At 73.6% G+C, this 105,315-nt stretch carries 96 protein-coding genes, 1 other RNA gene and 2 pseudogenes (1 of these 99 only partly in view); 53 read left to right on the forward strand and 46 right to left on the reverse strand.

Annotation, left to right across the window (positions count from 1 at the left end; translation table 11 throughout):
- On the forward strand, positions 1-537 hold the 3' portion of the coding sequence (locus ACZ518_RS14620) for a dihydrofolate reductase family protein (RefSeq protein ID WP_469113371.1). It extends 57 nt beyond the left edge of the window; the window shows 537 of its 594 coding nt (coding positions 58-594); the start codon falls outside the window, past its left edge; its stop codon occupies positions 535-537.
- Between the two features lie 51 nt (positions 538-588).
- Here ACZ518_RS14620 and ACZ518_RS14625 read toward each other — a convergent pair whose 3' ends face one another.
- A complete protein-coding gene (locus tag ACZ518_RS14625) occupies positions 589-3,576 on the reverse strand; it encodes a bifunctional [glutamine synthetase] adenylyltransferase/[glutamine synthetase]-adenylyl-L-tyrosine phosphorylase (protein ID WP_469113372.1) in 2,988 nt (995 codons plus the stop codon).
- A 190-nt stretch (positions 3,577-3,766) separates the two neighbouring features.
- Here ACZ518_RS14625 and ACZ518_RS14630 point away from each other — a divergent pair, with 190 nt between their 5' ends.
- The 3 genes from ACZ518_RS14630 to ACZ518_RS14640 all read left to right on the forward strand — a co-directional run bounded on the left by ACZ518_RS14630 (position 3,767) and on the right by ACZ518_RS14640 (position 9,339).
- Positions 3,767-6,316, forward strand: coding sequence for a PIG-L family deacetylase (locus ACZ518_RS14630; RefSeq protein WP_469113373.1), 2,550 nt, complete (start codon positions 3,767-3,769; stop codon positions 6,314-6,316).
- A 201-nt stretch (positions 6,317-6,517) separates the two neighbouring features.
- Entirely contained in the window at positions 6,518-8,596 is a 2,079-nt protein-coding gene (locus ACZ518_RS14635; RefSeq protein WP_469113374.1) for a PIG-L family deacetylase, read from the forward strand.
- A gap of 56 nt (positions 8,597-8,652) precedes the next feature.
- Positions 8,653-9,339, forward strand: coding sequence for a hypothetical protein (locus ACZ518_RS14640; protein ID WP_469113375.1), 687 nt, complete (start codon positions 8,653-8,655; stop codon positions 9,337-9,339).
- Between the two features lie 59 nt (positions 9,340-9,398).
- Here ACZ518_RS14640 and ACZ518_RS14645 read toward each other — a convergent pair whose 3' ends face one another.
- Positions 9,399-10,760: a glutamine synthetase family protein gene (locus ACZ518_RS14645; RefSeq protein WP_344153501.1), complete on the reverse strand. Its 1,362-nt coding sequence runs from the start codon at positions 10,758-10,760 to the stop codon at positions 9,399-9,401.
- Between the two features lie 175 nt (positions 10,761-10,935).
- Between ACZ518_RS14645 and ACZ518_RS14650 the strand changes: the two genes are divergently transcribed.
- The 3 genes from ACZ518_RS14650 to ACZ518_RS14660 all read left to right on the forward strand — a co-directional run bounded on the left by ACZ518_RS14650 (position 10,936) and on the right by ACZ518_RS14660 (position 12,689).
- Positions 10,936-11,310: a hypothetical protein gene (locus ACZ518_RS14650; protein WP_469113376.1), complete on the forward strand. Its 375-nt coding sequence runs from the start codon at positions 10,936-10,938 to the stop codon at positions 11,308-11,310.
- 72 nt (positions 11,311-11,382) lie between these two features.
- Complete coding sequence (locus ACZ518_RS14655; RefSeq protein ID WP_469113377.1) at positions 11,383-12,033, forward strand: DUF3105 domain-containing protein; 651 nt, start codon at positions 11,383-11,385, stop codon at positions 12,031-12,033.
- The gene (locus ACZ518_RS14660) at positions 12,030-12,689 is read left to right on the forward strand and encodes a DUF305 domain-containing protein (protein ID WP_469113378.1); all 660 of its coding nucleotides are present in this window, start codon (positions 12,030-12,032) and stop codon (positions 12,687-12,689) included. The genes ACZ518_RS14655 and ACZ518_RS14660 overlap by 4 nt, the downstream gene beginning before the upstream one ends.
- Before the next feature lie 6 nt (positions 12,690-12,695).
- On the opposite strand, the gene ACZ518_RS14665 is transcribed toward ACZ518_RS14660, so the two are convergent.
- Complete coding sequence (locus ACZ518_RS14665; protein ID WP_469113379.1) at positions 12,696-13,586, reverse strand: alpha/beta fold hydrolase; 891 nt, start codon at positions 13,584-13,586, stop codon at positions 12,696-12,698.
- Positions 13,583-14,311: a DUF998 domain-containing protein gene (locus ACZ518_RS14670; protein ID WP_469113380.1), complete on the reverse strand. Its 729-nt coding sequence runs from the start codon at positions 14,309-14,311 to the stop codon at positions 13,583-13,585. Before ACZ518_RS14670 ends, ACZ518_RS14665 begins: the two co-directional genes overlap by 4 nt.
- 323 nt (positions 14,312-14,634) lie before the next feature.
- Between ACZ518_RS14670 and ACZ518_RS14675 the strand changes: the two genes are divergently transcribed.
- Positions 14,635-15,984, forward strand: a complete 1,350-nt coding sequence (locus ACZ518_RS14675) for a DUF4190 domain-containing protein (protein WP_469113381.1) — start codon at positions 14,635-14,637, stop codon at positions 15,982-15,984.
- Between the two features lie 106 nt (positions 15,985-16,090).
- Positions 16,091-17,845 (forward strand): NAD+ synthase, encoded by a 1,755-nt coding sequence (locus ACZ518_RS14680; RefSeq protein ID WP_469113382.1) that lies wholly within the window; start codon positions 16,091-16,093, stop codon positions 17,843-17,845.
- A 36-nt stretch (positions 17,846-17,881) separates the two neighbouring features.
- Here ACZ518_RS14680 and ACZ518_RS14685 read toward each other — a convergent pair.
- A pseudogene (locus ACZ518_RS14685) lies at positions 17,882-18,851 on the reverse strand (endonuclease/exonuclease/phosphatase family protein).
- 366 nt (positions 18,852-19,217) lie between these two features.
- On the opposite strand from ACZ518_RS14685, the gene panB reads away from it, so the two are divergent.
- From panB to ACZ518_RS14700, 3 genes are all read left to right on the forward strand, one after another.
- Positions 19,218-20,078 (forward strand): 3-methyl-2-oxobutanoate hydroxymethyltransferase, encoded by an 861-nt coding sequence (gene panB, locus ACZ518_RS14690; protein WP_469113383.1) that lies wholly within the window; start codon positions 19,218-19,220, stop codon positions 20,076-20,078.
- Positions 20,079-20,207: 129 nt separating this feature from the next.
- Positions 20,208-21,239 carry an ATP-binding cassette domain-containing protein gene (locus ACZ518_RS14695; protein WP_469113384.1) on the forward strand — a complete coding sequence of 344 codons (1,032 nt, stop codon included), beginning with the start codon at positions 20,208-20,210 and terminating at the stop codon, positions 21,237-21,239.
- Positions 21,236-22,084 carry an ABC transporter permease gene (locus tag ACZ518_RS14700; RefSeq protein WP_469113385.1) on the forward strand — a complete coding sequence of 283 codons (849 nt, stop codon included), beginning with the start codon at positions 21,236-21,238 and terminating at the stop codon, positions 22,082-22,084. The genes ACZ518_RS14695 and ACZ518_RS14700 overlap by 4 nt, the downstream gene beginning before the upstream one ends.
- A gap of 63 nt (positions 22,085-22,147) precedes the next feature.
- On the opposite strand, the gene ACZ518_RS14705 is transcribed toward ACZ518_RS14700, so the two are convergent.
- A complete protein-coding gene (locus ACZ518_RS14705) occupies positions 22,148-25,582 on the reverse strand; it encodes an AfsR/SARP family transcriptional regulator (protein WP_469113386.1) in 3,435 nt (1,144 codons plus the stop codon).
- On the opposite strand from ACZ518_RS14705, the gene ACZ518_RS14710 reads away from it, so the two are divergent.
- Entirely contained in the window at positions 25,581-26,384 is an 804-nt protein-coding gene (locus ACZ518_RS14710) for a site-2 protease family protein (protein ID WP_469113387.1), read from the forward strand. The genes ACZ518_RS14705 and ACZ518_RS14710 overlap by 2 nt on opposite strands.
- Before the next feature lie 9 nt (positions 26,385-26,393).
- Here ACZ518_RS14710 and ACZ518_RS14715 read toward each other — a convergent pair whose 3' ends face one another.
- Positions 26,394-26,576: a hypothetical protein gene (locus ACZ518_RS14715; RefSeq protein WP_469113388.1), complete on the reverse strand. Its 183-nt coding sequence runs from the start codon at positions 26,574-26,576 to the stop codon at positions 26,394-26,396.
- 104 nt (positions 26,577-26,680) lie between these two features.
- Entirely contained in the window at positions 26,681-27,385 is a 705-nt protein-coding gene (npdG, locus tag ACZ518_RS14720; protein WP_469113389.1) for an NADPH-dependent F420 reductase, read from the reverse strand.
- Positions 27,386-27,457: 72 nt separating this feature from the next.
- Here npdG and ACZ518_RS14725 point away from each other — a divergent pair, with 72 nt between their 5' ends.
- Positions 27,458-28,063 (forward strand): hypothetical protein, encoded by a 606-nt coding sequence (locus ACZ518_RS14725; RefSeq protein ID WP_469113390.1) that lies wholly within the window; start codon positions 27,458-27,460, stop codon positions 28,061-28,063.
- A gap of 31 nt (positions 28,064-28,094) precedes the next feature.
- Here the strand turns inward: ACZ518_RS14725 and ACZ518_RS14730 are convergent, their stop codons facing one another.
- Positions 28,095-28,334 carry a hypothetical protein gene (locus ACZ518_RS14730; RefSeq protein WP_469113391.1) on the reverse strand — a complete coding sequence of 80 codons (240 nt, stop codon included), beginning with the start codon at positions 28,332-28,334 and terminating at the stop codon, positions 28,095-28,097.
- A 108-nt stretch (positions 28,335-28,442) separates the two neighbouring features.
- On the opposite strand from ACZ518_RS14730, the gene map reads away from it, so the two are divergent.
- Positions 28,443-29,300 carry a type I methionyl aminopeptidase gene (map, locus tag ACZ518_RS14735; RefSeq protein ID WP_469113392.1) on the forward strand — a complete coding sequence of 286 codons (858 nt, stop codon included), beginning with the start codon at positions 28,443-28,445 and terminating at the stop codon, positions 29,298-29,300.
- Between the two features lie 184 nt (positions 29,301-29,484).
- A complete protein-coding gene (locus ACZ518_RS14740; protein ID WP_469113393.1) occupies positions 29,485-30,132 on the forward strand; it encodes a biliverdin-producing heme oxygenase in 648 nt (215 codons plus the stop codon).
- A 72-nt stretch (positions 30,133-30,204) separates the two neighbouring features.
- On the opposite strand, the gene ACZ518_RS14745 is transcribed toward ACZ518_RS14740, so the two are convergent.
- The 3 genes from ACZ518_RS14745 to ACZ518_RS14755 form a co-directional block, all read right to left on the reverse strand.
- Positions 30,205-30,855 carry a PhzF family phenazine biosynthesis protein gene (locus tag ACZ518_RS14745; RefSeq protein ID WP_469113394.1) on the reverse strand — a complete coding sequence of 217 codons (651 nt, stop codon included), beginning with the start codon at positions 30,853-30,855 and terminating at the stop codon, positions 30,205-30,207.
- A 36-nt stretch (positions 30,856-30,891) separates the two neighbouring features.
- Positions 30,892-32,373 carry an HtaA domain-containing protein gene (locus ACZ518_RS14750; RefSeq protein WP_469113395.1) on the reverse strand — a complete coding sequence of 494 codons (1,482 nt, stop codon included), beginning with the start codon at positions 32,371-32,373 and terminating at the stop codon, positions 30,892-30,894.
- Between the two features lie 70 nt (positions 32,374-32,443).
- A complete protein-coding gene (locus ACZ518_RS14755; protein ID WP_469113396.1) occupies positions 32,444-33,868 on the reverse strand; it encodes an HtaA domain-containing protein in 1,425 nt (474 codons plus the stop codon).
- A 144-nt stretch (positions 33,869-34,012) separates the two neighbouring features.
- Between ACZ518_RS14755 and ACZ518_RS14760 the strand changes: the two genes are divergently transcribed.
- The 6 genes from ACZ518_RS14760 to efeU all read left to right on the forward strand — a co-directional run bounded on the left by ACZ518_RS14760 (position 34,013) and on the right by efeU (position 40,598).
- Positions 34,013-35,050 carry a heme/hemin ABC transporter substrate-binding protein gene (locus ACZ518_RS14760; protein ID WP_469113397.1) on the forward strand — a complete coding sequence of 346 codons (1,038 nt, stop codon included), beginning with the start codon at positions 34,013-34,015 and terminating at the stop codon, positions 35,048-35,050.
- Between the two features lie 34 nt (positions 35,051-35,084).
- Positions 35,085-36,143 carry a FecCD family ABC transporter permease gene (locus tag ACZ518_RS14765; RefSeq protein ID WP_469113487.1) on the forward strand — a complete coding sequence of 353 codons (1,059 nt, stop codon included), beginning with the start codon at positions 35,085-35,087 and terminating at the stop codon, positions 36,141-36,143.
- A 56-nt stretch (positions 36,144-36,199) separates the two neighbouring features.
- On the forward strand, positions 36,200-37,096 hold the full coding sequence (locus tag ACZ518_RS14770; protein WP_469113488.1) for a heme ABC transporter ATP-binding protein: 897 nt from the start codon (positions 36,200-36,202) through the stop codon (positions 37,094-37,096).
- A 164-nt stretch (positions 37,097-37,260) separates the two neighbouring features.
- Entirely contained in the window at positions 37,261-38,412 is a 1,152-nt protein-coding gene (gene efeO / locus ACZ518_RS14775) for an iron uptake system protein EfeO (protein WP_469113398.1), read from the forward strand.
- Positions 38,413-38,443: 31 nt separating this feature from the next.
- Positions 38,444-39,715 carry an iron uptake transporter deferrochelatase/peroxidase subunit gene (gene efeB, locus ACZ518_RS14780; protein WP_469113399.1) on the forward strand — a complete coding sequence of 424 codons (1,272 nt, stop codon included), beginning with the start codon at positions 38,444-38,446 and terminating at the stop codon, positions 39,713-39,715.
- A 22-nt stretch (positions 39,716-39,737) separates the two neighbouring features.
- A complete protein-coding gene (gene efeU, locus ACZ518_RS14785; RefSeq protein WP_469113400.1) occupies positions 39,738-40,598 on the forward strand; it encodes an iron uptake transporter permease EfeU in 861 nt (286 codons plus the stop codon).
- Between the two features lie 171 nt (positions 40,599-40,769).
- Here the strand turns inward: efeU and ACZ518_RS14790 are convergent, their stop codons facing one another.
- On the reverse strand, positions 40,770-41,531 hold the full coding sequence (locus tag ACZ518_RS14790) for an SDR family oxidoreductase (RefSeq protein WP_469113401.1): 762 nt from the start codon (positions 41,529-41,531) through the stop codon (positions 40,770-40,772).
- 108 nt (positions 41,532-41,639) lie between these two features.
- On the opposite strand from ACZ518_RS14790, the gene ACZ518_RS14795 reads away from it, so the two are divergent.
- Both ACZ518_RS14795 and ACZ518_RS14800 read left to right on the forward strand, forming a co-directional pair.
- Complete coding sequence (locus ACZ518_RS14795) at positions 41,640-43,082, forward strand: multidrug effflux MFS transporter (protein WP_469113402.1); 1,443 nt, start codon at positions 41,640-41,642, stop codon at positions 43,080-43,082.
- 9 nt (positions 43,083-43,091) lie between these two features.
- The gene (locus ACZ518_RS14800) at positions 43,092-44,105 is read left to right on the forward strand and encodes a small ribosomal subunit Rsm22 family protein (RefSeq protein WP_469113403.1); all 1,014 of its coding nucleotides are present in this window, start codon (positions 43,092-43,094) and stop codon (positions 44,103-44,105) included.
- A gap of 3 nt (positions 44,106-44,108) precedes the next feature.
- Here the strand turns inward: ACZ518_RS14800 and ddaH are convergent, their stop codons facing one another.
- Complete coding sequence (gene ddaH / locus ACZ518_RS14805) at positions 44,109-44,918, reverse strand: dimethylargininase (protein WP_469113404.1); 810 nt, start codon at positions 44,916-44,918, stop codon at positions 44,109-44,111.
- A 158-nt stretch (positions 44,919-45,076) separates the two neighbouring features.
- Between ddaH and ACZ518_RS14810 the strand changes: the two genes are divergently transcribed.
- Both ACZ518_RS14810 and ACZ518_RS14815 read left to right on the forward strand, forming a co-directional pair.
- Positions 45,077-45,703, forward strand: a complete 627-nt coding sequence (locus ACZ518_RS14810) for a TetR/AcrR family transcriptional regulator (protein WP_469113405.1) — start codon at positions 45,077-45,079, stop codon at positions 45,701-45,703.
- Positions 45,704-45,853: 150 nt separating this feature from the next.
- Positions 45,854-46,603 carry a bifunctional DNA primase/polymerase gene (locus ACZ518_RS14815; protein WP_469113406.1) on the forward strand — a complete coding sequence of 250 codons (750 nt, stop codon included), beginning with the start codon at positions 45,854-45,856 and terminating at the stop codon, positions 46,601-46,603.
- 161 nt (positions 46,604-46,764) lie between these two features.
- On the opposite strand, the gene yaaA is transcribed toward ACZ518_RS14815, so the two are convergent.
- The 3 genes from yaaA to ACZ518_RS14830 all read right to left on the reverse strand — a co-directional run bounded on the left by yaaA (position 46,765) and on the right by ACZ518_RS14830 (position 49,151).
- A complete protein-coding gene (gene yaaA, locus ACZ518_RS14820; RefSeq protein WP_469113407.1) occupies positions 46,765-47,565 on the reverse strand; it encodes a peroxide stress protein YaaA in 801 nt (266 codons plus the stop codon).
- 175 nt (positions 47,566-47,740) lie between these two features.
- Positions 47,741-48,184 (reverse strand): hypothetical protein, encoded by a 444-nt coding sequence (locus ACZ518_RS14825; RefSeq protein ID WP_469113408.1) that lies wholly within the window; start codon positions 48,182-48,184, stop codon positions 47,741-47,743.
- 109 nt (positions 48,185-48,293) lie between these two features.
- Positions 48,294-49,151: an ArsR/SmtB family transcription factor gene (locus tag ACZ518_RS14830; RefSeq protein WP_469113409.1), complete on the reverse strand. Its 858-nt coding sequence runs from the start codon at positions 49,149-49,151 to the stop codon at positions 48,294-48,296.
- 340 nt (positions 49,152-49,491) lie between these two features.
- Between ACZ518_RS14830 and ACZ518_RS14835 the strand changes: the two genes are divergently transcribed.
- Together ACZ518_RS14835 and ACZ518_RS14840 are read left to right on the forward strand one after the other, a co-directional pair.
- Positions 49,492-50,934, forward strand: coding sequence for an RNB domain-containing ribonuclease (locus ACZ518_RS14835; RefSeq protein WP_469113410.1), 1,443 nt, complete (start codon positions 49,492-49,494; stop codon positions 50,932-50,934).
- Between the two features lie 288 nt (positions 50,935-51,222).
- Positions 51,223-52,077: an AraC family transcriptional regulator gene (locus tag ACZ518_RS14840; RefSeq protein WP_469113411.1), complete on the forward strand. Its 855-nt coding sequence runs from the start codon at positions 51,223-51,225 to the stop codon at positions 52,075-52,077.
- Between the two features lie 105 nt (positions 52,078-52,182).
- On the opposite strand, the gene ACZ518_RS14845 is transcribed toward ACZ518_RS14840, so the two are convergent.
- Both ACZ518_RS14845 and ACZ518_RS14850 read right to left on the reverse strand, forming a co-directional pair.
- The gene (locus tag ACZ518_RS14845) at positions 52,183-52,992 is read right to left on the reverse strand and encodes a hypothetical protein (RefSeq protein ID WP_469113412.1); all 810 of its coding nucleotides are present in this window, start codon (positions 52,990-52,992) and stop codon (positions 52,183-52,185) included.
- The gene (locus ACZ518_RS14850; protein WP_469113413.1) at positions 52,989-53,723 is read right to left on the reverse strand and encodes a MerR family transcriptional regulator; all 735 of its coding nucleotides are present in this window, start codon (positions 53,721-53,723) and stop codon (positions 52,989-52,991) included. Before ACZ518_RS14850 ends, ACZ518_RS14845 begins: the two co-directional genes overlap by 4 nt.
- 77 nt (positions 53,724-53,800) lie before the next feature.
- On the opposite strand from ACZ518_RS14850, the gene rnpB reads away from it, so the two are divergent.
- An RNA gene (gene rnpB, locus ACZ518_RS14855) (RNase P RNA component class A) lies at positions 53,801-54,203 on the forward strand.
- Between the two features lie 955 nt (positions 54,204-55,158).
- Here the strand turns inward: rnpB and ACZ518_RS14860 are convergent.
- The 6 genes from ACZ518_RS14860 to ACZ518_RS14885 form a co-directional block, all read right to left on the reverse strand.
- Positions 55,159-55,452: a DUF6087 family protein gene (locus ACZ518_RS14860; RefSeq protein ID WP_469113414.1), complete on the reverse strand. Its 294-nt coding sequence runs from the start codon at positions 55,450-55,452 to the stop codon at positions 55,159-55,161.
- A 106-nt stretch (positions 55,453-55,558) separates the two neighbouring features.
- Positions 55,559-56,800 carry a tetratricopeptide repeat protein gene (locus ACZ518_RS14865; RefSeq protein ID WP_469113415.1) on the reverse strand — a complete coding sequence of 414 codons (1,242 nt, stop codon included), beginning with the start codon at positions 56,798-56,800 and terminating at the stop codon, positions 55,559-55,561.
- 34 nt (positions 56,801-56,834) lie between these two features.
- A complete protein-coding gene (locus ACZ518_RS14870) occupies positions 56,835-57,755 on the reverse strand; it encodes a hypothetical protein (protein ID WP_469113416.1) in 921 nt (306 codons plus the stop codon).
- 110 nt (positions 57,756-57,865) lie between these two features.
- Complete coding sequence (locus ACZ518_RS14875) at positions 57,866-58,024, reverse strand: hypothetical protein (RefSeq protein WP_469113417.1); 159 nt, start codon at positions 58,022-58,024, stop codon at positions 57,866-57,868.
- A gap of 150 nt (positions 58,025-58,174) precedes the next feature.
- Entirely contained in the window at positions 58,175-58,402 is a 228-nt protein-coding gene (locus tag ACZ518_RS14880; protein ID WP_469113418.1) for a hypothetical protein, read from the reverse strand.
- Positions 58,383-58,562 carry a hypothetical protein gene (locus ACZ518_RS14885; RefSeq protein WP_469113419.1) on the reverse strand — a complete coding sequence of 60 codons (180 nt, stop codon included), beginning with the start codon at positions 58,560-58,562 and terminating at the stop codon, positions 58,383-58,385. The genes ACZ518_RS14880 and ACZ518_RS14885 overlap by 20 nt, the downstream gene beginning before the upstream one ends.
- 324 nt (positions 58,563-58,886) lie before the next feature.
- Here ACZ518_RS14885 and ACZ518_RS14890 point away from each other — a divergent pair, with 324 nt between their 5' ends.
- Entirely contained in the window at positions 58,887-59,867 is a 981-nt protein-coding gene (locus ACZ518_RS14890; RefSeq protein ID WP_469113420.1) for an XRE family transcriptional regulator, read from the forward strand.
- Positions 59,868-59,885: 18 nt separating this feature from the next.
- A complete protein-coding gene (locus ACZ518_RS14895; RefSeq protein WP_469113421.1) occupies positions 59,886-60,464 on the forward strand; it encodes an HD domain-containing protein in 579 nt (192 codons plus the stop codon).
- 68 nt (positions 60,465-60,532) lie between these two features.
- On the opposite strand, the gene ACZ518_RS14900 is transcribed toward ACZ518_RS14895, so the two are convergent.
- Positions 60,533-61,129: a hypothetical protein gene (locus tag ACZ518_RS14900; RefSeq protein ID WP_469113422.1), complete on the reverse strand. Its 597-nt coding sequence runs from the start codon at positions 61,127-61,129 to the stop codon at positions 60,533-60,535.
- 28 nt (positions 61,130-61,157) lie between these two features.
- Here ACZ518_RS14900 and ACZ518_RS14905 point away from each other — a divergent pair, with 28 nt between their 5' ends.
- A complete protein-coding gene (locus tag ACZ518_RS14905) occupies positions 61,158-61,472 on the forward strand; it encodes a hypothetical protein (protein ID WP_469113423.1) in 315 nt (104 codons plus the stop codon).
- Positions 61,473-61,619: 147 nt separating this feature from the next.
- On the opposite strand, the pseudogene ACZ518_RS14910 reads toward ACZ518_RS14905, so the two are convergent.
- Both ACZ518_RS14910 and ACZ518_RS14915 read right to left on the reverse strand, forming a co-directional pair.
- Positions 61,620-61,985, reverse strand: a pseudogene (locus ACZ518_RS14910) (DUF2637 domain-containing protein); the annotation flags it as partial.
- Position 61,986: 1 nt separating this feature from the next.
- Positions 61,987-62,724 (reverse strand): DUF4352 domain-containing protein, encoded by a 738-nt coding sequence (locus tag ACZ518_RS14915; protein WP_469113424.1) that lies wholly within the window; start codon positions 62,722-62,724, stop codon positions 61,987-61,989.
- 188 nt (positions 62,725-62,912) lie between these two features.
- Here ACZ518_RS14915 and ACZ518_RS14920 point away from each other — a divergent pair, with 188 nt between their 5' ends.
- Positions 62,913-64,952 (forward strand): serine/threonine-protein kinase, encoded by a 2,040-nt coding sequence (locus ACZ518_RS14920; RefSeq protein ID WP_469113425.1) that lies wholly within the window; start codon positions 62,913-62,915, stop codon positions 64,950-64,952.
- 79 nt (positions 64,953-65,031) lie between these two features.
- On the opposite strand, the gene ACZ518_RS14925 is transcribed toward ACZ518_RS14920, so the two are convergent.
- The 3 genes from ACZ518_RS14925 to ACZ518_RS14935 are packed head-to-tail and all read right to left on the reverse strand — an operon-like array spanning position 65,032 to position 67,966.
- On the reverse strand, positions 65,032-66,366 hold the full coding sequence (locus ACZ518_RS14925) for a bifunctional RNase H/acid phosphatase (RefSeq protein ID WP_469113426.1): 1,335 nt from the start codon (positions 66,364-66,366) through the stop codon (positions 65,032-65,034).
- Complete coding sequence (locus ACZ518_RS14930) at positions 66,366-67,109, reverse strand: zinc ribbon domain-containing protein (RefSeq protein ID WP_469113489.1); 744 nt, start codon at positions 67,107-67,109, stop codon at positions 66,366-66,368. The genes ACZ518_RS14925 and ACZ518_RS14930 overlap by 1 nt, the downstream gene beginning before the upstream one ends.
- A complete protein-coding gene (locus ACZ518_RS14935) occupies positions 67,106-67,966 on the reverse strand; it encodes a Nif3-like dinuclear metal center hexameric protein (protein WP_469113427.1) in 861 nt (286 codons plus the stop codon). Before ACZ518_RS14935 ends, ACZ518_RS14930 begins: the two co-directional genes overlap by 4 nt.
- A gap of 176 nt (positions 67,967-68,142) precedes the next feature.
- On the opposite strand from ACZ518_RS14935, the gene ACZ518_RS14940 reads away from it, so the two are divergent.
- On the forward strand, positions 68,143-69,303 hold the full coding sequence (locus ACZ518_RS14940; protein ID WP_469113428.1) for a hypothetical protein: 1,161 nt from the start codon (positions 68,143-68,145) through the stop codon (positions 69,301-69,303).
- 45 nt (positions 69,304-69,348) lie between these two features.
- Entirely contained in the window at positions 69,349-69,984 is a 636-nt protein-coding gene (locus ACZ518_RS14945) for an HAD-IA family hydrolase (protein ID WP_469113429.1), read from the forward strand.
- A gap of 56 nt (positions 69,985-70,040) precedes the next feature.
- Here ACZ518_RS14945 and ACZ518_RS14950 read toward each other — a convergent pair whose 3' ends face one another.
- The 3 genes from ACZ518_RS14950 to ACZ518_RS14960 are packed head-to-tail and all read right to left on the reverse strand — an operon-like array spanning position 70,041 to position 72,990.
- Positions 70,041-70,982, reverse strand: coding sequence for a 3-oxoacyl-ACP reductase (locus ACZ518_RS14950; protein WP_469113430.1), 942 nt, complete (start codon positions 70,980-70,982; stop codon positions 70,041-70,043).
- 37 nt (positions 70,983-71,019) lie between these two features.
- Positions 71,020-72,096, reverse strand: coding sequence for a Zn-dependent alcohol dehydrogenase (locus ACZ518_RS14955; RefSeq protein ID WP_469113431.1), 1,077 nt, complete (start codon positions 72,094-72,096; stop codon positions 71,020-71,022).
- A 21-nt stretch (positions 72,097-72,117) separates the two neighbouring features.
- Positions 72,118-72,990, reverse strand: a complete 873-nt coding sequence (locus ACZ518_RS14960) for a MaoC/PaaZ C-terminal domain-containing protein (protein ID WP_469113432.1) — start codon at positions 72,988-72,990, stop codon at positions 72,118-72,120.
- Between the two features lie 250 nt (positions 72,991-73,240).
- On the opposite strand from ACZ518_RS14960, the gene ACZ518_RS14965 reads away from it, so the two are divergent.
- Positions 73,241-73,600: a response regulator gene (locus ACZ518_RS14965; RefSeq protein ID WP_469113490.1), complete on the forward strand. Its 360-nt coding sequence runs from the start codon at positions 73,241-73,243 to the stop codon at positions 73,598-73,600.
- Positions 73,601-73,666: 66 nt separating this feature from the next.
- Here ACZ518_RS14965 and ACZ518_RS14970 read toward each other — a convergent pair whose 3' ends face one another.
- Positions 73,667-74,971 (reverse strand): cytochrome P450 family protein, encoded by a 1,305-nt coding sequence (locus ACZ518_RS14970; protein ID WP_469113433.1) that lies wholly within the window; start codon positions 74,969-74,971, stop codon positions 73,667-73,669.
- Positions 74,972-75,158: 187 nt separating this feature from the next.
- Here ACZ518_RS14970 and ACZ518_RS14975 point away from each other — a divergent pair, with 187 nt between their 5' ends.
- On the forward strand, positions 75,159-76,517 hold the full coding sequence (locus ACZ518_RS14975; RefSeq protein WP_469113434.1) for an amidohydrolase family protein: 1,359 nt from the start codon (positions 75,159-75,161) through the stop codon (positions 76,515-76,517).
- Between the two features lie 5 nt (positions 76,518-76,522).
- Here the strand turns inward: ACZ518_RS14975 and ACZ518_RS14980 are convergent, their stop codons facing one another.
- Both ACZ518_RS14980 and ACZ518_RS14985 read right to left on the reverse strand, forming a co-directional pair.
- Complete coding sequence (locus tag ACZ518_RS14980) at positions 76,523-77,731, reverse strand: lipid-transfer protein (RefSeq protein ID WP_469113435.1); 1,209 nt, start codon at positions 77,729-77,731, stop codon at positions 76,523-76,525.
- A 12-nt stretch (positions 77,732-77,743) separates the two neighbouring features.
- The gene (locus ACZ518_RS14985; RefSeq protein WP_469113436.1) at positions 77,744-79,909 is read right to left on the reverse strand and encodes an acyl-CoA dehydrogenase; all 2,166 of its coding nucleotides are present in this window, start codon (positions 79,907-79,909) and stop codon (positions 77,744-77,746) included.
- Between the two features lie 114 nt (positions 79,910-80,023).
- On the opposite strand from ACZ518_RS14985, the gene ACZ518_RS14990 reads away from it, so the two are divergent.
- Positions 80,024-80,365: a hypothetical protein gene (locus tag ACZ518_RS14990; RefSeq protein ID WP_469113437.1), complete on the forward strand. Its 342-nt coding sequence runs from the start codon at positions 80,024-80,026 to the stop codon at positions 80,363-80,365.
- Positions 80,366-80,396: 31 nt separating this feature from the next.
- On the opposite strand, the gene ACZ518_RS14995 is transcribed toward ACZ518_RS14990, so the two are convergent.
- Positions 80,397-82,187: a serine/threonine-protein kinase gene (locus ACZ518_RS14995; RefSeq protein WP_469113438.1), complete on the reverse strand. Its 1,791-nt coding sequence runs from the start codon at positions 82,185-82,187 to the stop codon at positions 80,397-80,399.
- Between the two features lie 32 nt (positions 82,188-82,219).
- Positions 82,220-83,224 carry a helix-turn-helix transcriptional regulator gene (locus ACZ518_RS15000; protein WP_469113439.1) on the reverse strand — a complete coding sequence of 335 codons (1,005 nt, stop codon included), beginning with the start codon at positions 83,222-83,224 and terminating at the stop codon, positions 82,220-82,222.
- Positions 83,225-83,326: 102 nt separating this feature from the next.
- On the opposite strand from ACZ518_RS15000, the gene ACZ518_RS15005 reads away from it, so the two are divergent.
- The 7 genes from ACZ518_RS15005 (at position 83,327) to ACZ518_RS15035 (ending at position 88,647) form a co-directional block, all read left to right on the forward strand.
- Positions 83,327-83,737, forward strand: coding sequence for a DUF3224 domain-containing protein (locus tag ACZ518_RS15005; protein ID WP_469113440.1), 411 nt, complete (start codon positions 83,327-83,329; stop codon positions 83,735-83,737).
- Positions 83,738-83,838: 101 nt separating this feature from the next.
- Positions 83,839-84,108: a hypothetical protein gene (locus ACZ518_RS15010; protein ID WP_469113441.1), complete on the forward strand. Its 270-nt coding sequence runs from the start codon at positions 83,839-83,841 to the stop codon at positions 84,106-84,108.
- Positions 84,109-84,308: 200 nt separating this feature from the next.
- The gene (locus ACZ518_RS15015) at positions 84,309-84,956 is read left to right on the forward strand and encodes a class I SAM-dependent methyltransferase (RefSeq protein WP_469113442.1); all 648 of its coding nucleotides are present in this window, start codon (positions 84,309-84,311) and stop codon (positions 84,954-84,956) included.
- A gap of 106 nt (positions 84,957-85,062) precedes the next feature.
- Positions 85,063-86,049, forward strand: coding sequence for an N-acetylmuramoyl-L-alanine amidase (locus ACZ518_RS15020; RefSeq protein ID WP_469113443.1), 987 nt, complete (start codon positions 85,063-85,065; stop codon positions 86,047-86,049).
- 117 nt (positions 86,050-86,166) lie between these two features.
- Positions 86,167-86,958, forward strand: coding sequence for a DUF5336 domain-containing protein (locus tag ACZ518_RS15025; RefSeq protein ID WP_469113444.1), 792 nt, complete (start codon positions 86,167-86,169; stop codon positions 86,956-86,958).
- Positions 86,959-87,133: 175 nt separating this feature from the next.
- Positions 87,134-88,144 carry an LLM class F420-dependent oxidoreductase gene (locus tag ACZ518_RS15030; RefSeq protein ID WP_469113445.1) on the forward strand — a complete coding sequence of 337 codons (1,011 nt, stop codon included), beginning with the start codon at positions 87,134-87,136 and terminating at the stop codon, positions 88,142-88,144.
- Between the two features lie 221 nt (positions 88,145-88,365).
- Positions 88,366-88,647, forward strand: a complete 282-nt coding sequence (locus tag ACZ518_RS15035; protein ID WP_469113446.1) for a DUF8189 domain-containing protein — start codon at positions 88,366-88,368, stop codon at positions 88,645-88,647.
- 78 nt (positions 88,648-88,725) lie between these two features.
- Here the strand turns inward: ACZ518_RS15035 and ACZ518_RS15040 are convergent, their stop codons facing one another.
- The 4 genes from ACZ518_RS15040 to ACZ518_RS15055 form a co-directional block, all read right to left on the reverse strand.
- Positions 88,726-89,298 carry a hypothetical protein gene (locus ACZ518_RS15040; RefSeq protein ID WP_469113491.1) on the reverse strand — a complete coding sequence of 191 codons (573 nt, stop codon included), beginning with the start codon at positions 89,296-89,298 and terminating at the stop codon, positions 88,726-88,728.
- Between the two features lie 237 nt (positions 89,299-89,535).
- The gene (locus ACZ518_RS15045; RefSeq protein ID WP_469113447.1) at positions 89,536-90,624 is read right to left on the reverse strand and encodes a prenyltransferase/squalene oxidase repeat-containing protein; all 1,089 of its coding nucleotides are present in this window, start codon (positions 90,622-90,624) and stop codon (positions 89,536-89,538) included.
- The gene (locus ACZ518_RS15050; RefSeq protein WP_469113448.1) at positions 90,621-91,364 is read right to left on the reverse strand and encodes a class I SAM-dependent methyltransferase; all 744 of its coding nucleotides are present in this window, start codon (positions 91,362-91,364) and stop codon (positions 90,621-90,623) included. The genes ACZ518_RS15045 and ACZ518_RS15050 overlap by 4 nt, the downstream gene beginning before the upstream one ends.
- Positions 91,365-91,509: 145 nt before the next feature.
- Positions 91,510-92,820 (reverse strand): glycosyltransferase family 4 protein, encoded by a 1,311-nt coding sequence (locus tag ACZ518_RS15055; RefSeq protein ID WP_469113449.1) that lies wholly within the window; start codon positions 92,818-92,820, stop codon positions 91,510-91,512.
- 227 nt (positions 92,821-93,047) lie between these two features.
- Here ACZ518_RS15055 and ACZ518_RS15060 point away from each other — a divergent pair, with 227 nt between their 5' ends.
- Positions 93,048-93,665, forward strand: coding sequence for a TetR family transcriptional regulator (locus tag ACZ518_RS15060; protein ID WP_469113450.1), 618 nt, complete (start codon positions 93,048-93,050; stop codon positions 93,663-93,665).
- 545 nt (positions 93,666-94,210) lie between these two features.
- Here the strand turns inward: ACZ518_RS15060 and ACZ518_RS15065 are convergent.
- Complete coding sequence (locus tag ACZ518_RS15065; RefSeq protein WP_469113451.1) at positions 94,211-94,813, reverse strand: DJ-1/PfpI family protein; 603 nt, start codon at positions 94,811-94,813, stop codon at positions 94,211-94,213.
- A 104-nt stretch (positions 94,814-94,917) separates the two neighbouring features.
- On the opposite strand from ACZ518_RS15065, the gene ACZ518_RS15070 reads away from it, so the two are divergent.
- The gene (locus ACZ518_RS15070; RefSeq protein WP_469113452.1) at positions 94,918-95,385 is read left to right on the forward strand and encodes a hypothetical protein; all 468 of its coding nucleotides are present in this window, start codon (positions 94,918-94,920) and stop codon (positions 95,383-95,385) included.
- Positions 95,386-95,943: 558 nt separating this feature from the next.
- Here ACZ518_RS15070 and ACZ518_RS15075 read toward each other — a convergent pair.
- Both ACZ518_RS15075 and ACZ518_RS15080 read right to left on the reverse strand, forming a co-directional pair.
- Positions 95,944-96,186 carry a ferredoxin gene (locus ACZ518_RS15075; RefSeq protein WP_469113453.1) on the reverse strand — a complete coding sequence of 81 codons (243 nt, stop codon included), beginning with the start codon at positions 96,184-96,186 and terminating at the stop codon, positions 95,944-95,946.
- Positions 96,186-97,637 carry an aldehyde dehydrogenase gene (locus ACZ518_RS15080; RefSeq protein WP_469113454.1) on the reverse strand — a complete coding sequence of 484 codons (1,452 nt, stop codon included), beginning with the start codon at positions 97,635-97,637 and terminating at the stop codon, positions 96,186-96,188. The genes ACZ518_RS15075 and ACZ518_RS15080 overlap by 1 nt, the downstream gene beginning before the upstream one ends.
- A gap of 218 nt (positions 97,638-97,855) precedes the next feature.
- On the opposite strand from ACZ518_RS15080, the gene ACZ518_RS15085 reads away from it, so the two are divergent.
- The 6 genes from ACZ518_RS15085 to ACZ518_RS15110 all read left to right on the forward strand — a co-directional run bounded on the left by ACZ518_RS15085 (position 97,856) and on the right by ACZ518_RS15110 (position 105,162).
- Positions 97,856-99,022: an MBL fold metallo-hydrolase gene (locus tag ACZ518_RS15085; RefSeq protein ID WP_469113455.1), complete on the forward strand. Its 1,167-nt coding sequence runs from the start codon at positions 97,856-97,858 to the stop codon at positions 99,020-99,022.
- A 234-nt stretch (positions 99,023-99,256) separates the two neighbouring features.
- Positions 99,257-100,495: a prenyltransferase/squalene oxidase repeat-containing protein gene (locus ACZ518_RS15090; protein ID WP_469113456.1), complete on the forward strand. Its 1,239-nt coding sequence runs from the start codon at positions 99,257-99,259 to the stop codon at positions 100,493-100,495.
- A complete protein-coding gene (locus ACZ518_RS15095; RefSeq protein ID WP_469113457.1) occupies positions 100,492-101,214 on the forward strand; it encodes an SCO2322 family protein in 723 nt (240 codons plus the stop codon). Before ACZ518_RS15090 ends, ACZ518_RS15095 begins: the two co-directional genes overlap by 4 nt.
- Positions 101,211-102,419: an energy-coupling factor transporter transmembrane protein EcfT gene (locus ACZ518_RS15100; RefSeq protein ID WP_469113458.1), complete on the forward strand. Its 1,209-nt coding sequence runs from the start codon at positions 101,211-101,213 to the stop codon at positions 102,417-102,419. The genes ACZ518_RS15095 and ACZ518_RS15100 overlap by 4 nt, the downstream gene beginning before the upstream one ends.
- A complete protein-coding gene (locus tag ACZ518_RS15105) occupies positions 102,416-104,290 on the forward strand; it encodes an ABC transporter ATP-binding protein (protein ID WP_469113459.1) in 1,875 nt (624 codons plus the stop codon). The genes ACZ518_RS15100 and ACZ518_RS15105 overlap by 4 nt, the downstream gene beginning before the upstream one ends.
- Positions 104,287-105,162: an ECF transporter S component gene (locus ACZ518_RS15110; RefSeq protein WP_469113460.1), complete on the forward strand. Its 876-nt coding sequence runs from the start codon at positions 104,287-104,289 to the stop codon at positions 105,160-105,162. The genes ACZ518_RS15105 and ACZ518_RS15110 overlap by 4 nt, the downstream gene beginning before the upstream one ends.
- Positions 105,163-105,315 lie beyond the last annotated feature (153 nt).

Raw genomic sequence — 105,315 nt, forward strand, 5'->3', positions numbered from 1 at the left:
CACCCCGACGAGGACACCGACGGCGGCTTCGCCCACGGCGGCTGGACGCACCCGTTCTTCGACCCGGAGGTGATGGGCGGCGCCCTGTCCGACTGGATGGCGACCACCGAGGCCCTGCTGTTCGGGCGCCGCACCTGGCAGACCATGGCCGCGGCGTGGCCGGAGCGGGCGGGCGACCCCTTCGCCGACCACATGAACGGCATCGCCAAGTACGTCGTGTCCGGCACGCTCGCCGAATCCGACCTGACGTGGAACAACACCACGCTCGTCCCCGGCGACGAGGCCGTCGCCCGGATCCGGAAGCTGCACGAGACCGAGGGCGGCGACCTGGTGGTCATGGGCAGCGCCGCGCTGGCCCGGACCCTGCTGGCCGAGGACCTGGTCGACGAACTCCGGCTGATGATCATGCCGGTGGTCCTCGGCGGCGGCAAGAAGCTCTTCCCGTCGGACGGCAGGCTGCGCACCCTGGAACTGGTCTCCACGGTCGTCAGCGGCACGGGCGTCCACGTCTGTACCTACCGCCGGGCGGCGGCGTAACCACCCCCGCCGTACGGGCCGGCCGCCCTCCGGGGCGTCCGGCCCTCCGGCCTACGCCCCGTAGAACAGCTCGTCCACCACCGCGCGGGCGCGGCGGGTGGTGCGGCGGTAGTCGTCCAGCACCTCGCCGACCTTGCCCTCCGGGTAGCCCAGGTAGCGGCCGACGGCGGCCAGTTCGCGGGCGTCCGAGGGGAAGGTATCCCCGGCGCGGCCGCGGACCAGCATGACGGCGTTGCGGACGCGGGTGGCGAGGACCCAGGCCTCGTCGAGGATCTGCGCCTCCTCCGTCGGGAGCAGACCGGCGGCGTGGGCGGCGGCCAGGGCCCGGCGGGTGCGGGTGGTGCGCAGGCCCGGCTCGGCCCAGGCGTGCTGCATCTGGAGCAGCTGGACGGTCCACTCGACGTCGCTGAGCCCGCCGCGGCCGAGTTTGGTGTGCAGGGTGGGGTCGGCGCCGCGCGGCATGCGTTCGGACTCCATGCGGGCCTTGAGGCGGCGGATCTCGCGGACCGCGTCCTCGCCGAGGCCTTCGGTGGGGTAGCGCAGCGGGTCGATCAGCTCGATGAAGCGGTTGCCGAGGTCGACGTCGCCGGCGACCGGCTCGGCGCGCAGCAGGGCCTGGCTCTCCCAGGTCAGGGACCACCGCCGGTAGTAGGCGGCGTAGGAGGACAGGGTGCGTACGAGGGGCCCGGAGCGGCCCTCGGGGCGCAGGTCGGCGTCGATGAGGAGCGGCGGGTCGGCGGTGGGCAGCTGGAGCAGCCGGCGCATCTCGGCGATGACGGTCTGGGCGGCCTTGGCGGCCTCCTGTTCGTCGACGCCCTCGCGGGGTTCGTGGACGAACAGGACGTCGGCGTCGGAGCCGTAGCCCAGTTCGTGCCCGCCGAAGCGGCCCACACCGATGACGGCGAAGCGGGTGGGGAGGGTCTCGCCCCAGTGGTCGCGCACGGCGGCGCGCAGGGCTCCGGCGATGGTGGCGGCGGTGAGTTCGGAGACGGCGTCGCCGACCCGGTCGACGAGGGCGCCGCAGTCCTTCTCGGCGGGGCTGTCCTCGGTGCCGTAGGAGGCGATGATGTCGGCGGCGGCGGTGCGGAACAGCTCGCGGCGGCGGACCCCGCGCGCGGCGGCGACGGCGGCCTCCCCGTTGTCGGCGCGGCCGACGGCGGCGAGCACCTCCTGTTCGAGGGCCTCGTGCGTACGGGGCTGGAGGCCTTCGGGGTCGCCGAGCAGGGCGACGGCCTCGGGGGCGCGCATCAGCAGGTCGGGGGCGAGGCGTCCGGCGGAGAGCACGCGGGCGAGGTTCTCGGCGGCGGCGCCCTCGTCGCGCAGCAGGCGCAGGTACCAGGGGGTCTTGCCGAGGGCGTCGGAGACCTTGCGGAAGCCGAGCAGTCCGGCGTCCGGGTCGGCGGAGTCGGCGAACCAGCCGAGGAGGACCGGAAGCAGGGTGCGCTGGATGGCGGCCTTGCGGCTGACGCCGGAGGCGAGGGCCTCCAGGTGGCGCAGGGCGGAGGCCGGGTCGGCGTAGCCGAGGGCTTCGAGGCGCTGGCCGGCGGCGCGCGGGGAGAGCCGGGTCTCGCCGGGGGCGAGCTGGGCGACGGCGTCGAGCAGGGGCCGGTAGAAGAGCTTCTCGTGGAGGCGGCGCACGACGGAGGCGTGCCGGCGCCAGGCCTTGTTGAGCTCGGCGACGGGTTCGGTGCGCAGGCCCATGGAGCGGCCGAGGCGGCGCAGGTCGGCCTCGTCCTCGGGAACGAGGTGGGTGCGGCGCAGACGGTAGAGCTGGATGCGGTGCTCCATGGCGCGCAGGAAGCGGTACGCGTCGTGCAGCTGGGCGGCGTCGGCGCGGCCGACGTAGCCGCCGGCGGCGAGGGCGTGCAGGGCGTCGAGGGTGGTGCCGGAGTGCAGGGTGGCGTCGCTGCGGCCGTGGACGAGCTGGAGCAGCTGGACGGCGAACTCGACGTCGCGCAGGCCGCCGGGGCCGAGTTTGAGTTCCCGGTCGACCTGGGCGGCGGGGATGTTGTCGACGACGCGGCGGCGCATCTTCTGGACGTCGGCGACGAAGTTCTCGCGTTCGGCGGCCTGCCAGACGAGGGGGGTTATGGCGGCGACGTACTGGGCCCCGAGTTCGGGGTCGCCGGCGACGGCGCGGGCCTTGAGCAGGGCCTGGAACTCCCAGGTCTTGGCCCAGCGCTGGTAGTAGGCGAGGTGGGAGGAGAGGGTGCGTACGAGGGGGCCGTTGCGGCCCTCGGGGCGGAGGTTGGCGTCGACGGGCCAGATGCTGCCCTCGACGGTGGTCTCGGAGCAGATCCGCATCAGGTGGGAGGCGAGGCGGGTGGCGGCCTGGAGCGCCTTGTGCTCCTCGGCGCCGGCGACGGCCTCCCCGACGAAGATCACGTCGACGTCGGAGACGTAGTTGAGCTCGTTGCCGCCGCACTTGCCCATGGCGATCACCGCGAGGCGGCACTGGACGGCGTCCTCGGGGGCGGCCGCGGTCGCCATGCGCAGGGCCGCGCGGAGGGTGGCGGTGGCGAGGTCGGCGAGCTCGGCGGCGGTCTGCGCGACGTCGGTGGTGCCGCAGACGTCGCGGGCGGCGATGGAGAGCAGGCAGCGGCGGTAGGCGACGCGCAGGGCGACGGGGTCGTGGGCCCCGGCGAGGCCCTGCTCGAACTCGGCGAGGCCGGGGTGCAGGTCGGCGGCCTCGTAGGTGACGAGGGCCTGCCAGTCGCGGGGGTGGCGCGCGAGGTGGTCGGCGAGGGCCTCGGAGGCGCCGAGCACGCCGAGGAGGCGGTCGCGCAGGGGTTTGGCGCTGACGAGGGTGTCGAGGAGCAGGGGCAGCTCCTCGGGGGTCTGGGCCTCGGCGAGGCGGACCAGCCCGTGCAGGGCGAGGTCGGGGTCGGCGGTGGCGCCGAGGGCGTCGAGGAGGACCGGGTCGGCGCGTACGGAGGCCAGCGCGTCGGCGTCGAGGAGCCGGGCGGCGTGCGTGGGGTCGGTGAACCCGCTGCGCAGCAGCCTGATGAAGGTGCTGCTCCTGCGTCCCGGGACTGTCATCCCGCCGCCTCCCGAGTGTCTCGCTGCCGGCTGGTCCGGCCGGCCTGGGAGCGAGCCTAGCCGGAGCAGGCGTTCGACTCACCGGGCACCGTGGCCGATATCATGAGGCGGATTATCGGATTATCTGCTTACTTGTTAGATCTATGTCCGAGGGGCCCGGTCCCCGCCCGACCGGCCGCGAGGAGCCCCCATGTCCGACGGACCCGCCGGCTCCGCCGCGACCTCTCCTTCCTCACGGCAGCCCGACCCGTCCTCGACCCCCGCTGCACGTGTCCCCCAGCAGCGCGACGCCTCCGCCCTTCCGGCGGCCCCCGCCGAGGCCCCGGAGGGCCCGCACTCCGCGGACGCCGAGGCGGGCACGCCCGCCGATACGGGCCCCGAAGCCGCCAGGACCGCCGGGACCGCCCGGACCGAAGCCGCCCGGACCGCCCGGACCTCCGGGACCGAAGCCGCCGCGGCCCCGCCGGAGCCGGACGCCCCGGCTCCGGCGGGGAGCACCGAGGCCGAAGCCGCCGGGGCCCCGCCCGGGACCCGCGTGCCCGCCCAGGCGGGGAGTCCCGAGGCCGAAGCCGCCGCGACCGAGGCCGAAGCCGAAGCCGAAGCCGCCGCCGAGCGGTACGGGGCCGGTCCCGTGCCAAGCCCCGGCGCAGCCGCCCGGCATCCGGTCGCCCGGAAGATCGTCAAGGCCGTCGGCCTCGTCGCCGCCACCGCCGCCGGCAGCATGCTCATGATCCGGGGCAACGAAGCCCTCGGCGCCCTCGACGTGCCCACCGCCGCCGATTCCAGGGCCACCACCGCCACCGCCGTGGACGCCCCCGACCCCGGCCGGGTGCTCCAGATCGTCGCCCACCCCGACGACGACCTGTACTTCATGAACCCGGACCTGCGGTACTCCATAGCCGCCGGCCACCCCGTCACCTCCGTCTACCTCACCTCCGGCGAAGCCGACGGCATCAACGCGGGCGCCGCCAAGCAGGCCTCCACCCGCCCCGACAAGCCCGCCTACGCCGAGGCCCGCCAGAACGGCATCCGCGCCGCCTACGCCAAGATGGCCACCGGCGACCGCAGCAGCGCCTGGAAGCGCACCGTGGTCCCGACCAAGGGCGGCGGGCAGGCCGAGGTGGACGTCCTCGTCGCGAAGCCCGAGGTCAACCTCGTCTGGCTCCAGCTGCGCGAGGCCGGCAACGTCTACGCGGACGTCCCCGACAGCCTCCACGGCCTGTGGGACGGCCGGGTCCCGCACCTGGAGTCGGTGCTCGCCTCCGGCTCCCCGGTCAGGCAGGGGTTCACGTACACCAAGGACCAGGTCGTCCGGACCATCGAGGGCATCCTGGAGCGCTACCGGCCCACCACCATCCGCGCCCAGGACCCGTCCCCCGGCCGGTTCCAGGACACCAAGCGGTACACCGACCACCAGGACCACTTCTACGGCGCCCGGTTCGTGCAGATGGCCACCGCCGCCTACGCGCAGGAGGTCAAGGACCGCCCGCACTTCGCGGTGCAGAACTACATCGGCTACTTCAACGGCTCGCTCCCCAGCTCCCTCGACCCCGGCGAGGCCAAGGAGAAGCTGGACATCCTGGACACCTACGCCTGGCTCGACAAGGAGAACCACTGCGGCAGCGAGGCCGGCTGCGGCGACCTCAAGGTGGCCGACCGCCCCTCCGGCAACCGCTGGACCCAGACCGTCAACTACGCCCGCGGCACCAGCACCTCCTGGCTGGCCTCCGACGCGGAGCACGGCCTGTGGGCCTTCAAGGTGCTCGACGGCCAGGTCGCCGTCTGGCACCGCGAGGGCCTGCTCGGCAGCTGGACCGGCCCCCGCCTGCTCGCCGGAACCGGGATGGACCAGGGCATATCCACCGTCACGCTCAAGGACGGCCGGATCGCCGCCTTCGGCACCCGCACCTCCTTCGGCGACAAGCCGGCCGACTACCTCCGCGAGGTCGTGTACGCGGTCCAGCAGGCCCCCGGCTCCGGGGAGTTCGGCCCCTGGCAGTCGCTCGGCACGCCCGAGGGCGCCGACGACACCTGGACCTCCGACATCAGCGCGCCCGCCGTGTCCGTCGACGGCACCGGGGCGCTCGCCGTCTACGTCCGCGACGGGGCCTCCACCCTGCGCGGCCGCGTCCGGCGCCCCGACGGGGAGTGGGGCCCGTGGGACTCCCTAGGCGGCTCCGACCTGCACGGCACCCCGGCCACCGCGACCGACGGGGCCGGGCGGCGGATGGTCTTCGCCGCCACCACGAAGACGGTGACGGCCTGGGCCCAGCCGGAGCCCGGCGCCCCGCTGGGCCCGGCCACCCCCACCGGACTGCCGGACACCACGCTCCCGCTGACGGCGCAGGGGCGCGAGGGCGGCGTGCGGCTGTGGTTCCGCAAGCCGGGCTCGGGCAACGTGCGCTCGGCGCTGGTCACGGCCGGCGCCGGGCTCAAGGTGGACGGCCCCACCGAGCTGGGCGGGCTCCAGGGCTTCGGTCCGGTGACGGCGAGCGGACACGTACTGGCCGGCCGCTCGGCGGGCGGGCAGCTGGGCGCGGACGTCGCCCCGGGCGAGGCGTGGCAGCGCTCACCGCTGCTGTTCGTCGAGGCCCCGTCCAGCACGACGACCGGGAAGAACCTGGTCAGCCTGGCCGTGGTCGGCCTCGACGCGCGGCTGTACGTCACCTCCTCGACGGACGACCCCGACGCCTACCTCGCCCCGTGGCAGCCGGTGGGACCGCGCAACACCGCCCCCTAGCGGGCGTCTTGTGGGGGGCGGCCGCGTCCACGATCCGGGCGGTTGGCCCGGCCACGGCACCGGCAGGGCACAATCACAACCGGTCGTTTTCGGAAAAGTGTGCGTCATCGGCGAAATCGGTGAACCAACTCCCCCGTTTTGGCCTCTCACTGACTGCACAGCGGTTCTTCCTGCCCGAAGCGACCTCAAGAGGCCGTGACCATGCCCCTTTCCCGCCGCCGCTTCCTCCTCGCGGCCGTGCTGCCCATGCTGACCGTGGGCGCCTCCGGTGTCCTCTCCATCACCTCCGGCCAGCAGACCGCGGCCGAGACCGGCGAGGGGAAGAACCCGGCCGCCGCCCTGCCCGCCAGCACCACCTCCGGCACGGTCGTCCAGATCGTCGCGCACCCCGACGACGACCTCTTCTTCATGAACCCCGACCTCAGCCGCTCCCTGCTGGCCGGGATCCCCGTCACCACCGCCTACCTCACCTCCGGCGAGGCCGACGGCCGCAACGAGGCGCGCGGCGGCGAGGCCAAGGACCCGGAGCAGCCCGCCGACCGCGCCCAGTACGCGGAGGCCCGGCAGAACGGCATACGGTCCGCCTACGCGCAGATGGCCACCGGGGACCGCACGAGCGCGTGGAAGCGCACGGTCATACCCACGGCCGGCGGCGGACAGGCCGAGCTCGACGTCCTCGTCGCCCGCCCGCAGGTCAACCTGGTCTGGTTCCAGCTGCGCGAGGCCCGCAACCCGGCCGCGGAGAACCCGGACAGCCTGCGCGGCCTGTGGAACGGGCGGATACCGGCGCTGGAGGCGCAGCTCACCACCGGCACCCCGGTCAAGCAGCAGTTCTCGTACACCAAGGACCAGGTGGTCCGGTCGATATCCGGGATCCTGGAGCGGTACCGGCCGACGACGATACGGATGCAGGACCCGACGCCCAACCGGTACGCGGACACCGGCAAGTACACCGACCACCAGGACCACATGTACGGCGCCCGCTTCGTGCAGGCCGCCACCGCCCTGTACGCCGAGCAGGTCACGGACCGGCCGCGGTTCTCGGTCCAGAACTACCTCGGCTACCACAACGGCACCCTCCCCCACGCGCTCGACCCGCAGACCGCCGAGACGAAGACCGGCTTCCTGAAGACGTACGCCTGGCAGGACCGGGCCGACTACTGCGGCGGCTCACCCTCCGGCTGCGGCGACCGCAAGGTGGCGGGCAGCCCCACCGGCCGCCACTGGGCCCAGTCGCTGCGCTACGCCCGCGCCGACACCTCCTCCTGGCTCACCGAGGGCGCCCCCGGCCGGCTCTGGGCCTTCGCCGTACTGGACGGCCGGATGGCCGTCTGGAACCGCGACCGGGCCGGGACCTGGACCGGGCCGGCCCTGCTCCCCGGCACCGGCATCGACCCCGGCGCCACCACCGCCCGCCTCCCCGACGGCCGCGTCGCGGTCCTCGCCACCCGCACCACCCTCGGCCCCCGGCCGGCCGACTACCGGCGCGAGGTGGTGTACGCCGCCCAGACCGCGCCCGACGGCCCGTTCGGGGCGTGGCAGTCGCTGGGCACCCCCGAGCAGGGGGACGAGCCGGGCACCTCGGCCATCAGCGCCCCCTCCGCCGCCGGCGACGCCGAGGGCCGCCTCACCGTCTACGTCCGCGACACCCGCCGCACCCTGCGCGCCCGCGTGCAGCAGCCGTCGGGGGCCTTCACCGACTGGCAGCAGCTGGGCGGTGAGGACCTCCAGAGCGACCCGATAGCCCTCGTCGACTCCGCCGGGCGGCGCCACGTCTACGCCACCACCACGAAATCCGTCCTGGCCTGGACGCAGCCGGCCCCCGGCGCCCCGCTCGCCGGTCCGTACCCCACCGGGCTCCCCGCCACCACGGTCCCCTTGTCGGCGGCCCGGGACGGCGCGGGCATCCGGCTCTACTTCCGCCGCCCCGACTCCGGGGTGGTGCGCACCGCGCTCGTCACCGCGGGCCCGGGCGCCCCGCAGGTCTCCAGCGTCTCCGAGTCCGGCGGCCGGGCGGGCTACGGCGCGGTCGGCGTCGCGGGCCGCACGGTGACGGGCCGCGCGGACACCGGCACCGTCGCCGCGACCACCCTGGGCGGCCCGCCCGCCTGGACGGAGTCCCGGATGCTGTACGCGGGCGCGCCGTCGGCCGTCCTCGACCCGTCCGGCACCACGACCACGGCGGTCCTGGGCCTGGACGGCCTGCTCCACACCACGACCGCCCGCCCCGCGGCCCCCCACCCCACCTGGCACCCGGCCGTCCTCCAGCCCCCCGCCTGACCCGCCGATATCCTGGGAGGAGCATTGGGGGCATTCCCGTCCCGGAGGGCAGCACGATGAACCGGCACCGCCACCTCACGCTCCTCGCGGCCCCGCTCCTCCTCTCCTCGGCCGCCGTCGCCTTCGCACCCCCGGCCGCCCCGGCACCGGCGCCGGCCGCCTCGTGCGAGCTGGTCGCGACCGGGGAGGCCGGGAGCGGCCCGTACACCCTCGTCCTGGAGGGCTTCGAGCCGAACCAGTCCGTCACGATCAAGGGCCCGAACACCAGCCAGCGCACCCGGGTCGGCGACGAGGGCACCCTCGACAAGCAGGGCGTCCGCTACGGCCAGTACAGCGTCCACACCAAGGGCAAGCGCATCGGCTGCCTGACCCCGCCCCGGGAGAAGCACGACGGTGGCGGCAAGCAGGGCAAGGTGCAGGTCACCAAGGTCGAGGTCATCACCCTCACCAAGCCGGGCACGGTCGTCGACTGCACCAAGCCGAGCCGGGCCGAATTCGACGGCAAGATCACCGGGTCGGGCAACGGCAAGGTCCCCTACTACTGGACCTACGCCTCCAGCAGCGACCCCTTCGGCTCGGGCACGGTCACTTTCGGCCCCGGCGTCGGCAGCGTCTCCCTGCTCAAGGTCGTCGAGCTCTCGCCGACGGTGAACGGCATGTCGCCGAGCGTCTTCGTCACCTTGCACGTGGGGAACCTGTCGGCCCGCAGCGACCAGGTGACCCTCACCTGCGCCAAGCCCTGAAACGGCTCCGGGCCCCCGGTCAACCGACCGCGGGCCCGGAACGGCAGTACGGCCGGCGCCTACAGCACCGGCAGGTTCTTGCGGAGTTCGAAGGCCGTGACCTCCGAGCGGTATTCCTCCCACTCCTGCTTCTTGTTGCGCAGGAAGAAGTCGAAGACGTGCTCGCCGAGGGTCTCGGCGACCAGTTCGCTGCGCTCCATCAGGGAGATGGCCTCGCCCAGGTTCTGCGGGAGGGGTTCGATGCCCATCGCGCGGCGTTCGGCGTCGGAGAGGGCCCAGACGTCGTCGTCGGCGCCCGCCGGGAGTTCGTAGCCCTCCTCGATGCCCTTGAGGCCCGCCGCCAGGAGGACGGCGTAGGTGAGGTACGGGTTGGCGCCCGAGTCGATCGAGCGGACCTCCACCCGTGAGGAACCGGTCTTGCCCGGCTTGTACATCGGGACGCGGATCAGGGCCGAGCGGTTGTTGTGGCCCCAGCAGATGTACGAGGGGGCCTCGCCGCCGGAGCCGGCGGTGCGGGAGGAGCCGCCCCAGATGCGCTTGTAGGAGTTGACCCACTGGTTGGTGACCGCGGCCGTCTCCGCCGCGTGCTTCAGCAGGCCCGCGATGAAGGAGCGGCCGACCTTCGAGAGCTGGTACTCGGCGCCCGACTCGTAGAAGGCGTTGCGGTCGCCCTCGAAGAGGGACAGGTGGGTGTGCATGCCGGAGCCCGGGTACTCGGAGAAGGGCTTCGGCATGAAGGTCGCCTGGACGCCCTGTTCGAGGGCGACCTGCTTCATGACCAGGCGGAACGTCATGATGTTGTCGGCCGTCGAGAGGGCGTCGGCGTAGCGGAGGTCGATCTCCTGCTGTCCCGGGGCGCCCTCGTGGTGGCTGAACTCCACCGAGATGCCCATGGATTCGAGCATGGTGATCGCCTGGCGGCGGAAGTCCATGCCCACGTTCTGCGGAGTGTGGTCGAAGTAGCCGGAGTTGTCGGCGGGGACGGGGCGGGTGCCGTCCAGGGGCTTGTCCTTCAGCAGGAAGAACTCGATCTCCGGGTGGGTGTAGAAGGTGAAGCCCAGGTCGGAGGTCTTGGCCAGGATGCGCTTGAGGACGTAGCGCGGGTCCGCGAAGGACGGGGAGCCGTCCGGCATCAGGATGTCGCAGAACATCCGGGCCGTCCCGGGGGCCTCGGCGCGCCACGGCAGTATCTGGAAGGTCCCCGGGTCCGGCTTGGCGATCATGTCGGACTCGTAGACCCGGGCGAAGCCCTCGATCGCGGAGCCGTCGAAGCCGATGCCCTCGTCGAAGGCCTGCTCCAGCTCGGCGGGGGCGACCGCGACGGACTTCAGGAAGCCCAGCACATCGGTGAACCACAGGCGCACGAAGCGGATGTCGCGCTCCTCGAGCGTCCGGAGGACGAATTCCTGCTGCTTGTCCATGCCTTCATCCTCGCAGTTCAGACGATCTGTGCACCACCACCCGAAAGGGACGGGGGGCACAGCCGGGCCCGTCCAGTATCGCCAGTGGTGGTTTCCGCCACATTACGCACCCCCCAAGGCCGATGGCACCCCCGCACTGACCCAGGGCCCGTCATGAGCATTACCATCAGCGCCCATGGGGGGCTGGGAGCACACGCGGAGCGGGCGCCATGGGCGCCCCGTCCGGCGTGCCGTCCTCGTGCTGCTGGTCGCGGCCGGGGTGGCGGCCGGCATGGCCTTCCTGTGCGTGCGGCCCGCGGCGGAACCCGGTCGGGTGCACGCCGGACACGGAGCGCACGCCACCTGCGTGTCCCCGTACGACCTTCCGGGCTGCTCCCCCCTCGCCCATGTGACCCCCGCCGTGCTGCCCGCCCCGCCGCCCGCCGCGGCCCTGCCCGGGAGCGGACCGGCGCCCGCCGCCCGCCCTGGCGCGGCTCCTGGGCCGGTGCGGCCGCCCGGCACCCTCGCACGCGCCCCCGGCCTGCACGTCCTGCAAGTGCTGCGGACCTGAGCGCTCCGGCGCACCGGACGGCACCAACGGCACCACCCCCACACCCCCCTCAGCAGAAGGAACCAAGGGCACATGGCCAGCAGGACGTCACAGCAGAACTCCCGCCAGCAGCGCATAGCCGAGATGCGCCGCGCCGATCAGTCGCGCGAACGGCGCAACAAGTTCCTCGCGATCGGCATCTCCACGGCGATCGTCGCCGGACTCGTCGGGTTCGGGGCCTGGGTGCTGATCGACCAGAAGCAGAAGGAGAAGGACGCGGAGGCGGCCCGCAAGGCCCCCGTCTCGGGCGAGCAGACCTGGGACGCGAAGAAGCTCGGCCGCAACCACGTCGAGACCCCGGTCAAGTACGAGATGAACCCGCCGGTCGGCGGTGACCACCACCCCCGCTGGATGAACTGCAACGGCGACGTCTACAAGAACCCGGTCCCCGAGGTGAACGCCGTCCACTCGCTGGAGCACGGCGCGGTCTGGGTGACGTACAGCGACAAGGCCGACAAGGCCGAGGTCGGCAAGCTCGCGGAGAAGGTCGGCAAGACCCCCTACACGCTGCTGAGCCCCGTCAAGGAGCAGGCCGGCGCGATCATGCTGAGCGCCTGGGGCAAGCAGCTGACGGTGGACAAGGCGGACGACCCCCGCGTGGCGCAGTTCTTCACCAAGTACGTGCAGGGCCCCCAGACCCCCGAGCCGGGGGCGGCCTGCACCAACGGAGTGGGCGAGAAGTGACCCGTACGTACTGGGCGGCGGGCGCGGCGGTCGTGCTGGCCGTGCTGTTCGCGGTGGGGGCCACGGTCGCCACCGCGAACGGCCCGGACGGCGGCGACCGTGCCGCGTCCGCCGCGCCGGCCCTGTACTCGCCGGACGCGGGCTTCGCCCGGGACATGGCCGTGCACCACCAGCAGGCGGTGGAGATGTCCTTCATCGTCCGCGACCGCACCCAGGACGAGCCGGTGCGCGGGCTCGCGTACGACATCGCGAACACGCAGGCCAACCAGCGCGGCATGCTGCTGGGCTGGCTGGACCTGTGGGGGCTGCCGAAGGTGGTGGCCGACGAGCCGCCGATGTCCTGGATGCAGTCCGGCGAGGGGCACGGCGGCCACGCGGGGCACCCGGGCGCCAAGCCCGGGGCGCTGATGCCCGGCATGGCCACCAAGGAGGAGCTGGAGCGGCTCGGCGCGGCGAACGGCCGGGACGCCGAGGTGCTCTACCTCCAGCTGATGACCGACCACCACAAGGGCGGCGTCGCGATGGCCGAGGGCTGTGCCCGCCAGTGCGGCACCCCGGCGGAACGGGCGCTGGCGCAGGGCATGGTCGAGGCGCAGCAGTCGGAGCTGAAGCTGATGGCGGACATGCTCCGCCAGCGCGGGGCGGCGCCGCGCTGAGCCCGGCTACGCCGGAGCGGCGGCGTCCAGGACCGCCCGTGCCACCTGGTGCGGGCGGTCGAGCATGACCAGGTGCCCGGCCGGTTCGGCGACCTCGAAGCGGGCGCCGAGCGCGTCGGCCAGTGCCGCCTGGCGGCCGAGCCAGCGCGGGGCGGCGGTGCCGGGCCGGCCGTCGTGGCCGGCCAGGACGGTGGCGGGGGCCTTCAGCGGGTGCTCCGCGCGCAGGGCGAGCAGTTCGGCGGCGGTGTCCGGGTAGCGGGAGTTCTCCAGGAGCGCCCCGCGCCAGACCCGGCCCGTGCGGTAGCAGCGGCGTACGAGGTCCCGCGCGGCCGGGTCGGCCGCCCGGCCCGCCCGGGAGGCCCGGACGGCGGCGTGCCGCAGCGCGGGCCCCACCGCGGCGGGGAGCCCGGCCGCGGTGACGGCCCGGCCGAGCGCGCGGGCGGCGCCGGTGCGCAGCGCGGCGGGCAGCAGCGTGCGGGGGGCCTCCTCGACGCTGGAGTCGACCAGCACCAGGGCGGCGGTGCGCTCGGGGTACAGGCGGGCGAAGGCCTCGGCGTGGAACCCGGCGATGGAGTGCCCGACGACGGTGACGGGGGCGGCGCCCAGCCCCAGCGCGTCCAGCAGCCCGGCGATCCGCCGGGCCTCGGCGGCGGCGCCGGGCGGCTCGCAGGCCGGGGCGCTGAGCCCGTGCCCCGGGCGGTCGAAGCGGATCACGGTGCGGCCCCGGGCGGCGAGCAGGGCCGCGACCGGGTCCCAGTCGAACCAGGCCATGGCGAGCCCGGCGCTCAGCACCACGGCGGGCCCGGAGCCGTCACCGCCGCCCTCGACGACCACGTGCAGCGGGACCCCGTCCACCCGGACGAAGCGGGCCGGGGGGTTCAGGGCCGGGGCCTTCACGTACGGCCCTCCTTGTGGACGGAGCGGGCCAGCAGCCCCAGCCAGAGCGCGACCAGCAGCACCTGGAGCCGCTGTCCCGCCCCGAGCGCCCAGGTCCCGTGTCCGGCGGTGAACAGGGCGATGGCGGTCAGGGTCCAGGCGGTGGCGAGCAGCTCCAGGACGACGAGGGCGGGGCCGTAGCGGGCGAGGGGCGCGAGCCGCCGGTACCGGCGTGCGGCGACGGTGAGGGCCACTATCCCGATGAGGGCGCCGGTCATGGCCAGGCTGCTGCTGACGGCGTGGGCCTGGTGGGTGGCCGGGACGAGGCCTGCGGTCTCGCGGGCGGCGCACTCCGGGTCGGCGGTCGGCCGGCAGCTGAGCGGCAGCCAGGCGTCGGCGGCGGTGGCCGCGCCGAAGAGGGTGACCCCGGCCCACCCCGCGACGGCCCAGAGACCCCGGGACTGGGGGTGGCGTACCAGTCGGGCCAGGGCGAGCAGCCCGCCGAGGAAGACGAGCAGGCCGGCGGTGAAGTCGGTGGCCCGGAAGAGGCCGCCGAGGGGCTGGTCCCGGGCGGCGAGCTCGCTGACGTAGGTCTCGATGGGGTTGAGGCCGGTGGAGAGGACGACTTCGAGCACCCAGGCGGTGTAGGCGGCCGCGCCGAGACCGACGAGGAGGGCGACGGGCCACGTCGTGGGGGGTGGGGCTCCTTCGGGACGGTACGGACGGTTCGGGCGTTCTGTACGCATGGCGTGAATGATCCTCAGCAGATCCGGCGTCGGCGCGCGGCGCCCCCGGGCGGCGCCGCCGCTGGGGATCGCCGGGATGCGCACCCTGGGCCATCCGGCCGAGTCCCACACGGGGAGAACGTGCGCGCCGGCCGCCACGTTCCCCCGGGGGTGCCGCCCCGCGGAAGTCCTGATTCCGGCACATCGGCCGATTCCGCTCCCCGGTGCGGGGGCCGGAGCCGAAACGGCTTGGAGGGGGCCGGAGGGCATGGCAGTCTGCCCGCATCGTCCGTACACCGCGCCTCCCGCCCCGTACGCCGCACACTCCAAGGACGCCGCCAGGTATGAGCACGCCCCCGAACCCGCCCGGGACCCCGTCCGGTCCGCCGTCCGAGCCCGCGGCCACGCCCATACCCGAGACGGCGAAGCCGTCACTTGAGAAGACCCCGCCGGCCGACACCCCGCCGGCGGACGTCCCGGCCTCCGAGGCACCGGCGTCCGGGGCACCTGCCCGGGAGCCGGCGAAGCCGTCGCTGACGAAGACCCCGCAGGCCGAGCCCGCGCCGGCGCAGACCCCCGCCCCCGCTCCGGAGCCGGCGGGCCCGTCGCTGACCAAGGCCCCCGCCCCCGAGCCCGCCGCGGCCCCCGAGCCGGCGCAGGCCCCGCAGCCGGAGCCCGCCCAGACCCGGGCCCCGCAGCCGCCGCCCGTGCAGGCCCGGGCCCCGCAGCCGCCGCCGGCCGCCGCGCCGGCCGGGGAGTTCAACCCCTGGGCGGCTCCCGCCCCCGGAGCCACCCCGCCGCGGTTCGCGCCGCCCGGCGGGGCCTGGGGGCAGGCCGGGCAGGCCGGCCCGCCGCCGGCCGCGCCCTACGCCGCGTACCCCGGCTACGCCGCCTATCCCGGGTACCCGCCCGTGCCCGCCGCGCCCTCCAACGGGATGGCCGTCGCCGCGCTGGTGGTGGGCCTGGTGGCCGTGCCCGTCGCCCTCGTGCCGTTCGTGTTCTGGGTCGGTGCGCTCCTCGGCATGACCGCGCTCGGCCTCGGCATCGCCGCCTTCGTACGCGCCCGGGCCGGCGCCCCGCGCAAGGTGATGTCCCTCTTCGGCGTCGCCCTCGGCGTCCTCGGCCTCGGCGCCTGCGTCGGCGGCTGGTTCCTCACCGTCACCTTCGTCGACAGGGCCGTGGACCGCGCCTCCCGGCACGTCGCGGCCGACCCGGACGGGGACTGGGACGAGGACGGGGAGGAGGACTGGGACGAGGACGAGGACTGGGAGCAGGACCCGGTCCCCACCCCGCCGCCGGGCCCCGGCATGACCACCCCGCTCGACTTCGGCCGTACGTACACGTACCCCAACGGGGTCAAGGTGAGCGTCGAAGCGCCCCGGAAGTACGCCACCAGCAGCAAGTGGATCGAGGTGGGCAACGCGGTGGAGGTGCGCTTCACCATCACCAACACCTCCGCCGAGCCCCTCCGCGTCGTCCACGCGATCCCCGAGGTCCGCGACGGCAAGGGCAACGTCGGCAGGCTCGTCTTCGACGGCCGGATGCCGAAGCGCGTCGACAGGGTGCTCCAGCCCGGCGAGACGGCCTCCGGCAGTGCCGCGTACGAGGTGCCCGGCGGCACCACGAGCATCAGCGCGGAGCTCTCCCCCGGCGTCCTGCTGCCCCCGGCGAAGTTCACCGGCCCCATCCGCTGAACCACGCGCCGGACCACCCGCGCAGCCACTCACGGAAGCTCTGATTCCGCGCCGGAACGGCCGGGACCCAGGACATCGCGTCAGAAAGACGATTACACTGGGCCCCGTGCCTCAACTTCGCCTCGCTCTGAATCAGATCGACTCGCAGGTCGGCAACATCGCCGCCAACTCCGACTCGGTCGTGCACTGGACGCGGCACTCCGCCGAGCAGGGCGCCCACCTGGTGGCGTTCCCGGAGATGACGCTGACGGGCTACCCCGTCGAGGACCTGGCCCTGCGCGCGTCCTTCGTCGACGCGTCCCGCACCGCTCTGACCGCGCTGGCCCGGCGGCTGGCGGACGAGGGGCTCGGGGGGCTCCCCGTCGTCGTCGGCTACCTCGACCGCAGCGAGCGGGCCGCCCCCCGGCTCGGCCGCCCCGCCGGCTCCCCGGAGAACGCCGCCGCCGTGCTGTACGGCGGCGAGGTCGTGCTGCGGTTCGCCAAGCACCACCTGCCCAACTACGGGGTGTTCGACGAGTTCCGGTACTTCGTGCCCGGCGACACCCAGCCCGTCGTCCGGGTCCACGGCGTCGACGTGGCCCTCGCCATCTGCGAGGACCTCTGGCAGGAGGGCGGCCGCGTCCCCGCCACCCGCTCCGCCGGGGCCGGCCTGCTGATCTCGATCAACGCGTCCCCGTACGAGCGCAACAAGGACGACGTACGCCTCGAACTGGTCCGCAAGCGCGCCCAGGAGGCCGGCTGCACCCTCGCCTACCTGGCGATGATCGGCGGCCAGGACGAGCTGGTCTTCGACGGCGACTCGATCGTCGTGGACGCCTCCGGCGAGGTCGTCGTCCGGGCCCCGCAGTTCTCCGAGGGCTGCGTCCTGGTCGACCTCGACCTCCCGGCCGCGCGGGCCGACGCCCCCGAGGGCGTCGTCGACGACGGCCTGCGCATCGACCGCGTGGTCCTCTCCGAGGAGCCGCTGGAGGCGTACGAGCCGGTCGTGACCGGCGGCTACGCCGAGCGGCTGGACGACGACGAGGAGGTCTACGACGCGCTGGTGGTGGGCCTGCGCGCGTACGTCCGCAAGAACGGCTTCCGCTCCGTCCTGATCGGGCTCTCCGGGGGCATCGACTCGGCGCTCGTCGCGGCCATCGCCTGCGACGCGATCGGCGCGCAGAACGTGTACGGCATCGCCATGCCCTCGAAGTACTCCTCGGAGCACTCCAAGGGCGACGCCGCCGATCTGGCGGCGCGGACCGGGCTGAACTTCCGCACCGTCCCGATCGAGCCGATGTTCGACGCCTACATGGGCTCGCTGGGCCTGACCGGCCTGGCCGAGGAGAACCTCCAGTCCCGGCTGCGCGGCACCATGCTGATGGCGGTCTCCAACCAGGAGGGCCACATCGTGCTGGCGCCGGGCAACAAGTCCGAGCTGGCCGTCGGCTACTCCACCCTCTACGGGGACTCCGTCGGCGCCTACGGGCCGATCAAGGACGTGTACAAGAGCGACGTCTTCCGGCTCGCCCGCTACCGCAACCGGGCCGCCGAGGAGCGGGGCGAGACCCCGCCCATCCCGGAGAACTCGATCGTGAAGCCGCCGAGCGCCGAGCTGCGCCCGGGGCAGGTGGACACGGACTCGCTGCCGGACTACCCGGTGCTCGACGCGATCCTCGACCGGTACGTGGACCGGGACCAGGGCCTGGAGGAGATCGTCGCGGCCGGCTTCGACCGGGAGCTCGTCGCGAAGACCGTGCGGATGGTGGACACCGCGGAGTACAAGCGCCGCCAGTACCCGCCGGGCACCAAGATCTCCGCGAAGGGCTTCGGCAAGGACCGCCGGCTGCCCATCACCAACGGCTGGCGCGAGCGGCCGTAGGCCGGGCCGGCCGCCCCCGGGCGGCCGGCGGCGCCGCTACTTGCGCACGGTCAGCCGGGCGGCGACCGGCAGGTGGTCGCTGCCCGTGCGCGGCAGGGTCCAGGAGGCCTCGGGCTTCGCGCCGCGGACCATGATCTGGTCGATGCGGGCCATCGGGAACTGCGCGGGCCAGCTGAAGCCGAAGCCGTTGCCGGCCGCGCCCTGCGTCGAGCGCATCTGCGAGGTGACCTCGGACAGGGCGCGGTCGTTCATGGTGCCGTTGAGGTCGCCGAGCAGGATGACGTTCTTCAGGGGTTCGGCGGCGAGGGCCGCGCCGAGCGCGTCGGCGCTGTTGTCGCGCTGGTTGGCGGTGAAGCCGGCGTTGAGCTTGACGCGGACCGAGGGCAGGTGGGCGACGTACACGCCGATCTCGCCGAAGGGGCTCGCCACGGTGGTGCGCATGGCGCGGGTCCAGCCGAGCCGGATGTCGACGGGCTTGCTGGAGGTCAGCGGGTACTTGCTCCACACCCCGACCGTGCCCTCGACCGCGTGGTACTTGTACGTGCCTTCGAGGGCCTTCTCGTAGACCGGGACGGCGCTCGCCTTGAGCTCGGTCAGGGCCAGTACGTCGGCCGTGGACTTGGCGACCGCCTCGCCGGTGCCGCGCGGGTCCGGGTTGTCGGCGTCCACGTTGTGGGTGGCGACCGTCAGGTTGCCGCCGGAGCCCGACTTGTCGGTGACCAGGCCGCCGAAGAGGTTCACCCAGACCGCGCCCGTCAGCAGTATCGCGATCAGGGCGGTCGCGGACTTGCGGACCACGGCGACGGCCAGCAGCACCGGAATGGCCACGCCCAGCCAGGGCAGGAAGGTCTCGGTGAGGCTGCCGAGGTTGCCGACGTCGTTGGACAGCTCCGCATGGAAGATCATGATCAGCGAGATCAGCGCGGCGATGCCGGCGGTGACGATCCCCCGCTTCCAGATCCCCCGGTCGCGCCGCAGCTCGGCCAGCCGGCGCTTCAGTCCGGATCCGGAGGGCCCGGGCTCGGAGCCGCCGTTCCCCGTCTCCGTCATGTACGCCTGTGCCATGCCAAAATCCTCGCTGCCGTGCTCGCGCTCCGTCCCCGCCCCTTGACCCTAGGCGATGTCGGGAGCCTTCCGTGCCGACCTCGCGGCCGTACAACCGGGAGGACGAACGGCCGTGCGGCAAGGGTTCCGGTTGTCACGAAACGCGCACATTGGCTCCGGCGCGTCCGGGAGCGGGCCAGGAGTGTGACGGACGGGTCAGCGCGTCGCAGCCCCGCCACTTCCGCCGACGGCCGGACGAGTGCCACCATGGTGGGTGAGTCCGGGGACGCCGTGAGGGCGCCTCGAGATGACACAAGGAGCAGTTGCAATGACGCATGCCGTTTCGCCTGCCCGCGAAGCCGCCTCCCCCACCCTGTACGGAGGCACTGGCACCCGGCGGATCACCGTCCGCGACCTCATGCTCGCCAAGGAGCGCGGCGAGAAGTGGCCCATGCTCACCGCGTACGACGCCATGACGGCGTCCGTGTTCGACGAGGCCGGCATCCCGGTGATCCTCGTCGGTGACTCGATGGGCAACTGTCACCTCGGCTACGACACCACCGTCCCCGTGACGATGGACGAGATGACCCTGCTGTCGGCGGCCGTCGTACGGGGCACCGGCCGTGCCCTGGTCGTCGGCGACCTGCCGTTCGGCTCCTACCAGGAAGGCGCCGTGCAGGCGCTGCGCAGCGCCACCCGGCTGGTGAAGGAGGCCGGCGTCGGGGCGGTCAAGCTGGAGGGCGGCGAGCGCTCGCTGCACCAGACCGAGCTGATCGTGCAGTCCGGCATCCCGGTCATGTCCCACCTGGGCCTGACCCCGCAGTCCGTGAACGCCATGGGCTACCGGGTGCAGGGCCGCACCGACGAGGCCGCGCACCAGCTGCTGCGCGACGCGAAGGCGGCGCAGGACGCGGGTGCCTTCGCGGTGGTCCTGGAGCTGGTCCCGGCCGAGCTGGCCGCCGAGGTCACCCGGTCCCTGCACATCCCGACGGTCGGCATCGGCGCCGGTTCGGAGTGCGACGCGCAGGTGCTGGTGTGGACCGACATGATGGGCCTGACCGGCGGGAAGATGCCGCGGTTCGTGAAGCAGTACGCGAACCTGCGGCAGACCATGGGTGACGCGGCGAAGGCCTTCGCCGAGGACGTGGTCGGCGGAACGTTCCCGCAGGAGGAGCACGCCTTCCACTAGTCCGGCACGCACCGGCGGCCCGTCGACAGCCTCGTCCGCGGGCCGCCGGTCTCCTGCCGGTCGGCCGTCGGTGGACCGTCGGTGGGCTGTCGGTCGGCTGTCGGAGCTTTGTCAGTGGCGGCTGGTCCCATGGTGGACATGACGCGAAACGACAAGACCGCCCACGCCGTGGAAGTGCGGGGGCTGGTCAAGCACTACGGCGAGACCAAGGCCCTGGACGGGGTCGACCTGGACGTCCGCGAGGGCACCGTGCTCGGTGTCCTCGGCCCGAACGGCGCCGGCAAGACGACCCTGGTCCGCTGCCTGTCCACCCTGATCGTCCCCGACGCCGGCACCGCCACGGTCGCCGGCTACGACGTGGTCCGCCAGCCCCGGCAGCTGCGCCGCGCGATCGGCCTGACCGGCCAGTACGCCTCGGTCGACGAGAAGCTCTCCGGCTGGGAGAACCTCTACATGATCGGCCGGCTGCTGGACCTGTCCCGCAAGGACGCCCGGGCCCGCGCGGACGAGCTGCTGGAGCGGTTCTCCCTCACGGAGGCCGCGAAGAAGGCGGCGATGAACTACTCCGGCGGCATGCGCCGCCGGCTCGACCTGGCCGCCTCGATGATCGGCCGGCCGGCCGTGCTCTACCTGGACGAGCCGACCACCGGCCTGGACCCCCGCACCCGCAACGAGGTGTGGGACGAGGTGCAGCGGATGGTCGCCGAGGGCGCCACCGTCCTGCTCACCACCCAGTACATGGAGGAGGCCGAGCAGCTCGCCAGCGAGCTGACGGTCATCGACCGCGGCAAGGTCATCGCCAAGGGCAAGGTCGACGAGCTGAAGGCCCGCGTCGGCGGCCGCACCCTGCGGATCCGCCCGGTGGACCCGGCCGACCTGCCGGGCATGGCCCGCGCGCTGGCGGAGACCGGCCTGGACGGCATCGCCGGCACCCAGGCGGTGCCGGACGAGGGCGTGCTGCTGGTCCCGATCCTCAGCGACGAGCAGCTGACCGCGGTGGTCGGCCTGCTGGCCGCCTGCGGGTACGCGATCGCCGACCTCGGCACCTACCTGCCCAGCCTGGACGAGGTGTTCCTGTCGATCACCGGCCAGAAGCCGGCGACGGCCGAGGGCGCCGTACCCACCCGGAAGACCGAGACGGATCAGGAGGTCGCGGCATGAGCACCGTAACCACGACGAAGCCCAGCACCGGCGCGGCCGCCACGGCCGCCTCCCCGCCGCCCGGCGAGGGCCGGATCGGCCTGCGGGCCAACCTGCGCCACATCGGCGCCCTGGTCCGCCGCAACACCCTCCAGATCAAGCAGGACCCGGAGTCGATGTTCGACGTCGTGCTCATGCCGATCATCTTCACGCTGCTGTTCGTGTTCGTCTTCGGCGGCGCGATCTCCGGCAAGGGCAACCAGGACGACTACGTCAACTACGTCGTCCCGGGCATGATGGCGATGATGGGCATGAACATCGCGATGGGCGTCGGCACCGGCGTCAACGACGACTTCAAGAAGGGCGTGATGGACCGCTTCCGGTCCATGCCCATCGCCCGCTCCTCGGTCCTCATCGCGAAGATCGTCGTCGAGCTCGGCCGGATGATGGTCGCCATCGCGATCCTGCTCACCGTGGGCTTCATCCTGGGCCTGTCCATCAAGTCCTCGGTGCTGGACCTGTTCCTCGCCATTGGGCTGTCGGCCGTCTTCGGCGCCTCGCTGATGTGGGTCTTCATCCTGCTCGGTCTGACCATGAAGACCGCGCAGGCCGTCCAGGGCATGGCGATGCTGGTCCTGATGCCGCTGCAGTTCGGCAGCTCGATCTTCGCCCCGCCCACCACGATGCCCGGCTGGCTGCAGAGCTTCACCGACGTCAACCCGCTGTCCAACCTGGCCGACGCGGCCCGCGGCCTGATCAACGGCACCCCGCTGGGCAACTCGGTGTGGATCACCCTGGCCTGGTCGGTCGCCATCACGGCCGTCACCATGCCGGTCGCGGTCCGCAAGTTCCGCCAGAAGACCTGATCCCGGGCCGGCCGGTCCGTCCGGATCGCGTCCCGGACGGCACCGCACGGGGGAGCCGACGGATCAGATGAGGGCGGTGGCCTCCTCCAGGGAGAGGCCGCCGCCTTCGGCGTACGCCGCCTCGTACGCCGCGTCGCCCAGCGCCGCCCGCACCGATTCCTCGGCGCGGGCGGCGTCCTCGCGTTCCGAGGAGACCGGGACGTGCCCGGCCGGCAGGTGGGCGCGGTAGGCGCCGATCAGCCGCGCGCTCTCGTACGCCTGCGCCGGGCCGCCGAGGCCGGTCCGGGCCACCGCGGCCGTCAGCAGGTAGAGGGCCGGCATGTGCGGGGCGACCATCATCGCCAGCGGGTGCCGGACGGCCCCCGAGGCCTCCCGGGCCAGGCTCAGGGCCTCCTCGTACTTGCCCTCCTGGTTGTCCAGCCAGGCCGTCATGGCGAGCAGGAACACGTCGAAGACGGCGAACGCGCCGAGCGCGAACTCCTCGCGCAGCAGCCGGATCTGTTCGCGGGCCGCGGGGATCCGGCCGGTGCGGCCGTAGACCCCGGCGAGGAACATCCGCGCGGCGGGCATGGCCTCGTTGCCGAACCGCTGCACCGTGGTGATGCTCTCGGTGAGGATGCGCTCGGCCTCCTCGACCCGGCCGCCCTCGGCGAGGGAGCCGGCCATCCGCACGCGCAGCACCGTCACCTGCGCCTTGGCGCCGAGACGTTCGGCGTACTCGATCGCCGCGAGGTAGTACTGGGCGGACAGTTCGTAGTCCCCGCACTTCTCCCGGGACTCGGCGCGGGCCGACAGGGCCTCGGCGCAGCCCCAGTCGTCGCCGAGCTCGCGGAAGAGGGCCAGGCTCTCGTCCGCGTCGCGGGAGGCGTCGCCGGCCCAGTCGGCCCGGTTGGCGAGGATGTTGGCCCGCAGCTGGAGGCCGGAGGCGAGCTCCCAGCGGTAGCCGAGCTCGCGGGAGGTGTCGATCGTGGCGTCCACGACCCGCTTGAGCAGGCCCGCGTTCCCCGCGATCATCACGGCGTAGATCCACAGGGAGGCGGGGGTGCGGCAGGTCTGCGGGAGGCCGGGCCGGTAGGTGGCGAGCACCCCGGCCACCTGCTCGCGGACCTCCGGGCTGTCCCAGTCGGTGTTCGTCTGGTCCCGGGCGGCCAGCCGCACCAGGTACAGGGCGCGCCAGCCCTCGGCGAGCACCTCGCCCGAGTAGGGCGGGGGCGAGTCGACGAGCCGTTCGTACACGGGCCCGGCGGGGACGTGGGGCGCCAGGAAGGGGTTCGGGCCGAGTTCGGCGGCGGCGTCGGACCAGTGCCGGGACTCGGCGCGCAGGTCCAGCATGTGCCAGTACCAGCCGAGCGAGTGGACGAGGCAGAGCACTTCGCCGACGTCGCGGGTGGCGACGGCCCGGCGCAGGGCGCTGCGGAGGTTCTCGTACTCGGTGGCGATCCGGTCGGCGGCCGCGCGCTGGCCGTGGCCGCGGAGCAGGGGCTCGGTGGTACGGGCGAGTTCGCGGTAGTGGACGAGGTGGCGGTGCTCGGTGGCCGCGCGGTCGCCGCCGGCTTCGGCGAGGCGCTCGGCGGCGTACTCGCCGACGGTCTCCAGGAGCCGGTAGCGCATGTCGCCGGCGGGGCCGGGCGCGGCGACGACGAGGGACTTGTCGACCAGGGTGGCCATGGCGTCGGCGACGTCCGCGCCCGCTTCCGTCTCCGGATCCGCGCAGACGGCCTCGGCGGCCTCCAGGTCGCAGCCGCCCGCGAAGACGGACAGCCGGCTGAGCACGGCCCGTTCGGGCGCGTCCAGCAGGTCCCAGGACCAGTCGACGACGGCGCGCAGGGTCTGCTGGCGGGGCAGGACGGTGCGGGCGCCGCCGGTCAGCAGCCGGAAGCGGTCGTCGAGCCGGTCGGCGATCTGGCGCGGGGTGAGCAGCCGCAGCCGGGCGGCGGCCAGCTCGATGGCGAGCGGCAGACCGTCCAGGCGGCGGCAGATCTCGGCCGCGGCGGCCGGGTCGGCGTCGACGCTGAACCCGGGCCGGGCCGCGGCCCCGCGGTCGGCGAGGAGCCGCAGCGCGACGGGGTCCGGCAGGGGTTCGACGGGGCGCAGGAACTCCCCCGGCACGCCGAGGGGTTCCCGGCTGGTGGCGAGGATCCGGACGCCGGGGCAGTGGGTGAGGAGGCGTTCGGCGAGGTGGGCGGCGGCGCCGATGACGTGCTCGCAGTTGTCCAGGAGCAGCAGGAGCCGGCGGCGGGAGCAGTGCTCGGCGAGCCGGTCGAGGGGGTCGTCCCCGCCCCGGTCGGTGAGCGCGCGCAGTTCTTCCGCGGCGGCGCCGCGCAGCTTGGTCTCGCGGGCGCCGAGCGCGGCGAGGACCGCCTCGGGGACGTCCTCGGGATCCTCCACGGGCGCCAGCTCGACGAACCACACCCCGTCGGGCCAGCCGTCGACCGCGGCGCGGGCGTGGGTCTCGGCGGCCTCCTGCGAGAGCCGTGTCTTCCCGGCACCGCCGGGGCCGAGCAGCGTGACGAGCCGGGCCCTGCCGAGGTCGTCGCCGATGACGCGGATGTCCTCCTCCCGCCCGACGAAGGTGGTGAGCCGCGCCCGCAGGTTCCCGGGGGCCGGGGCGTCGGGGGCCGCCGGACGCGGGGCCGGGGAGTGGGGGGCGCCGGCGGCGGGCGGCTTCGGGGCGCCGCCGGCGGGGGCCGGGGCGGCCTGGGGGGCGGGGCCGGTCGGGGCGGGCGGTGGGGCGAGGAGTTCCGCGTGGAGGGCGCGCAGGGCCGGGCCCGGGTCCGTGCCGAGGCGGGCGGCGAGGTCCTGGCGGACGGTCTCGTACGCGGCCAGCGCCTCCGCCGGGCGGCCCGCCGCACGCAGGGCCCGGATCCGCAGCACCTGCAGGGACTCGTCCAGGGGCTGCCGCGCACACAGCTCGGTCAGCTCCGGCAGGGCCTGTTCCGCTTCGCCCAGCGCCAGCGCCGCGCCCAGGCGGCCCCGGCGCGCGTCCATCCGTACGGCCTCCCAGCGCGCGGACTCGGCCGTCGGATCGGGGAGGGAGGCCAGCGCGGGGCCCCGCCACAGTGCGAGCGCCTCGTCGTACAGGGCCGCCGCCCGGGCCGGGTCCGGTTCGGCCGCGGCGGAGCGCGCGAGCCGTTCGAAGCGGTACAGGTCGACGTCCTCCCGCTCCGCCTCCAGCTGGTAGCCGCCCTCCACGGACCGCACGGCCGCGTGCCCCAGCGCCCGGCGCAGCCGCCCCACCAGTGCCTGGAGCGCGGCGACGGCGTCGGCCGGCGGATCGGCGTCCCACACCTCGGCGACCAGCAGCCCGGACGGGACCGCGCGGCCGGGTCGCAGGGCGAGGGCGGTCAGGAGCGCGCGCAGGCGCGCTCCGCCGACGGCGACGGGGCTGCCGTCGTCGCGTATGGCCTGGGCGTTGCCGAGAATCGCGTAGCGCACCGGCCCATTCTCCCCGGCCCCGCGCCCCCGTCGGCGCCGAGCCCGGGATAGGTTTCGCCGCATGGGTCATCAGGGCGTCCGCGGCGAGCGGCAGATCAGTTCCGTGTTCCTCGGCATAGTCGCCGTCATGGCGGTGACCGGGTGGGCCGTGTGGACGGACTACGCGGCGAGCACGGGGCTGGCCGTGTTCCTCTTCGTCACGTCGGCGTGGGTGGTCTCGCTGTGCCTGCACGAGTACGCGCACGCCCGTACCGCGCTGCACGGCGGTGACATCACGGTCGGCGCCAAGGGCTACCTGACCCTGAACCCGTTGAAGTACACGCACGCGCTGCTCAGCATCGTGCTGCCGGTGGTCTTCGTGATCCTGGGCGGGCTGGGCCTGCCGGGCGGCGCGGTGTACATCGAGCGCGACCGGATCCGGGGCCGCTGGAGGCACAGCCTGATCTCGGCTGCGGGGCCGCTGACGAACGTGGCCTTCGCCGTCGTCTGCACGGCACCGTTCTGGCTGGACGCCCTCGACGGGGTCCCGCTGCCCTTCCGCTTCGCGCTGGCGTTCCTGGCGCTGCTCCAGGTCTCGGCGGCGATCCTGAACTTCCTGCCGGTCCCGGGCCTGGACGGCTACGGGATCATCGAGCCGTGGCTGTCCCACCGCGTCCGCCGCGAGCTGGCCCCGCTGGCGCCGTTCGCGCTGATCGGGGTGTTCGCCCTGCTGTGGATCCCGGAGGTGAACGCCGTGTTCTTCGACGCGGTGCGCGGGATCCTGCGCGCGCTGGGCGTCTCGGACCTGGAGACCTACTGCGGTCGCGACCTGTACCGCTTCTGGCAGGGCTCCGAGGGGTTCTTCTGCACGGACCCGCAGGGCTGATCCGGCCGGCTACGCGGCCCGCTGCTGCTTCTCGGCCTTGGCCTTGCGGATGTAGAACCAGGCCATGTTGGACGTGACGCCGGCCAGCAGCACCCACACGATCCCGAGGAAGCTGCCCTCCACGAAGGCGACCACGGCCGCGGCCACGGCAAGGACGCAGACGACAACGGCGAACAGGGCAAGGCGGGGCATCCGGAACAGCTCCTCGGCGACACGGAAGGGGGTCGAACCCCTCCAGTGTCCCCCATGCCGTCCAGGCCCCGCCGCCGGTGCGGGGCCCGGAGGGGGCGGTCGGGTCACACGTCGGTGAGGCGGAGGCCCGCGTGGGCCTTGTAGCGGCGGTTGGTGGAGATGAGGTTGGCCACCATCGCCTCGACCTGGTGTGCGTTGCGCAGGCGGCCCGCGAAGACGCCGCGCATGCCGGGGATGCGGGCCGCGAGGGCCTGGACGGTGTCGGTGTCGGCGCGGGACTCGCCGAGGACCATCACGTCGGTGTCGATCTCCTCCACCGAGGCGTCCTGGAGGAGGACGGCGGAGAGGTGGTGGAAGGCGGCCGTGACGCGGGATCCGGGGAGCAGGGCGGCGGCCTGCTGGGCGGCGCTGCCCTCCTCGACCTGGAGGGCGTAGGCGCCCTGCTTGTCGAAGCCGAGGGGGTTCACGCAGTCCACGACGAGCTTGCCCGCGAGGTCCTCGCGCAGGGCTTCGAGGGTCTTGGCGTGGCCCTCCCACGGAACCGCGATGATCACGATGTCGCTGCGGCGGGCGCATTCGGCGTTGTCGGCGCCCTCGACGCCGAGGCCGAGCTCCGCGGCGGCGGTCTCGGCGCGGTCGGCGGCGCGGGAGCCGATGATCACCTTCTGGCCCGCGCGGGCGAGCCGGTAGGCGAGGCCGCGGCCCTGGTCGCCGGTGCCGCCGAGGACGCCGACGACGAGGCCGGAGACGTCGGGGAGGTCCCAGGGGTCCTTGGCCGGCGGCTTCTGCGTGCTGTCTGAGGAAGTCATGCTGGCGAGCGTACTGCCGGGTAGGCCGGACGAGGAGGGTCCGATGGGGCAGGATGCGGCCATGGATGCCGCATGGATGCCGTGAGGGTGGCGCTGCTGCGCGAGGTGCTCGCCGGGACGCGGTGGCCGGACGAGGCCCGGCGCTTCGCGGGCTCGCTGCGGCGGTCGGTGGCGCCGGCCCGCGGCGGGCTGCTGCTGGTGGGCACCGAGCGGTACGAGCCCTGGCACCTGGCGGCGCACCTGGTGGACGAGGCCGCCTGGTCGGGTCAGCCGGAACTGGCTCCGACGCTGGTACGCCACCACGTGCGGCCGGGTGAGCCGCCGCACCTGTCGGTCGGGCTGGGCCGGCTGGAGGCCGCCCGGCGCGGGCACACGCTGCTGGTGGTGGCTCCGGAGCGGCCCGGCGGGGGGCTGCTGGAGCGGGTGCACGACGCCCGGCGCGCGGGGGCGACCGTACTGTCCCTGGACGGCGGGGACCCGGACCTGACGGCCCTCGCGCACGACGCCCTGTCGGTGCCCGCCGCCGGCTCCGAGCTGGATCTGGACACCGTGCAGCACCTGGTCAGCGCGGCGGCCGGGGAGAACGGCCCGCCGGAGCGGCGGGGCACGCGGCGGCTGCGCGACCGGCTGGCGCGGCTGGCCGACCAGCTGACCGCCCCGCCGCCCAGCCGCTGGTAGGGCGGGGGAGCGGCGTCAGGGGGTGGCGGCGTCAGGGAGTGGCGCCGCCTTCGTCTTCCTCCCGGCTCTTGTCGTTCCACTTGGGGTCGTTCTGCCATTCGAGGTTGCGCTCCTGCGCCGTCTCCATGGCGTGGGCGGCCTCCTCGCGCGTGGTGTAGGGGCCGAAGCGGTCCTTGGCGGGGCACTCGGGGCCCTCCTCCACCTTCTGGTGGACCAGGCAGTAGTACCACTCGCCCGGTTTGCCCACCTGACGCTTCTTGAACAGGGCCATCGGCTTCGGACTCCTTCCGGCACGGTCTCCCGGTACCGCCGCTCGATACCGTTCGATACCGCTCCTCGTCGCCATGCTGCCCCATCGCCGCTGGATACACTCGCTTGCATGTCTGGCCAGTCGCTGCTCGTACCAGGCGAGCTCTCTCCCGTCCGTTCCGTCCCCGGAAACATCCGCCGGCCCGAGTACGTGGGCAAGCCCGGGCCCACTCCGTACACCGGACCGGAGGTGCAGTCGGCCGAGACCATCGAGGCCATGCGCATCGCCGGCCGGATCGCCGCTCAGGCGATGGAGGAGGCGGCCAAGCACATCGCGCCGGGGGTGACCACCGACGAGCTGGACCGGGTCGCGCACGAGTACATGTGCGACCACGGCGCCTACCCCTCGACGCTCGGCTACCGGGGGTTCCCGAAGTCCCTGTGCTCGTCGCTCAACGAGGTCATCTGCCACGGGATCCCGGACTCGACCGTCCTGCGGGACGGCGACATCGTGAACCTCGACGTGACCGCGTACATCGGCGGGGTGCACGGCGACAACAACGCCACCTACCTGTGCGGCGAGGTCGACGAGGAGTCGCGGCTGCTGGTGGAGCGCACGCGCGAGGCCCTGAACCGGGCGATCAAGGCGGTCAAGCCCGGCCGTCAGATCAACGTCATCGGACGGGTCATCGAGTCGTACGCGAAGCGCTTCGGGTACGGGGTGGTCCGGGACTTCACCGGGCACGGCATCAACTCGTCGTTCCACTCGGGCCTGATCATCCCGCACTACGACAGCCCGCACGCCACGACCGTGATCGAGCCCGGCATGACCTTCACCATCGAGCCGATGCTGACGCTGGGCACCCACGAGTACGACATGTGGGAGGACGGCTGGACGGTCGTCACGAAGGACCGCAAGCGCACGGCGCAGTTCGAGCACACGCTGGTGGTGACGGAAACCGGCACGGAGATCCTGACCCTGCCGTAGGGACCGGACCCGGCGGCGAGTTTTTGGCGCCCGCCGGGTTTTGCCGCCCGGAGGGTTTTACCGCCCGGAGGGTTTTTACCGACAACGCGTCGGGAACACATTGACTTAGGTAAGCCTAAGCAGCAGGATCGGGTGTGGCGGCGGCGTGCCGCCACGGCCCGCTCCTCTCCTCCGGAGGTCAGTCTTGGACGCGTTCTCCACGGTCATCCGTGTCGCCTCGCACGAGCAGCACACCGAAGCCGAGACCTCCTCGTTCATGAGCGACCTGCTCGGCGGACGGCTCGGCGTGGACGCGTACGCCCGGTACACCGAGCAGCTGTGGTTCGTGTACCGGGCGCTGGAGGACGGCGCCGGGTCCCTGCGGGACGACCCGGTGGCGGGCCCGTTCATACGGCCCGAGCTGATGCGCGTCGCCGAGATCGAGCGCGATCTGGCGCACCTGCTGGGCCCCGGCTGGCGCGACGCGGTCAGCGCGCTGCCCGCGACGGAGGCGTACGCGGCCCGGGTCGCGGAGTGCGCGGCCTCCTGGCCGGGCGGGTACGTGGCCCACCACTACACGCGCTACCTGGGCGACCTCTCCGGGGGCCAGATCATCCGGGACAAGGCGGAGCGCACCTGGGGCTTCGAGCGCAAGGGCGACGGGGTGCGGTTCTACGTCTTCGCGGACATCTCCAACCCGGCCGCCTTCAAGCGGGGCTACCGGGAGCTGCTGGACGCGATCGCCGCGGACGACCTGGAGAAGCAGCGGATCATCGACGAGTGCAAGCGTGCCTTCGACTTCAACGGGGCGGTCTTCCGCGAGCTGGGCGAGGAGTTCCCGCTGACCGCGTAGGCCCCGGCCGGGCGGTGCGGGCGCGGGAGGGCCGGGCGGGCGCGGACGCACCCGCCCGGCCCTCCCGCGTCGTCACGAGGCGAAGCGGACGCGGCCGCCGATCTCGATCGTGCCGTCGGGGCCCGGGGCGGTGAGGATCTGGGAGCCGGCGCCCTGGGTGATGTTCAGGGCGCGGTTCAGCTCGGCGGTGAGGAGGATCGCCGCCGAGCCGGTGGCCTCGTCCTCGGTGATGACCCCGTCCGGGCGGCGCGGGAAGCCCCGGGCGCGGATCCGGCCCGCGGTCTCGTCCTCCCAGGCCCACGCGTACAGCCAGCCCTCGCCGGGCGGCGGAGCGGGCAGGGCGTCGACGTCGGCGGGGGTGGCGTACTGCTCCGTGCGCTTGCCGGTGACCCACTCGGGGCGGGCCGTGATCCAGGTGAACTCCCCGTCGTCGCGCGCCCATACGGACCCGGCCGGCGGCTGGAGCTCCTCGATGTCCAGCAGCCAGGCGACCCCGACCAGCGGGTGTCCGGCGAAGGACATGCACGTGCCGGGGGTGCGGATGTCGACGACACCGCGCTCGGGGTCGTCGACGAACACCGTTTCGCTGTAGCCCAGTTCCGCGGCCAGTGCCTGCCGGGAGGCGTCGTCCGGGCAGGTGCGGCCGTCGCGGACGACTCCGAGCAGATTGCCGAAACGGCCGTCACCCGCGCAGAAGACCTTGATCACATCCAGATCGTTCACGCTGGCATTCAAGCACGGCGCGACGGCCGGCCTCCGTCAGCTCGGCACCGCCCGGCGGCGGCGCCCGAGGTAGACGGCGCCCGCGCCCGCCGCGACCACGCCGGCGGAGGCGCCGAGCAGGGTGCCGGCCGGGACCTCGGCTCCGGTGGAGGCGAGGTTGCCGCCCGCGGGGGCGCCGGCCGAGCCGCCCACCGAGCCGCCTCCGCCCACGGAACCGCCCGCCGTGCCGCCCGTGGTGGCGGTACCGCCCGTGCTGCCCGTGCTGCCCGCGCCGGCCGTGGCGGTGCTGGTGGCGCTGGGCGTCGGGAGGGGGGCGTCCTTGTCGACGGCCACGGAGAGCGTCACGGGGTCCATGGGCTTGCCCGGCTTGTACTTCTCCGGGACGGAGCCGCCGTTGGCGAAGAACGCCGAGCCCTTCTCCGTGAAGACGGCGGGCACGGATTCGAGGGTCAGCAGGCCGCCCTTGGTCTTGTAGTCGCCCTTGGACAGGTCGAGCGTGGCGAACGGGACGTCCTTGGTCGCGCCCGCCGCCGTCTTGGCGTCCAGGACCAGGGTGCCGGTCCTGCCCGCGGTCTCGATCCGGATGTTGCCGAAGGTCAGGTCGAGTCCGTGGGCGGCGTACTCGAAGCGCACGGCGCCTTCGAAGGCGGCGTTCAGCTTCTGCTTCTTGACGTCGAGTTCGCCCTTGCCGAAGGAGAAGTCGAAGGTCTTGCCGTTCTTGGTGGCGCCGCCGCTGGTGGTGATCCCCTTCTCGCCGACGTAGTCGTGGAAGGAGGCCATCACCCCCCACGTCAGCTTGCCCCGGAGGATCTTCTGCGGGCCGTCGGCGGACGGGGCGGGGGCCGGGGCGGAGGAGGTGGGCGCCGACGGGGACGGGGCGGTGGAGGTGGACGGCGAGGGGGACGGGGCGGGCGGCTTCTGGAATTCCAGGGCGGCCGTCAGCTTGTCGCCGTCGCGGCCCTCGTACTGGGGCGCGCCGAGCTGTTCGCCGAGCTCCTTGGTGAGCTTGGTGGCCAGGCCGTTCATGTTCGTCCCGGCGAAGGCGACGGTCGCCGCCGGGACGTCCTTGGTGAGCGTGCCGTTCTTGGTGATGTCGACCGTCAGCTTCCTGCTGCCCGTGTCGAAGCGGAAGTTCTCCATCTTGATGACGAAGCCGTGGGTCGCGCTCTCGAAGGTGACGCTGCCCTTGAACTGCGCCTTCACCACATGGCCGGCGTCCTTGTCGTACTGGCCGGTGGCCGAGCCGAAGCGGAAGGTGCCGTCGGCGTTCTGCGTGGCACCGTCCGCCGTGGTGATCTTGCCCTGCGCCATGCCCGTGACGTAGGCGCGGAAGCTCGCCAGCACCCCCCAGTCGAGGGTGCCGCCCACGACGGGTATCGGTGCGGTGGCGGTCTGGGCGGCCCCGGCGGGGGGAGCGACCCCCTCGGCCGCGGCGGGGAGGGTGAAGGCGGTGGCGCCGAGGGCGGCGGCGGTCAGTACGGCGGCCGCGACGGCGATCGGGCGGCGGTTGGACGACATGGCTGGGAATCTCCTGGAGGTGCGGGACGAACAGGAAGAGGAGAAGAGGGCGAGGAGAAGGGGAGAAGGTCTACGAGGTGGTGTCGGACGCCGACGCGCGGCGCCTGCGCGCCACCAGCAGCGCGGCCCCGCCGGCGAGGACCAGTACGGCCACGGCGACGGCCGCGTACGGGCCGGTGTCGGCGGACCCGCCCGCCGGTGCGGCGGACGCGGGAGCCGGAGCGGCGGAGGACGGCCCGGCCGGTGACGCGGGGGCCGGGGAGGCGGTGGAGCCGAGGTCGGGCAGGGCGGGCAACTGCGTACCTGCTTCGAGGGCGACGGCCAGCGATACGGGGTCCATCTCCGTGCCCGCCCTGTACGAGGAGAGCGGGGCCATGGAAGCGAAGGCCTGGGCGCCGCCTTCGGTGAGGGTGGCGGGAGCTTCGGTCAAGGTGGCGAGCTTCCCCTCGGTCTTGAGGCCCTTGGCGTCGAACTCGACGAGCGCCACGGCCGGCCTGGTCTGCCCGCCGGTGGTCACGTCGGCGGACAGCACGCCCTTGCCGTTCTCCACCTTGACGCCCACCTTCCCGAGCTCGAGGTCGAGATGGGCGCCGGCGAACCGGACGCTACCGGCGAACTCCGCGGCGAGCGCGCCCTTCTGGCTGTCGTACGTCCCCTTGCCCTGCGGGAAGCGGAACAGCGCGCCGCCGTCCTGGGCGCCTTCGGCGAGGGTCCACCCGCCCTGGCCCACCGGGCCGGTGACGTACTCGCGGAAGGTGCGGCGCACGCCCCAGTCGACGGCGGCGTCGGTGAAGGCCCCCGCCGGCTGCGGGCCGACCGGCGGGGTGCCGGACGTCCGTGCGGGCGGGGTCGGCTGCGGGGCGGCGGCCGGGGCGGCCTTGACGTCGGCGGACAGGCTGACCGGGTCGAGCGGCGCGCCGGCCTGGTAGTAGCCGGCGAAGGCCTTGGCGCCCTGGTCGGTGAGGGTGGCGGGGACGTTGGTGAGGGCGATGGGGCTGCCGCCGCCCCTCATGTCGATGCCGCCGAGGCCGAGGGTGGCGAAGGGCACCTGGGACTGACTGCTGACCGCGCCGGTGTCCTTGGCCTTGCTGGTCACGTCCAGGTAGAGGGTGCCGCTGCCGCCGGAGATGCGGACGGTGGGGCGACTGACGGTCAGGTCCAGGTCGTACGTGCCGTCGGGCTTCCGGTGGCCCCGGAAGGCCACCCCGCCCGAGAACGCGGCCTCGAACACCCCGGAGGCGGGGTCGTAGGAGCCGGTCGCGGAGTGGAAGCGGAACAAGCTTCCGCCGACGGTGGCGGCTCCGCTCTTCAGCTGGAAACCGCCTTTCGCGACCGGACCCGTGACGTAACTCTGGAAGGACGATTTGAGGCCCCAGTCCAACCGTCCCCCCTGGACGGTACGGCTCTCCGCGCGGGCGGCGGCGGCCGGGAGCAGCGCCACGATCAGGGCCGCCAACAGGGTTGCGGCGAACGCGCGGACGGGTCTTGCGGACATGCGGGCCCCCTCCAGGTCCGATGAATCCCGGGGCTGGTAACTAAGGTTAGGCTAACCTAAGCTATCTCGGCCGAGCGGGGAACCCCTCGGTCCGACCCAGCCCCCTCCCCCGCCTCCCGGCCGGACGATCAGGACGGTGCCTTCGTGCCTACGCCCGCCCCCTCAACCCGCTTCTCCCGCCTGGGCGTCGGCCTGAGGGCCTTCGCGTTCTCGCTCGTGCTCGCCCTCTCCGCCACCGGCTGCGCCGGCACGGACGCCCCCGAGGGCCCCGGCGCCGGCCGCTCCGCCCCCTCCCTCCCCGACCGGGTGGAGCCGATCGCCGCCGCCCCGCGGCCCACGCTGCCGGTGACGGTCGCCTCGGCCGACGGGCAGCAGGTCACCGTCACCTCGGCGGACCGGGTCATCCCGCTCACCGGCAGCCTCAACGAGATCGTGCAGACCCTCGGGCTCGGCCCGCAGGTCGTCGCCCGGGACATCACCGCCACCTTCGAACAGGCCTCGGCCCTGCCGGTGGTGACCCGCGGACACGAGGTCTCCGCCGAGAGCGTCCTCTCCCTGCACCCGACGCTGGTCCTGGCGGAGACCACCACCGGCCCCGCCGAGGCGGTGCGGCAGATCCGCGACGCGGGCGTCCCGGTCGTGGTCCTCGCGCCCGCCAAGGCCCTGGAGGACGTACCGGAGCGGATCGACGCCGTCGCCGCCGCACTGGGCATCAAGGAGGCCGGCGCGCGGCTGAAGGAGCGCACCGCCGAGCGGATCGCCGCCGCCCGCAAGGGCGTTCCGGCCGCTGCCGGGAAGAAGCCCCGGGTGGCCTTCCTCTATCTGCGCGGCACCGCCTCGGTCTATCTGCTGGGCGGCTCCGACTCGGGCGCCGGCTCGCTGCTGGAGGCGGCGGGCGCGGTGGACACCGGCAAGGAGTCGGGGCTCGGCAAGGACTTCACCCCGATCACCAGCGAGGCCCTGGCCGCGGCCGCCCCGGACGCCCTCCTCGTCATGACCAAGGGCCTCGAATCGGTGGGCGGGGTCGACGGCCTGGTGAAGATCCCGGGCGTGGGCCAGACCCCGGCCGGGATGGACCGCAGGGTCGTCACCGTCGACGACGGGGTGCTGCTGAACTACGGCCCGCGCACCGGCCAGGTGCTCGCCTCGCTGGTCGCGCAGCTCCACGGCAAGGGGGCCTGAGGTGGCCGTCTCCTCCGGGGCGCGCCCGGGAACCGTGCCGTCCGGGGCTCCCCCGGAGCGACGGCCGGGCCGCAGGGCGCCGCTGCTCGCGGCCGGGCTCCTCGCCGCGCTGCTGCTGCTCGCGCTGGTCTCGGCCGGCGTCGGCGCGTACGCCATCCCCACCGGGGACGTGCTCGCCTCCGTCCAGCACCGGGCGGGCCTCGGCGGGGCTCCGCTCGACCGGGTCGGGGAGAGCGTGCTGTGGAACGTACGCCTGCCCCGGGTCGCGCTCGCCCTGCTGGTCGGCGCGAGCCTGGGGTGCGCGGGCGCGCTGATGCAGGGGGTGTTCGGCAACCCGCTGGCCGAGCCCGGGGTGATCGGCATCTCGGCGGGCTCCGCCGTGGGAGCGGTCGCCGCGATCGGGCTGGGCCTGACCTTCCTCGGCAACTGGACGGTCACCGCCTGCGCCTTCGTGGCGGGGCTGGTCACGGTCGGCGCGGTCTACCTGCTGTCCCGCAGCGGCGGCCGGACCGAGGTGGTCACGCTGATCCTGACCGGTATCGCCGTCAACGCCTTCGCGGGCGCCGTGATCGGGCTGTTCGTCTTCTTCGCGGACAGCGGCCAGGTCAACCAGATCACCTTCTGGCAGCTCGGCTCCCTCGCGCAGGCGACCTGGCCCAAGGTGCTCGCGGTGCTGCCCTGTGCGCTCGCGGGGCTGCTCGCGGCCCCCTTCTACGCCCGCAGGCTCGACCTCCTCGCCCTCGGCGAGCGGCCGGCCCGCCACCTCGGGATCGACGTCGAGCGGCTGCGCCTGGCCCTGGTGCTGGTCGTGGCCCTGCTGACGGCGGCCGCCGTGGCCGTCGCCGGGGTGATCACCTTCGTGGGGCTGCTGGTCCCTCACCTGCTGCGGATGGCGAACGGGCCCGGGCACCGTTTCCTGGTGCCGGGCAGCGCGCTCGCCGGGGCCGTGGTCCTGGCCGGGGGCGACCTGGCCGCCCGTACGGTGGCCCGGCCGGCCGAGCTGCCGCTCGGTGTGCTGACCGCGCTGATCGGCAGCCCGTTCTTCTTCTGGCTGCTGCGCCGCACCCGCAGGGGGCAGGGGGGCTGGGCGTGAGGTCCGTATCCCGCGGCTTCCCTTCCCGCGGCTTCCTTTCCCGCGGCCGGCGCGCCGTGCCCGCGCGCCCCGCCCCCGGGGCCACCGTCGCGGAGGCCGTCGGGCTGCACGTCCGGCTCGGGGACCGCGAGGTGCTCGCCGGGATCGACCTGGCCGCCCGCGCCGGCGAGGTGCTGGCGCTGGTCGGCCCGAACGGCGCCGGGAAGTCCACCCTGCTGGCCGCCCTCGCCGCCGACCTGCCGGCCGGCTCGGGCTCCGTACTGATCGACGGGCGCCCGGTGGACGGCTGGAGCGCCGCCGAGCTGGCCCTGCGCCGCTCGGTGCTCCCCCAGTCGGCCGCACTGTCCTTTCCCTTCCCGGTCGCGGAGGTGGTCCGGATGGGCCGCGCCCCGTGGGCGGGGACCGGGCTGGCGGACGCCGACGAGGAGGCGGTGGCCGGGGCGATGGCCGCCACCGAGATCACCCGTTTCGCCGATCGGGCCTTCTCCGATCTCTCCGGCGGCGAGCGGGCCCGGGTCGCGCTGGCCCGCGTACTGGCCCAGCGGGCCCCGCTGCTGCTGCTCGACGAGCCCACCGCGGCCCTGGACCTGCGCCACCAGGAGCTGGTGCTGCGGATCTGCCGGGAACGGGCGGCTGCCGGGGACGCGGTGGTCGTGGTCCTGCACGACCTGGGGCTGGCGGCGGCGTACGCGGACCGGGCGGCGGTGCTGCACGGCGGGCGGATCGCGGCGGCCGGGCCCCCGGCGGAGGTGTTCGAGGACGGGCTCCTGAGCCGGGTCTACCGGCAGCCGGTGGAGGTGCTGGCGCACCCCCGGACGGGCGCTCCGCTGGTCGTCCCGGTACGGGACGGAGGCGTTCCGGATCAACCTCCCTGCCAGGCGGCGCAAGGGGTCGAACCGGACGGTAACTACGGTCCCGCACGAAACGCGGACGACGACTTGACTCCCGCTTGACCCTCGCTTGAGCCGGTCATGGAAGGCCCGTGACGGGCTTGTGTCCGGGGCCGAAAGGTGAGAGCTGAATCACTGGACGAGTGGGTATCGGTCAGGTAAGCCTCGGTTAAGTTAGGTCCGCCTCACCGGCCCTCCCCCAGCCTTCACCCTCGCCAGGAGCCCACATGCGCCCCGCCCGCCTCACCGTCCTCACCGCGGCCGCAGCCGTCGCCGCGCTCACCGCAGTCACCGGCTGCGCCGAGAAGAGCGACAAGAGCGGCTCCGGCGCGATCCACGTGAACGCGACCGACAGCGCCTGCGAGGTCTCGAAGACCGAGTTCCCGGCCGGCAAGGTCACCATCGAGGTCGAGAACAAGGGCTCCAAGGTCACCGAGCTCTACGTGCTCTTCCCGGACGACCGGATCGTCGCCGAGCGCGAGAACATCGGCCCCGGCACCAAGGCCACCATCACCGCCGAGATCAAGGCGGGCGACTACGCCTTCACCTGCAAGCCCGGCATGAAGGGCGACGGCATCCGCACCCAGGTCAAGGCCACCGGCAAGGGCGGCACCGAGAAGCGCAGCCCCGAGCTGGACGCCGCGGTCGCCTCGTACCGCAAGTACGTCCAGGAGCAGGCCGACGAGACCCTGCCGAAGGCCCAGGCCTTCGCCGACGCCGTCAAGGCCGGCGACCTGGAGGCCGCGAAGAAGGCCTACGCCCCCTCCCGCATCGGCTGGGAGCGCACCGAGCCGGTCGCCGAGTCCTTCGGCGACATCGACCCGAAGGTCGACGTCCGCGAGGACGGCCTGGAGGCCGGCCAGGACCCGGCCAAGGACTGGACCGGCTGGCACCGCCTGGAGAAGTCCCTCTTCCAGGACAACAAGATCGACGACAACGACAAGAAGCTCGCCGACACCCTGATCGCCGACCTGACCGAATGGCAGAAGAAGGTCGGCCAGGCCGAGATCACCCCCACCTCCATGGCCAACGGTGCCAAGGAGCTGCTCGACGAGGTCGCCACCGGCAAGGTGACGGGCGAGGAAGAGCGCTACAGCCACACCGACCTGGTCGACTTCAAGGCCAACGTCGAGGGCGCCCAGAAGTCCTACGAGCTCCTCAAGGCGGTCACCGCCAAGAACGACCCGGAGCTCGCCAAGCAGCTGGACACCCAGTTCGCCGCGATGAACACCCTCCTGGACAAGTACCGCGCCGACAAGAACACCTACGAGTTCACCTCGTACGACAAGGTCGGCGAGGCCGAGCGCAAGGAGCTCTCCGACGCCGTCAGCGCGCTGGGCGAGCCGCTCTCCAAGCTGGCCGCCGCGGTCGTCAAGTAGTCCAGAGCCAGGCAGAGGCGGGAGAAGCAACATGACCGACCAGGTGTCGGAAGAGACCACCGGCGCCGCGGGCGCCGCGGGCGCGCCCTCGCGCCGTGCCGTGCTCGGCTGGGGCGGCGCGGGGCTGGCGGTCGGAGCTGCCGCCGCCGGCGGCGCGGTCGCCGCGTTCGGCAGCGGCTCGGACATCTCCCCGGCGGCCTCCGCCGGGGCGGCGGTGCCCTTCCACGGCGAGCACCAGGCCGGCATCGCGAGCGCCGTCCAGGACCGGCTGCACTTCGCGGCCTTCGACGTGAAGACGAAGAGCCGCGACGAGCTGGTCGCGCTCCTCAAGGAGTGGACGGCCGCGGCCCGGCTGATGACGGCCGGCCTGCCGGTCGGCGACGTGTTCGAGGGCGCGCCCGAGGCGCCGCCCACCGACACCGGCGAGGCCCTCGGCCTCAAGCCCTCCCGCCTCACGCTGACCATCGGCTTCGGCCCGGGGCTGTTCGCCAAGGACCGCTTCGGCCTGGAGGGCAAGCGCCCCGGGGCCCTGGTGGACCTGGAGCTCTTCCCCGGCGACAACCTGGACCAGGCCCGCTCCGGCGGCGACCTGTGCGTCCAGGCCTGCGCCGACGACCCGCAGGTCGCCGTGCACGCCATCCGCCAGCTGGCCCGCATCGGCTTCGGCAAGGTCGCCGTCCGCTGGTCGCAGCTCGGCTTCGGCAAGACCTCCTCGACCACGCCCGACGAGCAGACCCCGCGCAACATGATGGGCTTCAAGGACGGCACCCGGAACATCTCGGGCACCGACAAGGCCGCCCTGGACAAGCACGTGTGGGTCGGCGCGGGCGACGGCAGCGACTGGCTGACCGGCGGCTCGTACCTGGTCGCCCGGCGCATCCGGATGAACATCGAGATCTGGGACCGCACCCCCCTGCAGGAGCAGGAGGACATCTTCGGCCGCGACAAGGGCGAGGGTGCCCCCGTGGGCAAGTCCAAGGAGCGCGACGAGCCGTTCCTGAAGGCGATGAAGCCGGAGGCGCACGTGCGCCTCGCGCACCCCGACAGCAACGACGGGGCGACGATCCTGCGTCGCGGCTACTCCTTCACCGACGGCACGGACGGCCTGGGCCGCCTCGACGCGGGCCTGTTCTTCCTGGCCTACCAGCGCGACGTCCGCAAGGGCTTCATCCCGATCCAGCGCCAGCTGGCGAAGTCGGACGTCCTGAACGAGTACATCCAGCACGTGGGTTCGGCGATCTTCGCCGTCCCGCCGGGCGTCCGCGACAAGGACGACTGGTGGGGCCGGTCCCTGTTCGCCTAGTCCCCGCCGGAGAGGAAACGCCGTGTTCGGCAACTATCTGATCGGCCTGCGCGAGGGGCTGGAGGCCAGCCTGGTCGTCTGCATCCTCGTCGCGTACCTGGTCAAGACCGGGAACCGGGCCGCCCTGCGCCCGGTCTGGCTCGGCATCGGAATCGCCTGCGGGCTTTCGCTCACCTTCGGCGCGCTGCTGGAGTTCGGCACGCAGGAGCTGACCTTCGAGGCGCAGGAGCTGCTCGGCGGCAGCCTGTCGATCATCTCGGTGGGCCTGGTGACGTGGATGGTCTTCTGGATGAAGCGCACCGCGCGGCACCTGAGGGCCGAGCTGCACGGCAAGCTCGACTCGGCGCTCGCCATGGGCACCGGCGCGCTGGTCGCCACCGCCTTCCTGGCGGTGGGCCGCGAGGGCCTGGAGACGGCGCTGTTCGTGTGGGCGTCGGTCCGCGCGAGCGGCGAGGGCTCCTCGGCCCCCCTGATCGGCGTGCTGCTGGGCATCGCGACCGCGATCGTCCTCGGCTGGCTGTTCTACCGGGGCGCCCTGAAGATCAACCTGGCGAGGTTCTTCAAGTGGACCGGCGGGATGCTGGTGGTCGTGGCCGCGGGCGTGCTCGCGTACGGGGTCCACGACCTCCAGGAGGCCGGCTTCCTCGGGGGCCTGAACGACAAGGCCTTCGACATCAGCTCGGTGATCGCGCCGGACAGCTGGTACGGGGTGCTGCTGAAGGGCGTCTTCAACTTCCAGCCGGACCCGACCGTCCACCAGCTGGTGGTGTGGGCCCTGTACCTGGCGGTCGTGCTGACGCTGTTCCTCCTCCCGGCCCGCCCGCCCGCCCCGGCGGAGGCGCCGGCCCCGGCGGCGTCGGCGAGCGGTCCCGCCAAGGACTGAGCGGTCCCACGGAACGGCCCGGCCGCCTCCCCCTCGGGGGAGGCGGCCGGGCCGTTCCGCGTGCGGCGGCCGCGTCAGGGGATGCGGACGGCCGCGCCGGCGACCCGTACGCGGGGGTCGCCGGCGTGCAGCGCCGAGTTCGAGCACGACCCCGGCGGGGCCGGGCCCCGCTCAGCCGCGGCCGATGTACGGCATCGCGGTGGCCATCACCGTCGCGAACTGCACGTTGGCCTCCAGCGGGAGCTCCGCCATGTGCAGCACGGTGCGGGCCACGTCGGCGGCGTCCATCACCGGCTCCACCGCCAGCTGACCGTTGGCCTGGAGGATGCCGGTCTGCATGCGCTCGGTCATCTCGGTGGCCGCGTTGCCGATGTCGATCTGTCCGCAGGCGATCCGGTACGGGCGCCCGTCGAGCGACAGGGACTTGGTCAGGCCGGTCATGGCGTGCTTGGTCGCGGTGTAGGCGATGGAGTTCGGGCGCGGGACGTGGGCGGAGATGGAGCCGTTGTTGATGATCCGGCCGCCCTGCGGGTCCTGTTCCTTCATCGCGCGGAACGCCGCCTGTGCGCAGAGGAAGGAGCCCGTCAGGTTGACGTCCACGACCTGGCGCCAGGCCTCGTACGAGATGTCCTCCAGCGGGACCCCCGCGGGGCCGAAGGTGCCGGCGTTGTTGAAGAGCAGGTCGAGCCGCCCGTACCGCTCCCGTACGGCCTCGAACAGCGCGGCGACGTCCTGCGGGTCGCTGACGTCGGCCGGTACGGGCAGCACGTCCGCCCCCGCTCCGGCCGCGGCGGCCGTCTCCTCCAGGGGCCCGGTGCGGCGTCCGGCCACGGCCACCGACCAGCCCGCGCCGGCCAGGGCCAGGGCCACGGAGCGGCCGATCCCGGAGCCGGCTCCGGTCACTACAGCGGTCTTCTTCGCGGGTGCGCTCATGGGGCCGCAGGGTACGTCACAGCGCACATCCGTTCTGGGACGTTCCGACAGCTGAGAGCATGGGTCGGTCAGGGGTGCATAAAGCAGATGAAAAGACTGGAGTTCCGCATGTCGGAGAGCGGCCCCTCGACGGCCCCCTCGCACGGGCCGTCGCCCCACCCGTCGCCCGATCCCTCCCCCGGTCCCTCCCCCGTTCCGGCACCCCGTCCGGGCCCCCGTCAGGACCCCGGGCCGTCGTCGCCCGCCGCGACGTCCCGGAAGGCACCCGCCGCCGCCCCCCTGACGGCCGCGCGCCGCACCGGCCTGCTGGTCACCTTCATCCTGGGCGGCCTCACCGCCCTCCCCCCGCTGTCCATGGACATGTACCTCCCGGCCCTGCCCGAGGTCACCGCCGCCCTGCACAGCCCCGCCGCGACCGTCCAGCTCACCCTCACCTCCTGCCTCGCCGGCATGGCGCTCGGTCAGCTGGTCATCGGCCCGATGAGCGACAAGTGGGGCCGCCGCAGACCGCTGCTGACCGGCATGGCCGTCTACGTGCTCGCCACCGCGATCTGCGCCCTCGCCCCGAGCGCCGACCTGCTCATCGCCTTCCGGCTGCTCCAGGGCCTGGCCGGCGCGGCCGCCATCGTGATCGCCCGGGCCGTCGTGCGCGACCTGTACGAGGGCGTCGAGATGGCCCGCTTCTTCTCCACCCTGATGCTGATATCCGGCACCGCCCCGATCATCGCCCCGCTCATCGGCGGCCAGGTGCTCCGGTTCGCCGACTGGCGCGGGGTCTTCGTCGTCCTCACCGCCGTCGGCCTCGCGCTCACCCTCGTGGTGTGGCGCAGCCTCGGCGAGACGCTGCCGCCCGAGCGCCGCCAGACCGGCGGGGTGGGCGCCGCGCTGCGGACCATGCGCGGGCTGCTCGCCGACCGGGTCTTCGCCGGCTACACCCTGGCGGGCGGCTTCGCCTTCGCGGTGCTCTTCTCCTACATATCCGCCTCGCCCTTCGTGGTGCAGCAGATCTACGGGGCCTCCCCGCAGGCCTTCAGCCTGCTGTTCGGCCTGAACTCCGTCGGGCTCATCATCGTCGGCCAGATCAACGGCAAGCTGCTGGTGGGCCGGGTCAGTCTGGACAAGGCCCTTGCCACCGGGCTCGCCGTCATCACCGCCGCCTCCGTCACCCTGCTGCTCATGTCCACCGGGGTGTTCGGGAAGGCCGGGCTGGTGCCCGTCGCCGCCGCGCTGTTCGTACTGATGTCGGCGATGGGCCTGGTCCTGCCGAACACCAACGCGCAGGCCCTCATGCGCACCCCGCACGCCGCCGGATCGGCGTCCGCGCTGCTGGGCACCTCCTCCTTCCTGGTCGGGGCGGTCGCCTCGCCGCTGGTCGGGATCGCGGGCGAGGACACGGCGGTGCCCATGGCGCTCGTGCAGCTCAGCTGCTCGCTGCTGGCGGTGGCCTGCTTCCTCGGGATGTGCCGGCCCTGGCGGACCCGGGAGCCCATGGCCGTGCCCGCGGCAGCGGGCGCACCGGGCGCACCCGGGGCGGGCTCCGGGGCGCCGTAAACTTCCCGGGTGAACGCCGCACCCGCCCCCACCACCGCCGAAACCCTCCGCAGCGCCCTCGCCGGGCTGCTCGACGGGCTCCCGCCGAAGCAGGCCTCGGCCGCCGTCGAGCGCCTGATCGCCAACTACCGGGGGGACACCCCGACCGACACCCCCGTGCTGCGCGACCGCTCCGACGTGGCGGCGTACGCGGCGTACCGGATGCCGGCCACCTTCGAAGCCGTACGGTCCGCCCTGGACGGGCTGGCGGAAGCCGCGCCGGACTGGACGCCGGGCTCGCACGTGGACGTGGGCGGCGGCACGGGCTCCGCGACCTGGGCGGTGGACGCCACCTGGGACGGACCCCGCGCGACGACGGTGCTGGACTGGGCGGAGCCGGCGCTGGCGCTCGGCAAGGAGCTGGCGGGCCGCTCGTCGTCGGGGGTGCTGCGCGCGGCGGAGTGGCGCCGGGCCGTCATCGGCAGCGGGATCAGCCTGCCCGACGCGGACCTGGTGACCGTGTCGTACGTACTCGGCGAACTCACCGAGCAGGCCCGCACGGCGGTCGTCGCCGAGGCGGCCCGCGCCGGGCAGGCCGTCGTACTGATCGAGCCGGGCACGCCCCAGGGGTACCTGCGCATCCGCGAGGCCCGCGATCAGCTGCTCGCGGCCGGGATGACGGTGGCGGCGCCCTGCCCGCACGACGGGGCCTGCCCCATCGAAGTCGGGCAGGACTGGTGCCACTTCTCGGCGCGGGTCAGCCGCTCCTCCCTGCACCGGAAGGTCAAGGGCGGGTCCCTGCCGTACGAGGACGAGAAGTTCAGCTACGTCGCCGCGACCCGGTTCCCCGTGACGCCGGTCCCCTCCCGGATCACGCGCAAGCCGCAGATCCGGAAGGGGCTGGTCCTGCTGGACCTGTGCGGTCCCGAGGAGGCCGGGCTGTCCCGGGCCACCGTCACCAAGCGCCACGGCGGCCTCTACAAGACGGCCCGGGACGCCGAGTGGGGCGACGCCTGGCCGCCCGCCTCCGCCGACGCCGAGTAGGGCCTACGGCCTCAGCTCCTGCGTGCAGCACTTCACGCTGCCGCCGCCCTTGAGCAGCTCGCCCAGGTCCATCGGGATGGGTTCGAACCCCCGGTCGCGCAGCGGGGCCAGCAGCCCGGTCGCGCCCTGCGGGAGCAGTACGTGCCGCCCGTCGGAGACCGAGTTCAGGCCGAAGGCCGCCGCGTCCTCGTCCTCCACGACCAGGGCGTCCGGGAACAGCCGGCGCAGTACGGCCCGGCTGCCCTGGGAGAAGGCCGGCGGGTGGTACATGATCTCGTCGCCGTCGAGGACGCAGAGCGCCGTGTCCAGGTGGTAGTAGCGCGGGTCCACCAGGTCGAGGCCGATGACGGGGCGGCCGAAGAACTCCTGGGCCTCGTCGTGCGAGAGCGGGCTGGAGCGGAAGCCCCGGCCGGCCAGGATGTAGGTGGCGGTGACGGCGAAGTCCCCCTCGCCCTCGTTGACGTGCGAGGGCTCGTGGACGTCCTCGAAGCCGTGCGCGCGGAACCAGTCGAGGTGGATCTCCGCCTCGGCGGCGCGTTCCGGGTAGGCGAAGCGGGCGCCGAGCACCCGGCCGTCGACGACGAGCGCCCCGTTCGCGGCGAAGACCATGTCGGGCAGGCCGGGGTCGGGGACGAGGGTCTCGACGGTGTGCCCGAGGGAGAGGTAGCGGTCCCTCAGGTCTTCCCACTGGGCGTGTGCGAGGGGCAGGTCCACCGGTTTCGTGGGGTCCATCCACGGGTTGATGGAGTACGTGACCTTGAAGTGTGCGGGTGGGCACATCAGGTAGCGCCGGGGTGTGGCGTCTCTGCGCAAAGAAGGCTCCTCACGACTACGACTACGGACTCACGGTGCTGTGCGTGTGTCGAGAGAATCGTCTCTCCTCGGGGGTGGCCGCGCAGTGAACTGATCGGGTGAATTACCACAACGGCTGGAAGACGAGACGTCTCGGACCGGCTTGATACGTTGGGCCGGTGACCAAAACCCCCGACGCCACCCGCCGCAGCGACCGCTCCCGGCGCGCGATCCTCGACGCCTCCCTCGTGCTGGTCGGCGAGGTCGGCTACAACAAGCTGACCATCGAGGCCATCGCGGCCCGCGCGGGAGTCGGCAAGCAGACGATCTACCGCTGGTGGTCCTCGAAGGCCGAGGTGCTGCTGGACGCCTCGCTGGCGCTGGCCGGAGAGGCGGGCGCGGAGGCCGGCTGGACCGGCTTCCCGGACACCGGGGACCTGGCGGCGGACCTGAAGGCCGTACTGCGGGCCACGGTGGACGAGTTCGCCGACGCCCGGTACGAGGCCCCCGTGCGCGCCCTGACCGCGGCCGGGGCGACGGACCCGGAGCTGGGGGCCCGTTTCACGCAGCGGCTGCTGGAGCCGCAGCTCGCGCTGTACGAGGCCCGGTTGCGGGCGGCGCGGGAGGCCGGGCAGCTCCCGGCGGGCACCGATCTGCGGCTGACGGTGGAGATGCTGGTGGGTCCGCTGACGTACCGGTGGCTGCTGCGGACCGCGCCGTTGACGCACGGGTTCGCGGACGCGCTGGTGGACGGGGTGCTGGCCGGCGTGGGATACGTCACCGCCGGGCGCCGGGAGGGCCGGTGACACCGGCACGGCCGAGAACCATATGGCCTGATTGTGTGGTTATGTGGGGATCTCGATCGGGGAGTCCGTTCGGGGGGTGCGGTCACCCGGCGCTCCCGATGGTGGGACCATGGAATGGTCTGCCGGGGCAACGGTGAGGTGAGGGGATAGATGGGGTCTGAGTCCGGCCGCGTCAAACGCGGCGAGCAGAGCAGGATTTCCCAGTGGCTGCGCCGCCGCTCGAAACCCGCCCCCGAGGACCCCGGCAAGGAGCGCGAAGCGCTCCTGCTCGCCGTCGCCGCCGCCGGACTCCCCCTCGCCCCAGCCGCCCATCCCTCGGGATACCGGTGTTCGTGCGACCGCATCGGCTGTCCCACGCCCGGCCGGCACCCCGTCTCCTTCGCCTGGCAGACCCAGTCGACCACCGACCGCGCGCAGATCGAGCGTTGGGCCCGCAACCAGCCCCAGGCCAACTTCATCACCGCGACGGGCATGGTGCACGACGTCCTGGACGTCCCCCTGGAGGCCGGCCGCAGCGCGCTGGAGCGCCTGCTGGCCGCGGGCATCGAGGTCGGCCCCGTCGCCGAGTCCGGCGGCACCGGCGACCAGGCCCGGATGCTCTTCTTCACGGCGACCCGCGGTACGCCGGAGGACGAGGACGAATGGTGGCCCTGCGAACTGGACTGCCACCCCGAGACGATGGACGAACACCCCGGCCTGCGCTGGCACTGCCGCGGCAGCTACGTCCTGCTCCCCCCGGCGGCCCTCCCGGGCGACCACTCGGTGACCTGGCTGCGCGACGTCCGCCACCCGCTCCCGGACCCGCTGACCCTCCTGGAAACCCTGACGGACGCCTGCGCCCAGTACGCGGGCGCGCTGGACCAGACCCCGGCCGCGGTGGCCTGGCCGCCGGGCCGCTAGCCGCCGCGTTCCTCCTCCTTGACGCGCCGCTCGCGCGGTGCGGCGCCCGGGCGCCTTACCGGCTTCGCGCCGCTGCGACAGCCTCCGGCCGTCGGAGCGGGCCGAAGCCCGGGAAGCGCCCCGGCGCCGAGCGGTGCGAGGGCCGCGTGAAGAAGGAGGGCTCAGTGGATCTGGGTGACGATCACGTCGAGGGACCAGGCCTTCGCCGGCTTCGCGGGGGCCCCGGCCTCCACCACGTAGCCGAGGTCGCGCAGGGCCGTCACCAGCTCCGCCGGGGACGCCGGGACGGCGCCGGCGAGCAGCAGGTCGCGTACCAGGCGGCCCTTGGTGGCCTTGTTGAAGTGGCTCACCACCGACCGCTTCTCCACCCCGTCCACCACCTGCGAGTGCAGCACCCGCACCGTGGCGGTGCGGCCCGCCGTCTCCCCCTTCGGCTTCCACGCGGACGCGTACGCCGACGAGCGCAGGTCCAGCACCAGCCCGTCCCCCGCCGCCTGCGGCATCACCTCGGCCATCGGCGTGCGCCAGTACGCGCCCAGCGCGCCCAGCCCCGGCAGCTTGACCCCCATCGAGCAGCGGTAGGAGGGGATGCGGTCCGTCACCCGGACCGCGCCCCACAGCCCGGAGAACACCAGCAGCGTCCGCTCGGCCAGCCCCCGCGCGGGCGCCGGCAGCCCCGCCAGGTCCAGGGCGTCGTAGAGCACACCGGTGTAGATCTCCCCTGCCGGGCGGGCCGGTGCCGAGCGCAGGGCGGCGTTCTTCGCGACCTCCCCGCGCAGGCCCTCGCTGAGCCCGAGCACCTCGCGCGCCTTCACCTCGTCCCCCGCGCACAGCTCGACGAGCTCCTCCAGGACGGCCGCCCGCGCGGGGGCCAGGCCCGGCAGCGACAGGGCCGCGGGGTCGAGCGGTGCGCCGGAGCCGCCGGCGGCCTTTCCCTCGGAGGGCGGCAGCAGCACGAGCACGGTGGTTCTCCTTCAGACGACGCGGCGCAGGGGATGCGGCCCCCGGGCCAGGGTAGACGGCCCGCCGCCGCCCGGTCACAGGCGAACGGCCACGGCCGCACCCCGGCCGCTGGGGGCCGGGGGCGGGCCGTGGCCGCCGGTGGGGGGTCTCGTGGGGGGGGCTGGTGCGGCCGGATCAGCCGCAGGAACCGGTGAGCCGGGTGACCCCGACCCACACCTCGCCGTTCCAGTTGATGTTGACGTTGGTGCCGCCCGAGCCCATGGTGTGGCTGGCCCACACGGCGCCGGAGCCGTTGTAGACGACGAAGTTCCCGTCGCTCTGGTAGACGGCCCGGTTCCCGCCGCTGCCGTAGGTGTGGGAGGCCCAGCACACGCCCCAGTTGGTGCCGTACAGCACCAGGTTGCCGTCGGTCTGCATCACGAGCCGGGCGTATCCGTACCGGGTGCTGCTCTCGATCTGGCTGCCCGCCCACAGGGTGGAGCCCCGGTCGAGGTGGTCGCTGGTGACACCCGTGGCACCCGTGGCACCCGTGGCATCGGCGGAGGACGTACCGGCGAAGCCCAGCAGTGACGTCACGGCCAGTGCCAGCGCTGCTGCTGCGGTCCTGCCTCGTTGCATGATCGAGCCTCTCGTGTCGCGGACGGTGCTGCGGACGAGCCGACTCTCCGACGCGCCGCCGCACCCCGTCCACGTCTTTCGAACCTCTTCGAAAGACGTGGACGCGGCCTCATCCGCGCAGTAGAAGGGTTCCCAGGGAAGTCGCCCGGTGGAGGACCGTGTTCCGGTGCCGGGTCGAGCTGATCAGGCCCGCCGCGCGCAGCACGGTGGTGTGGTGGCTGACCGACGCCTGCGACATTCCCAGCAGACGGGCGAGTTCCGAAGTGCTGTGCGGAGTCTCCGAAGTGGACCGCAGGATTGCCGTCCGGGTGCGGCCCATCAGGGGGCCGAGCCTTTCTCCCGCGCGGGCGTCCGGGGAATCCGTACGCCGCGCCGGATAAGTGAGCACGGGTGGGAGTTCCGGGTCGAACAGCGATACCGGGTTACGGGTGCGGAACATCGTGGGGACGAGGAGCAGCCCCCGCCCGTTCAGGTGCAGTTCCTGATTGACCGAGTACTGGACTTCGAGGACGGGCGGTTTCCACCGCATGCCCGGTCCGAGGCCCGACAGGACGGCTTCGATTCCCGATTCGGCCGCGAGTTTCGCCTGCGCTGCGTACTCCGCCCGCACCGTGCTCCGCATCGCCGGCTCCAGGGGCGCCAGTGCCGCCGCGTGGTAGCCGCGCAGGGCCCGGGCCAGGTCCCGTACCGCGTCGGGGCGGCCGGCGGCGAGGTCACCCGTCCAGCCGGGCAGGGTGCCGCCCGCCGCGAGGACGGCCAGGTCGGCGCGGAGGTGGCGGGCGGGGGTGGCGCTGAGGGTGTCCAGGGCGGGCTCGATCCCGAGCGTCCCGTCGGGCGGGGTGAGGAAGTCGGGGAAGTACCCGTGCGGGCGGACGAGCGGGAACAGCGTCCGCAGGTTCCCGGCCTGCCGGGAAAGGACGTCGCGGCCCCAGCACTCGGCAGCCGGGCTCCGCGGGCGGTGCTGCAACGCGCGCAGGCTCAATACCGTCTCCCAAAGGGGATCAGGCCGGCTGGCCACGCTCGTGCGGACCAGGTCGGCTCCCGTGAAATGAATGCGCAACAGCATGCCCGCCCCGTTTTTCCGAGTTCGAATGAAATTCGAATGAATGTGGGTGTGGATGGTTCCGCCAATGGGCCGCCGGCCCCTCCCCCGGGCCGGTAAACCGCTCACCACATTGCGCCCCGGCCGCGCCCCACATTCCAGGCGGTTTCACGCCGTCATACGGAACCATTTCCACGCCGCGTTCCGCCGCGCGGCGGGTTTCGCGGCCCGCGCGGATCCGCCGGACTCGGCCTACGCTCGGTCCATGCCACGCCGTCACATGCACATGGCCGGACCGGACGGGGCGGTCCTGCGCGCCGCGCTGGGCGCCCTGCGGACGCGACTGGGCGTGCCCGGATCCTTCCCGGCCGAGGTGCTCGCCGAGGCCGAGCGGGCGGCCGCCGCTCCCCGGCTGCCGTCCGAGGACCTGACCGGCCTCCCCTTCTTCACCGTCGACCCGCCCGCCTCCGTGGACCTCGACCAGGCCATGCACCTGGCGAAACGGTCCACCGGCGGCTACCGCGTCCACTACGCCATCGCCGACGTCGCCGCCTTCGTCAGCCCGGGCGGCGCCCTCGACGCCGAGGCCCACCGCCGGGTGACCACCCTGTACTTCCCCGACGGCAAGGTCCCCCTGCACCCGGCCGTGCTCTCCGAGGACGCGGCCAGCCTGCTGCCCGACCGGACCCGCCCGGCCCTCGTATGGCGGCTGGACCTGGACTCCGACGGCCGGGTCGAGACCACCGACGTCCGCCGGGCCCTGGTGCGCAGCCGCGCCAAACTCGACTACGACGGCGTGCAGAAGGCCATCGACACCGGCACCGCCGAGCCCTCCCTGGCCCTGCTGAAGGACATCGGAACCTTGCGCGAGGCCCTGGAGGCCGAGCGCGGCGGCGTCTCCCTGAACGTCCCCGAGCAGGAGGTCGTCGAGCACGACGGCTCGTACAGCCTGGCCTACCGGGCCCCGCTCCCGGCCGACGGCTGGAACGCCCAGGTCTCGCTGATGACCGGCATGGCGGCCGCCGAGCTGATGCTCGCCTCCGGCACCGGCATCCTGCGCACCCTCCCCGCCGCCCCCGACGGGGCGGTCGGGCGGCTGCGCCGGGCGGCCAAGGCCCTGCGGATCGACTGGCCGCACCACGTCCCGTACGCGGCGCTGGTCCGCTCCCTCGACCCGCACGTCCCGGCGCACGCCGCCTTCCTCCAGGAGTGCACGGCCCTGCTGCGCGGCGCCGGCTACACGGTCTTCACCGGCGGCCGGATCCCGGACCCCGCCCTGCACGCGGCGGTCGCCGCCCCGTACGCGCACTGCACCGCCCCGCTGCGCCGGCTCGCCGACCGCTACGCCGGCGAGCTGTGCGTGGCGGTGGTGGCGGGGGCGGAGCCCCCGGCCTGGGCGGTCGAGGCGCTGGAGGCGCTGCCGCACGAGATGGCGGAGGGCACCCGGCTGGCCAACTCGGTCGAGCGGGAGTGCGTGGACCTGGTGGAGGCGGCACTGCTCAAGGACCGCGTCGGCGAGAGCTTCGAGGCGACGGTCATCGACGTGAAGGAACAGGAGCCGAAGGTCGGGACCGTCCACCTGGAGGAACCGGCCGTGGTGGGACGGGTCGAGTCGCGGACGGAGCGGCTGCCGCTCGGGGAGCGGATCCGGGTCAGGCTGACCCAGGCCGACCCGGGCACCGCGAAGATCCTCTTCGCCCCGGCGTAGCGCCCGGGGGACGGGCCGCGCGGACGGCCTCGCGGACGGGCCTCGGGTACGGGCATCGGGTACGGGCATCGCGGACGGGGCATCGCGGACGGCCTCGGGTACGGGCATCGCCGCTGGTATGGCCGTCGGCGGGCGGCTCTGCCATCATCTGCGCACCCCGCGGCGCCCCCGGCCGCGCGAACCCCGGGAGGCCCGGAGTTGGGTGCCCCCGAACGGCCCGCCGGGCCATGTCCCGCCGGGCCCCGCCCCGCCGGAGCCCCGGCCCCGGCCCCGGCGCCGGCGCCGCCGGTGCGCCGGCCCGCCGCCGTGCTGCGCCCGCACATCGTGAACTACACCGGCTTCGACACCCGTTTCGCCGCGCCGCGGCGGCGCCTGGAGCTGCCCACCGGCTTCGTCACCCTGGTCTTCACCTTCGACGACGGCCTGTGGGTGACCCGCGGCGCCGAGCTCGCCACCGCCCGGCTGTGGCCCGCCGCCGCCTCCCGCGCCCTGATCGGCGGCCCCCGAACCGGCCCCGTGATCGGGGTGCACGCGGGCGCGGTGCACGGGCTGGAGGTGAACATGAGCCCGCTCGGCGCGTACCGGCTCTTCGGGGTGCCGATGGCGCACTTCGGGCAGGGCCCGGTGGACCTCGCCGAGGTGTTCGGGCCGGGCGGGCGGCAGCTGGCCGACCGGCTCCGCGCCGCGGACGGCTGGAACGCCCGCTTCGACCTGCTCGACTCCGTCTTCGCGGCCCGCCTGGACCGGGGCCCGGCCGCCGCCCCCGAGGTGCGCGGCGCGCTCGCCCGGCTGTGGGCGGACACCGGCCCGGGTGCGCCGGCCCGGGCGGGCGCGGAGGCCGGCTGGAGCGCACGCCGGCTGCGGGCCCGGTTCCGGGAGGAGGTGGGGCTGCCGCCCAAGGCCGTGGCCCGGCTGTTCCGGCTCCAGCACGCACTGCGCCGGCTCGCGGCCGGGACGCCCCCGGCCGAGGTGGCGGCCGCCTGCGGCTACCACGACCAGGCGCACCTGGGCCGGGAGGTGAAGGCCATGACGGGCCTGCCGCCCGCCCGGTTCGCGCTGCTGCGCGGCGGCCTCCCGCCGGGCTCGGCGCTCGACCGGGTGCCGGGCCGCATCACGAGCGTGCTGCTCCCGCCGCCGGACTGAGGCCGGGCGGGGCCGTTTTGTACAAGACAGGGCCCGGCCGGCTTGTCACGCTCGGCGTACGACTCCTCCTCCCCCCGGAGAGTCCCCACGCAGTGCGGCAGCCCGTCACGGGGGTGCGGGTTGCCGCAGTGCGGCCACCAGCGCGCGGGGGTCGTCGGCGTGGAAGCGGATCGTACGGGCCCTGGCCCGGGCGCCGAGCGGCCGGCGGAAGTCCAGCGGGCGGTTCAGCTCCAGGGTGACGGTCGTCTGGCTGCCCACGACCAGGTCGAGCACCCCGTCCCCGGAGAGGGTGACGAGCCGCCCCTCGGGGTAGCGGCGCTCCACCCGGGCCGATGCCACCGCTTCCGGCGGGACGGTGAGGTCGAACAGCGCCCCGTAGCGGATCCGCAGCGACCCGTCCGCCCGCAGCACGTGCGGCCGGGTCACGCAGGCGGCGTGCAGGGCGAGGACCAGCAGCACCCCGTAGACGTCGAGGACGAGCACCACGCGGTGCACGACGGGCCAGGGGATGAGCACGGCCAGGGCGACGGTCTCGATCACCGACACGAAGAGGAACCCGTACATCGTGGCCGTCTGCGGTCCGGTGTACGCGGCGCCGAGGTCGCCGGGTCCCACGCCGTGCCTGCGGCGCACGACCCACCGGCCGAGGGAGGCGGCGGCCCGCAGCTCGTGCAGCAGCAGCCGCAGCACCGCCTCGGGCACGACGGCCCGTGCGGCCCGCCGCCAGGAGCCGGTGCGCCTCCGCAGCGAGCACAGCACCCAGGCCTCCAGCAGCAGTACCGCGAGCACCAGTACCTCGGCGGCGGCCGTGGCCCACCCGGGCGGGCGCACCCCGGCCGCGAGGCACAGCACGAGGGCCAGCTCGCCGGGTACGACGGCGCAGGCCGCGATCCGCGCGGCGCGTACGGCGCTCATGCCCGCCCCTTGCCCACGAAGGCTTCCATCACCAGGCGTACGACCTCCGCCTGAGCGGGGGCGTACTCGGCGAGCAGCGCCTCCCCGAACCCGGCCACGGCCGGCCCGTCGGACGGGATCGCGTCGAAGACCGCGTCCGGGACGGCGGCCACCATGGCCTCCGCGAGCGGCCCGATCCGGGGGTCGTCGGCGGGGGCGTCGGCCAGCTCGTCCAGCCGCTCGTACAGTGCGAGCACGGCGGGATCGGCGGCCAGTGGACCGAGCAGGGCGTAGACCTCCTCCCCGACGCCACCGGTGGCGTCGAGCAGGGTCAGGTGCTCGCGGTCCTTCGCGGCGGCCGGCGAGTCCGTCGCCGGGGCCTTCGCCAGCAGCGCGGCCAGCGCCGGCGAGACGGGCTCGCCCTCCCCCGGCCCGGCGGCGAGCAGCACGGCCAGCCGGCGCCGGCGCTCGGCCAGCCCGGCCTCCTGCCGCGCCAGGTCGGCGTCCAGCTCCCGGAGTACGTCGGCCAGCTCGCGCCCCGCGTCGTCGGCGAGGACGTCCCGCACCTCGTCCAGGCTCAGCCCGAGCTCGGTCAGCCGGCGCACCCGGGCCAGCAGCACGGCGTCGCGCACGGTGTAGGCCCGGTACCCGTTGGGGCGCCGCTCCGGCTCCGGGAGCAGCCCGACATGGTGGTAGTGCCGGATCGCCCTGGTGGTGAGCCCGACGAGCGCGGCGATCTCTCCGATCCGCATGCCCCTCAGTAGAAACCCTGCCGCTGCGTCAAGGTCAAGGCGGCGCGGACAGCCGGTAGCATGGTCGGCACGACAGACGAGTCGGCCGGGCGGCCGCGTCGGGGTCCCCGGATCCCGCCGAGGAACGTCCGGGCTCCACAGGGCAGGGTGGTGGGTAACGCCCACCCGGGGTGACCCGCGGGACAGTGCCACAGAAAACAGACCGCCGGGGGCTTCGGCCTCCGGTAAGGGTGAAACGGTGGTGTAAGAGACCACCAGCGCCTGAGGTGACTCAGGCGGCTAGGTAAACCCCACCTGGAGCAAGGTCAAGAGGATCCGTCCCCGGACGGGTCTGCGCGAACGCTTGAGGGCTGCCCGCCCGATGTTCGCGGGTAGACCGCACGAGGCCGGCGGCAACGCCGGTCCTAGATGGATGGCCGTCTCCCCGGCGACCGCGAGGTCTCCGGGTGACAGAACCCGGCGTACAGGCCGACTCGTCTGTCCCACCCTCTTCTCGGGGGTGGGAACCCGCCTCCCACCTGCGATAACGCGGTGGCGGCCTGTCGGCCCTACTCTGTCACTGCACCCTCCGGTGCGAATCCGGTACGAATGCGGTCCGGCCGATCTTGCGGCTTTGCCATCGCCGCGCCTTCAGCTTCCAGTTCGCGGGCGCGCTGGCCCCCTCCCCGCAGCCGGGCGACAGGGGCAGCCAAGATGTTTCCTCCGTGGCCCGGATCCGGGGCTGGAACCTGTATGTCGGTTCGCTGCCGCTTCCTGCCGAGGGCCAGCCCGTGCCCGTCCCCACGGTGCCGACGGCCCCGAGCCTGGTCCTGACGACGCCGGACACGGAGACGGTCCTGGGCGGCTATTACGTCCCCGCCCCGCCCCCCCCGTTCCGCCGGCCCCGCAGGGGCTCCCGATCTGGACGCGCATCGCACCCAGCACGGCCTACGCGATCCAGATCGCGGCCATCGGCCTGGACGGGACGGAGGGCCCCAAGTCGGCCGTCCTCCAGCTCCAGACCGGGGACGTCCTCCCGTCGGAAACGCTCGTGCCCCTGGCGGCACCCACCAGCCTCGCCTTCCAGCGCGGCAGCGCGGTTCCCTCCAGCGCCGCACCGGGCCCGTTCCTGCTGGAGTTCGCAGCTGTACCAGGGGCCACCTCCTACGAGGTGTACGCCAACCGGTTCCCTTATGAAAGGCGACGTCCTCGTGGGCGTCGCTCCGCAGGCTGTGGTGGACTCACAGAAGCCGATCAGGGTCACCACCAGCACGATCTCCACCCCTGGCTACATCGCGCTGAAGGTGCGCGCGGTGGCACCCCGAAGCCCTCTGGGAGGTGTGACTCACAGCCCGTTCAGCGCGCCCCTGACCACGGTTCTCGGTGGTCAGGCCGCCGAGTCCACCAGGACTTGATGCGGGATACGACGAAGCCCCGCTCCTCGGTCCTGCTGGGGTTACGGCTTTCGGTGGCGGCCGGGCCGTTTCTTCTGCGACGGCTGCTCCGACTTCAATTGCGGGGCGGGGAGCGGGTTCATGTACCGGCGGGCCGCCGCGTAGTTGTCCACCGTGGTGAGCGGCTGCCAGGCGAAGCCGTCCCATTCCAAGATCAGGCGCGGGGCGTCGGGGTCGAGGTGGGCCGCCCTCCCGGGCCCAGGAGCGAGGGTGATGGCTTTGAGTTCGCCCGGCTTCCGCAGGCGGCCTTCTCGGCGCGCGGCCCAGCGGTCAAGGGGTTCGTCCTCGGGGTTCACGTCGTACCTCCCTGGAGCAGGGGCAGCACCTTACCGAAGCCAGACAGCACGAAGCCCCGTTCCCCGGGGCTGTGGGGGCGGGGCTGGGGTCTTGGCTGCGCCCTCCTCAACGTGGAACCTGTGGGCGGTGGGATACCGTGCGCAGAGCCTGGTCACGGGCGCGGAATCCGAAGCTGACGAGGATGACGCGCTCCCCGGGGCCCAGGGACGTCCGGCCATGCGGGGTGAGCGCGCCGTCGAACACAACGCAGTCTCCCGGTGCGAGATCACATGCGCGGTAGCCGTCGGCGGTGATGAAGACGGTGCAGCTCGCGGTGGTGGCTGCGGTGGGGCGCTCGTGCTTGAGACACAGGATCAGGTTGGCCTCGCCGAAGCCGAATTCGTCCAGGTGGAAAGCGAGGAACTGCCCCTGGTCCAGGTAGGCGATGAAGACGCCGGTGTGGGGCTGCTCGACCTCCAGGCCGGTTGACCGTGCGACGACTGCAGCCAGGTCTACCTCGCTCGCGAAGCGGTTCGCGGCGTCGCCGACGGCCGCGTTCCACTTGCCGTTGTGCAGGTAGCCCTCGGTGGCCAGGGCCTTCTCCGCCTCCTGCGCCATCGCGGAGATCAGCTCGACGGGGAACTGAGCCCGCAGGCGCTGGGGTCGAAGGCGTTCGTGCTGGGCGAGCGTGTACACCGCGTCTCGGATCAGGGGGAAGTCGCCGTTCCACCGGTCCGTGGTGTGGGTAGATGTGCGGGCCTGGAGCCATGAGGTCCACCCGCTACTCCACCGGCTCGATTCCACAGGGGCGGCCGTGGGTACGCCGGCGTCGGCCTGGCCCAGCAGCAGCTCGACACGGTCAACGGCGGCCTGCGTGGACTCGATCAGATCGTCGTCACCCTTGGCCTGCCGAAGGCGGAGCGCCTCCTGGAGGCAGGCACGGGCCGGGACGAGGTCGCCCTGTTCCATCAGGTGCTTGGCGAAGTGCTGGAGGGCGAAGTCGAGGAGGTCGGGCTGCTGGGCGCGGGCGGTGTCCAGGGCGGTGCGGTAGAGCGTGTCTGCGGTCTGTGCCTCCCCGGCGTAGCGGTACGCGTCCCCGAGGTTGAGCTGCGTTGCGATGACGGCGCGGGTATTGCCGCTGGCTGTGGCGAGGTCCAGGGCCTGCCGCAGGAAAGCGCGGGCGCTGGGGTAGTCGCCCAGCGCGAGCGAGGCGATGCCGCTCCACCGGGTCAGCACGCGCTGCTTGTCCGTATCCGTTGCGTGGCCCCGAAGTTCCTCGCGGAGCCCGGCGGCGGCGGTCGTCAGTGCGTCCCGGTCGGTGGGGACCATGCGCAGGTTCTCGTCCTGGGTGATGAGGTGCTGGAGCACTCGCCCCTCCGAAGGTCGGTCTGGTGGATGAGTTCTACAGCTGGTCGGTCTGGTGGCGCAGGCCCGTCAGCAGCTCCGTGCCGTGCTCGGTGAAGTGCTCGCCCAAGAGTTCGAGCTGGCCCATCAGGTAGCGGACGGCCGGCATGCCCTCGTCGTAGGCGGCCTGGAAATGGGCGCGCTCGTTGGCGGTGAGGTCGTCGCGGTCGAGTTCGGTCCGGCGGAACCCCAGGAGCTGGTTGTAGACGCACGTCGCGTGGAAGGCCCGGTCCACCTCCCAGAACTGGTTTCGGGCGATGCCCTGTGTGGCGCGCCACGCGATCTCGATCTTGGGGGAGGTCTTGGAGTCGTAGCCGTCGGCGAAGACCTGGTGCTGGAGGATGTGGAAGCTGACCGACTGGTGCACGGCCTCGTGCAGGATGTTCTCCGCGAGGAAGAGGTGAGACGGCTCCTCGCTGACCGTGTTCGGCGGGATGTGGTGCCGCGCCTTCTCCGAGAACACGATGACGTACGGGAGCGCCGGGTCGCTGGAGCTGGTCAGCGAGGAGGTGCGGATGCCGGGCTTGATGCCCACCCACAGCAGTCCCCGGACGAACTCGCGGACGCGGGCGAAGCCGTCGGGGTGGACGGCGGCCAGGCGCTCCAGAGCCTGTGTGAGGGCCGTGCGGCGCTCGCTGGTGTGCTCCAGGATCTCGTAGTTGCTCAGGTTGATCTCGTCGGCGATCTGCGCGGGGAGTTCGGCGTCGAACCAGTCGAAGGCGGCCCCGGAGACGTGGACGGGGTCGCTGGCGAGGGCGCGGGCGTGCTCGGCGTAGGGGACGCCGGACTTCATGAGGCGCTCCATCAGGGCGAACGGCAGGGCCCGTTCGACGCCGTCCTCGCGCAGGAGCATGAGCGCGGGGTCCTGGCGGCTGAGGTCGAAGAAAGAGCCGGGCTCTACGGTGGCAGTGATCTGCACGGCGGACTCTCCTTGGTCGGGGTGGGGAATAGGAGGCGGGCCGGCCCGGCTGTCTGCTCCGAGTCGGCCCGCCATGCCGTCATTCAGGCGGCATCAGGTTCGAACTGCGGTCAGACGGCGGGCGTCTGCGGCTCGAACACCCCGTCCGGGACGGAGTGGTCCAGGCGGCGGGTCAGGGACTCGACGGCCACCTCCGGCTCGAACACATCGTCCGGAACGGAGTGGTCCAGACGTCGCGTCAGGTTGCTGACCTGGGGTGCGTTGATCATGGGAGATCCGCCCTTTCACGAAAAGTCAGCCTGCACCGCTGCGGTGCAGGGTCGTGCCCCACCTGGCCGTCGCCATGCTGTGCTGCATCCGGTCGAGGTGGGAGTCGGCCGCCCCGGGCCGTAGGAGTGCGGGGCGGGAATCTGCGGAGGTCAGCCCCGTTCGAGGCTGGAGGGGTCCTTGACCACCCACTCGACCCCACCGCCGGGAGGCCTGGCGAAGACGGCGTTGGCCATGACGACGCGGGTGGTGGGGTCTTCCCACTCGCCGATGAACTGGACGTAGCCGGTCTTGCGTTCCAACGGGTCGTAGATGGCGGTCCCCTCGCTGACCCAGCCGGGTACGGTCTGGCGCTGGCGGTCACGGCTGGGGCGGGACACGGTCACCACCCTCGATGTCGGCGCGGCGCATGAACTTCTCCCAGCCGCCGGCCGTGCGGACGCGCAAGGCCCGGCTCGGCGCCCCAGGGGCGGGCTCCTGTATGGCGGGGGTGCGTCCACTGGCTCCGGGCTTCCGGCGCGGCAGGGAGGGGGTGCTCATGGCCTTGCTCCTCTCCGACGGGGGCGCAGCGGACCGCAGGACGGCGCGAGGATGGGGCCTGCGGCCCGCTGCGTGGGGGACGTCAACGGCCTTTCCCCTTCCGGGTCCTGTCCGTTTCCGCGTCTTGAACGTACGGTCGCTGGAGACGCGATAGGACTGACTGGCGGTACGTGTTGGGGAACGGAGCGTCGTCGGGAGCTGGGCATGGCGGGTACACCGCCCGCACGGGGACGTGCGGCCACAGGAGCGATTGCGGGCTTTGTGCTGAGGCTGGCGCGGGAGAGCATCCCGCGTACGCAGGCGGCCATGGCGGAGGTCTTGGGCGTGGACCTGGGCACCTTGCAGGGCTGGGAGTCCGGTCGGCGCCCACTGGCGAACATGAAGGCCGGAGCGCTGCTGAATCTGCGGCGACGTCTTGGGGCTCTGGGTGCGGACGCGGGCGTGGTGGGGCTGTTAGATCCGGCGCTGGACGCTGACCAGATCATCGGGGCCGCCCTCGATCCGCCGGGGGAGACGGGGCTTCATCCGCTGGCGTCGTGGGTGCACACCAGGGAGACCGCGCACATGTTGGCGTGGGCCTTGACCGGTACGCCGCCGCCCGCTTTGGCGGGGCGGATCCCGGCTCCTCGCCGTGGCCCGTCTGCGTCGGCTCCGCTGCTGGGGGCGGGCGAACGAGGCCAGTTCTTCGAGCACCTGCGGGAGACCGCCGAGTCGGCCCGGCGCGGCGGGGGTGGGGTGCTGCTGCACCGGCAGGCCCTGTATCTGGCGTCGTACGACCGGGGGCCGGAGGCGGTCTCGTGGACGGCGCACGCCTTGCACGCTCGGCGGGGAGTGCTGGGCCGCCGGGGATGGTCGGAGCACTGGGCGGAAGCCCGGTCTACGGCAACGGCACTGGCCCGTCTGGGGGACCCGCAGCCGCTGCTCGACTTCATCGAGCGCTCGCTGGCCGGCGACGACACGGCGGAAGCGGCGAACCTGAATTACTGGGCGTACTGGCTTGGCGGCGTCCGCCTCCCACAGGCCGACGACGGATTCATGCGTGACCGGGACCTGACCGGCTGGGACCCAGTGACGCTGCTGCGCGGGCTGACCTACGGGCTGCACTACGCGCCCGGATACGCGGATCTCTACGCTCACACGCTGTGGGCCCTGCTGACGGCGCACCCGTGGCTGCCTCGGGCGTCGAGGCTGCTCGTTCAGGAGCTGGAGGAGCGTACCGGGCGGCTGCTGGACGGGCGGGGGATCTCCGAAAGGTCGCGGCACGAACTGAGCGCGGTGCATTACGTTTTGCGTGATCGAACCTGAGAGACCGGAGGTCACCACATGGCAGACGAGACGGCGCACGCCCAGGGCACGACCGGGTTCATCTTCGAGATGGGCGTCATGAAGCAGGCCAAGCGGACAGGGTGGTGGTTCACCGGGAACAACAACCCCGAATCCATCGCCGACCACTCGTTCCGCGTGGGCATCGTCGGCGCTGTCCTGGCCATGATGGAGGGCGTCGACCCGGCGAAGGTCGCCCTGATGTGCCTCTTCCACGACACGCAGGAAACCCGGATCGGGGACATCCCGCACATCGGGCGCCGTTACATCGACGCCGCGTCGAACGAGACCGTCACCGCCGATCAGGTCGCTCGCGCGCACCCGGCGGTCAAGGCCGGCGTGCAGCGAGTGGTGGCGGAGTACGAGGCCAACGACAGCCCCGAGGCGATCGTGGCCAAGGACGCGGACAAGCTGGAGTGCCTGGTGCAGGCCGTGGAATACCGGGCCCAGGGCAACACCCTGGTACAGGACTGGATCGACACCTCCTTGAACAGCCTCAAGACGGCGTCCGCCCGTGAGCTGGCCGAGGCCGCGCTCACGATGTCGCCGCTGGAGTGGCGCCAGACCTTCCTCGGCTGACCCCGGAAACGACGAAGCCCCCGCTTGCCGGCCGTATGCCGGGGCGGGGCAAGGTTTTGCCGGGACGGCTAGTCCAGGTCTCGCTCCTCGTAGACGGCCCGGACGATGTTCAGGCCCTTCTCGAACGGCATGTCATAGTACCGCTCCCGGTAGTGCAGGTGATTGTGCAGGCGATCGCCCCAATCGAGCGCATAGCGCTCCAGCCGCGCCGCTGTGACCAGACCCGGGGACGCCCAGCCGTTGAGCAGGGCGTACCCGTGGGGCGTCGCGTTCAGACAGTGATCGTTGACGCGGGTGACGAGATCCGTCGTGTGCCCGAACATGACGTACTGGCGAGTCGGACCCTGGAATTCCAACACGTAGAGCCTGTCGGCTCGTGGCCTCTCCGGTTCTACGTATCGCTTCAGGTGGTCCCGCACGAGACTCTGGATCACCTGGACGAACTCGGTGAGCGGGAAGCGCGGAAATTCGACCGCCCCCTCCAGCACCTCGTTGCGGGCCCGTTCTATGTGCTCTTCGAAGCCCTCATACTCCCAAGGGAGCACGGGACTCGTAAGAGGAAGCACGCTGAGGTCGACATCGGTGCGGGCAAAGACCGGGGTACCGGGTGGGATCTTGCTCGTGTCGCCGAACACAAGGTCCTTCAGCGTCTGAGGGCGTGTCATTTCGCCATGCTGGCACCTCGGTCTGACAATGACAGAAGCCCCCATCAGCCGGCTCGGCGACCGTGCGGCGGCCGAGGAGCTTCTGCACGTGGCGCTCGACATCCACGGCATCGACCGCCGCCGAAGCCGGGCGATGGTGCTTGCGGACCTCGCAACGGTCCAGATGCGGCGCGAGGACGCCGACGGCGCCCTGTCGACAACGGCTGAGTTCGCGGCGTGCGCGGACGGGATCCAGTCCACGCGGGTCGTCAATGCGGCGCAGGATCTGCGCGAGCGGTCGGCGCGGAAGGACCCGGGGGCAGCGGTCCTCGAATCGCTGGACGTCCTTTGGGGCCCCAGATAAGAGAACGCCTTCGCTGACCAAGCCGGTGCCGGGGCGCACGGCTCAGTCGTTGGGGCGGTCGGGAAAGTGGCATCCGGTGGGAGGCCCGGGTTCTCCGACACCACAGTCGTACGCGGGGGCCGAGCCCTCCGTGGGCCGCCACTCGAACTCGATTCCGGCGGCGGCCAGTCCGCCGGGCGCGGTCTGAGCGAGCGGGACGCCGATGCGGGCCAGGCGCAGAGGGAGTACCGCCTCCACGGGGGCCTTGCGCCGCCACCCGCGTCCGTACCGGGCCTGGAGGCGGGCCTGGTAGATCAGCCGGTCCTGTTCCATGCCGACAGCCTGTTCGTAGCTGCGCAGCTCCCATAGCTTCATCCGCCGCCACAGCTTCATCGTGGGGACCGGGGACAGGAGCCAGCGGACGACGCGCACCCCCTCCATGTGCCGGTCGGCGGTGATGTCGGCGAGGCGGCCAACGGCATGCCGGACGGCTTCGACCAGGCCGGCCCCCGCCGGAGCGGGGGCCCGTGCGGCGTCACTTCACCGCGGCGGTGTACGTCTTGCCGATGAAGCCGTTCCTGAAGGTCACCGTCTTCGCGGTGACCTTGCCCTTGACCGTGATGGTTCCGGTGACCTTCTCGCCCTTCGCCAGCTTGACGGTGTCGATCTGGTCCTCGGCCGCCGCCAGTTCGATCTGCTTGCGCGTGCCGTCCTCGGCCGTCACCTCGAAGTAGAAGACGTTGACGTCGACTTCCTTGGCGGCGTTGTTGACGATGGTCACCTGCACGGAGGTGTAGTCACCGCTCTGGGCGAGGATGCTGGGCTTGAAGGGCGTCGGCGAGGCGGTGAGGACCACGTCGGCGTTCTTGTCGGTCGTCCCGGCCGGCGCCTCGGAGTTCCCGGGCGCGGGCTGCATCGGCGCCGCGCTGGGGGCCGAGGAGGCGCCGGGGGCGGAGGGCACCGTGATCCCGGTGTCCTTCTTGGTGCCGCTCTTGGACGCGCCGGTGACCGCCACGCCGCACGCGAAGAGGACCAGCGACAGGAGGACGATGCCACCGCAGCCGAAACCGATGATCTTGCCGGCGTTGCTCTTCTTCGGCTGCTGCGGCGGGGCCGGGTAGCCGTAGGGCGGGGGCTGCTGGCCGTAGGGCGGCTGCGGCTGCTGGCCGTAAGGCGGGGGCTGCTGGCCGTAGGGCGGCTGCGGCTGCTGGCCGTAAGGCGGCTGCTGACCGTAGGGCTGCTCCGGCTGCTGGCCGGGGTAAGGGGTGGCCATGGGGACTCCTCCGCTGGGTGGTTGCCGTCCGGCTCAGGGCCGGATGCCGAACACCCTCGGAAGGAGCGCCACGAACTCGGAACATGAGCGGACGCCCAGCTTAAATAAAATGTCAAAGCGTGCCATAGGAAGTCCCAAAAATGAGACCGTCTCTTCCGAATCAGCCGCGCTGACAGAGAGAAGCCCCCTTGAGAAGCACCGCCCCCGGCGGGCGGGTTCACCCCGCCCACCCCGGCGACCCGAAGAGAATCGGCCCCTACCGGATCATCGGGCGCCTCGGCACCGGCGGCATGGGCACCGTCCACGCCGCCCTCGACCCCGGGGGAACGCGGGTCGCGGTCAAGTCCGTTCACCAGGCACAGGCCCAGGACCCCGAGTTCCGGGCCCGGTTCCGCCGCGAGGTCGCCCTGTCCGCCCGCGTCCAGGGCCCCTGCCTGGTGCCCGTGCTGGCGGCCGACACCGAGGCCGAACGCCCCTGGCTGGCGGCGGAGTACGTACCCGGCCCGACCCTGGACCGGCACCTCGCCGCCCACGGCCCGCTCACCGGCGGCAGCCTGTACGCCTTCGCCGCCGGTACCGCCCAGGCGCTCTCGGCGATCCATCGCGCGGGCGTGGTCCACCGGGACGTGAAGCCGCAGAACGTCATCCTGAGCCCGGCCGGCCCGCGGATGCTGGACTTCGGCATCGCCCACGCCGCCGACGGCACGTCCGTGACCCGGACCGGGGTCATGACCGGCACACCGGGCTGGATCAGCCCCGAGCACTACCGCTCCGGCACGACCGGACCGGCCGGGGACCTCTTCGCCTGGGGCGCCCTCGTGGCCCACGCCGCCACCGGCCGCCTCCCCTTCGGCACGGGCGCCCCCGACGTGGTCGCGTTCCGCGTCATGTCCGGGGACCCCGATCTCGACGGCCTGCCCGCCGCGCTCCGCGAGGTGGTGGAGGAAGCCCTCGCCAAGACCCCGGAAGCCCGGCCGACGGCCGAGCGGGCCGCCGCGCGCTGCGCGGCCCTGCTCGCCGCGGAGGCCACCCAGCTCCTCGCCGGCGTCGCGCCCACCCTGGCCGGCGACCCGATCGCCGCCCAGTGGCACCTGCCCGCCGTCGACGACCCCGCCTGGCCCTCCCCGTCGGCCCCCGGCCGGGGGCGCCTGCTGCTCGCCGTCACCGTGGGCGCGGCCGTCCTGGGCGGGGCCGTGGGCGGGCTCCTCGCACTGCCGGCCGCGCGTCAGGAGCAGGCGGCCTCGCCTTCGGCGGGTGCTGCGGCCACCCCTGCCGCAGCGGGGCGCACCACCGGCACCCCGGCAGCCCCGGCCCCCGCCCCCGGCTCCGGCGCCAAGAACGGCGACCCCTCCGGTGCCGGGGCGACCCTGGCGACCTGGCGGGAATCGCGCCGGGCGAAGGGCGAGGCCGAGAACGAGGTGGAGCGGGGAATCCATCACGACCTCGGCTGGTCCATGGGGAGTCCCGAAGGGCTGCTGCCCGAGGCCGACGTCGTCACCACGTTCCACGAAGCCCGGCGCGAGGTCTACATCGAGGTCGCCGTGCACGACAAGGCCGAAGCCCTGAGCAGCCACGGGATCACCGAGCTCGCCAAGGGCACCTGCCTGTCCATGCGCCAGTTCAAGGGTGGGACGGTGCGCGGGTTCCCCGGGCTCTACCCCGCCCTCCCGTACGACTCCTTCGTGCTGGTCGACAGCACCGACAAGGCGAGCCCCCGCATCCTGTGGGAGGACGACTACGTGGCCGACTCGACCTGTGCCACGTCCCATGAGGACCGCACCTCCGGGGCCACCGATCGCGCCACCGGCCGGCCTGCGGGTCAGGCCGCCGACTGGTACCCGGCCGCGGGAGGGCTGGCCGTCGCGAAGATCCCGTCCAGCGACGCGGACGAGATCCGCGTGGCCGACCGGACCGCCACGTCGATCATCGACGAGTGGAACGGCGGCAGCGCCGCCGGCTCCGGCGGCCGGCTCGGCCACGAGAACCTGGCCGTCGGCTTCGACCCGGCCGGCCGGGTCATGTACGTCTGGGCGGTCAAGCCCCTGTGGGACCGGACCACCCGCGAGGACTGGGCGCTCAAGGCCGCGCGGCGGGCCTGCGCGGACCTCACCTCCGAGTCCGCGAGGTCGGCCGGCTGGCCCTACACGAGGTACGCGGTCTTCGCCGAAGACGGCTCCGGCGGCGGCGAGTTCCTGCGCTGGGGCACCGCCGGCAGCTGCGGGGACTGACGGCAGCTGCGGGGACCGACCGCGCGAAGGCCCCCGCCCGTGGACGGGCGGGGGCCTCGGGGTGTTCGTGGCGCGGCCGTCAGCGCAGGTGCGAGGTGTCGTTCAGGAGCCGGACCGAGGCGTTGCCGTCGGCGTAGTAGGCCACCGCCGACAGGGAGGCCGCGGAGAGCTCCATCCGGAACAGGGACTCCGGCGGGGCTCCCAGCGCGAGGCGGACCAGCGTCTTGACCGGCGTCACGTGGGTGACCAGCAGGACCGTACGGCCCGCGTGCGCGGCCAGCAGCCGGTCACGCGCCGCCGACACCCGCCGGGTGACGGAGGTGAAGCTCTCGCCGCCGCCCGTGGGGGCCGCCCTCGGGGAGTCCAGCCACGCCTGGAGGTCGTCGGGGAAGCGCTCCCGTACCTCGGCGAAGGTCAGGCCCTCCCAGGCACCGAAGTCCGTCTCGCGCAGGCCCTCTTCGACCGCGACGGGCAGCCCGAGCCGGTCGGCCACGGCCTGCGCGGTCTCCCGGCAGCGGCGCAGCGGGGAGCTGACGACGGCCTGTACGGTGCCCCGCGCGGCCAGCGCCTCGGCGACGGCCGCGGCCTGGCGGCGGCCGGCCGGGGACAGCTCCGGGTCGGTGCCGCCACTGCCGGAGAAGCGCTTCTGCGGGGTCAGGGCGGTCTCGCCGTGACGCAGCAGCACGAAGGTGGCGGGGGTCCCCATGTCGGGCCCGCCCCATCCGGCCCCGGCGGCGGCCGGAGCCCCGTCCACGGCGGTGGCGGCCGCCGCGGGCGCGCCGGCCGGGGCCGGGATGCGGGCGGGGGACGCGGCCGGGGCCCCGGCCTCCGCGAAGAGGGTGCCGGCCGCGGCCGCGCTGCGGGCGGCCCGCACGTCGGCGCCGGTTCCCGTACCGCCGCCGGAGGCCAGGGCGGCGCGGACCGCCGCCGCGCCCTTCGCCGCGTCACCGGGGGGACCGGAGGGGGCCAGGTCGGCCGTGGAGGCGGACGGCTCCCACTGCTTGCCGCGCTTGCCCGCGTCCATCGCCTCGTTGGCGAGCCGGTCCGCGTGCTTGTTCCTCTCGCGCGGGATCCACTCGTACGTGACCTGCCCGCGCGGGAGGATCTTCGCCGCCTCCGCCGCGAGCGGCTTCATGTCGGGGTGCTTGATCTTCCAGCGGCCCGACATCTGCTCCACGACGAGCTTCGAGTCCATCCGGACCCGGACCACCGCGTCCGGCGCCAGCTCCGCCGCCGCCTTCAGGCCCGCGATCAGGCCCTTGTACTCGGCGACGTTGTTCGTCGCGACGCCGATGAACTCGGCGCGCTCGGCCAGGGTCTCACCGGTGACCGGGTCGAGGACGACCGCCCCGTAGCCGGCGGGGCCCGGGTTGCCCCGGGAGCCGCCGTCCGCCTCCACGACGAAACGCGGCATCAGATGCCCGAGTCCGCCGCACGGACCAGGATGCGGCCGCAGTTGTCGTGGCGGACGACCTGGTCGCGGGCCGCGGCCTTGATCTCGTTGATCTCGGCCATGTCGAGCTCCAGCCGGCAGCCCTCGCAGCGGCGCTGGTACAGGCGCGCGGCGCCGACCCCGCCCTGCTTGACGCGGATCTTCTCGTACAGCGCCATCAGGTCGGACGGCATGGAGGCCACGATGACCTCGCGGTCCTTGGCGATCTTCGCGGCCTCGGTGTCGAGCTCGCCGGTGGCGGCGTCGCGGCGCGCGGTGGCGTCCGTCAGCTTGGCCTCCAGCTCGGAGACGCGCCCGGTGATCCCGGTGACGCGCTCCTGTGCGCCCTCCAGCCGCTCCATGACCTCCAGGACGACGTCCTCCAGGTCGGCCTGGCGCTTGGCGAGCGAGGCGACCTCGCTCTGCAGGTTCGCCAGGTCCCGGGCCGAGATGCCGGCGCCGGAGTCGAGCCGCTGCTGGTCCCGGGCCGCGCGCTGGCGCACCTGGTCGACGTCCTGCTCCGCCTTGGTCTGCTCGCGGGCGGCGTCGCTGGCCTGCGTCTGGGCGGCGACGAGGAGGTCGCGCTGCTGGCTGAGGTCCTTGGTCAGGGAGTCGACCTCGGCGTGCTCGGGCAGCGACTTGCGCTTGTGGGCGAGCTGAGACAGCCGGACGTCCAGGGCCTGGACGTCGAGGAGTCGGATCTGGTCGGCGGGCTCGGCGTTCAGTTGGGGGCTCCAGAGGCACTAGAAGGGGGTGTGGCGGACGGCGCGTGCGCCGTCCAGGGGTCGGTGACCGTGCGCGAGACGTGGGTCCGCAGACCCCAGCCGTGGCGCTCGGAGATCGCGTCGAGCTCGGCGGCGGCCTGCTCGCACCAGGGCCACTCGGTGGCCCAGTGCGCGGCGTCGACGAGGGCGAGCGGGCTCTGCTCGCGGGCCTCGGACACCGGGTGGTGGCGCAGGTCGGCGGTGAGGAAGGCGTCCACGCCGGCGGCGCGGACCTGCGCGAACAGGCTGTCGCCGGAGCCGCCGCTGACGGCGACGGTGCGGATCGGCGCGTCCGGGTCGCCGGCGGCGCGGATGCCCTGCGCGGTGCGCGGCAGCCGGGCGGCGGCGCGGGCGACGAACTCGCGCAGGGTCTCGGGGTGGTCGAGCTCGCAGATCCGGCCCAGGCCCCGGCGGCCCGCCGGGTCGGTGGGGTCGGGCACGAGGGGGCCGGTGACGCGCAGGTCGAGGGCGCCGGCGAGGGCGTCGGAGACCCCGGGGTCCGCGGTGTCGGCATTGGTGTGGGCCACGTGCAGGGCGATGTCGTTCCTGATCAGGGTGTGCACGACACGGCCCTTGAAGGTGTCCGCGGCGACGGTGGTGGTGCCGCGCAGGTAGAGGGGGTGGTGGGTGACGACCAGGTCGGCGCCGAGCTTCACCGCCTCGTCGACGATCTCCTGTACGGGGTCCACGGCGAACAGCACCCGGGTGACCTCGGCATCGGGGTCGCCGCAGACGGTGCCGACGGCGTCCCACTCCTCGGCCCGCGAGGGGGGCCAGAGAGCGTCCAGCGCGGCGATGACTTCAGAGAGACGGGGCACGGGCCAAGGCTACCGTCCGTGGCGACCGGTGGTCCCCTGGCCGGGGCGGCAGCACAACCGCATCCCCCGCCACTGGTGAATCGGTGGTCGGCCACCCGTACGTGTGAAGCGGGCTGGGTCGTGTTGTTCGGCTGGAAGTGCGAAAACTAGCTTCCTCTCCGGAGGTGACGGCCCGGATGACTGTCTGTGCCACCGAGATCACGACGACCACCGCGTTCCCGGACCCCGAAGCCGCCGAGCCGGCCGAGGTCCCCCCCGGGGCGCCGGAGGCTCCCGGGCCCCCGGCCCCGGCGGTACCGGCCCCGGCCCTGGCGGTCTCCGCCGACGGGGCGTACGCGGCCCGGCTGGCCGGCCGGGGGGAGGCCCGCTATCCGGAGCGCTGGACGCTGGGCGGCCCGGAGCCGTACGCGGTGCCGCTGCCCCTCGCGCAGCCGGAGGAGGCCGACAGCGAGGTGCTGGCGCTGGCCGACGGGCAGGTGCTGATCCACCGCAGGGTCGCCGACCGGCACGAGTTCTCCCTCCTCTACCCCTCGGGCGCCGCCTCCGGCCCCCGCACCGGGGAGTTCCGGCTCGGCGCGGTCGACGCCGAGGAGGGGCTGCGGGTCCGCCTGCTGCCGCCGTCCCCCGACGGGTGCGGGGCCTTCGCCCTGGCGGTGGGGGACGCGGAGAGCACCGTCTGGCGGGTGGCCGGGGGCTCCGGCGGGCCCGAGCGGGTCGCGGTGGTCCCGGGCCGCTGCTCGGGCGGGGTCTGGCTGGACCGCGCGGGCCGGCTCCTGGCCCTGGACCGCGAGGCCGACGGCCGCACCAAGGCCGTCGCCGTGGACCTGGGCCGGGGCGGGGTGGTCAGCCCGCTGCTCCAGATCGCCGAGGACAGCGACGACCGGCTGCTGCTGGCGGCCCCGGACAGCGGGCTGCTGCTGATCCGCTCGGACGCCCCGGGCGAGCCGCGGCTCGGCTGGGGGGTGCTGGGCAGCGAGCGCCCGGTCCGCTTCCCGGAGTGCCTGCGGCTGGAGGACGCCCACCCCTTCGCGGTGCAGCCGGGACAGGTCCTGATGCCGGAGACCTGCGGGGTGGCGCTCCGGGTGGGCGGGGCGGGCCTCGCGCTGTGGCGTCCCGCCGACCGGTACGTCTTCCGGCTCGGCGCCCCGGAGGGCTGGCTCGGGAGCGGGCTGTGGACCCCGGACGGGCGGCTGTGCCTGCCGTACGCCACCCCGGGGGTGCCGTGCGGCGTGGTCACCATGAGCCAGCCCGCCGCCCCGCCGCCGCCCGTGCGCGTGGACCCGCCCCCGCCGCCGGCCGCGCGGCCGGTGCCGCTCCAGCAGGCGCCGCTGGGCTGATCCCCGTACGGGACCGCGTACGAGGTCCCGTGATAGGGAAGGGGCGTGACGATCACCGAAGCCCCCGGCGGCGACAGGCCCTTCGACGCGGTCCTGTGCGACCTCGACAACGTCATCCGCTTCTACGACTCCAGCGGACTGGCCGCGCTGGAACGTCTGGCCGGCCTCCACGAGGGCACCACCGCGAGCCTGGCGTTCTCCCCCGAGCTGGACGGGCCGCTGCTGCTGGGCCGGATCACCCGGGACCAGTGGGCCGAGTCGATAGCCGGCAGGCTCCGGGAGGACTACGCCGAGGCACGGGCGTGGGAGCTGGCCGAGGCGATGACCCGGTCCCCCTTCTCGGCCGACGAGGCGGTGGTGTCCGTACTGCGCGGGGCGCGGGCGGCCGGGCTCTCGCTGGTGCTGGTGACCAACGCGGCCCTGGACCTGGACGAGGACCTGGCGGCGATGGGGCTCACCGACCTCGCGGACCACGTCGTCAGCAGCGCACGGGAAGGCGTGGCCAAGCCGGACCCGGAGATCTACGCGATCGCCGCCGAGCGGGCGGGCGCCGCCCCCGAGCGGTGCCTGTTCGTGGACGACCGGCCGGAGAACGTGGAGGCGGCCGTCGCCTTCGGGATGACCGGCGTCCACTACCGCGGGCCCGACGACCTGCGCGCGGCCCTCGCCTTCCTGCCCTGAGGGAACGCGGAGGCGCCCCGGGAGTCCCCTGCCCGGGCCGCCTCCCGACCCGCCCCCTAGCCGTGCTTGAGGCCCAGGACCTCGGCCGCCGCGAAGGTCTCGTTCGCCGGGCGGGAGTCGTAGTGCGGGGTGAGGAGGCCGTCGAGCTCCTCGTAGGAGAAGGCCTCCTTGGCCGTGTCGAACTTCGCGGCCACCCGGGGGCGTTCCATCACGACGACGATGCCGCCGTGCACGACGAAGAGCTGCCCGTTGGCCTTGGCGGAGGCCGGCGAGGCCAGGTAGCCGACCAGCGGGGAGACGTGCTCGGGGGCGAGGGCGTCGAGCTTGCCCTCCTCCGGAACCTGGAAGCCCGCGAAGACGTCCTCGGTCATCCGGGTGCGGGCGCGCGGGCAGATCGCGTTGGCCGTCACCCCGTACTTGGCCAGGGCCAGGGCGGTCGAGGTGGTCAGGCCCACGATGCCGCCCTTGGCGGCCGCGTAGTTGGGCTGGCCGGCCGAACCGCCGAGGAAGGCCTCCGAGGAGGTGTTGACGATCCGCCCGTACACCGGGCCGCCCGCCGCCTTGGACCGCTCCCGCCAGTGCGCGGCGGCGAAGTGCGTGGTGTTGAAGTGGCCCTTGAGGTGGACCCGGATCACCGAGTCCCACTCGTCCTCCGTCATGGAGAAGACCATCCGGTCGCGCAGGATGCCCGCGTTGTTGACCAGGACGTCGAGCTTGCCGAAGGACGAGACGGCGAGGCCGACCAGTTCCCGGGCCTGCTCGAAGTCGGCCACGTCGCCCAGGTGTGACACCGCCTGGCCGCCCGCCGCGCGGATCTCCTCGGCCACCTCCTCCGCCGGGGCGGCCGAGGCCTCGCCGGAGCCGTCGCGGCCGCTCTGCCCGAAGTCGTTGACGACGACGCTCGCGCCGAGCCGGGCGAGTTCGAGCGCCTCGGCCCGGCCGAGGCCTCGGCCGGCGCCGGTGACGATGGCGGAGAGCCCCTCAAGTGGGAGTGACATCCGTAGCGTTCCTCTCAGCGGTCGGTGGTCAGCGGTCTCAGAGTTCGATGCAGGTGCGCAGGGCCACGCCCGTGCGCATCTGGTCCAGGGCGTCGTTGATCTCGGCCAGGCTCACCCGGTGGGTGATCAGGTTCTCCAGGTCGATCCGGCCGGCCCGCCACAGCGCGATGGTGCGCTCGTAGGAGCGCAGGACGTCGCCGCCGCCGTACATCGACGGCAGGATCTTCTTCTCGTCGAAGAACAGGGAGAACATGTTGACCTGGAAGTCGTCGTCGAGGGCGCCCGCGCCGACCACGACGACGGAGCCGCCGCGGCGGGTCATCTCGTACGCCTTCTGCGCGGTCGCGGACTTGCCGACGACCTCGAAGACGTAGTCGAAGCCCTCGCCGGCCGTGATCCGGTTCTTGGCGTCGGCGAACTCCTCCGGGGAGACGGCCCCGGTCGCGCCGAACCGCAGGGCGGCCTCGCGCCGCGAGGCGACCGGGTCGACGGCGATGATCTGCGCCGCGCCCTGGACCTTGGCGCCCTGGATGACGGAGATGCCGACGCCGCCGCAGCCGATGACGGCGACCGAGGAGCCGGCCTCCACCTCGGCGGTGTTGATGGCCGCGCCGAGTCCGGTGGTGACGCCGCAGCCGATCAGGGCGGCGATGTCGAAGGGCAGGTCGTCGGGGATCGGGATGGCGCAGGCGGCCGGGACGACCATCTCCTCGGCGAAGGTGCCGGTGCCGGCGAAGCCGAAGACGTCACTGGCGGCGCGCTTGAAGTTGGGGGTGGCGACGTTCCCGAAGGCCTCCAGGCACAGGTGGCCCTGGCCGCGCTTGCAGGCGGGGCAGTGGCCGCACGGCGGCAGCCAGCAGACGAGGACCCGGTCCCCGATCCGGTGGGAGGTGACCCCGTCGCCGATGTCCGTGATCACGCCGGAGCCCTCGTGGCCGGGTATGAAGGGGGCGGGCTGCGGCAGTACGCCGCTCATCGCGGAGAGGTCGGAGTGGCACAGGCCGGTGGCCTTGATGCGGATCCTGACCTTGCCGGGGCCGAAGCCCACGGCCTCCATGTCGTCGACGACCTCCAGCTTGTCCTGGCCTATCTCGCTCTGCAGTGCTGCGCGCACGGTGCGGCTCCTTAGTGGGTGCTACGAGTGTTCGACGACGGTGTCGGCGAGGACCGGTGCGTCGTCCCGTTCGACGGCGGTCACCGAGACCAGTACGCGGCCCTCCTCCCGCCACATCCGGATGCGCAGCGTCTCCCCCGGGAAGACGATCCCGGCGAAGCGCGTGCGGTAGGCGCGCACCCGGGACACGTCCCCGCCGAGGACGGTGTCGACGACGGCCTTGAGGGTCATCCCGTACGAGCAGAGGCCGTGCAGGATCGGCTTGTCGAAGCCGGCCAGCTTGGCGAACTCCGGGTCGGCGTGGAGGGGGTTCCAGTCCCCGGAGAGGCGGTAGAGCAGCGCCTGCTCGTCGCGGATGGCCCGCTCCTCGGTGCGGTCGGGGGCACGCCCGGGCAGTTCCTCCTTGACGGAGGGGCCGCGCTCGCCGCCGAAGCCGCCTTCGCCGCGTACGAAGATCTGCGCGTCGCTGGTCCACAGCGGCCCGTCGGCGTCGGCCACCTCGGTGCGCAGCACGATCACCGCCGCCTTGCCCTTGTCGTAGAGGGCGGCGACCTTGGCGGAGGAGGTGGCGCTCCCCTGGACGGGAATGGGCCGGTGCAGCTCGATGGACTGGCCGCCGTGCAGGACGTTGGCGAGGTTGACCTCGATGCCGGGGGCGGCGAGGCCGCCGAGCATGGCCATGCCGGCTCCGGCGACGGTCGCGAAGCTGGGCAGGACGTGGAGCTTGGACTCCAGGGTGTAGCGGAGCTCGTCGGGGTCGGTGGCGAGGCTCTGCCCGTTCAGCGACGTGCCCGCTCCGAGGCCGAGGTGGTAGAGCTGGATGTCCTTGTGGTCCCAGCCGATGTTCCCCCGGCGGGGTTCGGCGGCCAGTGCCCTCGCGGCATCGATCGGCATGAGGATGCTGCTCCTTCGGTTCCTTGGAAGACCTCGGCACGGCCGTCCGCACCGTCGGCCGCACCGAGGTCGTATGCGGAGCCGGACGCCGGACCGCGTTCTAGAACGCGTTCTAGCATCGGGCTGAAGGCATGTATAACGCACGCCCCAGCACTTGGGAAGACTCCTGACTTCACGTCAGATGACCTTTGGCCGAGGCGTGTTGTCCACTGCGCCGGACCCGGGCGGATACGCTTCGCCGGTGGACGAAATGCCCGTGACGCACCGGCCCGCGCGCTCGCTGCGCGTCCTGCTGGAGCCGCCGGACCCGGCCCTCGCGCTGCTGCTCGGCCTCCAGCCGGACATCGAGGTCGTGGACTCCGCCCTGGCCCGCCCCGAGGTGGCGCTGGTGGAGGAGGTCGCCGCGGTGACCGCCCTGCTGGCCGAGGATCCCGAATGCCGGGTCCTGGTCACCGCCCGCTCGGCCCACCCCGGCCTGCCGGAGGCGGCCCTGGCGGCGGGCGCGGCGGGACTGGTCCTGCGGGACGGCCCCGTCGATGACCTCGCGGACTGCCTGCGCCGGGCCTCCATGGGCGAGACGGTGATCGACCCCGCGCTCACCGGTCCGTAGGCGTACGGGCGCGCGTACGGCCCCCCGCCGGTGACGGCGGAGGGCCTCGGGACCACCTGCGGGGGCTCAGCCCTTGGGCTTCGTCCAGTCGTCGACCGTCCGCGACGGGTCCAGCGCCACCGGCAGCCGCTCCAGCCCCCGGAAGGCGGGGAACGGCCCCTTCAGCCAGTCGCCGCCGTGCGCCGACGGCATCGCCAGCACCATGTCCGGGAATCGGTCCAGCAGGGCCGTCAGGCAGATCTCCAGCTCCAGCCGGGCCAGCGGCGCGCCCAGGCAGTAGTGCGCCCCGAAGCCGAAGCCGAGGTGGTTGCCCTGGAGTCCCTCGCGGGTGATGTCGAGCCTGTCGGGCTCGGGGAACTTCTCCGGGTCGCGGTTCGCGGAGGCGAGCGCGATCTGCACGACCGCGCCCCGCGGAATGAGGGTCCCGCCGATTTCCACGTCCTCCAGCGCGTAACGGAAGGTGGAGGTTTCCACCGATCCCTCGAAACGGACCATTTCCTCGATCGCCTGCGGCAGGAGTTCCCGGTTCTCCTGGACGGCCTTCAGCTGCTCCGGATTGGTCAGCAGGCTGTAGACGCAGTTGCCGATCTGGAGGGTGGTCGTCTTGTGGCCGGCGAAGAGCAGCACCCAGATCATCGAGACGAGTTCGTCGTCCGTCAGCGGTTCCTCGTCGTGCGGGGTCTCCGCCAGCACGCTCAGGAAGTCGTCGGTGGGATTCGCGCGGGTGCGGTGGATCAGGTCCGTGAAGTAGTCGCGCAGCCAGTGCTCGGCCTCGACCAGTTCGTGCTTCATGTCCCGGCTGAAGCGCGAGCGGGTCACCTGGGCGAACCACTTCAGCACCTCGACGCGCTCCTCGCCGACGATGCCGAGCAGCTCGCAGATGACCATGACGGGCAGCGGCAGGGCGAAGGCCGCCATCAGGTCGACGGGCTCGTCCGTCGGGCACCGGTCCAGCAGCCCGTCCACCAGCTCCTGGATGTGCGGGCGCAGGTCCTTGACGTGGCGCGGGGTGAAGGCGGTCTTGGCGATGTGGCGCAGCCGGGTGTGCCGGGGCGGGTCCGCGAACAGGAGGTTGTCGTCCAGCGCCTCGCACGCGTCCCCGAAGAGGGCGTGGTAGGTGTCGATGGCCTCGTGCATGTCCTTGCCGATGCGGTGGTCGGCGAGGATCGCGTGGGCTTCCTCGTACCGGGTGACGAGGTACGTGTCGACCCCGTGGCCGGGGGTCAGCCGGGCGATCGGGGCCTGTTCCCGCAGCGACCGGTAGAACGGATACGGGCACTGCCGGTATTCCGGCGTGCCCTTCGTCACCGCCGCCACCGCGTCTTCGAGCGCGGGTCCGTCCCCCACTGCCACCGTCGGTTCAGTCGTCACGCCATACCTCTCGGGTAACCCGGAATTGACAGTCGGCTCCTTTCCCTGGGCCGAATGAACGTAAAACCGCGTTGACCCGTTCGGCGCCGAATCCTCCCCCTCGGGAATGTCCGGGCGACGCCGGCCCGGGCCCGTCCTAAGGTGTGCGCTGATCCCGTTCCGCAGCCCGAAGAGAGGGAATGCGCGCATGCCGGAATACGGTGCCGGCGGTTTCACCGCCAGTGGTGCGTCACTGACCGGTTCCACGGCCCTGGAGGACGACGGCAGCCGGGCGGTGATCGACGTCCACCACCACTTCTGCGCCCCGGCCTGGCGGGAGTGGGCTGAGGCCCGGGGGCTGGTGAACCCCCGGGCGCTGCCGCCGTGGGCCCGCTGGGACGCGGAGTCCGCGCTCGCGCTGATGGACCGGGCCGGGATCGCCACGGCCGTGCTCAAGCCGATGCTGCCCGCGCGGTACGAGAGCTCCGCGCAGCTGCGGGAGGCCATCACGGTGACGCTCCGGGCGGCGGTGGAGGCCGTCGAGGCGCATCCGGGGCGGTTCTTCTTCCACACCCCGCTCTTCCTGGACGACCTGGAGGTCTCCTCCTGGGCGCTGCGCCACGGGCTGGACGAGCTGGGCGCGGTCGGGGTGAACGTCACCGCCAACTACGGCGGTGTGTACCTCGGGGACCCCGTGTACGACGGGATCTTCGCCGAACTGGACGAGCGGTCCGCGGTGGTGGACACCCACCCGCACAACCTCCCGGCCCTGCCGGCGGCCGCCGGCGGCACCGGGGGGCGCGGTGCGCCGGGCGCCACGGGCGGGCCCGGAGCGGCCGGGCCGGGGACCCCCGGATCCGCCGGCCGGGCGGGCGCGGGCCGGCCCGGCGGAAGCGGGACCGCCGGCGCATCCGGGAAGCCGGGCGGGGGCCGGCCCGGCGCAGGCGGAAGGCCGGGTACGGACGACGCACCCGGGGCCGGGGGGCTGGAGGTGCCGGCGGCCGCCGGCGGGCTCGGGGCCCCCGGCGCCGACGGCCTGCACCCTACGGCCGGCGGGCCAGGGGCCGGCAGGCCGGGGGCCGGCGGTCCGGGGGCCGGCGGTCCGCCCGGAGTCACCGTGCCCGGGCTGCCGAACTTCCTGTGCGACTTCCTCCTCGACACCACCCGCGCCGCCGCCAACATGATCCGCAACCGGACCCTGGACCGCTTCCCGAACCTGTCGGTGATCCTGCCGCACGGCGGCGGCTTCCTCCCGCACATCGCGACCCGGCTGGAGGCCTTCGCGGGCTCCTTCGACCCCCCGCTGGAACCCGCGACGGTCCGGGACCACCTGCACCGCTTCTACTACGACACCGCCGGCCCGATGTCCCCGGCCGGCACCCTGCTGGCCACCGTGGACCCCGCCCGGGTCCTGTTCGGCAGCGACTGGCCGGCCTGCCCCGCCGACATGGTCGCGGACATCGCCGTCCCCGCGCTGGCCGCGGACCCGGCCCTGACGCCCGCGCTGCGCCGCGCCGTCAACCGGGAGAACGCGCTGCGCCTGATGCCGCGGCTGGTGCCGGCGTAGGAGTGCTATTTCCGCAGCAGGGTCACCACCGCCGCGCCGCCCAGCCCGATGTTGTGCGCGAGCCCGACCCGGGCGCCGGGGACCTGGCGGGCGCCCGCCTCGCCGCGCAGCTGCCACACCAGCTCCGCCGCCTGCGCGAGCCCCGTCGCCCCGAGCGGGTGGCCCTTGGAGATCAGGCCGCCCGAGGGGTTGACCACCCACCGCCCGCCGTACGTCGTCGCGCCGCTCTCCACGAGCTTGCCGGAGGCCCCGTCCGCGCACATGCCGAGCGCCTCGTACGTCAGCAGTTCGTTGACGGAGAAGCAGTCGTGGAGTTCGACGACGTCGACGTCCTCGATGCCGAGCCCGGAGTCCTCGTACACCTTGCGGCCCGCGGCGGCCGTCATCGGCTTGCCGACGACGTCGATGCAGGAGCCGCCGAAGCTCTCGGCGGTGTCCGTGGTCATGGCCTGGGCGATGATCTCGACGGCCTTGTCGTGCAGTCCGTGCGCCACGACGAACCGTTCCGAGACGACGACGGCCGCCGCGGCCCCGTCGGAGGTGGGCGAGCACTGGAGCTTGGTCAGCGGGTCGTGGATGGTCTTGGCCGCGAGCACCTCCTCGACCGTGTACACGTCCTGGAACTGCGCGTTCGGGTTGTTCGCGGAGTGCCGGTGGTTCTTGGCGCCGACCGCCGCCAGCTGGGCGGGCGTGGTCCCGTACCGCTCCATGTGCTCGCGGGCCGCGTTCCCGAAGATCTGCGCGGTGGGCGGGGACATCTCGAAGCCGTGCGCGGCCGCCATGATCCCGTAGTGCCGGGCCACCGGGGAGGTCTTGCCGAAATCACCAGCGGCTCCGCCGCGGGCGCCCCCTTCGGCACCGCCTCCCAGCGCGCCGCGCTTCATCTTCTCGAAGCCGACGGCGAGCACGCAGTCGGCGAGGCCGCCCTGGACGAACTGCCGCGCCATCATCAGGGCCGTCGAGCCCGTCGCGCAGTTGTTGTTGACGTTGTAGACGGGTACGCCGGTCAGACCCAGTTCGTACGCCGCCCGCTGCCCGGCGGTGGAGGGCTGGAAGCAGTAGCCGGCCGGCACCTGCTCGACGAGGCCGTAGTCCACGCCCGCGTCGGCGAGCGCCGCGCCGCCGGCCTCCTTGACCATGTCCCAGTACTGCCAGTCCCGCGACTCCGGCTTCTCGAACTTCGTCATGCCGACGCCCACGATGTACGACTTCATGTCCGTTGACTCCTAGTCCCTGGGGAGGCCGAGGATCCGCTCGGCGACGACGTTGAGCTGTACCTGCGTGGTGCCCCCGGCGATGGTCAGGCAGCGGGACATGAGCATCCCGTGCACCGCCCGCTCCCCCGCTCCCTCGCGCACCGCACCCGCCGGGCCGAGCAGTTCGAGGGCCAGTTCGGCGGTCCGCTGCTGGTGGGGGGTCTGCACGAGCTTGCGTACGGAGGCCCCCGCGCCCGGCTCCAGCCCGGACACCTGCTGGAGGGTGGTCCGCAGCCCGATGCAGGCGAGCGCGTGCGCCTCGGCGGCGAGCGCGCCGATGCGGGCCCGGTAGGAGTCGTCGAGTCCGGCGGAGCGGGCGATGAGCGCCTCCAGGCTGGGGGTACCTCCCTGGCCGCCAGGCCCAGGGGGAGTGTCGAAGGTCATCTGGTCGGCCATGTGGACGCGCTCGTTGCCGAGGGTGTTGCGGGCGACCTTCCACCCGCCGTCGGCCGCCCCGACCAGGGCGTCGGCCGGGAGCACGGCGTCCTCGAACCACACCTCGTTGAACAGGGCCTCGCCGGTGATCTCCTTCAGCGGGCGGATCTCGATGCCGGGGGTGTTCTTCATGTCGACGACGAAGTAGCCGAGCCCCTTGTGCTTGGGCGCGGCCGGGTCCGTGCGGGCCAGCAGGATCCCGAAGTCGGCGGTGTGCGCGGAACTCGTCCACACCTTCTGTCCGTTGACCTTCCAGGAGCCGTCGGCGGTGCGCTCCGCGCGGGTCCGCAGGGAGGCCAGGTCGGAGCCCGCTCCGGGTTCCGAGAAGAGCTGGCACCAGGTCGTGTCCCCGCGCAGGGCCGGCAGGACGTGGGCGGCGCGCTGCTCGTCGGTCCCGTAGGCGAGCAGCGAGGGGACGACCCAGGTGGCGATGCCGAGGTCGGCGATCCTGACCCCGGCCGCCTTCAGCTCCTGCTGGACGACGAGCTGTTCGACGGGCCCGGCGCCGAGTCCGTACGGCGGCGGCAGGTAGGGGGCCGCGTACCCGGTGGGGGCCAGCGCGCGGCGGGCGGCGGCCGGGCCGAGGCCGCGCGCCGCCTCGATGGCGGTGCGGGCGGCCGCCCGGTGGGCCTCGGCCTCCGGCGGGAGTTCGAGGCGCAGCTCGCGCCGGGCGCCGGCCGCGGCGAGGCGTACGGCGTGGATGCGGTGGGCATCGCCGGGGCCGAGGAGCTGGCGGGCGACGAGGGCGCGGCGCAGGTAGAGGTGGGCGTCGTGCTCCCAGGTGAAGCCGATGCCGCCGAGGATCTGGATGCAGTCCTTGGCGCAGGAGTAGGCGGCGTCGAGGGCGGTCGCGGCGGCGAGGGCGGCGGCGAGCGAGCGGGCGCCGGGCTCCTCGTCGGCACTGTTGGCGGCGTCCCAGGCGAGGGCGCGGGCCTGTTCGAGGCGGACCAGCATGTCGGCGCACAGGTGCTTGACGCCCTGGAAGCGGCCGATGGGGCTGCCGAACTGCTCGCGCGTCTTCGCGTACTCGGCGGCGGTGTGGACCGCCCAGGCGGCGGTGCCGCAGGCGTCGGCGGCGAACAGGGTGCGGGCCAGGTCCTGGACGAGGGCGGCGTCCAGCTCCAGGAGCCGGCCGGGCGGGACGGTGACGGCCCGCGCCCGGACCTCGGCGGTGGGGCGGGTGGGGTCGGCGCTCTCGTGGACGCGGACGTCCAGCGCGGCGGCGTCCACGGCGTACCAGCGGGTCCCGCCGTCCGCCTCGGCGGCGAGCAGCACGAGGTCGGCCTCGCCGGCGCCGAGGACGGGCGGCGCGACCCCGTCCAGCAGCCACCCGCCCCCCTCGACGGCGACGGCGGTGACGGCGCCCGCCCCGAGGGCGACCGCCCCGACCCGCCCGTCGAGCGGCCCGGCCCCCGCCCGGTCCAGGAGTACGGAGGCCAGCGCGCTCGGCAGGAAGGGCCCGGGCAGCGCCGCCCGGGCGGCCTCCTCCACCACGACGGCCAGATCCAGCAGGGTCCCGCCCTCCAGGTGCGGCGCGAGCAGCCCGGAGGCGGCCAGCCCGTCCCAGTAGCCGGGCCGCGCACCCGCCTGCGGCGGGGCGTCGAGCAGCTTGCGCACCTCCTCGGGCGGTACTGCCCGCGCCACCCAGCCGCGCACGGCGTCGGCCAACTCCCGCTGCTCTTGCGTGATTCCGATGCCCATGCGCGGCAGACTAGAACACGTTTCAATCTGACGGAAGGTCAGAAGCCGGTCGGAAGCCGGGACTTCCCGGTACGCCCCTTGCGGCGGCGGCCGGGGTGCTGTGGGCTGTCACCCATGAGCCCGGACTGCCCGCGCTGCGGGAGAGCGCTGACGGCGCTGAGCGTCACGTACCGCCGCAACCGCTGGGGCGGCGCACCGCCGTCGCCGAGGCCCGAACAGTGGTGGAGGTGCACCGGATGCGACTGGCTGGGCTACCGCCGCGGGGCGGACCGGCCGCTGCGCCCGATGCGGCTCCTGGAGGACGACGAGGGCACGTGCTTCTTCTGCGGCGAGGAGGACTCCAACGCCGTCAGCGAGGTCTGGGAGACCGACGCGGGCGAGCTGCGGGACTGGCTGGTCTGCCTGAGCTGCGGCACGAGCAACCCGCGCCGCGTACGGCCTCCCGGCGGGAGCTGAGCGCGCGGCGCGCCCGGCCCGGGCCGGCCCGTCAGCCCTTCGGCACGGCCGCGAGGGCGGCGCGGGCGACCGCCTCGACCTCGGACCGGCACGCGGACAGCGAGGACTTGTCCCCGCTCCACACGTCGATCCTGAGGCTCCCGTCACGGACCACGAGTTGACAGTCCTGGGTCCACAGCGCCTCGTCGCCGATCCCGACCTCCGTCTGCTCCACCGACTCCACGGCAGACTCCACCGTCCGGCGCTCCGAGGCCAACCGCTTCCGCTGCTGCTCCTGCCCGTCCCCGCCGCCTTCGCCGCCTTCGCCGTCGAGCTTCAGGGACCAGTCCACGATCATCCGCGTCATGCCCCCTGCGAACCAGTAGCAGCGCACCGAGGTGGTGGGGCCGCCGCCGGAGGCCGGCAGGGAGGTGTCCAGAGTCGGCGCACGCTCCGTCCCGGGCGGCACCGGCAGTTTCGGTGCCGCCACCGCGCAACTGTCCAGCTTGGTGTGCGGCGGCTCCTCGCCCCACCACCTGCCCTTCCCGTACGCCCAGACGCCGGCACCGGCCGCCACCAGCGCGAGGGCCGCCACCGACGAAGCCACGCGCAGCGCGCTCCGGCGCGGAGGCCGCCGGCCGGGTCCGGGAGCCAGGGCGCCCACGGTGACGGGCGGTTCCTCCGGGAGGGGGACGAAGGCCGGCCGGGGTCCCCCGGCAGCCTGCTCGGGCACGGCCACGGCCACGACCGTGGCCGGGTCCGGGTCCGGGTCCGGGTCGGGGTCCGCGTCCGGGTCCGGGTTCGGGTCCTGCGCCGGGAGCGGCGTCGCCGCGCGCCCCCGGGCCGGGTCCGGGCCCTGTCGCCGGGCCGGGGGTTCGGCGGGCACGGGAACCGCGACCGGAACCTCCTCCCGCTCCACCGGCCGGACCACCGTCCCGGAGGGACCCTCCGCGCCCAGCAGCCGGTCGATGGCCACGGCCTGCTCGGCGATCATCCGGTGCACCGCCGGAGGCCACGGCAGGCGGCCCGCCGGGGCCACCGGTCCGAGCAGGCTCTGGAGCTCCGCCGGGGTCGGCCGGGCGGCCGGGTCCTTGGCCAGGCACCGCTCGACCGCCGGCCGCAGCCCGGCCGGGACGGCCGACAGCTCCGGCTCCGCGTGCACCACGTCGTACAGGGTCTGCAGGGTCGACGACCCCGCGAACGGGTTGCGCCCCGTGACGGCCAGGAACAGCACCGAGCCCAGCGAGAACACGTCGCTCGCCGGGGTCAGTTCCCGCCCCTCCGCCTGCTCGGGCGACATGAACGGCGGCGAGCCGATCACCAGGCCCGTGTGCGTCAGCCGGGTGTCCACACCGCTCTCGGCCGCCCGCGCGATGCCCAGGTCGATCACCCGGACCCCGTCCTCGGCGAGCAGGACGTTCTCGGGCTTCAGGTCCCGGTGGACCAGCCCCGCCCGGTGGATCTCCGCGAGCGCCGACGCCAGTCCGGCCGCGAGGCGGCGTACGGTCTCCTCGGGCAGCGCCCCGACCGCCGCGACGGCTGCCCCCAGCGAGGGGCCGGAGACGAACACCGAGGCCAGCCAAGGGGTCCGGGCGTCCGCGTCGGACTCCATCACCGCCGCCGTGTAGGCCCCGGACACCCTCCGGGACGCGGCGACCTCCCGGCGGAACCGGGCCCGGAAGCCCTCGTCGTCGGCGAAGCGGGCGAGGACCTGTTTGACGGCGACCAGCCGCCCGTCCGGCGCGGCGCCGAGCAGCACACGGCCCATCCCGCCCTCGCCGAGCACCCCCAGCACCCGGAACGGCCCCACGTACGACGGACCCGACGGCCCTAACGGCTCCATGCTCCCCCGACCTCCCCGGACACGGGAGGGGATCATACAGAGCCGTCAACTCCCTCCACCCCCACGGGGATCGCGTACCGGCCCGCCAGCACGGCCACCACCCCGGCCACCGCCGCCCGCAGCTCCGGGGGGCCGAGCACCTCCGCCTCCGCGCCCAGCCGGAGCAGGTCCCCCACCGCGACGGCCTGCGACTCCACCGGCAGCTCCACCTCCGCCCAGCCGTCCCCGTCCGGCGGCCCGGCCCCCTCCAGCGCCCGCACCCCCGGCGTCCCGAACTGCATCGGCAGCAGCCTCTGCGCACGCGGCGAGAGCCGCAGCCGCGCCACCCCCTGCCGGAGCGCCGCCTCCAGGCGCCGGGAGGACTCCTCCCAGTAGGCCGCCAGTCCGAACCCGGCGGGCCTCTCGAAGCCCTCCCCCGTCTCCCGCACCGACAGCAGCCGCGACACCCGGTAGGTGCGTACGCCCTCCCCCGCCGGCGCCGCCACCAGGTACCAGATGCCGCCCTTGAGGACGACGCCCAGCGGGTGCAGCTCCCGCTCCCGGAGCTCGCCCGACCAGCGCCGGTACTCCACCCGCACCGCGCGCTGCTCCCACACCGCCGCCGCCACCGCGGCCAGGTGCGGCACCGGGTCGGCGTCCCGGAACCAGGCGGGCGCGTCCAGGTGGAAGCGGTCCCGCACGAGCCGGGCCCGGTCCGCCGGCCCGGCCGGCAGCGCGGCCTGGAGCTTCAGCTGCGCGGTGGCCAGCACCGCGCCCAGCCCCAGCTCCCGCGCGGGCCCGGGCGCCCCGGCCAGGAACAGCGAGGCCGCCTCGGCGTCGGTGAGCCCGGTCAGCCGCGTGCGGTAGCCGTCCATCAGCCGGTACCCGCCCGCGGGCCCCCGGTCCGCGCACACGGGGACGCCGGACGCGCCGAGCGCCTCGATGTCCCGGTACACCGTACGGACGGACACCTCCAGCTCCGCCGCCAGCTCCGGGGCGGTCATCCGACCGCGGTTCTGGAGCAGCAGGAGCAGGGAGAGAAGCCGGTCGGCACGCATGGGCCCATTGTGGCGCGGTACCTGACAAGAGGTGTCAGGTATGGCATCCAGGCTGGTCACAGCACGGGGGACGGCCCCGCGCGACCCGCCGAAAGGATCCCCATGCCCACGCGCACCGCCACCGGCCATTTCACCTTCGCCGACTGGGAGGAGCGTCCCGCCGGCCCGGCCGACGCACTGCCCCGGCTCGCGCAGGCCACGGTCGCCAACACCTTCTCCGGCGGCATCGAGGCCGCCGGCACCGTCTGCGCGTACACGATCACGTACCTGACGGCGACGACCGGCACCTACACCGGCATGGAGCTGCTCACCGGCACCCTCGACGCCCGCAAGGGCACCTTCGCCGTCGAGGAGCGCGGTACCTTCCACGAGGACGGCACCACCCGCTGCTCCTTCGAGGTCGTCCCCGGCTCCGGCACGGGCGAGCTCACCGGCCTGCGCGGCACCGGCGCCTTCCTGGCCCGGCACGGCGAACCGTCCGTCCCCTACACCTTCGAATACGACCTGGACTGAGCGACCCGAACGGCCCAACCGGCGGCGCCAGTCGGGCGAAAACGCGGCCCCGCCCGGCCCATGACCCATAACCGGGCCGGGCATGGGGCGTTGGGGCGGTCATGGCTCACCTCACCCTCGCCCGCGCCCTGTCCGGCGCCGCCCTGGCCCTGACCGTCGGCCTCGCCGCTGCCCCCGCCGCCCAGGCCGCCCCCACGGCCGCCCGGCCGGCCGCCGGCACCCAGGCCGGCCCCCTCAGCCTGGACAACCTGCTGTCCCTGCGCTTCCTCATGCCGACCGTCAAGGACGCGAAGCGCCAGGTCTCCGGCCTCCTCACCGGCCTCTCCCCGGCCCCGGCCGGCTCCACCGCCCTCGGCGGCCTGCTCAAGTAACCGGGAACGCCGTCTGCGTGAACGCCGCGAGCTGAGGGGAACGTGTACGACGGAACCGGCGCCGCCGTCGACTTCACCGTCCAGGCGATCCGCGCCGGCCCGGGCGGCCGACCAGGCGGCGCACGCACCCCGGCATGGTGCCCTACCGGGCAGTAGGGCACCATGGGCCGCCACACCCGCTCACCGCCGGAGGAACACCCATGGCAGCCGCCGCCCCCAAGCCGGAGACCCTCGCCGCTTTCGAGGCCGCCAAGGGGTTCATGCCCGTACGCGAGGGCCTCGCCCTGTACGAGGCGGCCGCCGGGGCCGCGGCCCTCGGGCTGCCGCTGCTGGAGGTCGGCACGTACTGCGGGCGTTCCACGATCCTGCTGGCCGACGCGGCCCGCGAGGCGGGCGTCCCCGCGATCACGGTCGACCACCACCGCGGCAGCGAGGAGCAGCAGCCCGGGTGGGAGTACCACGACCCGGCCGTCGTGGACCCGGAGATCGGGCTGATGGACACCCTGCCGACCTTCCGCCGCACCCTGCACCGGGCCGGCCTGGAGGAGCACGTCATCGCGGTCGTCGGCCGGTCCCCGCAGGTCGCCGCGGCCTGGGGCGGCAAGCTCGGCTTCGTCTTCATCGACGGCGGCCACACCGACGAGCACGCCAACGGCGACTACGAGGGCTGGGCCCCGCACGTCGCGGAGGGCGGCACGCTCGTGATCCACGACGTGTTCCCGGACCCGGCCGACGGCGGCCAGGCCCCGTACCGGATCTACCTGCGCGCGCTGGCCTCCGGCGCCTTCGAGGAGGTCTCGGTGACGGACTCCCTGCGCGTGCTCCGGCGCACCGGCGAGGGCGTCTAGGGGCGTCGACAATGCCCCTCGGCGGGCGATAAGACGACAATCACACCACGCCCTCGAATGGCCCATGGTCCGTACGGGGCCCGGGCGGGCGTTCTAGCATCGCGACGTGCGCTACGACGACAGCCCCCCGCTTCCCGAATCCCGGTCCTCGATCAGCCCGGACCGGCCCTGGTTCGCGCGCCGGCCCGCCCTCACGGTGGCGCTGGCGGCGCTCGCCCCGACCTGTCTGGCGGGCTGGGTGCTGACCCAGGTCCTGACCGGCTCCGGGCCCGGCGAGCGGCAGCCCGGGGGCATGCCGCTCACCGCCTCGCACACGACGGCGGGGTCGGACGCCAAGGCCAGCGCCTCCCCGACCCCGGCCGCGAGCCCCGCGCAGAGCCCCGCGCAGAGCCCCACCGCCGGCACCGCCCCCGCCAAGGGCCCGCTCACCGGCCGGACCGTGGTCATCGACCCCGGCCACAACACGGGCAACTTCCAGCACTCCGCCGAGATCAACAAGCTGGTGGACATCGGCACCAACCGCAAGGAGTGCGACACCACCGGCACCACCACCAACTCCGGTTACATGGAAGCCGAGTTCTCCCTCGACGTCTCCCGCCGGGCGCGCGCCCTGCTGGAGGCCAAGGGCGCCAAGGTGGTCTTCACCCACGAGGCCGACCGCCCCTGGGGCCCCTGCATCAACGAGCGGGCCCGGATCGGGAACGAGGCGGCGGCCGACGCCGTGGTCTCCGTGCACGCCGACGGCGCCTCCGCCGGCAACCGGGGCTTCCACGTCATCCTCCCGGCCCGGGTCAAGGGCGGCACGGCGGACACCGCGAAGATCGTCGGCCCCTCCCGGGACCTCGGCGAACGCATCGCGAGCAACTTCGGCCGCACCACCGGCTCCTCCCCCGCCAACTACCTCGGCAGCGGCACCGGGCTGGTGGTCCGTGACGACCTGGGCGGGCTCAATCTCTCGACCCGGCCGAAGGTGTTCCTCGAATGCGGCAACATGCGTGACGACAAGGACGCGGCGCAGCTGATGAATCCGGAGTGGCGGCAGAAGGCCGCGCAGGGCATCGCGGACGGCATCACCGGTTTCCTGGGCGGGTAGTTCACGGTCAGTCGTCCAGGGGCGGCTCGCCGCCCCGATCCTCTCGGCCGCGCGAAGCTCCGTACCATGGGTGCGCCCGCTCCGCCCCAGCCAAGACCGAGAAGGACACCCCCAGACGTGAACATCCGCTCCCTCACTCGAGGTGACGGCGTGGTGATCGGAGCAGCGGTACTGCTGTTCATCGCCTCGTTCCTCGATTTCTACTCCGCCACCGGCCTGGACCTCCCGAGTGCGTGGGACACCGACGTCTACGGGCTGGCGCTGCCGACCGTCTTCCTGACCGGCTTCATCGCCGTGGGCCTGCTGCTCGGCGCCCGCTTCCAGCCCGAGGGCCGCAAGCTCGGGAGCCTGACCCTGACGGCGTGGGGCACCGTACTGGCCGTGGCGGCGGCCTGGGCCTCGCTGTGGTCGCTGATCACCTGCCCGTCCAGGTGGGACCTGGGCGCGGGCAGCATCATCGCCTTCCTCGCCACCCTCGCCCTGGCGGGCGTGGCCGTCGCCGGTACGAAGATCCCCGCCCTGGCCGGCCCGCTCGTGCCCGAGCCGCGGCCCGTCGCCCCGCAGCCGTACGGCGGCCAGCCCGGCACCGGGTACGGCTACCCGGGGCAGCAGCAGCCGCAGGGCTACGGGACCACCCCGCAGCCGGCCCCGCCCTACGGGGGCACCCCCGCGCCCGGCCCGCAGAACCCGGCGCCGACGCCGGCGGCGGACTTCACGCCGTTCTGGTTCGCGGTGCCCGTGGCCCGGCCCCTCTACGGCGAGGACGGCTCCCCCGTCCCGGTCGCGGAGCTGGCACCGGGCACCTGGTACCTGGCCGTCGACCAGCGCGGGCCGTCGTCGCTGATCGCGCAGACCCAGGACGGCCGCCGCGGCGTCCTCAACGACACCTCCGGCATCCAGCGCGGCTGACCCGGCCCCGCACCACGGCTCACGGCCCCCCGCCCCTTCACGGGCGGGGGGCCGCCCTGCTTCCGCCGCGCTCCCGCCGGACTTCCCGGCGGGGCGCGCGTGCCCTACAGTCGCCTGACGTCACCTGACACACCGTCAGATCAGGCTCGGATCAGGCTCGCGGAGGGGACATTACATGCGCCTCGGACTCGCACTCGGCTACTGGGGCCGCGGGCCCAGCCCCGCCCACCTCGACCTCGCCACGGAGGCCGAACGCCTCGGCTACGACTCGGTGTGGACCGCCGAGGCCTGGGGCTCCGACGCCTTCACCCCGCTCACCTGGATCGCCGCGCACACCTCCCGCATCCGGCTCGGCACCGCCATCGCCCAGATGGCCGCCCGCACCCCCACCGCCACCGCCATGCACGCCCTCACCCTCGACCACCTCTCCGGCGGCCGAATGATGCTGGGCCTCGGCCTGTCCGGGCCGCAGGTGGTGGAGGGCTGGTACGGGCGCCCCTTCCCCGCGAGCCCGCTCACCGCGACCCGGGAGTACGTGGACGTCGTACGCCAGGTGCTGCGCCGCGAGGCCCCCGTCACCCTGGACGGCCGCTTCCACAGCCACCCCTACCGCGGCGAGGACGGCACCGGCACCGGCAAACCCCTCAAGCCCATCACCCACCCGCTGCGCGCGGACCTCCCGCTGCTGCTCGGCGCGGAGGGCCCCAAGAACATCGCCCAGACCACCCGCATCGCGGACGGCTGGCTCCCCCTCTACTGGTCGCCCACCCGCACCGACGTCTACCGGGCCTCGCTGACGGACCTCCCCGACGGGTTCATGATCGCCCCGATGGCCCGCGCCCAGGTCTGCGACGACGTCGCCGAGGGGCTGCTGCCGGTCAAGGCGATGCTCGGCTTCTACATCGGCGGCATGGGCCACGCGGCCCGCAACTTCCACGCCGACCTGATGGGCCGCATGGGCTACGAGGCCGAGGCCCGGCGCGTCCAGGAACTGTTCCTGGCCGGGCGCAGGCAGGAGGCGGTGCTGGCCGTCCCGGACGCGTTCGCGGACGAGATCTCCCTCGTCGGCCCCCGGGAGCGGATCGCGGAACGGCTGGAGCTGTGGCGCAAGGGCCCCGTCACCGACCTGCTGGTCACGGCCCCGGACCCGCACACCCTGCGGGTGCTGGCGGAGCTGAACGGCTGAGCACCCGCACGTTAGCGAAGCGTTGGCGCCGGGCCGGAGCATGGTGCCCGACCACCGACGCACAGCTCCACCAAAGGGGAACAGTCATCAGCACCAACCGGATCAAGGCGGGCGTCCTCGCGGCCGCCACCGTCGCGGGCCTCGCCCTCGCCGCCGGACCGGCCGACGCGGCCGACCACTGCAAGGCCGGCGGCGGCGCCGTCTACATCTGCGAGTACGGGGTGACCAAGCACGCGCTGCCTGACGGGGGTAAGCAGCAGTTCCTGGTCGGCACGGACAACGCCGTGTGGACGCGCTGGACCGACTCCGACGGCGACTGGACCCACTGGTCGTCCCTGGGCGGCATCGTCACCAGCAGCATCGTCGTCATCGACCGCTTCAGCGGCGGCGACCCCTGGCAGTTCAGCCTCTCCGTCCAGGGCACCGACGGCTACCGCTGGGTCAAGAACCGCAGCCACGACGGCCACTGGGCCGACTGGCACCGCATGCCCGACCCGGACTAGCCGGTCCGGCCCGGCACAGCGCACCGCCGGGGCCCGGGTCGTGCCCGGGGCCCGGCGGTGCGGCCGTCGGCCGCGGCCTCAGCCCGTCAGCTGCGAGGTGCTCGGCACCTTGTCGGTGACCACGGCGCCCGCGTTCTTGCCGGCTTCCTTGACTCCGCTGATGACGTTGTTGAAGGCGTCGATGTCGGCGTCGCCCGCCTCCCCCTTGCGGAGCTTGGTGCCCAGCCCCTTGAGGGACTCGATGCCCGCCGTCAGCGGGCCCATCGCCTTCGACAGCAGCGGGTCGCCCTTGGCGTTCTCCGCGGCCGCCTTCAGCCGGTTGTACGCGAAGGCCCCCGCCAGACCGGCCTTGATCAGCGCGAACGTACGCCCCTTCGCGCCCTTCTTGAACTTGCCCTCGCGGTACGGCTTCACGATCCACTGGTACGTCGCCCCGGCCGCGAGCCCGGCGTTGGCGACGAACCGCGTCTTGGCGAACTTCTGCTTCTCGGCCGGGGTCGTCGGCGAGGGCGTCGCCGCGGCCAGCTCGTCGGCCGCGGCCGCGTCCGGCTCCGCCACGGCCAGGACCGCCAGTTCGGCGGCGGAGGCGGAGGAGACCTCCTCCCGCTGCCCCCGGTCGCCGCCGCTGCCGCACGCGGTGGCACCGGCCAGCAGCGCGGTGGACAGCACCACCGCCGTGAGGGCTCGACGGATACGGACGGTTGCGGGTACGGCCACGGTTGCCTCCGGGGACTGAGGTGTCCCCCGCAGCCTCACCCCGGGCACCGGGCGCCACCACCCGGGGGACCCGTTCGGGGGTCCCCCGGAGCCTGCGGCACGGTCAGCGCAACGGCCCCGGGCCGGCGGCCCCGGCCCGCCCGGGCCCGGGAGCGCCGGCTCAGCGGCGGCTCAGCGGCAGCAGTCCGGCTCCAGGCCCGTCGGCAGGGCCAGCCCGCCGAAGACCTCCCCCGTGGCCTCGTCGCCGCCGAGCGCCGCCACCGCGAGCAGCAGCGAACCCGCCGTCCAGGCCGTCTGCTCCACCGGCCACACGGCCCGGTCCTCGAAGACGTACCCCGTCCAGTACATGCCGTTCTCGGCGCGCAGGTGCCCGATCGACCGCAGGACCTCCAGCGCCCGGTCCGACTCCCCCATCACCCACAGGGTCAGCGCCAGCTCGCAGGACTCCCCGCCCGTCACCCACGGGTTCGGCAGTACGCACCGCACCCCCAGGTCCGGGACGACGAACTCGTCCCAGCGCCCCTCGATGCGCACCTTCGCCTCCGGGCCGGACAGCGCCCCGCCCAGCACCGGGTAGTACCAGTCCATCGAGTAGCGGTCCTTGTCCAGGAACCGCTCCGGGTGCCGGCGTATCGCGTGCGCGAGCGCCCCCGTCGCCAGCTCCCAGTCCGGCTGCGGCTCGCCGCGGTGGTCCGCGATGGCCAGCGCGCAGCGCAACGCCTGGTGGATGGAGGAGGAGCCGGTCAGCAGGGCGTCGGTGATGGCGGTGCCGTCCGCCTCCCGCTTCCAGCCGATCTCGCCGCCCGGCTGCTGGAGCGCGAGGACGAACTCGACGGCCGCGACGACCGCCGGCCACATCCGGTCGAGGAAGGTGTCGTCGCCGGTGGCCAGGTAGTGGTGCCAGACGCCGACGGCTATGTAGGCGACGAAGTTCGTCTCCCGGCCCGCGTCCTGCGGCACGGCCGTGTCCACGCCGTCGGGCCGGTCCGCGTACGCCGCGTACCAGGATCCGTCCTGGTTCTGGTGCCGGGCCAGCCAGGCGTAGGCCCGCTCGGCCGCCTCGTGCTCGCCCGCCGTGTCCAGGGCCATCGCGGCCTCGGTGTGGTCCCACGGGTCGAGGTGGTGGCCGCGGAACCACGGCACGGCCCCGTCCTCGCGCTGCACGGCCAGGATCCCGGCCACGGTCTGCGCGGCCTGCTCGGCGGTCAGCACGCCGTCCAGGACGAGGTGCTCGGGTACGGTGCGCCCCGGCGAGCTCACTGGGCGGAGCCGGCTGCGCCGACGGGCAGGTGGGGCTTGGTCGCGTACGCGACGAAGCTCTTGCCGATGATCGGGTTGAGGGCCTGCTCGGCGAGGCGGGTCGCGAGGGGCTTCTTCATGATGTCCCAGACCAGGAGCTTGTGGTACGCCTTGACCGGCAGCGCCTTGTCGTTGTCGACGCCGAAGGCGCACTTGAGCCACCAGTACGGGGAGTGCAGGCCGTGCGCGTGGTGGGTGCCGTACGGCTTGAGGCCGGCGGCCTGCATCTTGCCGAGGAGCTCGTCCGCCTTGTAGATGCGGATGTGGCCGCCCTCGACCTCGTGGTACGCGTCGGACAGCGCCCAGCAGATCTTCTCTGGGCCGTAGCGCGGGACGGTGACCGCTATCCGGCCGCCGGGCTTGAGCACGCGCACCATCTCGGCGAGGACGCCCTTGTCGTCGGGGATGTGCTCCATCACCTCGGAGATGATGACGACGTCGAAGGACTCGTCCGGGAAGGGCAGGGCCAGGGCGTCGCCCTCCATGGCGGTGGCGGTGGCGCCTGCCGGGGCCTCACCGGCCTCCTTCATGGCGGCGAACCACTTGGCGACCTCGCGGATCTCCTCGCCGTTGCGGTCGACGGCGACGACCTGGGCGCCGCGCCGATAACACTCGAAGGCGTGCCGGCCTGCGCCGCAGCCCAGATCGAGCACACGGTCGCCTGCGGCGAGCGGGAACCTGGAGAAATCGACGGTCAGCACGGGGTCCTGCCTTCGCGGTCACGGGGGTGAAGGGTGGTGCGGGTGTTGCGGGTGTTGCGGGTGTTGCGGGTGTTGCGGGTGTTGCGGGTGTTGCGGGTGTTGCGGGTGTTGCGGGTGGTACTTGCTGTGCTCGGTGGCGCGCCGCTCACCGCGTCCGGGCGGCGGCGGCCTGCGCGATGGCGGCTCTGTAGTGCGCGGCGGTGCCCTCGGCGGCCTTGGCCCAGGTGAACCGGGTCAGGACCCGCTCCCGCCCGGCGGCACCGAGGCGGGCGCGCAGCTCGGCGTCGCCCAGCAGCCTGCCCAGCGCACCGGCCAGCGCCCCCGCGTCACCGGGCGGCACGGCCAGGCAGGTCTCCCCGTCGGGGCCGGACACCTCGGGGATGGCCCCGCCGGTGGTGGCGACCAGCGGGGTGCCGGTGGCCATGGCCTCGGCGGCGGGGAGCGAGAAGCCCTCGTAGAGGGAGGGCACGCAGGAGACCTGGGCGCTGCGCACGAGGTCCACGAGCTCGGCGTCGGTGATGCCCTTGACGAACCGCACCGCGTCCTGGAGCCCGTACGTCTCGATCGCGCGGGCGACCGGCCCGCTCTCGGCCCGCTTGCCGACCACGACGAGGTGGGCGTCGGGCTGCTCGGTACGGAGCTTGGCGAGGGCCTCGACGAGGTGGACGAGCCCCTTGAGCGGGACGTCGGCGCTGGAGGTCGTCACGATCCGCCCGGGGACTTCCGCGACGGACGGGTCCGGCGACCAGAGGTCGGTGTCCGCGCCGATGTGCACGACGTGGATGCGGTCGTCGCGCACCCCGAGGTGCTCGGCGATCTCCTGCTGGGAGGAGCCGGAGACCGTCAGCACGGAGGGCAGCCTGCGGGCCACCCGGCCCTGCATCCGCGTGAACGCGTACCAGCGCCGCACGGAGGCCCGCTTCTTGCGGTCCTTCGCGGCGGCAAGGTCGAGTTTGCGGTCGACGGTGATGGGGTGGTGGATGGTCGTCACCAGGGGCGCGCCGAGGTCGCCCAACAGGCCGTAGCCGAGGGTCTGGTTGTCGTGGATGACGTCGAAATCGCCCGCGCGGGCCTGGAGATGGCGCCGGGCGCGCAGCGAGAAGGTCAGCGGCTCGGGGAAGCCGCCGGTCCACATCGTCGCGACTTCCAGGGCGTCGATCCAGTCCCGGTACTCGTCGCGCTTGGGGGTCCGGAACGGGTCGGGGCTGCGGTAGAGGTCCAGGCTCGGCAGCTCGGTGAGCGTGGCCCCGGTGTCCAGCACCGGATAGGGCTGTGCGCCGATGACCTCGACGGAGTGCCCGAGCTTCACCAGCTCCCGCGAGAGGTGGCGGACGTAGACGCCCTGGCCGCCACAGAACGGGTTCCCCTTATAGGTGAGGAGTGCGATGCGCAACGGGCGGTCGCCGGCGGTGGCGGAACCCGCGAAAGGGCTCGCCACCATGGCCTCTGCGGACACTCTCGGCCCCCTTCTCCCTGCACTTTCGCCGGAGCGTAACCGCTCGGATAATGTAGAACAAGTTTCAGAGTTGATCCTCTGAAGACCATTGAATCTACCGGCCGGAAACTACACCGTAAGAGGCGGAGCAGGTGATTCGCGCCACGGCTCGGACGCCTGACATGCTGACCCCCGGACCATCCCGGAATCAGCCGCCGCAACGATACGGAACGCCAGGAACGGGACACATGACAGCGGAAGCGAAGACCGTGACGCCTCCCCTGACGGAGCGCCAGGAGGCGCGCCGCCGTCGGATCCTGCACGCGAGCGCGCAGCTGGCCAGCCGGGGCGGCTTCGACGCCGTGCAGATGCGGGAGGTCGCCGAGTCGTCGAACGTCGCACTGGGCACCCTGTACCGCTACTTCCCTTCCAAGGTGCACCTGCTGGTCGCCACCATGCAGGACCAGCTCCAGCACATGCACACGACCCTGCGCAAGCGCCCCCCGGCGGGCGAGGAGCCGGCGGCCCGCGTCGCGGAAACCCTGATGCGCGCCTTCCGCGCCCTCCAGCGCGAGCCGCACCTCGCGGACGCGATGGTCCGCGCCCTGACCTTCGCGGACCGGAGCGTGTCGCCCGAGGTGGACACGGTCTCGCGGCTGACGACCGCGATCATCCTGGACGCCATGGGCCTCGACGCCCCACCGACGGCGGAACAGCTCTCGGCGGTCCGGGTCATCGAGCACACCTGGCACTCGGCCCTGATCACGTGGCTCTCGGGCCGGGCGTCCATCGCCCAGGTGAAGATCGACATCGAGACGGTGTGCCGGCTGATCGACCTGACGGGGACGGGTCAGGGAAAGGCCTGATTGTGGCGGGGCGGGGGCTTCGGGGGGCGGGGTCCTGGCGGGGCGGTCTCGCAGCCGGTTTGGGGGTTTCCCGTCAGTCCCATCGTCCTTCCGGTTCGGGCCGGCCTGTCAAGGGCGCTCCCTTCGGTCGCGTCACTTCGTGATCGCCTTCGGCGACCCTTGACAGGCCGTCCCGCCCCGGAAAGCCGAAAGACTGACGGGAAGCCCCCAAAAGAACGGTCACCGGGCAGGAGAGGAGGGGCGGGTCCGTCAGTGACGAGGCGAGGGGCCGGGCGTCGGCCGGCCGGGCATCCGGGCCCGTGATCCCTGGTCCCGGGCCGGGGGCGCGAGTATGCGCACGAGAGGTTCATCAGAGCGACCTCCGGAGCCCCCAGACGCACCAGATCGCTACGCGCTCCTGTCTTCTCAGCGGCCGGCGGCCGTCCGGGGCTGATATCCGCACCAGAGGTTGATCAGAGCAGTGTGGGAAGCGCATGGGCGCAGCAAATCGCTACGCGCTCCTGTCGTCTCAGCGGCCGGCGGCCGTCCGGGGCTGATATCCGTACTCAGGACGTCATCGCGGCCTCACCGGCGCGGACGGCGCGGAGGGAGCGCTCGACGGTTTCGAGCTTCTCACCGACCGGTCCGGCGTAGTCGATGACGGCGCGCGCGGCCTCCTCGCCGAGGGTGCGGGTGATCACCCACGTGGCGAGGTACTGGGACGCCAGGCAGCCGCCGGCGGTGGCGATGTTCCCCTCGGAGTGGAAGGGGGCGTCCAGGACGGTGACGCCCTCGGCCTCGACGAACGGGCGGCTCGTCATGTCCGTGCAGGCCGGCATGTCACCCAGCAGGCCGAGCTTCGCGAGGACCAGCGCGCCGGAGCACTGCGAACCGATCAGCTGTCGCGAGGGGTCGAGCGGCAGCATGGAGAGGAGCCGGTCGTCGGCGACCACGTCGCGCGTCTTCACCCCACTGCCGATCAGTACGACATCGGCCTCGGTCACGAAGTCCATGGACCGCTGGCCGGTCACCTCGACACCGTTCATCGAGGTGACCACGGGGGTGGGCGTGGTGATGTAGGCCTTGAGGCCGGACTTGCTGATCAACGCCGAGGCTATGAAGCTGTCCAGTTCGTTGAATCCGTCGAAGGTGACAACGGCTACCTGCATCACAACTCCCTTGATAGACAGGCCGGAAGTCTCTCAGGTGGGGCGTACCGTAGCCTCTCCGGGTGATCGCTGAAGCCGATGTGTGGAACCGTTTCGTCCGCCTCTTGCCCGACAATGAGGGGCATGAGGTCCAGGTCTGCTGGGACATCGGCGAACAGGAGGCCGGACTCGACCTCCTGGTGAGCGGGCTCCTGGAACACCAGGTGGCCATCAGTGAGAGCACCCGGGTGGAGATCTCCGTCATAGCGGAGAGCTGGGGTGTGCGGCGGGACATCGCCTCCCGCCTCCTGGCCTGCCAGGGTGACGGGCTCCCCAGCCCCGTCACGCTCGTCGAACACCCCGCCACCACGCCCCTGACGGCCCTCCCGGAACTGACCGATTTCCTCGTGATCCCCTGGATCAGGCACGCCTCCGGCCGCCTGCTGACCCGCGCGCACGTCGAGGAGCCGTGGGGCGACCTCTCCCTCATCCCGGAGCACTACGCCGTCCTGGCCTCCCCCCAGGGCCCGACCCTCCGCCTCTTCGAGTCCTTCTCCGCCCGCGAAGCCCTCGAAGCCCTCACCCACCCCTGAAACCAGCCCAAGACGGTCGTCAGACGCCGAGACGACAGGAGCGCGTAGCGATCTGGCGCGCCCCTGCGCTTCCCGCGCTGCCCTGATCAACCTCTGGTGCGGGTATCAGCCCCGGGCGGTCGTCGGACGCTGAGACGACAGGAGCGCGTAGCGATTTGCTGCGTCTGGGGGCTCCGGAGGTCGCTCTGATGAACCTCTCGTGCGCATACTCGCGCCCCCGGCCCGGGACCAGGGATCACGGGCCCGGATGCCCGGCCGGCCAACGCCCGGCCCCTCGCCTCGTCACTGACGGACCCGCTCCTCTCCTCCTGCCCCGTGACCGTTCTTTTGGGGGCTTCCCGTCAGTCTTTCGGCTTTCCGGGGCGGGACGGGCTGTCAAGGGTCGCCGAAGGCGATCACGAAGTGACGCGACGAAGGAGCGCCCTTGACAGGCCGGCCCGACACGGAAGGACGATGGGACTGACGGGAAACCCCCAAACCGGCTGCGAGACCGCCCCGCCAGGACCCCGCCCCCGAAGCCCCCGCCCCGCCCCGCTCGCCCCGCCCCATCCCCGCCCCTCACTCCTCCGGCGGGAACACCGCCTCGCCCGTCGCCGACAGGGTGATGAGGATGGCCTCCACCGGGCAGCCCTCGGCGGCCGTCAGGGTGGGTTCGTTGGCGTCCGTCTCCGCCGACCGGGGGTGGGACTGGCGGGCCGCGTCGAGGGTGAAGGCGTCGGGGGCGTGGTTCACGCACATGCCCGAGCCGATGCAGACCCCCCGGTCGACCTCGACCTGCCAGCGGTCCCCGCGGTCCCCCATCACGCACCCGCCGGGAGGTGGATCATCTTGTGCTCCAGGTACTCGCTCAGTCCCTCCGGGCCGAACTCCCGCCCCACGCCACTGTTCTTGTAGCCGCCGAACGGGCCCAGCATGTCCAGGCTGAAGGTGTTCACGTTGAAGGTGCCGGTGCGCACGCTCCGCGCGAAGTCGATTCCGTGCTCCACGTCGGCCGTCCAGACGCTGCCGCTCAGGCCGAACTCGGAGTCGTTGGCCACCCGTACGGCCTCCGCCTCGTCCCCGTACGGGATCAGGCACACGACCGGGCCGAAGATCTCCTCGCGGGCGATCCGCATCGAGTTGTCGACGTCGCCGAAGAGGGTGGGTTCCACGTACCAGCCCCGCTCCAGGCCGGCCGGGCGGCCGCCGCCCGCCAGGACCTTCGCGCCCTCCTCCTGGCCGATCCGGATGTAGTCCAGCGACCGCTGCTGCTGCCGCTTCGCGACCAGCGGCCCGAGCTGCGTCGCCGGGTCCAGCGGGTCGCCGACCACGAGTGCGCCGGCGGCCGCCGCGAGGGCTTCGGCCACCTCCTCGTACCGGCTGCGCGGGGCGAGGATCCGGGTCTGCGCCACACACGCCTGGCCGTTGTTCATCCAGGCCGCCGGCACGATGCCCGCCACGGTGCTCGCCAGGTCCGCGTCCGGCAGGATCACGGCGGCGGACTTGCCGCCGAGTTCGAGGGTGACCCGCGTCAGGTTGCGGGCGGCGACCTCCATGACCCGCTTGCCGGCGGCGACGGAGCCGGTGAAGGCGACCTTGTCGACCCCGGGGTGCCCGACCAGGTACTCGCTGACCTCCCGGTCGGCGGGCAGGATCGACAGCACGCCCTCGGGCAGCCCGGCCTCCCGTGCGATGTCCGCCAGGATGAAGGAGTCCAGCGGGGCTTCGGGCGAGGGCTTGAGGATGGCCGAGGAGCCGGTGAGCAGCGCGGGCGCCAGCTTCGCCGCGGCCACGAACTGGGGGACGTTCCACGGGATGACGGCGGCGACGACCCCGACCGGTTCGCGGCGTACGAGGATCGGGCCGAGCGCGCCCTGGCGGCGCTCCTCGTAGGGGTATTCGGCGGCGACCTTGATGGCGGAGTCGTAGACCATCATCGCGCCGAGCGCCTGGGCGAGGACGCTCCAGGAGTACGGGGAGCCGTTCTGGGAGCTGATGGAGCGGGCGATCTCCTCGTGCCGGACGGCGATGGCGTCCTTGATGCGGGAGACGACGGCGATCCGCTCCTCCAGCGACAGCCGGGGCCAGGGCCCCTCGTCGAAGGCCTTGCGGGCGACGGCCACGGCCCGGTCCACATCGGCCCGGGAGGCGTGCGGGACGCTGCCGATGACCTGCTCGGTGTGGGGGGAGACGATCCGGATGGTGTCGGTGCCCAGCGGATCGGTCCATTCCCCGCCGATGAACAGTTGGCCGTGTTCCACGAGCTCGGTCATGTCCGATGCCTCCAGGGGCTGCGCACGATCTCACCGATGTCGCAGAACTGATACCAGTTCTAGTTCGAGGAGTCCACGGCCAGGACGGCTTCGACGGCGAGGTCCGCGGAAGATCCGACGGCTGGTCAGAAGGCCGGATAAATGGTCGACTTGGGCTACTACTGAAACGCGTTCTCGTCAGACCGTGCCCCACCGGCCCGCGCCGCCCAGGGAGAGCCATGTCAGAAACAGCCCCGGAGCCCACCCCGACAACCACCCGAGCGACCACCCCCCAGGTCACCGACCACGGCGGCGGCGTCCACGCCATCCACGTCCCGATCCCCGACAACCCCCTCGGCCACACCCTCGTCCACGTCGTCGACACCGACCGCGGGCCCGTCCTCATCGACACCGGCTGGGACGACCCCGCCTCCTGGGACACCCTCACCGCCGGGCTCGGCGCGCTCGGCATCGGCGTCGCCGACGTGCACGGGGTGGTCATCACCCACCACCACCCCGACCACCACGGCCTGTCCGGGCAGGTACGGCAGGCCTCGGGTGCGTGGATCGCGATGCACGCCGCCGACACCGAGGTCGTCCTGCGGACCCGCTCCGCCGAGCCCGGCGTCTGGTTCGACTACATGAGCGAGAAGCTGGCCGCCGCCGGGGCCCCCGAAGCGCACGTCGCCCCGCTCCGCGCGGCCCGGGCGAGCGGCCGCGTCCGCACCCTGCCCGGGCTCAGCGCCGCCGTGCCCGACCGGGAGATCCTCCCCGGCGAGCTGCTGCCCCTCGCCGGGCGCCGGCTGCGGGCCATCTGGACCCCCGGGCACACCCCCGGCCACGTCTGCCTGCACCTGGAGGAACGGCACCCCGCCGGCCTCCCCGGAAACGGCCGGCTCTTCTCCGGTGACCACCTGCTGCCCGGCATCTCCCCCCACATCGGCCTGTACGAGGCCCCGGAGGACACCCGCGTCACCGACCCGCTCGGCGACTACCTCGACTCCCTCGAACGCATCGGCCGCCTGGCCCCCGCCGAGGTGCTCCCGGCCCACCAGTACGCCTTCACCGACGCGCCCGCCCGCGTACGGGAGCTGCTGGAGCACCACGAGGAGCGGCTGACCGGGCTGTGGCGGCTGCTGGCGGAGCCCCTGACCCCGTGGGCGCTCGCGGAGCGGATGGAGTGGAACCGGCCCTGGGAGCAGATCCCGTACGGCTCCCGGAACATCGCCGTCTCCGAAGCGGAGGCCCATCTGCGGCGGCTGGTGAAGCAGGGCCGGGCGGAGGCGGTCCCGGGCACGGACCCGGTGGCGTACCGGGCGCTGCAGGGCGCCGCCCGGTACGGGTCCGGGGCCGCCCGTACGGGGCCCCGTGCCCCCGGGGCCGGGAGCTACGGGCCGGTAGAGTGAGCCCGTCGTCCACACTTCCGTACGGGGGGAAGCCGGTGCGAATCCGGCGCTGACCCGCAACCGTGATCCGGCCCGCAGTACGCGGGACGGCAGCCGGAATGCCCCGTACCGGAGGTGCGCGGCTCGTGCCGCCGGGGCCTCCGGCGGCCGGCACCGTCGAGGTAAACGGAGCCGGAGCCCGGTGCCTGCGCGTGCCTGTCTCCCGCCCCCCGTACGAGAGGCACCCGCCCCGCCATGAACGTCCGCCGCAGCGCAGCCGCGCTCGCCGCATCCGCCGTGCTCTGCGTGGGCGCCGCCCCCGTCGCCCTCGCCGAGACGCCGCCGCCCTCCCCCTCCCCGAACCTCCCGGCGGGCCTGTTCGGCAAGGCCGACCCGGCGTACGACGGCGTGTGGCGCCAGTCCCTCGCGCTGCTCGGCCAGCAGACGGCCGGCGTGAAGCCCGCCCCGCAGGCCGTGGCCTTCCTCATGAGCCAGCAGTGCCCGAGCGGCGGCTTCGCCTCCTTCCGCGACGCCGGCCTGCCCTGCGACGACAAGACGACGTACGACACCAACGCGACCGCCGTCGCCGTGCAGGCCATGAAGGCCCTCGGCGGCAAGGACGCGGAGGTCAGGAAGTCGACGGACTGGCTGAAGTCCGTGCAGAACGAGGACGGCGGCTGGGCCTACGTGCCGGGCTCCCCCAGCGAGGGCAGCTCCACCTCCATCGTGATCAGCGCGCTGGCCGCGGCCGGCGAGAAGCCCGCCGAGGTCAAGTCGAAGGCGGGCAAGTCCGCGTACGACGGCCTGCTCTCCTTCCAGCTCGGCTGCTCCGCCGAGCCGGCCTCCGACCGGGGTGCCTTCGGGTACCAGCCGGCCGACGGCAAGCTCGCCGCGAACGCCGACGCCACGGCCGCCGCCGCGCTGGCGGGCCTGGGCAAGGGCATCGTCGTCGATCCGGCCGCCACGGACACCCCGGCCGCCCCGCTGGCCTGCCCGGCCGGCTCCGCCGACCCGGCGGGCGCGGCCCAGGGCGCGGCCGGCTACCTGGCCGAGGCGCTGAAGAAGGACGGCCACCTGACGGCGGTCACCCCGGGCGCCGACCAGCCCACCGCCGACACCGGCAACACCGCCGACGCCGTGATCGCCCTGGCCGCGGCCGGGCACCGGCAGGCGGCGGCGGGCGCCCTGGAGTGGCTCCAGAAGAACTCCACCGCGTGGGCCAACCGCAACCCGGCCGCACTGGCCACCCTGATCCTGACCGCCCACGCGACGGGCACCGACCCGAAGGCCTTCGGCGGCGTGGACCTGGTGGCGGCGCTGAACGCCACGGGCCCGGCCCCGGTGGCCGTGCCGGACGCCGAACCGCAGAAGGTGAAGGGCGAGGAGAAGCCGGGCTCCGGCAACCAGAACATCTGGTGGATCGTCGGCGCGGGCGCCGCGGCCGGCATGGGCATCGGCATCCTGCTGAGCGGCCGCAGGAAGAAGCAGCAGTGATCCGCCGCCGCACCCGCACCCCGGCCGGCGCGCTCACCGGCGTCCTGGCCGTGCTGGGCCTGGTGCTGACCCTGTTCGCGGCCTCCCCCGCCCTGGCGGCGAGCTACCGCTACTGGTCGTTCTGGGACGGTGCGGGCGGCCGCTGGGCGTACGCCACCCAGGGCCCTTCGACGGTCCGCCCCGCGGACGGCGCCACGCTCGGCTTCCGCTTCTCCGTGAGCAAGGACGCCGGCGCCGAGGCGGCCCAGCCGCGTGCGGCCGCCGACTTCGAGGCCGTCTGCGGCGGCACCGCCCCGGCGGAGGGGAGGAAACGGGTGGCGCTGGTCATCGACTTCGGCGTGCCCGAGGACGCCCCCGCCGGCGAGACCCCGCCGCAGGGCACGCCGCGCACGGCCTGCGCGCAGCTGGCGCCCGGGGCCACGGCGGCCGAGGCGCTGGCGGAGGTGGCGAAGCCGCTGCGCTACAACGGTGCGGCGCTGCTGTGCGGTATCTCCGGCTACCCGAGGACGGGCTGCGGCGAGCCCATCCAGGACGCGGAACAGCCGAAGCCGCCGGCACCCGCCTCGGCCGCCCCCGCCTCCCCCTCCCCCTCCCCCTCCGCCTCCGCTTCGGAGGGCTCCTCGGGCGGCGGCCCTTCGGCCGGCCTGTACCTGGGCACCGCGGCGGTCCTCGCCCTGGGCGCCGCCGCCGTCTGGCAGTCCCGCCGCCGCAGGCGATGACGCCGCGCACCGCCCACGGCGCGGCACGTGCCGACGCACCCCCGGCCGGGCCCGGCGGGGCCGGGCGGTCCGGTCCCCCGCACGGGGCGGCGTACAAGAGGGAACGGCCCTGGCGGGCCCCCGAGGCACGGCGTGGGAACGCCCTGCACGCGGGGGCCTGGTGGCTGTGGGCCCTCGGGCTGGCCACCGCCGCCTCCCGGACCACCAACCCGCTGCTGCTCGGGCTGGTCGTCGGCGTCGCCGGGTACGTGGTGGCGGCCCGCCGGACGGAGGCGCCGTGGGCGCGTTCCTACGGGGCCTTCGTCAAGCTGGGCCTCTTCGTCATAGGGCTGCGGCTGGTCTTCTCCATGCTGCTGGGCTCCCCGATCCCCGGCACGCACACCCTCTTCACCCTCCCCGAGATCCCGCTGCCGGCGTGGGCGCAGGGCATCCGGTTCGGCGGCCGGGTCACCGCCGAGCAGCTGGTCTTCGCCTTCTACGACGGCGCGAAGCTGGCGACCCTGCTCATCTGCGTGGGCGCGGCGAACGCGCTCGCCAATCCGGCGCGGCTGCTGAAGTCGCTGCCGGCCGCGCTGTACGAGGCGGGCGTGGCGGTGGTCGTCGCGATGACGTTCGCGCCGAACATGGTCGCCGACGTGGCCCGGCTGCGGACCGCCCGCCGGCTGCGCGGGCGCCCCACGGGCGGGGTGAAGGCCGTCCTCCAGATCGGGCTGCCGGTGCTGGAGGGGGCGCTGGAGCGCTCGGTGGCCGTCGCCGCGTCGATGGACGCGCGCGGGTACGGGCGTACCGCGCAGGTGCCGCCGTCCGTGCGGCACACCACCAACGCCCTCACCCTGGGCGGGCTGCTCGGCATGTGCGCCGGAACGTACGGGCTGCTCGCCGCGGAGGGTGCCGTGTACGGGCTGCCGGTGCTCGGCATCGGCCTCGTGCTGGCCCTCGCGGGGCTGCGGCTCGGCGGGCGGCGCAGCATCCGCACCCGGTACCGGCCGGACCGGTGGGGGGTGCGGGCCTGGCTGGTCGCCGGTTCGGGCGCGGCGGTCGCGGCGCTGCTGGTCCACGCGGGATCGGTGGACCCGGAGGGGCTGCGCCCTGGCGTTGTCCCGCTGGTCGCGCCCGCGCTGCCGCTGTGGCCCGCGGCGGCGATCCTGATCGGCCTGCTCCCGGCCTTCGTGGCCCCCGTACCGTCCGAGGAGTCCTCCCGTTGATCCGCTTCGAGCAGGTGTCGGTGACCTACGACGGCGCCGCACGGCCGTCCCTCCGCGACGCGGACTTCACCCTCCCGGAAGGGGAGCTGACCCTCCTCGTCGGCCCGTCGGGGGTCGGCAAGTCGACCCTGCTGGGGGCGGTGTCCGGGCTGGTCCCGCACTTCACGGGCGGAACGCTGCGCGGGCGGGTCACGGTGGCGGGCCGGGACACCCGTACGCACATGCCGCGCGAGCTGGCGGACGTGGTGGGCACGGTCGGGCAGGATCCGCCGGCCCACTTCGTGACGGACGTGGTGGAGGACGAGCTGGCGTACGGGATGGAGTCCCTGGGCCTGCCGCCGGCGGTGATGCGCCGCCGGGTGGAGGAGACCCTCGACCTGCTGGGCCTGAACGAACTCCGCGACCGCCCGATCGCCTCCCTGTCGGGCGGCCAGCAGCAGCGGGTGGCGATCGGCTCGGTCCTGACGACGCACCCGCGGGTGCTGGTCCTGGACGAGCCGACGTCCGCGCTGGACCCGGCGGCGGCGGAGGAGGTCCTGGCGGTGCTGCAGCGCCTGGTCCACGACCTGGGCACGACGGTGCTGATGGCGGAACACCGCCTGGAACGGGTGGTCCAGTACGCCGACCGCGTGCTGCTCCTCCCGGCCCCGGGCGAGCCCCCGCTCCTCGGCACCCCGTCCGAGATCATGGCCGTCTCCCCGGTGCACCCCCCGGTGGTCTCCCTGGGCCGCCTGGCGGGCTGGACCCCGCTCCCCCTCTCGGTCCGCGACGCCCGCCGCCAGTCCGCTGCGCTCCGCCACCGCCTGTCGCCCGTGGCTCCGCCCCCAGACCCCAGCGCCTCACACGCCGGCGGGGCTGGATTTCGCTCAGCGAAATTCCAGCCCGCGCGGCGATTGAGCGCAACGGGGTCCGGGGCGGAGCCCCGGGGAACGGGCGAAGGGCGGATAGGGGACCAGCCCCGCGCAGCGGCACCCACCGCCCCGGCCCCCGCACCCGGAACGGCACCCGCACCCGCACCCGCACCGGCCGCCCCCGGCCTACTGGCCCGCCTGACCGGCCGCTCCCGGCGCCGGCCGGGCGACGCCACGCCCGCACCCCCCGCCGCCGCAACCCCGGCCGCCACCGCCACCAACCTCGGGGTCCGCCGCGGCCGCGCCGAGGTGCTCCACGACGTCACCCTCCAGGTGGCCCCCGGCGAAACCGTCGCCCTCATGGGCCGCAACGGCGCCGGCAAGTCCACTCTCCTCGCCGCCCTCACCGGCACCCTCGCCCCCTCCACCGGCCAGGTGACCGTCGGCGGCCGCACCCCGCACCGCACCCCGCCGCCGGAGATGGTCCGCCGGGTCGGCCTGGTGCCGCAGGAGCCCCGCGACCTCCTCTACGCCGACACCGTCGCCGCCGAGTGCGCCGCGGCCGACGCCGACGCCGGGGCGACCCCCGGGACCTGCCGCGCCCTGGTCGGCGGGCTGCTGCCCGGCGTGCCGGACGACACGCACCCCCGGGACCTGTCCGAGGGGCAGCGCCTGACCCTGGCCCTGGCCCTGGTGCTGACCGCCCGGCCCGCCCTGCTCCTCCTCGACGAGCCGACCCGTGGTCTGGACTACGCCGCCAAGGCCCGCCTGGTGGAGACCCTGCGCGGTCTCGCCGCCGACGGCCACGCCATCGTCCTGGCGACGCACGACGTGGAGCTCGCCGCCGAGCTGGCCCAGCGCGTGGTCATCCTGGCGGGCGGGGAGATCGTCGCGGACGGTCCGACGGCCGAGGTCGTCGTCTCCTCACCCGCCTTCGCGCCCCAGGTGGCGAAGATCCTGGCCCCGGGCCACTGGCTCACGGTGTCCCAGGTCGCCGCCGCCCTGGAGGCCACCCCGTGACGCCCCGCCCCGCCGCCCCCGTCCGCCCCGCCGCCGCCGTCCGCCCCGTCCGCATCGGCCCCCGCGCCGCCGCGGCCCTGGTCCTGGTCACGCTCATCGGCATCGCCGCCTTCGGCTGGCCCCTGCTCGCGGACCGGCAGTCCGGCCTGGCCCACTCCCAGGACGCCCCGTGGCTGTTCGCCGCGTTGCTCCCCCTCCTCGTCGGCGTGGTCATCGCGACCATCGCCGACAACGGCATGGACTCCAAGGCCGTCGCGATGCTCGGGGTGCTCGCCGCCGTGGGGGCGGCGCTGCGGCCGCTGGGTGCGGGCACGGCCGGCCTGGAGCCCATGTTCTTCCTGATGGTGCTCAGCGGCCGCGTCCTCGGTCCCGGCTTCGGCTTCGTCCTCGGCTCGGTGACGATGTTCGCGTCCGCGCTGCTCACGGGCGGGGTCGGGCCGTGGATGCCGTTCCAGATGCTGGCGATGGGCTGGTTCTCGCTGGGCGCCGGGCTGCTGCCCGGGGCGAGGGGGGTCCGGGGGCGGGCGGAGCTGACGATGCTCGCCGCGTACGGGTTCCTGGGCTCGTTCGCGTACGGCACGGTCATGAACCTCCAGGGCTGGGTGATCCTGCAGGGCATGGGGCAGGGCGTCTCCTTCCACCCCGGCGACCCGGTGCCGCAGAACCTGGCGCGCTTCGTCGCGTACTGCCTGGCGACCTCGGTGGGCTGGGACCTGGGGCGGGCCGCGCTGACGGTCGTACTGACGCTCACCCTCGGGGGAACGCTGCTGAGGGCGCTGCGGCGGGCGACTCGGAAAGCCGCGTTCGACGCGTCCGTTTCCTTCGATTCGGGGGCCGGAAGTGACGGGGGACACCCACCTCAGCGGGTGTGACCGGTTACGCGGGGTGACATCGGGGGCCTCGGGCGGTGAGGCGGCCCACAGGACCCACGTCACATCCGGCCCTGGCTAGTAGGCCTGCCGGGCCGTGCCCGCAACGCCTCCCGGCCGGGGCGTTGGGCCCGGTCTGCGAGGGCGGCTAGTAGG

This window comes from Streptomyces sp. NPDC033966 (assembly GCF_055575955.1).

Excerpts from the sequence above, each read along its gene's own strand:
- ACZ518_RS14625 (WP_469113372.1), bottom strand. The coding sequence starts at position 3,576 with ATGACAGTCCCGGGACGCAGGAGCAGCACCTTCATCAGGCTGCTGCGC.
- ACZ518_RS14630 (WP_469113373.1), top strand. The coding sequence starts at position 3,767 with ATGTCCGACGGACCCGCCGGCTCCGCCGCGACCTCTCCTTCCTCACGG.
- ACZ518_RS14635 (WP_469113374.1), top strand. The coding sequence starts at position 6,518 with ATGCCCCTTTCCCGCCGCCGCTTCCTCCTCGCGGCCGTGCTGCCCATG.
- ACZ518_RS14640 (WP_469113375.1), top strand. The coding sequence starts at position 8,653 with ATGAACCGGCACCGCCACCTCACGCTCCTCGCGGCCCCGCTCCTCCTC.
- ACZ518_RS14645 (WP_344153501.1), bottom strand. The coding sequence starts at position 10,760 with ATGGACAAGCAGCAGGAATTCGTCCTCCGGACGCTCGAGGAGCGCGAC.
- ACZ518_RS14650 (WP_469113376.1), top strand. The coding sequence starts at position 10,936 with ATGGGGGGCTGGGAGCACACGCGGAGCGGGCGCCATGGGCGCCCCGTC.
- ACZ518_RS14655 (WP_469113377.1), top strand. The coding sequence starts at position 11,383 with ATGGCCAGCAGGACGTCACAGCAGAACTCCCGCCAGCAGCGCATAGCC.
- ACZ518_RS14670 (WP_469113380.1), bottom strand. The coding sequence starts at position 14,311 with ATGCGTACAGAACGCCCGAACCGTCCGTACCGTCCCGAAGGAGCCCCA.
- ACZ518_RS14675 (WP_469113381.1), top strand. The coding sequence starts at position 14,635 with ATGAGCACGCCCCCGAACCCGCCCGGGACCCCGTCCGGTCCGCCGTCC.
- panB (WP_469113383.1), top strand. The coding sequence starts at position 19,218 with ATGACGCATGCCGTTTCGCCTGCCCGCGAAGCCGCCTCCCCCACCCTG.
- ACZ518_RS14695 (WP_469113384.1), top strand. The coding sequence starts at position 20,208 with ATGGTGGACATGACGCGAAACGACAAGACCGCCCACGCCGTGGAAGTG.
- ACZ518_RS14700 (WP_469113385.1), top strand. The coding sequence starts at position 21,236 with ATGAGCACCGTAACCACGACGAAGCCCAGCACCGGCGCGGCCGCCACG.
- ACZ518_RS14710 (WP_469113387.1), top strand. The coding sequence starts at position 25,581 with ATGGGTCATCAGGGCGTCCGCGGCGAGCGGCAGATCAGTTCCGTGTTC.
- ACZ518_RS14705 (WP_469113386.1), bottom strand. The coding sequence starts at position 25,582 with ATGCGGCGAAACCTATCCCGGGCTCGGCGCCGACGGGGGCGCGGGGCC.
- ACZ518_RS14715 (WP_469113388.1), bottom strand. The coding sequence starts at position 26,576 with ATGCCCCGCCTTGCCCTGTTCGCCGTTGTCGTCTGCGTCCTTGCCGTG.
- npdG (WP_469113389.1), bottom strand. The coding sequence starts at position 27,385 with ATGACTTCCTCAGACAGCACGCAGAAGCCGCCGGCCAAGGACCCCTGG.
- ACZ518_RS14725 (WP_469113390.1), top strand. The coding sequence starts at position 27,458 with ATGGATGCCGTGAGGGTGGCGCTGCTGCGCGAGGTGCTCGCCGGGACG.
- ACZ518_RS14730 (WP_469113391.1), bottom strand. The coding sequence starts at position 28,334 with ATGGCCCTGTTCAAGAAGCGTCAGGTGGGCAAACCGGGCGAGTGGTAC.
- map (WP_469113392.1), top strand. The coding sequence starts at position 28,443 with ATGTCTGGCCAGTCGCTGCTCGTACCAGGCGAGCTCTCTCCCGTCCGT.
- ACZ518_RS14750 (WP_469113395.1), bottom strand. The coding sequence starts at position 32,373 with ATGTCGTCCAACCGCCGCCCGATCGCCGTCGCGGCCGCCGTACTGACC.
- ACZ518_RS14755 (WP_469113396.1), bottom strand. The coding sequence starts at position 33,868 with ATGTCCGCAAGACCCGTCCGCGCGTTCGCCGCAACCCTGTTGGCGGCC.
- efeO (WP_469113398.1), top strand. The coding sequence starts at position 37,261 with ATGCGCCCCGCCCGCCTCACCGTCCTCACCGCGGCCGCAGCCGTCGCC.
- efeB (WP_469113399.1), top strand. The coding sequence starts at position 38,444 with ATGACCGACCAGGTGTCGGAAGAGACCACCGGCGCCGCGGGCGCCGCG.
- ACZ518_RS14790 (WP_469113401.1), bottom strand. The coding sequence starts at position 41,531 with ATGAGCGCACCCGCGAAGAAGACCGCTGTAGTGACCGGAGCCGGCTCC.
- ACZ518_RS14795 (WP_469113402.1), top strand. The coding sequence starts at position 41,640 with ATGTCGGAGAGCGGCCCCTCGACGGCCCCCTCGCACGGGCCGTCGCCC.
- ACZ518_RS14815 (WP_469113406.1), top strand. The coding sequence starts at position 45,854 with ATGGGGTCTGAGTCCGGCCGCGTCAAACGCGGCGAGCAGAGCAGGATT.
- ACZ518_RS14825 (WP_469113408.1), bottom strand. The coding sequence starts at position 48,184 with ATGCAACGAGGCAGGACCGCAGCAGCAGCGCTGGCACTGGCCGTGACG.
- ACZ518_RS14835 (WP_469113410.1), top strand. The coding sequence starts at position 49,492 with ATGCCACGCCGTCACATGCACATGGCCGGACCGGACGGGGCGGTCCTG.
- ACZ518_RS14845 (WP_469113412.1), bottom strand. The coding sequence starts at position 52,992 with ATGAGCGCCGTACGCGCCGCGCGGATCGCGGCCTGCGCCGTCGTACCC.
- ACZ518_RS14850 (WP_469113413.1), bottom strand. The coding sequence starts at position 53,723 with ATGCGGATCGGAGAGATCGCCGCGCTCGTCGGGCTCACCACCAGGGCG.
- ACZ518_RS14875 (WP_469113417.1), bottom strand. The coding sequence starts at position 58,024 with ATGATCAACGCACCCCAGGTCAGCAACCTGACGCGACGTCTGGACCAC.
- ACZ518_RS14885 (WP_469113419.1), bottom strand. The coding sequence starts at position 58,562 with ATGAGCACCCCCTCCCTGCCGCGCCGGAAGCCCGGAGCCAGTGGACGC.
- ACZ518_RS14895 (WP_469113421.1), top strand. The coding sequence starts at position 59,886 with ATGGCAGACGAGACGGCGCACGCCCAGGGCACGACCGGGTTCATCTTC.
- ACZ518_RS14900 (WP_469113422.1), bottom strand. The coding sequence starts at position 61,129 with ATGACACGCCCTCAGACGCTGAAGGACCTTGTGTTCGGCGACACGAGC.
- ACZ518_RS14905 (WP_469113423.1), top strand. The coding sequence starts at position 61,158 with ATGACAGAAGCCCCCATCAGCCGGCTCGGCGACCGTGCGGCGGCCGAG.
- ACZ518_RS14915 (WP_469113424.1), bottom strand. The coding sequence starts at position 62,724 with ATGGCCACCCCTTACCCCGGCCAGCAGCCGGAGCAGCCCTACGGTCAG.
- ACZ518_RS14925 (WP_469113426.1), bottom strand. The coding sequence starts at position 66,366 with ATGCCGCGTTTCGTCGTGGAGGCGGACGGCGGCTCCCGGGGCAACCCG.
- ACZ518_RS14940 (WP_469113428.1), top strand. The coding sequence starts at position 68,143 with ATGACTGTCTGTGCCACCGAGATCACGACGACCACCGCGTTCCCGGAC.
- ACZ518_RS14950 (WP_469113430.1), bottom strand. The coding sequence starts at position 70,982 with ATGTCACTCCCACTTGAGGGGCTCTCCGCCATCGTCACCGGCGCCGGC.
- ACZ518_RS14960 (WP_469113432.1), bottom strand. The coding sequence starts at position 72,990 with ATGCCGATCGATGCCGCGAGGGCACTGGCCGCCGAACCCCGCCGGGGG.
- ACZ518_RS14965 (WP_469113490.1), top strand. The coding sequence starts at position 73,241 with ATGCCCGTGACGCACCGGCCCGCGCGCTCGCTGCGCGTCCTGCTGGAG.
- ACZ518_RS14975 (WP_469113434.1), top strand. The coding sequence starts at position 75,159 with ATGCCGGAATACGGTGCCGGCGGTTTCACCGCCAGTGGTGCGTCACTG.
- ACZ518_RS14980 (WP_469113435.1), bottom strand. The coding sequence starts at position 77,731 with ATGAAGTCGTACATCGTGGGCGTCGGCATGACGAAGTTCGAGAAGCCG.
- ACZ518_RS14985 (WP_469113436.1), bottom strand. The coding sequence starts at position 79,909 with ATGGGCATCGGAATCACGCAAGAGCAGCGGGAGTTGGCCGACGCCGTG.
- ACZ518_RS14990 (WP_469113437.1), top strand. The coding sequence starts at position 80,024 with ATGAGCCCGGACTGCCCGCGCTGCGGGAGAGCGCTGACGGCGCTGAGC.
- ACZ518_RS14995 (WP_469113438.1), bottom strand. The coding sequence starts at position 82,187 with ATGGAGCCGTTAGGGCCGTCGGGTCCGTCGTACGTGGGGCCGTTCCGG.
- ACZ518_RS15000 (WP_469113439.1), bottom strand. The coding sequence starts at position 83,224 with ATGCGTGCCGACCGGCTTCTCTCCCTGCTCCTGCTGCTCCAGAACCGC.
- ACZ518_RS15005 (WP_469113440.1), top strand. The coding sequence starts at position 83,327 with ATGCCCACGCGCACCGCCACCGGCCATTTCACCTTCGCCGACTGGGAG.
- ACZ518_RS15010 (WP_469113441.1), top strand. The coding sequence starts at position 83,839 with ATGGCTCACCTCACCCTCGCCCGCGCCCTGTCCGGCGCCGCCCTGGCC.
- ACZ518_RS15015 (WP_469113442.1), top strand. The coding sequence starts at position 84,309 with ATGGCAGCCGCCGCCCCCAAGCCGGAGACCCTCGCCGCTTTCGAGGCC.
- ACZ518_RS15030 (WP_469113445.1), top strand. The coding sequence starts at position 87,134 with ATGCGCCTCGGACTCGCACTCGGCTACTGGGGCCGCGGGCCCAGCCCC.
- ACZ518_RS15060 (WP_469113450.1), top strand. The coding sequence starts at position 93,048 with ATGACAGCGGAAGCGAAGACCGTGACGCCTCCCCTGACGGAGCGCCAG.
- ACZ518_RS15065 (WP_469113451.1), bottom strand. The coding sequence starts at position 94,813 with ATGCAGGTAGCCGTTGTCACCTTCGACGGATTCAACGAACTGGACAGC.
- ACZ518_RS15075 (WP_469113453.1), bottom strand. The coding sequence starts at position 96,186 with ATGGGGGACCGCGGGGACCGCTGGCAGGTCGAGGTCGACCGGGGGGTC.
- ACZ518_RS15080 (WP_469113454.1), bottom strand. The coding sequence starts at position 97,637 with ATGACCGAGCTCGTGGAACACGGCCAACTGTTCATCGGCGGGGAATGG.
- ACZ518_RS15085 (WP_469113455.1), top strand. The coding sequence starts at position 97,856 with ATGTCAGAAACAGCCCCGGAGCCCACCCCGACAACCACCCGAGCGACC.
- ACZ518_RS15090 (WP_469113456.1), top strand. The coding sequence starts at position 99,257 with ATGAACGTCCGCCGCAGCGCAGCCGCGCTCGCCGCATCCGCCGTGCTC.
- ACZ518_RS15100 (WP_469113458.1), top strand. The coding sequence starts at position 101,211 with ATGACGCCGCGCACCGCCCACGGCGCGGCACGTGCCGACGCACCCCCG.